Here is a 109,967-nt window from a genome sequence, read left to right as displayed (position 1 = left end):
TGCCGGCCGGCACGCCCTTCCTGTATGGCCTGGCGGCGATTGCCGTCATGGTCGCCGTCTCGACGGTCTATTATACCTTCCTGGTCGCGCTGATCACCCACCGAACCGTGGCCGCAGCCTATCTGAAGGCGAAGAAGAGGATCGATCTCGGCGTCGGCATGGTTTTTGTCGGCTTTGGCACCAAGCTGCTGATGTCGCAGCGCTGAGGATCATTAATGGCCATCGAAAAGGATCCGACGGCCAGCTTCTATAGCCAAAACGCGGTGACCTACGCCGCGAGTTCCGCACCGAACACGCGCCGCCTCGATAGCTTCCTGTCAAAACTCGCGCCTGGTGCTGCCATCCTCGAACTCGGTTGCGGCAGCGGGCGGGACAGCGCGGTCATGATCGCGCGGGGTTTCGACGTCACGCCCACGGATGGCACGCCGGAAATGGCGGAGGAGGCCGCCAGACATCTGGGCCGGCCGGTTGGTGTGCTCCGTTTCGGGGAGATCGAAGCGGTCTCGGCGTTTGACGGCATATGGGCCAATGCATGCCTCCTGCATGCGCCGCGGGCGGAGCTCGGGGGTATTCTCGGCCGCATCCACGAGGCCTTGCACCCGGGCGGCGTCTTCTACGCGAGCTTCAAGGCTGGCGAAGCCGAAGGTTATGATGGCCTCGGACGTTATTATAACTATCCGTCCAAGGTCTGGCTAAGCGCGGCCTACGGGGCTTCCGCCTGGGCTTCTGTCGATATCGATGAGGTGCACGGCAGCGGTTACGACAAAAAGCCGACCGACTGGCTGCATGTTCTGGCGCTAAAAGCCTGAAGGCCGGATTTCAGCAAGCCAGATCGGCAACCACCGCGTCGAGGATCAGCATGCCGGACGGCGTGCAGCGCAGCCGCGAATTGCCGAGGCGTTCGATGAAGCCGTGTTCCAGCAGCCGCTCCTCGCGGATCGGGTCCGGGTCCCGGCCGGAAAGCTGCTGCCAGCGGGCGAGATCGACGCCTTCCCGCAGGCGCAGGCCCATCAGCAGCAATTCGTCGGCCTGTTCCTCGAAGCCGAGGATTTCTTCGTCCAGCATGCCGTGCCCGACACGCTCCACCTGTTCCAGCCAGGTTTCCGGGCGCCGTTCGGTGGAGGTTGCGATCTTGTTTCTGCCGCGCATCAGGCGCCCGTGGGCGCCGGGTCCGATGCCGGCATACTCGCCATAGCGCCAATAAGTAAGGTTGTGGCGGCTTTCAGCACCGGGGCGGGCGTGGTTGGAAACCTCGTAGGCCGGCATGCCGAACCGCTCGGTAATTTCCTGCGTCGCCTCGTAGAGCGCTGCGGACTGGTCGTCATCCGGCACGATCAGCTTGCCGGCCTTGTGCAGGCCATAGAAGGGCGTGCCTTCCTCGATGGTGAGCTGGTAGAGCGACAGATGGTCGACCGCGTAGGATATTGCTTCCTTCAGTTCCGCTTCCCAAGCCTCGACCGTCTGTTTCGGTCGTGCATAGATGAGGTCGAAGGACATGCGCGGAAAGATTTCCCGCGCCAGCCTGATCGCCTTCAGGGCATCGGCAACGTCATGCAGCCGACCGAGGAACTTGAGGTCCGGATCGTTGAGTGCCTGCACGCCGAGCGAGACGCGGTTGACCCCGGCAGCGCGATAGCCGCGGAAGCGGGTTGCCTCGACGCTGGAGGGATTGGCCTCCATGGTGATCTCGATACCGTCAGGAACATGCCAATGCCTGGCAATGCCGTCGAGGATCGCCGAAACCGTGGCGGGATCCATCAGCGACGGCGTGCCTCCGCCGAGGAAAATGCTGGTGACGGTTTTCGGGCCGCTCATCCGCCGCATCACTTCCATTTCCTTCAAAAAGGCGGCGGTGAAGCGCGGCTGGTCCACGGGCTGGTGGCGCACATGGCTGTTGAAGTCGCAATAGGGACACTTGGCCGCGCAGAACGGCCAATGCACATAGACGCCGAAGCCCGGTTCGCCGGTATCGGGCAGAAGGGTATCGGGAAGGAGAGGGGCGACTGAATTCAAAGCGCCTCAAGCCTCCAGGCAGGTTTCGACGAAACGCTTGAAGGCCCGCGCGCGGTGCGAAAGCGCTTCCGGCTCGCCGGGTTTCCAGCCATGTTTCTGATCACTGCTCATTTCACCGAAGGTAATATCATAGCCCTGCGGTTGGAAGACCGGGTCATAACCAAAACCCTGGGTGCCGCGCGGCGGCCACGCCACGGTGCCTTCCACCTCGCCACGGAACATTTCCGTGTGTCCATCCGGCCAGGCGAGACACAGCACGCTCACAAAGCGGCAGCTACGCTGCTCCGGCTTGGTCGCACCGCGCTCCCCCAGTGCCTTCTCGACCTTTTCCATCGCCATCTGAAAGTCGCGGCTGCCATCCTCACGCTCCGCCCAGTTGGCGGTATAGACGCCCGGTGCGCCGTCGAGCGCGTCGATGACGATGCCGGAATCATCCGACAGCGCCGGCAGCCCGGAGGCTTTGGCGGAGGCGAGCGCCTTGATCGCGGCATTCTCCTCGAATGTCGTGCCCGTTTCGTCAGGCTCTTCGAATTTCAGCTCGGCGGCGGATTTCGCGGAAAAGCCGAAGGGACCGATCAGCTCTGCAATCTCGCGGATTTTTCCGGCATTATGGCTGGCGACGACGATCGTTTTCGTATCGAGCTTGCGCATTACAATTCCTATTCGATATTCCAGAGCCTCGGCTCTGCGCATTCCAGGCTGTTGCCGGCCGGATCGCGAAAATAGATTGAGCGGGCACCGTTCGGCCAGCGGAAATCGCTTTCGATGGCAATGCCTGCCTTGTTGAGCTTTTCCTTGAGCAAGTCAATCGCCTCGCTCGTCATGCGAAAGCAGATATGCCCGGGTCCCGTCGCACCATGGGGCGGAACCGGTAATGCATCGGCCGGTGGTGGCTTCACCGTCTCGGCGGGATTGAAGATCAGCAGGATGCCCGGCCCGCAACGGAAGAACACATGCCTATTGCCGGCACGCAGAACCTTTTCAAGCCCGAGAATGCCGCCGTAGAAGGTCTCGGCGGCATCGAGATCGTCAGCATAAAGTGCAGTTTCGAGAATGCCTTCGATCAAACAGCACCTCTTTCAGCGAGTGTCAGGCAATCGCCTGCTTCTGCATCGCCACCAGTTCCTGCGTGCCGTCCTGGGCCAGTGCCAAAAGCTTCAGGAATTCCTCCTGGCTGAAAGGCTTGCCCTCGGCCGTGCCCTGCACCTCGACAATGCCGCCGGTGCCGGTCATCACGAAATTCGCATCCGTTTCCGCAGCCGAATCCTCGATATAATCGAGGTCGATAACCGGCTGGCCGGCAAAGATGCCGCAGGAGATCGCCGCGACGTGATCCTTCAATACCTTCTCGACCTTGGTCATCGAGCGGGCTTCCATCCACTTCAGGCAGTCGTAGAGCGCAATCCAGCCACCGGTGATCGACGCCGTACGCGTGCCGCCATCCGCCTGGATGACGTCGCAGTCAATGGTGATCTGCTTTTCGCCGAGTGCTTCAAGATCTATGACGGCGCGCAAGGAGCGGCCGATCAGGCGCTGGATTTCCTGGGTGCGGCCGCCCTGCTTTCCGGCAGCGGCTTCGCGCTTCATGCGGTCGCCTGTGGCGCGCGGCAGCATGCCGTATTCGGCGGTGACCCAGCCCTTGCCGCTGTTGCGCAGCCACGGTGGCGTCTTTTCTTCGAGACTCGCAGTGCACAGCACATGCGTGTCGCCGAACTTGACGAGGCAGGAACCTTCGGCATGTTTGGAGAAATTGCGCTCGAACGAGACCTTGCGCATCTGGTTCAACTGTCTGCCTGAAGGCCGCATGCTTCACTCCCTGGATTTCTGTTTCCGCCTTCTACGGCCCCGGCCAAGCTTTTGCAAAGAAAAAGGCCTAAGACGCTCTGCGGGCGATTGATTATGCCCGTGGCGATTTTCCCTTTGGAGAAGGCGCGGCGAATGACTATATTTTGTCGAAAGAACAACGGAACGGTGAAGTTTTAGATGGGATTTTCGGCATCGACGGGTAGGGACAGCGGCTCTGTGCTCGATGACCGTTCGCGCGAAATTTTCCGCCGCATCGTGGAAAGCTATCTGGAGACCGGCGAACCGCTCGGCTCCCGGAATCTTTCCCGCCTGCTGCCCATATCGCTGTCGCCCGCGTCGGTGCGCAATGTGATGAGCGATCTCGAGGAACTCGGGCTCATCTACTCCCCGCATATCAGTGCCGGCCGCCTGCCGACCCAGTCCGGGCTTCGCTTTTTCGTCGATGCTTTCATGCAGGTCGGAGACCTCTCCGCCGAGGAGCGCGCCAATATCGACCGGCAGATCCGGCCTGCGGATCGCGATCAGCCGATGGAAAGCCTGATGGCGGAGGCGAGCCGCATGTTGTCAGGCGTCTCGCGCGGCGCCGGGATCGTCATTACCACCAAGAGCGACCCGGTCCTGAAGCACGTCGAGTTCATCCGCCTTGAGCCGACCAAGGCGCTCGCGGTGCTCGTCGGCGATCATAACCAGGTGGAAAACCGTGTCATCGAACTTCCGGTCGGCGTGACGTCGTCGCAGCTCACCGAGGCGGCCAATTTCCTCAACGCCCACCTCAGCGGCCAGACACTGCCGGAACTGCGCGGCCAGCTGAAGACACTCAAGGATCAGGTGCAGGGCGAGCTCCATGCGCTGTCGCAGGAACTGGTCGAGCGCGGTCTTGCGGTCTGGTCCGGCGACAGCGAGGAAGGCAAGCCGACCCAGCTCATCGTCCGCGGTCGGGCCAATCTGCTCGAAGGCCTAGCGGATGTGGCCGACCTCGATCGCCTGCGGTTGCTTTTCGACGATCTCGAAAAGAAGGACAGCCTGATCGAGATCCTCGATCTCGCCGAGAAGGGACCGGGCGTGCGAATCTTCATCGGCTCGGAAAACAAATTGTTCTCCCTGTCGGGCTCCTCGCTCATCGTGGCGCCCTATCGTGACGGCGAAGACCGGATCGTCGGTGCCGTCGGGGTCATCGGGCCGACGCGGCTCAACTATTCGCGCATCGTGCCGATGGTGGATTACACCGCACAGCTGCTTGCCAGGCTGTCGCGCTGAATTCGCGACCGAGCCGCCCCAACTTTCCCACCAAGCCTTGATTTTTTCACTTTAAACCTCGATATCGGGCACAAATCCAAGCCCGTAAATCCAAGCCAAGAATAACCGGAGACCGTCATGACCGACGAAACCAACAAGAACGGACCTGACGCAACTGCCGCGGAGAACACGGTTGAAGCTGTTGCATCTGCTCTTGAGGACGCGGCCAACCAGAAGAATGCCGAGGCGCCTGCCGCCGAACCGGATCCGCTGGAATTGCTGAAAGCCGAAAATAACGAGCTGCGCGACCGCTTTCTGCGGCTGGCGGCCGAAATGGACAACCTGCGCCGCCGCACCGAACGCGAAATCAAGGACGCTAAGTCCTATGCGGCGGCCGGTTTTGCCCGCGACATGCTCGCCGTTTCGGACAACCTGCGCCGGGCGCTGGATGCCGTGCCGACCGAAATGCGCGCCACGGCAGATGCCTCGCTGACCACGCTCCTGGAGGGCGTCGAGATGACCGAGCGCTCCATGCTATCGGCGCTGGAACGCCACGGCGTGAAGAAGATCGATGCGGAAGGCCAGAAGTTCGATCCGAACTTCCACCAGGCCATGTTCGAGATCCCGAACCCCGCTGTCCCGAACAATACCGTCGTTCAGGTCGTCCAGGCCGGCTTCACGATCGGCGAACGCGTGCTGCGGCCTGCCATGGTCGGTGTTGCAAAGGGCGGCCCGAAGGCGGAAGTCTCCGCGGAAGCCGCCGGCGAAAAGAACGCCTGACCTCTACGATTTGCCAGGCGGCCTCGCGCCGCCCGGCCTGTTTTGTCCGAGCGCCTACCAGGCCTCCGGTTCCCGCACCATGTGAATGATATTGGCGGGGCTGGTGATCCAGCCGCCTTTGAAGCCTTCCGGCAGCGGCTCGATCGCGTCGCAGCGCACGACGCCCGATTTTTCAAGATGCGCTGCCGCATCGTCGAAATCACCCGTAAACAATTCCAGCCATATCTCGGCCTGGCTCATCATCGGCGCCTCGTCGATCCAGAGCTTGTTCGGCCCGAGTTCGAAACCGATGGCGGGTGCCTTGTCGGTGATCTCCTTGAGGCCGATCGTGTCACGGTAGAATGCGATCGTCGCCTGATATTGATGCGACGGGACCTTCATGGCGATGTCGATGCCGCCGTATAGCCTGTCCGTCATGGCTTCTCCTCCTCTTCATCGTGGAAAACCGGAACCGAGATATGCCGGCTCCTTGCTGGCAGGCAAAATATGTTATAAAAATATAACATGTCAAGCGAAGCGGATATCGACGCAGTTTTCAAGGCGCTCGCCCACCCGAGGCGGCGGTTGATCCTCGATGAATTGAAGGGCCGGCCGCAAACCACCGGCAGCATCTGCGAGACCTTTGCCGACATGGATCGCTGCACGATCATGCAGCATCTGAAAGTGCTGGAAGAGGCCGATCTGGTGATTGTCAGGCGCGAGGGCAGGGAGCGCTGGAACTACCTCAATTCCCTGCCCATCAAGTCCATCAACGATCGCTGGATCGGCGATTATGCCGCCCATGCGGTGAGACTTATGGATCGGCTGAAATCCGATCTGGAAGGGTAGCACGCAAACAAAACCGCCCGGCGCTTTGTCAGCGGCCGGGCGGTTCGTTTCGTCCCCACGAATGTGTATGCGGTCAGGCGGCGTGGTTTGCCTGCTCCTCGTTGAGGAAGGCATAGATCGCCGAAGCGGAATCGGTCTTGCGCAGCTTGGCGACAAGGTCCTGGTCGCGCAGGACGCGGGCGATGCGCGACAGCGCCTTCAGGTGGTCGGCGCCGGCGCCTTCGGGTGCGAGCAGCAGGAACACCAGATCGACCGGCTCGTCATCGAGCGCTTCGAAATCGACCGGCGCCTCAAGGCGCACGAAAATACCCTTGATCGACGAGATGCTGTTGAGCTTGCCGTGCGGGATGGCGATGCCGTGGCCGACGCCGGTGGAGCCGAGCCTTTCGCGCTGCAGGATGATGTCGAAGATTTCTCGTTCGCTCACGCCCGTCAGCTTGGAAGCCTTGGCCGCCAGCTCCTGCAATAGCTGCTTTTTGGAATTTACCTTTAGGGCAGGAATAATCGCATCTTGCTGCAGCAAATCTGCCAATGCCATTCTCGTCATCCTTCGTGCCGCAAGAGCTTGTGCCCTAGGCGAAGGGGAGCGCCGTCTCCGACGCTCTCCCCAGGTGTCAGTTCTTGATATTGGTGGAATCGATCCAGCCAATATTGCCGTCATTGCGGCGATACACAATGTTCAGATGTTCCTTGCCGGGGCTGCGGAACAGAAGAACAGGTTCGTCTGTCATATCAAGTGCCATGACGGCGCTTGCGACCGTCATCGTCTTCAACTGCTTCGAACTTTCCGCGACAATAGTCGGCGCGAAATCCTCGGGCACTTCCTCCCCTTCATCCGGTACGCTGTCCATAACAGTGTAGGCAACTTCCGCAAAACCATTCACATGGTTGCCGGCATGATGATCCTTGAGCCGCCGCTTGTAGCGGCGCAGACGTTTTTCGATCCGCTGCGCTGCGGCGTCGAAACTGATCTGCGGATCATTCGCCTCGCCGGCCGCATGCAGGACGATCCCGGTATCGAGATGCACCTTGCAGTCGGCAGAAAAGCGCGAACCAGCCTTTTCCACGATGACTTGGCCTGAATAGCCTCCGTCGAAGTATTTTGTAACCGCTTCTCCGATTTGGTCCTCGATCCTTTGACGGAACGAATCGCCAATTTCCATATGCTTACCGGATACACGCACACTCATGGAGTTCTTCCTTCTTGTCGTGACTTGCGTGTTCCAGTCTACGCCAAGCCGTCCCCTCATCCAAGCCGTTCACACGCCACCGCGCTAAATTGCTGCAATCGGTGCCTGTCTGGATGATGGGATAGGTTTCGTGCCATGTCCCGTGCAGTTGCGGCGGGCTTCTAGCGCCCGATGTTTTAAATGTCAACGGCGGCCGGTCTCGGGATTTCTACGTAGGCCTGTGGAAAACCGCCTGTTTCGGCCGCATTTCAGTATGCCGCGACCCCGGCGATCGCACGCTTTTCACGGCGGCGCTGAACGGAGGAGGGGATGTTCATCGCCTCGCGGTATTTGGCGACGGTCCGGCGCGCAAGTTCGACGCCGCCGCGTTTCAGGCTGATTACGATATCGTCGTCCGAAAGCACCGCCTCCGGCGTCTCCTGGGCGATGAGCAGGCGAATCCGGTGGCGCACGGCCTCGGCCGAATGGCTGTCGCCGCCTTCTTCTGCCGAGCCGATCGACACCGTGAAGAAATACTTGAGTTCGAACAGGCCCCGCGGCGTCAGCATGTATTTGTTGGAGGTGACGCGGCTGACCGTTGATTCATGCATCTTGATCGCTTCGGCAACGGTCTTGAGGTTGAGCGGCCGCAGGTGGTCGACGCCGTGCATCAGGAAGGCATCCTGCTGGCGGACGATTTCGGTCGCTACCTTCATGATCGTCTTGGCGCGCTGGTCGAGGCTGCGCGTCAGCCAGTTGGCGTTCTGCATGCAGTCGGAAAGGAAGTTATGGTCGTCGCCGTTTTTCGGGCAGTTCTTCGACACCGTCTGGAAATAGGTGTGGTTCACCAGAACGCGCGGCAGGGTGTCCGGATTGAGTTCCACCATCCAGCCGCCGTCGGGTGACGCCCGCACGACGATATCCGGCGAAATCGTCTCCGACATGCCGCGCTCGAAACCCGCGCCGGGCTTCGGGTTGAGGCCGCGAATTTCCCCCAGCATGTCGATCAGGTCTTCGTCGTCGACACCGCAGATTTTTCGAAGCGAGGCGAAGTCGCGTTTGCCGAGCAGATCCAGATGTCTGATGAGTGCATCCATGGCCGGGTCGAGCCGGTCCTTTTCCCGAAGCTGGATTGCCAGACATTCGCTGAGCGATCGCGCAAAGACGCCCGGCGGATCGAGTGTCTGCAGCGAGTGCAGGATGGCTTCCACATTCTCGGCGCTTCTGCCGAGGCGGGCGGCGATCTCCTCGATGTCGCCCAGCATGTAACCGGCCTCGTCGAGCTGATCGACGAGGTGCTGAGCAATCAGGCGGCTGGCCGCATCGACGATCAGGAAGGGGATCTGCTGGTTCAGGTGGTCGCGCAGCGTCACCTGGCCGGCGACGAAATCATCCAGGTCGTAGTCTTCGCCGGACTCGCCGCCCGGCATGGATTTCCACTGGCTGAGCAGCTCCGGCGCATCGGCGCGCCGCACCGGGCCGTCGTCCGGGAAGACGTTTTCAAAGCCCGTATCGAGCCCTTCGCCGAGCCTCTCGGCGCTGATGGAGGAGGAGCCTTCATACCAGTCGCTGTCGACTTCGGCGGCTGCCGAACTCTCGCGGCCTTCGGTCGGGGCAAAGTCGTCGGCGGGGTCGAAGCCTGTTTCCGCGTCGTTTTCGCTCTCGCTTGACGTAATTTCGAGCAGGGGGTTCTTTTCGACTTCCTGGGCGATGAACTGGTTGAGCTCGAAATGAGTCATCTGCAGCAGCTGGATGGATTGCATCAGCTGCGGCGTCATCACCAGCGATTGGGTTTGGCGTAGGAAAAGATTAGCGGATAAACCCATGGCGGACGCGAAACTCCCCTGCAATCCCCTTGAACCACCCGGTCATGGAGTGGTGGACGCTCGACTTCGCCGAGCCCCACAAGGCCAAATTTGCATCTGGCACAAGAATTGCTTTTTTGAAAGATTTGGTCAAGCGCTGCAGTGCGGGAAAGTAAATTTCTTTGTCACGCTGCAACGACCAATTCGCGCCTAGAGGCTGAATTTGTCACCGAGATAAAGACGGCGAACATCCGGGTTGTTGACGATATCGTCTGCCCGGCCATGCGTCAGTACTTCGCCCGCGTGGATGATATAGGCCCGGTCGATCAGGCCCAGCGTTTCGCGGACGTTGTGATCCGTTATCAGAACGCCGATCCCACGCGCCGTCAAGTGGCGTACGAGGTTCTGAATGTCGGAGACCGAAATAGGATCGACGCCGGCAAAAGGTTCGTCGAGCAGCATGAAGGCCGGGTCGGTCGCAAGCGCCCGGGCGATTTCGAGGCGTCGGCGTTCGCCGCCGGAAAGCGCCACGGCCGCCGATTTCCGCAGCTGGCTGATGTGGAACTCTTCCAGCAGTTCGTCGAGCTTGCTCTCCCGCTTGTCCCTGTCGGGCTCGTGCACTTCCAGCACCGCGCGGATGTTTTCCTCGACGGTCAGGCCGCGGAAGATCGAGGCTTCCTGCGGCAGATACCCCACGCCTAGGCGGGCGCGGCGATACATCGGCATGTGGGTGACTTCGTTGCCGTTGATCGCGATCATGCCTTCGTCCACCGGCACCAGGCCGGTGATCATGTAGAAACAGGTCGTCTTGCCCGCGCCGTTCGGCCCGAGCAGCCCGACGGCCTCGCCGCGGCGCACGACCAGTGACACGCCGTTGACGACGCGACGGGTATCGTAGGTCTTCGAAAGACCATGCGCGACCAGCGTACCCTCGTAGCGCGCTTTATCGCGTACGACGAAGGGTTCGGGCGCGGACGGCTTCCTTGCCGACAGACTGGGGAGGAACGGTATTTTCACGTCAGATGTCTATTATTGCTTTGGTCGCGATTTCGGGTCGAGCAGGATTTCGACGCGCCCGCCACAGGCGTCGAGCTTGGCCTGGCCGGTTTCCATAAGTACGGTGAGTTTGCAACCCTTGAAGACGTTGGGGCCTTCGGAGAGCACGACCTGCTTGCCGGAAAGCACGAAGGTCTGGGATTTCATGTCGAACTCGCCCTTTTCGGCGGTCGCCTGCTGCGTTCCCGAGGTCAGGAATACCGTCTCGTCAAGGAAGATCTTGTCGATATTGGCGCTGCCCGAGGTCACCGAGCCACCTTCACCCGTATAAAGAACCGTCATCTTGCCGGCCTTCATCGTGGTCGTGCCCTGCACGACCTGGACGTTGCCGGTAAAATAGGCCTTCTTTTCCTGCTCCTTGATCTCGAGCTGGTCGCTCTGGATCTGGATCGGCTGGTCGCCGGAAAGCTTCAGGCCTTCCATCTGGCTGGTGGTGGTCTGGGCATGTGCGGTTGCTGCCAGACAGGAGATAAATCCTGCCGCGATCAGAACTGCGGTATTGCGTGTAAGAAGGCGGCGATTGATCATGACGGCCGGGCTCTACTTGCCTTGGTTGCGGATGGTGGCTGGATCGAGATGGAGGCGAACCTGGCCCTTGAAGGTGATGGTACGCCCCTTATCCGTTATCTTTAAAGACTCTGCAACAATAGAGCCTTCTTTCATGGAGATATCGACGTGCTCGGGTGATTCCATCACACCTGCGTTGATATCGAGGTGCGCGGACTTGAAGCGGGCGGTGATCCCGTTGCTCAGATTGACGTCGAACGGGGAGTTGAGATCGAGCATGTCGGTGCCGCGGTCGAAGTCGGCGACGGTCGCGGTCACCCGCGCGATCACGTCGTCGTTGACCGGAACGGCGGCCTTGACGTCCTCGAGCGTGATCATGTTCGAGTTCTGGATATCCTGCAGCGCGCGGTTGGCGGTCATCGAGTAGCTGATGCCGTCCTTGTTGCGGCCAGAGATCGCCGGCCGTTCCATGACGATCTTGCCGTTTTCGATCCGGGCGTTTTCAATCGAGAGGTTCTCCGGCAGATAGGCGCGGATGATCGAGACCCCGATGAAGGCAGCCGAAATCACGCCGGCCAGGATCGGCAGCAGTATCTTGAGTCTGCGCACGATGGCGGAATGCGCCAGCGCCGCCTGATAGGCATCCGGGCGCGGCTCCAGCGCCGACGTAAAGCCTGCCGTTTTTCGAATATGCTGCAGCATGAGTGCCGGATAGTTCCTTACTAGCCCATCTCCGTTCTCATCCCGGTTGTGCCGGATGGAGCGGTTGTGAGCTTTGCTTTGTCCGCCAATATGGTTTTGATTCAATCAACAAACAATAATGGGCAACATAAAAACGTGATGTGGTCTGCTGCAAAACACGCTAGAGAGCCTATTTAGCAACGGCGGTTCAGCTCGAAGGGTGATTTTATGGATCAAATGGCAATTGCGGACCGGCGTTCCCTGCGCCGCAAGCTGAGTTTCTGGCGGATCGTCGCACTTGTTTTCCTCGTCGGCATCGGGTTCGCGCTTTACCGTGTCGTTGCCGGCGACGGTGTCGGACCCGCGGTGCCGCATGTCGCCCGCATCCAAATCTCCGGCATGATCACGGATGATAAGGATCTGCTGGAGCGCCTCGACAAGATCGCCGAAAGCAACCAGGCCAAGGCGCTGATCGTCTCGATCTCTTCGCCGGGCGGGACGACCTATGGCGGCGAGCGCATCTTCAAGGCGATCCGGAAGGTTTCCGAAAAGAAGCCCGTCGTTTCCGATATCCGCACCTTGGCCGCCTCTGCTGGCTACATGGTCGCCATGGCTGGCGACCAGATCGTCGCGGGCGAAAGCTCGATCACCGGATCGATCGGGGTGATCTTCCAGTACCCGCAGATCGACGAGGTGATGAAGAAGATCGGCGTCTCTCTGCAGGAGATCAAGTCTGCCCCGCTGAAGGCCGAACCATCGCCCTTCCATCCGGCAAGCGAGGAAGCCAAGACAATGATCCGCAACATGGTCATGGACAGCTACGCCTGGTTCGTCGATCTTGTTGCCGATCGCCGCAAGCTGCCGCGCGACGAGGTTCTTAAGCTCGCGGACGGCACGATCTTCACCGGCCGCCAGGCGCTCAGCGCCAAGCTTGTCGACAAGCTGGGCGGCGAGGAGGACATCCGCGCCTATTTTGAATCGCGCGGCGTTTCCAAGGACCTGCCGGTCGTCGATTGGAAGGAGCGTAATTCCTCCTCGTCCTTCTGGTTGGCGAGCGCCGTCAGCGAGTTGTTCAAGCTCTCCGGTTTCGGCCAGGCAATCACTCCCGACGCCCTTCGCACCTTCGGCGCAGACAAGTTGTTTCTTGACGGTCTTGTCTCCGTTTGGCAGGTTGGGCGCGGTTGAAAATCTAAACTTTTCAGGGGGCAACCGTGATCAAGTCAGAACTGGTGCAGATCGTCGCGGCTCGCAATCCGCATCTCTACCACCGCGACGTCGAGAACATCGTGAATGCCGTGCTCGACGAGATCACAGATGCCTTGGCAGGCGGAAATCGTGTCGAACTGCGCGGCTTCGGCGCGTTTTCCGTCAAGAACCGTCCCTCCCGGTCCGGCCGCAATCCGCGCACCGGCGAGAGCGTTTTCGTCGAGGAAAAATGGGTTCCCTTCTTCAAGACAGGCAAGGAACTGCGCGAGCGCCTGAATCCGGGTCTTGACGACGAAGAGGATTGATCCTTCCGGCGCGTTTGCGCTGCCCTTGAAACCCCATAAAGCGCGCCTATTCTGCAACAGATGCTGGTAAACAGCATGCAGTCTGCTGCCGGAGAATCATATGGACAAGTTCAAAAAGATCGTCTCGCTCGTGGTCTTCGTGCCGCTCGGCATCGTGCTGATCGTGCTCGCAGTCGCAAACCGCCAGACAGTCACCCTGGCGCTCAATCCCTTCCGGCCGGACGACGGCATGCTGGCGGTGAGCGCACCGTTTTTCCTGTTCCTGTTCCTGGCCTTGCTGATCGGGATGTTCATCGGCTCGTTCGTGACCTGGTGGAGCCAGGGCAAGCACCGCAAGCAGGCTCGCGTCGAAGCGCGCGAAGCGGTCCGGTGGCAGAACGAACACAAGGCCGTCGTCGCTGGGCGCCCGGCCTCGACCCAACTTCCTTCCAGGTAAAGTAAGGCGGGCTGAATCAGGCTTGCGCGGCCTTGGCGACCACGGCCTTGTTGAAATCCGCGAAGAACTGGCCGGCGAGTTTCTGCGAGGTGGAATCGATCAGCCGCGAGCCGAGCTGCGCGATCTTGCCGCCCACCTGAGCCTTGGTGGAGTAGCGCAGCAGCGTATCGCTGCCGTCTTCGACCAGGGTGACGGTCGCGGAGCCCTTGGCAAAACCTGCGATGCCGCCCTTGCCCTCGCCCGATATCGTGTAGCTCTCCGGCGGGTTGATGTCGGAGAGTGTCACTTCGCCGGAGAAGTTCGCCGAAACCGGACCGACCTTCAGCTTGACGGTCGCGGAGAGCTCGGTCGGAGACTTCTGTTCGAGCGTCTGGCAACCCGGGATGCACTGGCGAAGGATTTCCGGGTCGTTCAACGCCGCCCAGACCACGTCGCGGGGTGCTGCAATACGTTCTTCGCCGCCCATATCCATGCGATGATCCTCCATCCGCCGTTGCTAGCCTTATTGCAAGGGTGGTGATCTTTGCCAAGGGGGACAAAAGGCGGACAGGCCGGGTCATCAATAAAACACGCCACCATCGGCTCCCCGGCTTTGAAGAATGGGGAGCAAATGCTATCTGCTGCCGCAAGTCTCAAAATCCAGGGCGGATGAACGTATTGAAGAACAAGGAAAGGCGGCCGGGTGAAAAAGCCCGGAACGAGGCGGGCAACCGGTCCTCCCGCGGGCACGTCACCGCAAAACCAGCGGCAGTCAGGCAGGCTCCGCGGCCGCAGGAAAGGGCCGCCAAACCCGCGCTGGCTGCTGCACCGGCGGAAACCCGTCCGCTTTTGCAGCGCAGCGGCGAGCGGTCGCCCGAGCGTGTGCCAATCATTCTCGAATCGTCCGGTGCCGGTGATTTTCATCTGATCGATAGCGGCAACGGGCTCAAACTCGAGCAATACGGCCCTTATCGCATCGTCCGGCCGGAAGCTCAGGCGCTCTGGCAGCCGTCTCTTCCTGCCCACGTCTGGGAAAAGGCGGATGCGCTCTTCACCGGCGACACGGACGAGGACGGCATGGGCCGCTGGCGCTTCACCAAGGAAGCGCTGGGCGAAACCTGGCCGCTGTCGCTGCTCGGCACCGATTTCCTCGGCCGCTTCACGTCCTTCCGCCATGTCGGCGTCTTCCCGGAGCAGATCGTTCACTGGGAATGGATGAAGAACCGCATAGAGGAGGCGAAGCGCCCGGTGAAGGTGCTGAACCTGTTCGGCTACACAGGCGTCGCATCGCTGGTCGCGGCGGCGGCTGGGGCGGAAGTCACCCATGTCGACGCTTCCAAGAAGGCGATCGGCTGGGCGCGGGAAAACCAGTCGCTCGCCCGCCTCGACAAGGCGCCGATCCGCTGGATCTGCGAGGATGCGATGAAGTTCATCCTGCGCGAGGAGCGTCGCGGCAACCGCTACGACATCATCCTTACCGATCCGCCAAAATTCGGCCGCGGCCCGAACGGCGAGGTCTGGCAGCTTTTCGATCATCTGCCGCTGATGCTCGACGTCTGCCGCGAACTGCTGTCGCCGAAGGCGATCGGCCTCGTGCTGACCGCTTATTCCATCCGCGCCAGCTTCTATTCCATCCATGAGCTGATGCGCGAGACGATGCGCGGTGCCGGCGGCGTCGTGGAATCGGGCGAGCTCGTCATCCGTGAGGCGGGGCTGGACGGCAAGACGCCGGGCCGCGCGCTTTCCACTTCCCTTTTCAGTCGCTGGGTGCCGGCATGACCGATGATTATCAGAAATCCGGACCGCGACGCGTCGGCCAGGTGAAGGAAGTCACTTCGCTTTCCAATCCGATCATCAAGGATATCAAGGCGCTCACCAACAAGAGGGACCGCGAGGAAAGCGGCGCCTTCATGGCCGAGGGCCTGAAGCTCGTCATCGACGCGCTGGAGCTCGGCTGGGAAATCCGCACGCTGGTCTATGCCAAGGCGGCCAAGGGCAAGGCGCTTGTCGAACAGGTGGCGGCAAAGACCGTCGCCCATGGCGGCCTGGTGCTGGAAGTCAGCGAGAAGGTGCTCTCCTCGGTCACCCGCCGCGACAACCCGCAGATGGTCGTCGGCATTTTCGAGCAGCGCTGGAAAAGGCTCGACGATCTGAAGCCGGGCAGGAACGAGACGCTGGTCGCGCTCGACCGCGTGCGCGATCCCGGCAATCTCGGCACCATCATCCGCACGGCCGACGCGGCAGGCGCGACCGGGGTGATCCTGGTCGGCGAATGCACTGACCCGTTTTCGCTGGAAACAGTGCGTGCCACCATGGGCTCGGTCTTCGCGGTGCCGGTCGTCAAATGTTCGCCGGAAGAATTCCTGATCTGGCAGAAGCGTTCCGGCACGCAGGTCGTGGCGACCCATCTCGCCGGCGCCGTCGATTATCGCACCGTGGACTATTCGAAAAAATCGGTCGTGCTGCTGATGGGCAACGAGCAGTCCGGCCTGCCGGATAATCTCGCCAGGGCTGCCGATCGCACCGTTCGCATTCCTCAGCAGGGCAGGGCGGACTCGCTCAACCTCGCCGTCGCGTCCGCCGTGATGCTCTTCGAGGCCCGCCGCCATCTGCTGACCCTGGACGAGAAGAAATGACCACACGCGTAGCCCTTCTTTCGCGACCTCTGGTGGCTCTGATCGTCATCGTCATCGCCGTCATTCTCGATCAGGTGGTGAAGATCGCCGTCGAGAATTATCTTCCGATGCAGGAGGCGGTGCCGCTTCTGCCGGTGCTGGCGCTCTACCGAACCTACAATCTCGGCGTCGCCTTCTCCCTGCTGTCCGGAATGGAGCGGGAATTCATCGTCGGCATGCGGGTGCTGATCGTCGCCTTCGTGCTCTGGCTCTGGCGCCGCACCCCGAAGGAGCGTCCTTTCGCCCATAGCGGCTTCGCGTTGATCATCGCCGGCGCGATCGGCAACCTGATCGACGGCTTCGCCTATGGCCACGTGATCGACTACATCCTGTTTCACACCGAGACGTGGTCCTTCGCGGTCTTCAATCTGGCGGACAGTTTCATCACCATCGGGGCAGGCCTGGTCATCCTTGACGAGCTGTTCGGCCCGAAAAAGGCCGATCAGTAAAATTTTACCTGATTGCTCTAAGGATTGGGAAAGAAACCCGGTTAGTCTTTCCCAATGCGAGATATCGCCGACATACATGAACGGATCTCGAAGGCGTTCGCGTCTCCCGCCGCGGCCGATATGGCCGAACCGGTGCCGGAAAAGGTCGTGCCTGCATTGGGGCTGCGGCAGGATGAAGAAAAGAGGGCACCGCGCAGCGTCTTTGCCTCGCTCTTTTCCCGGATATCCGAGTGGCGCCGCCAGCGCACGGTCCCCCGGCTCCAGCATGCATTGAAGAATGCCGAGGCGGCCAGCGCTGCGAAATCCCGGCAGATCGCCACTGTCGTTCATGAAATCCGCACGCCGCTCAACGGCATTCTCGGCATGACCCATCTTCTCGGCCAGACCAAGCTGACGGCGGAACAGCAGAACTATCTAAGCGGCATTCGCCAGTCCGGTTATGCGCTGGCGCAGCTCGTCGAAGACCTGCTCGACTATTCGACGCTGGAAGCCGGCCGCTTCCGTCTCAACAACCGGGCGGAAAATCTTCGCCACCTCATCGAAAACGTCGTCGAGATGCTGGCGCCGCGCGCCCACGAGAAACGCATCGAGATCGCCGCGACGATGACTGCCGATCTCCCCGATCTTCTCGACCTCGACCCGGGCCGCATCCGGCAAGTGCTTTTCAACGTTATCGGCAATGCGGTGAAATTCACCGCCCATGGCGGCGTGCTGGTGCGGGCGGCGGTCGAAGAAGGCAACGTCGCCATTGCCGTCATCGATACCGGTCCCGGCATGGCGGCCGATGAACTGACGCGGGTTTTCGGTGAATTCGAGCAGGCGGGTTCCGCCGAGGCCCGCAGCGGCGGCACCGGTCTCGGTCTCGGCATCGCATCGCGCATTCTGACGGAGTTCGGCGGATCGCTTTCCGTCGCCAGCCAGAGGGGGACCGGCAGCACGTTCACGATCCGATTCCCTCTGCATTTCGCGGAAACGGCGCAATCGGGTACCGGAGAACGCAACCAGTTGCTGGCCATCTCCCGGGTTCTGCTTCTGGCGCCGGAAGGACCTGCCGCCAAGGCGACGGTCGCGACGATCGAAACGCTTGGCGGGCGCTGCCGGCATGTCGCCAACACGGCCGACGCCCAGATGCTGATCGACCGCGCCGAGACAGGTCTGCTGCCCTATACCGACCTGATCGTCGATCACCGGCTGGCCTCCGATTATGCAAATGAAAAGGCGCATGCGCCGCTCCACCGCATCCTGCTCGTCAACCCCGAGGAACGCGCTTCCCAGCCGCAGGATTTCTTCGACGCCTGGCTTATCCGGCCGCTCCGGGAAAAGTCCTTGATCGACGTGTTGAGCGGCCGCCTGCGCGGCTTCGGCACACGCGACGCGCTGAATGACAACCAGGCCATGCCCCCGCCGCCCGTTATCGAAAAACATGGGGAAGGGCTCGAGGTGCTGCTTGGTGAGGACGACCCCGTCAACGCGCTGATCATCCGTTCGGTTCTGACAAAGGCCGGACATCGGGTCCGTCTCGTCGACGATTTCCCGACGCTGATCGAGACGGTACTCAACCGGGACATGCCGCTCGATCTCATCATTTCCGACATGTACATGCCCGGAGGAGATGTTTTCAATCTCCTGGCGGCGCTGCGTGCCGAGGAGCAGGAGGGCGCCCGCCCTCTGGTCCCGGTGATCGTGCTGACAGGCGAGAGCCGAGAAGCGACGCATCGCGAGGTGCTTCTGAATGGGGCCAGCCGCGTCTTCGCAAAGCCGGTCGATCCGCTGACGCTTCTGGAGGAGGTTCGAATTTTGGGAGTTCTCTCCACCGAGCGCCAACAGGCGCGTTGACGCGACCATCCCTGGAACCTATTGTGACAGCGAATGTCACGTTCTTGTCGCAGAGAAGTGATTTAAGGCGGTGATCAAACCGGGACGGGGAGAATCACCTTGGCAATCGAACTCCTGAACCGTGAAGTGATACCTGAAACAAACCAGGCGCCGGCCTCTGCTCCGGTAAGCGGCGATGTCTTCGGCCGCATTGGCACGCTCGAAACGCGGCTTGCCCGCAGCGAGCGCGAAATCGATGCCGCGCAGGCGGTTCGCTACCGCGTCTTCGTCGAAGAAATGCACGCGACCTTGAGCCCGGACGCCATGCGCCGCCGCCGCGACGTCGATGCCTTTGATGCGATCTGCGACCACCTTCTGGTCGTCGACAACGCAATCGAGGGTGATATCGAAGACCAGATCGTCGGCACCTATCGCCTGCTGCGCCAGGAAGTGGCGCTCGCCAACAACGGCTTCTATTCGGCGTCGGAATTCGACATCGAGCCGCTGCTTGCGCGTCATCCCGACAAACAGTTCATGGAGCTCGGCCGCTCCTGCGTGCTGCCGGACTATCGCACCAAGCGCACCGTCGAACTGCTCTGGCAGGGCAATTGGGCCTATTCGCTGAAGCACGGCATGAACGCCATGTTCGGCTGTGCGTCCTTCCCGGGCGTTTCGCCCGAGGAACACGCCATGGCGCTGTCTTTCCTGCACCACACGGTCTCGACCAAGGGCGATTGGGCGGTTTCGGCACTGCCGGAACTCTATCGCTCGATGGACCTGATGCCGATGGAAGGCGTCAACACCCGCAAGGCACTCTCCCTGTTGCCGCCGCTGATCAAGGGATATCTGCGCCTCGGTGCAATGGTAGGCGACGGTGCGGTCATCGATCACGCCTTCAACACCACCGACGTGCTGATCGTCCTGCCGATCGCCTCGATCTCGGACCGCTACATCACCCACTTCGGCGCCGACGCCGGACGGTTTGCGAGCTAACGGACAAGCCTTATGGGGCCGTCGTATTGTGCGACGGTTTCATCCGAAGTCAGCAGCAGCATGCCTTCGGAAATACTCTGTGCGATGAGAATCCGGTCGAACGGATCCTTATGGATTAGAGGTAGGCTTTCCACAGCAAGAGCATGCTCGGTGCTCACGTGTAATTCCTGAAATCCATTGTCGAGCAAAGCGCGATGTAAAACGCGCGGACTGATATTGAAACCACTACGATTGAGCGCTCGTTTGATAGTCAGCTCCCAGAGGCTGGCGGCACTGAAAAAAAGCTCATTTTCCTCATCTTCGATGATGGCACGCATTTCGTCAGTGAGTTTTGGCGCGTCGTCGGCGAACCAAGCGAGGATATGAGAATCCGGGAGAACTCTCATTTTCCGTAAAACATCTCTTCAATTTCCTTGGCGAACATCGTGTCGAAATCGTCAGGAACGGATGCGTAGCCTTTTAGAAAGCCGGCCCGTCGCTTCTTCTTCGGCGCTTCCTCCAGCGGCACGACCTTCACCATCGGCTTGCCGGCCTTGGCGATGACGAACGCTTCGCCCTTCGCAGCCTCTTCGACGAGGCGCGACAAATGCGTCTTGGCTTCATGGATGTTGACGGTTTTCACGGAGCAAGTCTCCAAGTGGACTTAGTTCACTGAACTTAGTCCACTTGGGTCCCGTTTACAAGAAACTCACGTCCCGGCGTTGTAGGCCGCGATTGCTGCCATGTTGACGATGTCGCTGTCCTTCGCACCCATCGAGGTGATCTGCACCGACTTGTCGAGACCGACAAGCAGTGGGCCGATCACCGTCGAAGCGCCGAGTTCCTGCAACATGCGGGTCGAGATCGAGGCGGAATGGATTGCGGGCATGACCAGCACGTTGGCTGTGCCCGAGAGCCGGCAGAACGGATATTGCTCCATCCGGTGCGAGTTGAGCGCCACGTCGGCGCCCATTTCGCCGTCGTATTCGAAATCCACGCGACGCTGGTCGAGAATCTTGACCGCCTCGCGAACCCGCTCCGACCGCTCGCCGATCGGCTGCCCGAACGTCGAATAGGCAACGAGTGCGACACGCGGCTCATACCCCATCCGCTTTGCGACGCGGGCGGCTTCGACGGCGATGTCGGCGAGATCCTCGGCGTTCGGCATGTCGTGGACGGCGGTGTCGGCGACAAAAATCGTTCTGCCGCGCGCGATCACCAGCGATACGCCGATTATCTTGTGCCCCGGCTTCGGATCGATGCAGCGGCGGACGTCCTGGAGGGCCGTCGCATAATTGCGGGTCGTGCCGGTCACCATCGCATCCGCGTCGCCGATGGCGACCATCGTCGCGGCGAAATGGTTGCGGTCGTTATGGATAAGGCGCTGGACATCGCGATGGAGGAAGCCTTCGCGCTGCAGACGCGCATAAAGGTGGTCGATATAGGCATCGACACGATTGGAGAGGCGTGCATTGACGACCTCGATGCCGGGACGGTCGAGATCGATGCCGGCCTTTTCCGCCGTTGCCCGGATGACGTCGTCACGACCGAGAAGGATGGCAGTGCCGAGCTTCTGGTTGGTGAAGGAAATCGCCGCGCGCATGACCTGTTCTTCTTCGGCCTCGGCAAAGACGACCCGTTTCGGGAAGCGGCGGACGCGCTCGTAGATGCCTTGTGTGGTCGCGGCGATCGGATCGCGGCGGGCGGAAAGCTCCGAGGCGTAGGCGGCAAGATCGGCGATGTTCTTGCGGGCGACGCCGCTTTCCATCGCCGCTTCGGCAACGGCGACCGGGATCGCCGAGATGAGGCGCGGATCGAACGGCACCGGGATGATGTATTGCGCGCCGAAACGGGGGCGGTTGCCCTGGTAGGCGGCGGCAACATCGTCGGGCACGTCTTCGCGGGCGAGATTGGCGAGCGCGTTGACGGCAGCGATCTTCATCGCGTCGTTGATCTGGCTGGCCCGCACATCGAGCGCGCCACGGAAGATATAGGGGAAGCCGAGGACGTTGTTGACCTGGTTCGGATAGTCCGAACGGCCGGTCGCCATGATTGCGTCGTCGCGGATGCGGGCGACTTCTTCCGGCGTGATTTCCGGATCGGGGTTGGCCATCGCGAAAATGATCGGCCTGTCGGCCATGGAGCGGATCATCTCTTCGGTAAAGGCGCCCTTCTGGGAAAGGCCCAACACGACATCCGCGTCCTTCATGGCCTCGGCGAGGGTCCGCTTGGCAGTGTTCACCGCGTGGGCGGACTTCCACTGGTTCATGCCTTCGGTGCGGCCCTGATAGATGACGCCCTTGGTGTCGCAGAGAATGATATTTTCCGAATTGAAGCCCATCGCCTTGATGAGTTCGACGCAGGCGATTGCCGCAGCACCGGCGCCGTTGCAGACGAGCTTGGTGGTCTTGAGGTCCCGGCCGGTCAGTTCCAGCGCATTGATCAGACCGGCGGCGGCGATGATTGCAGTGCCGTGCTGGTCGTCATGGAAGACCGGGATATCCATCAGCTCGCGCAGGCGGCTCTCGATGATGAAACATTCCGGCGCCTTGATATCCTCGAGATTGATGCCGCCGAAAGAGGGGCCGAGGAACCGCACGCAGTTGATGAACTCGTCGACATTCTCCGTATCGACTTCAAGGTCGATGGAATCGACGTCGGCGAAGCGCTTGAACAGTACGGCCTTGCCTTCCATCACCGGCTTCGAGGCAAGCGCTCCGAGATTGCCGAGGCCGAGGATCGCCGTGCCGTTGGAGATGACGGCCACCATGTTGCCGCGCGTCGTGTAGTCATAGGCGGTTGCCGGGTTTGCGGCGATTGCCAGGACAGGCACGGCAACGCCTGGCGAATAGGCGAGCGACAGATCGCGCTGGGTGGCCATCGGCTTGGTGGGATTGATTTCGAGTTTACCCGGGCGGCCTTCCGAATGGAAATCGAGCGCTTCCTGTTCGGTCACCGAAGCCCGCGCACGTGCGGCCTTCCCCGTGGCCTTGTCCTTAGCAGGCATGTCTCCTCCAGCTTTTTGTGGGCAGCCGTCCTCTAGGCCGCGGCAGATGTTGTCTTTCAGGTGCCTTCATCGATAGTGTCGCAAGTTCCAGCGCGCAACAAAAAATCGGTTCCGTGACCCAGTTTGAAAGATTCCCCATCGAAGCCCTGAATACTGCCGAGCTTGCCTCGGAGGAAAGTCGCGCGTCGGCAACGCCGATGATGGAGCAATATATCGAGATCAAGGCGAACAATCCGGGTTCGCTGCTCTTCTATCGCATGGGCGATTTCTATGAGCTCTTCTTCGAGGATGCGGTCGATGCGTCCCGTGCGCTCGGCATCACCCTCACCAAGCGAGGCCAGCATCTCGGCCGCGAAATCCCGATGTGCGGCGTTCCGGTGCACGCTGCCGACGACTATCTGCAGAAGCTGATCTCGCTCGGTTTCCGCGTCGCCGTCTGCGAGCAGGTGGAAGACCCGGCGGAGGCCAGGAAGCGCGGCTCGAAATCGGTGGTGAAGCGTGACGTCGTCCGGCTGGTGACGCCGGGCACGATTACCGAGGAAAAACTCCTCTCGCCCTCCGAGTCGAACTACCTGATGGCGCTTGCCCGCATCAAGGGCGCCGCCGAACCGCTTCTGGCGCTCGCCTGGATCGATATCTCGACCGGCGTCTTCCGGCTGGCGGAGACCGATCAGTCCCGGCTGCTTGCCGATATCCTGCGTATCGAACCGCGCGAACTGATCCTGCCGGATACGATGTTTCACGACGCCGAGCTGAAGCCCGTCTTCGACGTGCTCGGCAAGGTCGCGGTACCGCAGCCGTCGGTGCTCTTCGACAGCGCCAGCGCCGAAGGCCGCGTCACCCGTTATTTCGGCGTCGGCACGCTCGACGGGTTCGGCAATTTTTCCCGCGCCGAGCTTGCCGCTGCCGCTGCCGCTGTCGCCTATGTGGAAAAGACCCAGATCGCCGAACGTCCGCCGCTCGGCCGCCCCGAGCGCGAAAGCGGCGCCTCGACGCTGTTCATCGACCCGGCGACCCGCGGCAACCTGGAACTGACCAAGACTTTGTCCGGAGAGCGTGAAGGCACGCTTCTGAAGGCGATCGACCGCACGGTGACCGGCGGCGGGGCTCGCCTGCTCGCCGAACGGTTGATGTCGCCGCTGACGGATCCCGACCGCATCAACCGGCGTCTCGATTCCATCTCCTTCCTGCTCGAAGAGCCCTCGCTTTGCGGTGAACTGCGCTCCGGACTGAAGCACGTTCCGGATATGCCGCGCGCCCTGTCGCGCCTGGCGCTCGACCGCGGCGGCCCGCGTGATCTCGGCAGTATCCTGCAGGGGCTGGAAGCGGCCCGCGGTGTCGCGGGCTTTCTCGACAGGGCCATGCTGCCGGAGGAACTGGGGCAGGCGCTCGACGACCTGAAGGCCTTGCCGCTTCACCTGGAATCCATGCTCGGCAACATGCTGGCGCAGGAACTGCCGCTCCTGAAGCGCGACGGCGGGTTCCTCGCCGACGGCGCTCATTCGGAACTGGACGAGGTGCGGGCGTTGCGCGACCAGTCGCGCCGGGTCATCGCCGCGCTCCAGCTCCAATATGCCGAGGAGACCGGCATCAAGTCGCTGAAGATCAAGCACAACAACGTGCTCGGTTATTTCATCGAGGTGACGGCCGGCAATTCCGGCACGATGACCGATACGCCGGAGGGAAAGGCGCGCTTCATCCATCGTCAGACGATGGCAAGTGCCATGCGTTTCACGACGACGGAGCTTGCCGATCTCGAAAGCCGCATCGCCAATGCCGCCGACAAGGCCCTGACCATTGAGCTCGAAGCCTTCGACAGGATGGTCGCAGCCGTGACCTCGGAGGCGGAGGCGATCAAGGCCGGCGCCCGGGCGCTGGCAGTGATCGACGTCGCCGCAGGCCTTGCCATGCTCGCCGACGAATGGAGTTATCGTCGGCCGGTCGTGGATGACTCGCGCATGTTCGCGATCGAAGGCGGTCGCCACCCGGTGGTCGAGCAGGCGCTGCGCAGACAGTCCGTCGGCCCGTTCATCGCCAATGATTGCGATCTCTCGCCGCATAATGGCGGCGAGTTCGGCGCGCTCTGGCTGCTGACCGGTCCGAACATGGGCGGTAAGTCGACTTTCCTGCGTCAGAATGCACTGATCGCCATCCTCGCGCAGATGGGTTCCTTCGTACCGGCGGTCTCCGCCCATATCGGCGTCGTCGACCGGCTTTTCTCGCGCGTCGGCGCGTCGGACGATCTGGCGCGCGGCCGCTCCACCTTCATGGTGGAGATGGTCGAAACGGCGGCCATCCTCAACCAGGCCAGCGATCGTTCGCTGGTCATCCTCGACGAGATCGGCCGTGGCACCGCGACCTTCGACGGCCTGTCGATTGCCTGGGCGGCGGTCGAGCACCTGCATGAGGCGAACAGATGCCGCGGTCTCTTCGCCACCCATTTCCATGAACTGACCGTGCTTTCGGAAAAGCTGAACCGGCTTTCCAACGCCACGATGCGGGTGAAGGAATGGGATGGCGAGGTGATCTTCCTGCACGAAGTCGGCCCCGGTGCTGCCGACCGCTCCTACGGCATCCAGGTGGCGCGGCTTGCCGGCCTGCCCGATTCGGTGGTCGCCCGCGCTCGCGACGTGCTGACCAAGCTCGAGGATTCCGACCGCAAGAACCCCGCGAGCCAGCTGATCGACGACCTGCCGCTGTTCCAGGTCGCCGTCCGCCGCGAAGAAGCCAAGCGCGCGGGCCCGTCCAAGGTCGAGGACGCCCTGAAGGCCATCAACCCGGACGACATGACGCCCCGCGAGGCCTTGGAGGCGCTCTACGCGCTGAAGAAGCAGCTCAAGGCCTGACGTTTCGACAGCGGTTTCCATTGATGTGCCGCATCAAAGCAGTCGACCCACCTGCCTTTCGACCCGGAACGTGATAAAGGCCTCCGAGATCATGATCGAGGCCGTTTCATCGGGTATCCTGCGTGTTGTCCGTTCCCTTGCCTTTTCTTGCCGGCCTCGTCTTCGCGCTGACGCTTTATCGCAGCCTGAAGGGTGTCGAACTGCCTGGCACGCGGCGTTATTTCCATGCCTTCCTTGTGCTTTATGCATTTCAGGGCGTCGGCGTAGGGCTGCGCTTCGGCTACGGCGTCAATGGTTTGGTGCCCTTACTGCCGATCACCGCGTCCATTATGCCGCCGCTTGCCTTCCTGGCGTTCCGCGGCCTGACCGCAAAACCCCTCGATCGGCCCTGGTTGCACGCCGCGGTGCCCTGTGTCGTAGCCGTGGCGGTTGGCTTCTTCCGTGATCTTGTCGACCCGCTGCTGCTGGTGATCTTTTTCGCCTATGGCGTTGCGCTTTACCGTCTGACCCTTTCGGGCGGCGACGACGTGATGGCGGAGGCCTCCCTGCAGCGGGTTCGCCCAGCCGTGCGCGCCGCCCGATTGACCGCGGGCCTGATGCTGTTCTTCGCCGTCAGCGATGCCGCACTGGCGGTTTACACCGATATCTACGGCGCCGGCGATGTACCGTTGGCTGTCACAATGATGAACCTCACGGCGATAGGCGCCGTGATCGTCTATTATTTCGCCCCCGATTTCTCCCCGCCCAAACCAAGTGTCGCTTCCCCCGCACTCAAGCCGACTGAAGAAGACAAGGCCACGTTATTCCGTATCGAGGCGGCGCTGGAGGAGGGCGAGCTTTACAGGAGCGAAGACCTGAGCCTTGCAAAGCTTGCCCGCAAGGCGAGACTTCCGGCCCGTGAGGTCTCTGCCGCCATCAATCGGGTGACGGGGCTGAATGTCTCGCAGTTCGTCAACGACCGCCGGATTGCGGAAGCCTGCCGCCTTCTGCGGGAAACCGAGCGGACGGTGATCCAGATCATGCTGGACGTCGGGTTTTCGACGAAATCGAACTTCAATCGGGAATTTCGTCGGGTGACGGGGACGAACCCCAAGCAATGGAGAGGCGAGGCAAGGGCCGCACAAGACGCCGGTGCCAGAAAAACATCGGCTTGAACTTCGACGCAGGAAGCAACAACTTTGAAACGTCCGATGATGATAATCGTTGGTCAAGGTGCCTCAAAACGATTATAGCCTCCCTCCGCAGGCCGGGCACCGGCAGGATAACATGGCCAGACACGACATCGATTTTTCTGAACTTCTCGACGTGGCCCGTCTTCGGGCCGATTGCAGGGCGATCGTCAAGGACAAGGATCGCCCCCAGCTCGAATTGCGGGCGGCGCTTCTGCCGTTGCTGCGCCGGGCAAGCGTCGAGGGCCGCGAAAAGGCCCGCCAGCTTCTCTCCAAGGACGGCAGCGGGCTGAATTGCGCCCGCCGCATCTCCTGGCTCCAGGATCAGCTGATCCGCGTTCTCTACGAGACGATTGCCGAGGGCCTCTATAGCGAGGGCACGGATATCGCCGTGGCGGCCGTCGGCGGTTACGGCCGCGATACGCTGGCGCCGGGTTCGGACATCGATCTCCTGTTCCTGCTGCCTCCCCGAAATACCGAGACCATGCGCAAGGCCGTCGAGTTCCTGCTCTATGTGCTGTGGGACATGGGCTTCAAGGTCGGTCATGCGACCCGCACCGTCGAAGAATGCATCCGGCTGTCCAAGACGGACATGACGATCCGCACCGCCATTCTCGAAAGCCGTTACATCTGCGGCCGCGAGGCGCTGGTGAACGACCTCGAGAGCCGTTTCGACAAGGAAATCGTCGCCGATACCGGTCCGGAATTCATCGCCGCCAAGCTTGCCGAGCGCGACAATCGCCACGAGAAGGCCGGCGATACGCGTTATCTGGTGGAACCCAACGTCAAGGAAGGCAAGGGCGGCCTGCGCGATCTTCATACCCTCTTCTGGATCGCCAAATATTATTACCGGGTTCGCGAAACAACGGAACTCGTCAAGGTGGGCGTTCTTTCCCGGGAGGAAGCGCGCTCGTTCGAAAAGGCCGATGACTTCCTTTGGGCGGTGCGCTGCCAGATGCATTTCCTGACCGGCAAGGCCGAGGAGCGTCTCTCCTTCGACATCCAGCGCGAGATCGCAGAGAGCCTCGGTTATCACTCGCGCCCCGGCCTCTCCGCCGTCGAGCGCTTCATGAAGCACTATTTCCTCGTGTCGAAGAATGTCGGCGATCTGACCCGCATTCTCTGCGCCGCGCTGGAGGAGCAGCAGGCGAAGGCGGCACCCGGCCTCACCAACCGTGTCATCTCACGCTTCACCAAACGCCTCCACAAGATCCCCGGCACCGTGGAATTCGTCGTGGACCGCGGCCGCATCACGCTTGCCGATCCGAACGTCTTCAAGCGCGATCCGGTCAATATCATCCGCTTTTTCCATGTGGCCGATATCAACGGGCTGGAACTCCATCCCGATGCCCTGAAGCGCATGACCCGCTCGCTCTCGCTGATCGACAACGACGTGCGCGAGAACGAAGAGGCCAACCGGCTTTTCCTCTCGATGCTGACCTCGCGGCGTGATCCGGCGCTGATGCTGCGCCGGATGAACGAGGCAGGCGTGCTCGGCCGCTTCATTCCGGAATTCGGCAAGGTGGTCGCGATGATGCAGTTCAACATGTATCATCACTATACGGTCGACGAGCATCTGATCCGCTCCGTCGAGGCGCTGTCGGAAGTGGACAAGGGCAAGGCTGCCGATATCCACCCGCTTGCCAACAAGGTGATGCCGAGCGTCGAAGAGCGTGAGGCGCTTTATGTCGCCGTGCTGCTGCACGACGTTGCCAAAGGCCGCCAGGAGGATCATTCGATCGCAGGCGCCCGCATCGCGCGCAAGCTCTGCCCGCGTCTCGGCCTCAATGCCAAGCAGACCGAACTCGTGGTCTGGCTGATCGAAGTGCATCTCCTGATGTCGATGACGGCCCAGACCCGCGACCTGCACGATCGCAAGACAATCACCGACTTCGCCGAAAAGGTGCAGTCGATGGACCGGCTGAAGCTGCTCTTGATCCTGACCATCTGCGATATCCGCGCCGTTGGCCCGGGTGTGTGGAACGGCTGGAAAGGCCAGCTGCTGCGCACGCTCTACTACGAGACTGAGCTGCTGCTCTCGGGCGGCTTTTCGGAAGTGTCGCGCAAGGAGCGCGCCAAGGTCGCCGAGGAGGAGCTCGTCAAGGCATTGGCCGACTGGAGCGCCAAGGACCGCCGCACGTATTCGAAACTGCACTACCAGCCCTACCTCCTGTCGGTCTCGCTGGACGACCAGGTCCGTCACACGAAGTTCCTCCGCGACACGGACAAGGCAGGCCAGGCGCTTGCCACCATGGTGAGGACGGACAGTTTCCACGCCATCACCGAGATCACCGTCCTGGCGCCGGACCATCCCCGCCTTTTGTCGATCATCGCCGGCGCCTGCGCCGCGGCCGGCGCCAACATTGCCGATGCGCAGATCTTCACGACCTCGGACGGACGGGCGCTCGACACCATTCTGATCAACCGCGAATTTCCGGTGGACGAGGACGAACTGCGCCGCGCCGGCACGATCAGCCGGATGATCGAGGACGTGCTGTCGGGCAAGAAGCGCCTGCCGGAAGTCATCGCGACGCGTGCCAAGTCCCGCAAACGCAACAAGACCTTCACCATTCCGCCGTCGGTCATTCTCTCGAACGGCCTGTCGAACAAATTCACGGTCATCGAGGTGGAATGCCTCGACCGCACCGGCCTGCTTGCGGATATCACCGCCGTGCTCGCCGATCTCTCGCTCGACATCCATTCGGCACGCATCACCACCTTCGGCGAAAAGGTCATCGATACCTTCTATGTGACCGATCTCGTCGGCCAGAAAGTCGTCAACGAGAACCGCCAGGGCAATATCGCGGCCCGGCTGAAGGCTGTGATGTCCGAGCAGGAGGACGAACTCAGAAGCGGCATGCCGATGGGCATGATCGCGCCGGCCCCCAATCCGGACCAGGCGTCCCAGCCGCGCAAGTCCAAGGCCAGCGTATGAGTTTCGTCCGATGAGCCCTTCCCGATGAGCCTTGTCCGGAAATTCGCGACAGTCGGCGGAGCGACCCTCGGCAGCCGGATTTTCGGTTTTGCGCGCGAGACCTTCATGGCGGCGGCGCTCGGCACCGGCCCGATGGCCGACGTCTTTTATGCCGCCTTCCGCTTCCCCAACCTCTTCCGCCGGCTGTTTGCCGAGGGCGCCTTCAACGCCGCTTTCGTGCCGCTGTTTTCGAAAGAGATCGAGGCGAACGGCGTCGAGGGCGCCAAGCGCTTTTCGGAAGAGGTTTTCGGCGTTCTCTTCTCCGCCTTGATGATCATCACCATCGTCATGGAACTGATGATGCCATGGCTAGTGGAATGGATCATCGCACCGGGCTTTGCCGATGATCCCGAAAAGACCTCCATCACCATCCGCCTCGCGGCAGTGATGTTCCCCTATCTGATGTGCATGTCGCTGACGGCGATGATGAGCGGCATGCTCAATTCGCTGCATCACTTCTTCGCGGCCGCCATCGCCCCGGTCTTCCTGAATGTGGTGATGATCGGGGCGCTGCTCTACGGCCTCTGGATCCATGCCGATCCGCTGACCATCGCCTGGTATCTGTCCTGGAGCGTTCTGGCCGCCGGCATACTGCAGCTCGCCGTGGTCTATGCCGGAGTTCGCCATGCCGGCATCAACATCGGCTTCCGCCGCCCGAGGATGACGCCGAACGTCAAGCGCCTTCTGGTGCTGGCCGTGCCGGCTGCCGTCACCGGCGGCATCACCCAGATCAACCAGATCATCGGCCAGGCGATCGCCTCCGGCAAGGAAGGCGCGATCGCCGCCCTCCAATATGCCGATCGCATCTACCAGCTTCCGCTCGGCGTGGTCGGCGTCGCCGTCGGTGTCGTGCTTCTGCCGGAACTTGCCCGTGCCTTGAAGGGCGGGCATCTCAAGGAAGCTGCCAATACCCAGAACCGTTCGATCGAATTTGTGCTGTTCCTGACGCTTCCGGCCGCAGCCGGGCTCTGGATCCTGTCGGATGCGATCATCCGTGTGCTTTACGAGCGCGGCGCCTTCTCCGCCGAAAACACCTCGGTCGTCGCTGGAATCCTTGCGATCTACGGCATCGGCCTGCCGGGCTTCGTGCTGATCAAGGCGCTGCAGCCGGGTTTTTATGCCCGTGAGGACACAAGGACGCCGATGCGTTTCACCATGCTCTCGGTCGTCATCAATTCCGGCCTAGCGATTTCGCTTTTCCCGCTGATCGCCGAGCGCGGCATCGCGACTGCCGAGGCTGCGGCGGGCTGGACAAATACCATCCTGCTGTTCACGACGCTCGTCTGGCGCGGCCATCTCGCATGGGAATGGGCACTCGCGAGGCGTACGGCCCTGCTGCTCGTCTCGACCGCGATCATGTCCGCAGCGCTGATCTATGCACTCCGCCATGCCGGCCCGTGGCTGGCTCCGGATGCCCTGCTGATCCACCAGGTCGCGGCTCTCTCCTGCCTGCTTGTCCTGGCAATGGCCGTCTATTTCGCCTGCGCCTTCCTGATCGGCGGCGCCGACATCGGCATGATACGCCGGAACATCAAGCGGAAGCCTAAGGCCTAAGCCCGCTTGCGCCGCCCGCAATATGCCCACCGGCGTTTCGGCCCGACATCCACATGGACGATACCGTTGCAATAACGGCCGATGCCGCCGATGCCGGGTGCGCTGGCCGCAGCGGCAAGGATCGCTCGCTCCGATACGCCCGGTACCCGGATGTCGGCGGCATAACAATGACTATGCTGCGACCTGCCCGAATGCGGCCGATGACCGGACGTGACCATCGGCTTGCGGCCGGTCTCTCGCGCGATATGCGCAAGGATGGCCCCCAGTTTTTCCGGAAAGCAACTCGTGCGAACGCTGACGCGCTGCACGGTGAAGAAGGCTGAATAATCGTGCTTGAAGGAAGTACTTCTTCGCTTTTGGCTTTCGCCAGCTTCTGCGGTGACATTCAGGCCTAGCGCCAATAGGCAGGAAAGCGCGACGCGAAATATGATGCGCATGGGGATCCCCCGAGGACAGACCGTGTCGTTCATGACCGGTTAACCGTGGTACGCTTGGGTATTTCCTTTCCAAAAGGGGCGTGAATAAGGAGACTTTTGCTCAGAAATGGGATTATGGCTGCCTAAAAGACTAACGCCCGTTAATCTTTTCGGAGGGGTCCCAGGAAAAATTTTCCCTTTAGGAGTATTGACGTAGGCGAGATGCTCCCAAAGAGGTACCCTTTCCCGGCCCTACCTCGAATGGCTATGGTGGTGGTTCTTTTGTCGTTGTAGTGGTCCGGCAGGCGCCCTGAGCGGCTCTTCCACCCTTGCCAAGACCGCGTTCACCCGCAATTTCTGGTCGGCTGAAAGTCAATCGAGTCCGGAGTTTTTTGATGCCCGTTCAATCGCTGTTTCTGGTGGCCCTGATTGTCGACGACTACGACCGGGCCAAGGATTTTTATTGCGGCGCCCTCGGCTTCGACTGCCTGGAGGACAGCGTGCAGCCGGAGGGCAAGCGTTGGGTCGTGGTGAAGCCGAAGGGCAGCGAGGGCGCGGCGCTGCTGTTGGCTAAGGCCGCCACCGACACGCAGAAGGCGGCAATCGGCAACCAGACCGGCGGCCGGGTCGGCTTCTTCCTGAAAACGGACGATTTCGTCCGCGATCATGCCGCCATGACCGCCAAAGGCATCCGTTTCCTCGAGGAGCCGCGCCATGAGGTTTACGGGTCGGTGGCGGTGTTTGCCGATCCCTATGGCAACACCTGGGATCTGATTGAACACGCGGCCCGCTGATGCTCTTGATCCTCCGCGCTTCGCCGTGCATAAGCCCGCGCGTTAGCAACATGACCCTTCGGGTCTGGGGCCCTCCACCAGCCTAATTGAGGACGATATGAATACCTTCAAGCCGCTTGTCTTTTCCGGCGTCCAGCCGACCGGCAATCTCCATCTCGGCAACTACCTCGGCGCGATCCGCAAGTTCGTGGCATTGCAGGAAAATAACGACTGCATCTATTGCGTCGTCGATCTGCACGCGATCACCGCCCAGCTCGTCCATGACGACCTGCGGGGGCAGATCCGCTCGATTGCCGCCGCCTTCATCGCTTCGGGTATCGATCCGAAGAAACATATCGTCTTCAACCAGTCGGCCGTGCCGCAGCATGCGGAGCTTGCCTGGGTCTTCAATTGCGTCGCCCGCATCGGCTGGATGAACCGCATGACCCAGTTCAAGGACAAGGCCGGCAAGGACCGCGAGAACGCCTCGCTCGGCCTGCTCGCCTATCCGAGCCTGATGGCCGCCGACATTCTCGTCTACCGCGCCACCCACGTGCCGGTCGGCGACGACCAGAAGCAGCACCTGGAACTCGCCCGCGATATCGCCCAGAAGTTCAACATCGACTTCCAGGAGAAGATCCGCGCCGCCGGCACCGGCGTCGACATGGTCGTCGGCGAGGAGCCGATCCATGGTTTCTTCCCGCTGGTCGAGCCGTTGATCGAGGGGCCGGCACCGCGCGTCATGTCGCTGCGTGACGGCACCAAGAAGATGTCGAAATCCGACCCGTCGGACCTGTCGCGCATCAACCTGATGGACGAGCCGGAAGAGATCGCCAAGAAGATCCGCAAGGCCAAGACCGATCCGGAGGGCCTGCCGAGCGAACTCGAAGGCCTCAAGGGCCGCCCGGAGGCCGATAATCTCGTCGGCATTTATGCGGCCCTTGCCGACAGGAGCAAGGCCGACGTGCTCGCCGAGTATGGCGGCCAGCAGTTTTCGGTCTTCAAGCCCGCGCTGGCCGACCTCGCCGTGCACGTGCTCGCGCCGATCACCTCGGAAATGCGTCGCCTGATGGACGACACGACCCATATCGACGCCATCCTCAAGGATGGTGGCGAGCGCGCCCGCGCCCGCGCCGAGAAGGTCATGGGAGACGTCTTCGACATCGTCGGCTTCCTGCGCTGAGATTATCGGCGCCTTTCAGGCCACGCAAAGATTGCATACCCGTCACGACATTCGTGGCGGGTTTTCATTTTTTCCGGTTGGTATAAGTTCCGCATCACGACTGCTTGGGTCGTCTACATGCGAAGGAGGGGCGGCATGGTATCGAAACGGCTTTCGCGGCTTGAAGGGCACCGGCGCAAGTTCATGGCGGTCATCGACGGCACGCCGGAATGTGAAAAGGCAGTCCACTATGCGGGGCGCCGCGCCAAGAACTCCAATGGCGGTCTTGTCCTGCTTTTCGTCATCCCCGAAGGCGATTTCCAGCAATGGCTGGGCGTCGAGCAGATCATGCGTGCCGAGGCCCGCGAAGAGGCGGATGCGGTGATGGCCAAGGCCGCCCAGAAGGTGCGCGATACGATCGGCATCGATCCGGAAATCGTCATCCGCGAAGGCAACGCCAGCGAGCAGATCATCCAGCTGGTCGAGGAAGACCGCGATATCGCGGTCCTCGTGCTGGCGGCCGGCTCAACCAAGGAAGGGCCGGGACCCCTGGTGTCCGCCGTTGCTGCCTTCCCGATCCCCGTCACCGTGCTGCCCGACACGCTGACGGCCGAGGAAATCGACGCGCTGGCCTGATTGCGGACTTGATCTTGCGCAGGCAAAGGAGCACTTGAACGAAAAGCTGATACGGCTTATCTTCTTTTGAAGAGTTCTAAATTGCGAGGGGCGCCGTGCCCCAGGAGAGACAAGATGTTCATTCAGACGGAAGCCACCCCCAACCCGGCGACCCTGAAGTTCCTGCCCGGCAAAGTCGTCATGGAAAAAGGCACCGCCGATTTCCGCAATGCCGGCGAGGCGGAAGCATCTCCGCTGGCCGAGCGCCTGTTCGGCATCTCCGGCGTCACCGGCGTCTATTTCGGTTACGACTTCATCACGGTCACCAAGGAAAGCGCCGAATGGCAGCACTTGAAGCCGGCGATCCTCGGCTCGATCATGGAGCATTTCATGTCCGGCGCGCCGGTCATGGGCGGTACGTCCACGCTTGCTGAAGCATCCGACGTAGAAGGCGAGTTCTTCGACGAGGACGACGAAACGATCGTCGCGACGATCAAGGAACTGCTCGAAACCCGCGTCCGCCCCGCCGTCGCCCAGGATGGCGGCGACATTACCTTCAAGGGTTTCCGCGACGGCACGGTCTACCTCAACATGAAGGGTGCATGCTCCGGCTGCCCGTCTTCCACGGCGACGCTGAAGCACGGGGTGCAGAACCTGCTCAAGCATTTCGTTCCGGAAGTGCAGGCCGTCGAAGCGCTCTGAGCCCGCCGGCACCGCTGAATGATTGTTCTTGCCATCGATACCGCCGGGGTGGATTGCTCCGCAGCGCTCTATGACAGCGCCGCGGGCAAAGTGCTGTCTGAAGTCACCGAGGCGATCGGCAAGGGCCATGCCGAAAGGCTGATGTCGGTCATCGACGAAGCGCTCGCTGCAGCCGGTCTTGCCCTCAAAGCCGTCGAGCGTGTTGCAGTCGTCATCGGGCCTGGCTCTTTCACCGGCATTCGCGTCGGTGTTGCCGCCGCCCGTGGTTTCGCGCTCGCGCTCGGTGTCGAATCGGTCGGCGTAACAACGCTCGAGGCGTTGGCGCTCAAGTTTCTTGGCGAACACCCTGGCCAGCCGGTCGTGGTTGCCATGGATGCCAAGCGCAACGAGGTCTACACCCAGGCGTTTTCCGCCAACGGGGAAGCGTTGAGCCAACCCGCAGCACTTTCGCCAGAGGACGCTTCGGAACTTGGCCAGTCCCTCTCGGCGGTGATGACCGGCTCCTGGGTAGAGCACTCCCTTGGCAAGGGAGTTGCCGAATATGACGGGCGGGATCGCTTCGACATCGCCGTGGTCGCCCGCATCGCCGCTGAAAAACCTGTGGATGCGCAACGTCCCAAACCATTGTATCTTCGAGGACCAGATGCGAAACCGCAGACCGGTTTTGCCCTTGCCCGTTCGTGACTGTACAGACTGCGCCGATGCTCGACGATTACCTGACCTGGAAGCCGTATTTCGAAGTCGTACCGATGGAGGCGAGCGATTGCCTGGAGATTTCCGAGCTGCATGGCCAACGATTTCCGCGTCAGTGGAGTGACGGCGAATTCCAGAACCTGCTCCTGCAGCAAAATGTCTTCGGTTTTATCGCCCGTCAGACCAATGCGTTTTTCTCCAAGCCGCTCGGTGGGTTCGTTCTGTCGCGGGAAGCGGCCGGCGAGGCGGAGATCCTGACGGTCGCCGTCAACGAGAAATTCGGCCGGGTGGGCCTTGGCTGGCGTTTGATGCAGGCTGCCCTGCGCGAGGCCGCGGCGCGCGGCGGGGAGAGCATGTTCCTGGAAGTGGAGGCGGCGAATCGCCCGGCTGTCGAGCTTTACCGCAAGCTCGGTTTCCAGAAAGTGGGCGAGCGCCCCGCCTATTATGCCGGGCCGGACGGGACGCGATCCACGGCGCTTGTCATGAGCCGAGTTCTTCGTTAGTCCGTTAGTTTCTACGGGAACGTTTCGAAGGCCAAAACGACATGACAGACCTTTCCAAGACCCTGGAGGAGCTGTGTGCCGAGAAAGGCATGCGAATGACGGATCAACGCCGCGTGATCGCGCGTATCCTGCAGGAGTCCGTTGACCATCCGGATGTCGAGGAACTCTATCGCCGGTCCTCCAAGGTTGATCCGCGTATCTCCATCTCGACGGTCTACCGCACTGTAAAATTGTTCGAGGACGAAGGGATCATCGAACGTCACGATTTCCGCGACGGCCGCTCGCGTTACGAGACCGTGCCCGAGGAACATCACGACCATATGATCGATCTCAACACCGGCAATGTCATCGAGTTCCGCTCGGCCGAAATCGAGGCGCTGCAGGAACGCATTGCCCGGGAGCATGGATTCCGTCTCGTCGGCCACCGGCTGGAGCTCTACGGCATCCCGCTGGACAAGGACGATAAGTGATTACTTGGGCGCGGATCGGCTTCGTTTTCGTTGCTCTTTTCGCAGTTACGCTGGTCCTGTTGCCGTTTCAGCTCCTCGGCCTCGCCTTCGACCTCAAGATCCGCCGCTATATCCCGCGCTACTGGCATAAGACTGCCTGTTTTCTGCTTGGCATCCGCATTCATGTCCACGGAACGCTGGATCGCCGCCGGCCGCTGATGCTTGCCTGCAATCATGCGTCGTGGAAGGATATTTTGGTGCTCGGCGCGATCGCCGACGTGGTCTTCATTGCCAAGATGCAAGTGTCGGAATGGCCGGTCTTCGGCACGCTCGCCAAGCTGCAGAAAAGCATCTTCGTCGCTCGCGAGCAGAAGCGCCGCACCGGCGATCAGGTGAACGAGATCGCCGAGCGCATGGCAGCCGGCGAGATCGTCGTACTTTTTCCCGAAGGCACTACCTCCGATGGCAACCGGCTTCTGGAGGTCAAGTCGTCGCTGTTTGGCGCTGCTGCTGCCGCGGTGCAGCGCACGCCGGAAGGTGTCGTGCATGTCCAGCCGGTGGCGATCGCCTATACCCGCATCCACGGCATGGCCATGGGCCGTTACCATCGGCCGATCGCCGCCTGGCCGGGTGATATCGAACTCGTGCCGCATCTGCTCGGCGTCCTGAAGGAAGGCGCGCTCGACGTGGACGTCGCCTTCGGCGAAACGGTCGATTTCCGCGCTGGCGACAACCGCAAGCACCTGAGCATGGCCGTGACGAGCCGGCTTCGGCGTATGCTAATCCGCCATCTGCGGGGCCGTGACTACGAAGCGCTCTAGGAAACGCTTCATTTCCGGGTCTTCTTGCGGTATGGAGCGAGCCATGAACGAACACGTCTCTCTTTCCGTGGCCGCCGACGAGCCGGCCCAGCGCCCGAATTCCCGCAAGGTCTTCATCAAGACCTACGGCTGCCAGATGAATGTCTATGATTCAGGCCGCATGAGCGATGCGCTGGCGGGCGAAGGCTACGTGCCGACCGAAGAGATGGGCGAGGCCGACCTCATCCTCCTCAACACCTGTCACATCCGCGAGAAGGCCGCCGACAAGGTCTATTCGGCGCTCGGGCGTCTTCGCGACATGAAGAAGGCACGCGCTGCCGAAGGTCGGGAGCTGATGATCGGCGTCGCCGGTTGCGTCGCCCAGGCAGAAGGCGAGGAAATCATCCGCCGTGCGCCGGCCGTCGACGTGGTGATCGGCCCGCAGACCTATCATCGCCTGCCGGAAGCGCTGAGGCGCGCCCGCGGCGGCAAGCCTGTCGTCGACACCGAATATGCGGTCGAGGACAAGTTCGAGCACTTGCCGGTTACCGAGAAGGCGAAGATCCGCGCCCGCGGCGTCACCGCTTTCCTCACCGTTCAGGAAGGCTGCGACAAGTTCTGCACCTTCTGCGTCGTCCCCTATACGCGCGGGTCGGAAGTTTCTCGTCCCGTCCAGCAGATCGTCGACGAAGCCTTGCGGCTTGTCGATGGCGGCGTGCGCGAGATCACGCTGCTCGGCCAGAACGTCAATGCCTGGCGTGCGGAAGGCCCGAAGGGCGGCGAATGGAGCCTCGGCGACCTGCTTTATCGCCTGGCGGAAATCCCGGGCCTCGCGCGTCTGCGCTACACGACCAGCCACCCGCGCGACATGGATGACCGGCTGATCGAGGCCCATCGCAACCTGCGCACCCTGATGCCCTACCTGCATCTGCCGGTCCAGGCCGGTTCTGACCGCATTCTGAAAGCCATGAACCGCCGCCACACGGGTACCGAATATCTGCGCCTGATCGAGCGCATCCGCGAAGCTCGGCCGGATATCGCCATCGCCGGAGATTTCATCGTCGGGTTCCCCGGCGAGACGGACAAGGATTTCGAAGATACGCTGCGCCTCGTCGAGGACGTGAACTACGCCCAGGCATATTCCTTCAAATATTCGACCCGTCCCGGCACGCCCGGCGCCGACCTCGGCGATCAGGTGCCGGAAGAGGTGAAGGCGGAGCGGTTGGAAAGATTGCAGGCCCTGCTCTTGAAACAGCAGGCCGAATTCGCCAAATCCTGCGTTGGAAAAGTCATCGACCTGTTGCTGGAAAAGCCCGGTCGCATGCCAGGACAGATAATCGGACGTTCTCCCTGGCTTCAATCTGTGAATGTTGATGCAAAAACATCGCAAATCGGTGACATTATCCAGGTACGAATCAGTGGAACCGGCCCGAACAGCTTGTTTGCCGACCCGGCAGAGAGTTTAATAGGAGCCTGAGCTAACATCGAGGAGCTTGCCCTACTTGAACGGACGTGAATTGGTTTCTTCATCCGCGCGCCAGCCCCGCACCGCCGCTACCGACGCCAATCACTTTGTCCTGACGTTCGAGAACAATAGGTTCGCCAGCGAGCTTTTCGGGCAATTCGATCAGAATCTCAAACTTCTCGAAGAGCGGCTTCACATCGATGCCAGGGCACGCGGCAATTCGGTGGCCATCTCCGGCGATCTGACGGCGACCAACCAGGCGCGCCGGGCGCTGGATTTCCTTTACGAACGCATCCAGAAGGGCGGCTCGGTCGAGACCTCCGACGTCGACGGTGCGATCCGCATGGCGCAGGCGGCCGACGACCAGCTGCAGCTGCCGACGCTGGAGAAAAAAGCCAAGCTCTCCATGAGCCAGATTTCCACCAAGAAGAAGACGGTCGTCGCGCGCACCCCGACCCAAGACGCCTATATGCGGGCGCTGGAACGGTCGGAGCTTGTCTTCGGCGTCGGCCCGGCCGGTACCGGCAAGACTTATCTCGCCGTCGCTCATGCCGCCCAGCTTCTGGAACGCGGGGCTGTCGATCGCATCATCCTGTCGCGGCCGGCCGTCGAAGCCGGCGAGCGCCTGGGCTTTCTGCCCGGCGACATGAAGGACAAGGTCGATCCCTATCTGCGGCCGCTCTATGACGCCCTCTACGACATGATGCCGGGCGACAAGGTGGAGCGGGCGATCACCGCCGGCGTCATCGAAATCGCGCCGCTCGCTTTCATGCGCGGCCGCACGCTCGCAAACGCCGCCGTCATCCTCGACGAGGCGCAGAACACCACGTCGATGCAGATGAAGATGTTCCTGACCCGTCTCGGCGAAAATGCCCGGATGATCATCACCGGCGACCCGAGCCAGGTCGATTTGCCGCGCGGCGTGAAATCAGGCCTGGTGGAAGCGCTGCAGATCCTGAAGGGCGTCGAGGGCATCTCGGTGATCCGCTTCAAGGATACGGACGTGGTCCGCCATCCGCTGGTCGGCCGCATCGTCCGGGCCTATGATGCGCAATATGCCGTCCACGAGGAGAGCGAGGAAGTCGACCGGTAACGGTCGGCTCCAAACCTTATGCCCCAACTCGACATACAGATCAGCATTGAAGACGAGGGCTGGCCCGAAGAGCCTGCCCTTTTGGCCCTGAGCGAAAAAGCGCTTGGGGCGGCTGCCGAATTCCTGGCGGGCCAGGAAAAGCAGCCATTCCCGAAAACCGCCCCGGAATTGTCGCTGGTCTTTACCGACGATGCGGCGATCAAGGAAATCAACGCCGAATGGCGCGGCAAGGACAAGCCGACCAACGTGCTGTCTTTCCCGGCTTTTCCGCTCGAACCGGGCAAGATGCCGGGCCCGATGCTCGGCGATATCGTCATCGCTCGCGAGACGGTTGAGCGGGAAGCGGTTGATCTCGATAAAAGTTTCGAGGATCATCTGACCCATCTGCTCGTCCACGGTTTTCTGCATCTGTTCGGCTACGACCATATGCAAACGGACGAAGCGGAAAGAATGGAAGCGTTGGAGACTCGCATTTTGGCCATCCTTGGCCTATCTGACCCCTATGCGGGGCAAGACCCGATAGTATAGTCTGGACCAATGAACGACTTTTCGACAAACCCGACCCGTGAGGGCAAGGACGCCGACTCGAGTTCCTCGGAAGAGGGCAGTAGTCCGTCTCGAGCGGAAGCCCAAAAACACCAAAGCTCTTTCTGGTCGCGCGCCGTGAGGCTACTCAGGCCGTCGCAGGGCGAGAAGCTCCGCGAGGACCTCGCCGATGCGCTGATGACCGACACCAATATCAGCAATGCCTTCTCGCCCGAGGAACGGGCGATGCTGCACAACATTCTCCGGTTCCGCGAGATCCGCGTCGAAGACATCATGGTGCCGCGCGCCGACATTGAGGCGGTCGACATGACCATGACGATCGGCGAACTGATGATCCATTTCGAGGAAACCGGTCGCTCGCGCATGCCTGTCTATAACGACACGCTCGACGACCCGCGCGGCATGGTCCATATCCGCGACCTCCTGTCCTATCTGGCCAAGCAGGCGCGCAACAAACGCCGCACCAGTGCGCGCGCCGCACCCACCCAGCCGATGCCGCTTGCCACCGACAAGCCGGAAAAGGCCGAAAAGACGGTGCGCACCCCGCGGCCTGCCTTCGACCTCGGCCGCGTCGATCTCGAGCAGACGGTTGCCGAAGCCGGGCTGATCCGCAAGATCCTGTTCGTGCCGCCCTCGATGCTCGCCTCCGACCTCATGCAGAGCATGCAGGCCGCCCGCACCCAGCTCGCGCTCGTCATCGACGAATATGGCGGGACCGACGGCCTAGTCACCCACGAGGATATCGTCGAAATGGTGATCGGCGACGTCGAGGACGAACATGACAATGAAGAGGTCATGTTCTCCCGCACCAGCGAGGACGTGTTCGTCGCCGATGCGCGTATCGAACTGGAGGAGATCGCCAAGGCGATCGGTTCTGACTTCGACATTCGCGACCGTCTCGAAGACGTCGATACACTGGGCGGCCTGATCTTCTCTGCGCTCGGCCGTATTCCGGTGCGTGGCGAAGTGGTGCAGGCGGTGCCTGGCTTCGAATTCCATATCCTGGAGGCCGATCCTCGCCGCATCAAGCGCGTCCGGATCCTGCGCAAGCGAACGCTCGCGCGCCGCCGTCAGAAAGGGGAGGGCGAAATGCTGCTCACCGATCAGACGACGACAACTGCCCTGCTGCCGGCGCCATCCGCTCAGGATGCCGACCGGCGCAATCACCAGGCTGAATGATCCCTGAGGTGTCCGCCTCTTTGACCTCACGACAAGCCCGCCATTTTTTGAAAGACTGCAGCCGCTGATTCGGGGGCGGAAGGGAACATAGATGGAGCGGCTGGCGGGCAGGATCATGCTTCTCTGGGGCTTCCCGCGCGTCGTCGTCGCTTTTCTCGCAGGAGCGATCGGTGCGCTCGCCCTGCCGCCCTTCGGCTTTTTCGCAGCACTTTTCATCTCCTTCACGCTGCTCGTCTGGCTGATGGACGGTTCCACCGGCAATCCGGATGGGGGACGGTTCGCGCGGTTCCGGTCGGCCTTCTGGATCGGCTGGGTCTTCGGTTTCGGCTACTTCGTCGCCGGCCTCTGGTGGCTTGGCAACGCGCTTCTGGTGGAAGCGGATGAATTTGCCTGGGCGCTGCCGTTCGCGGTTCTTGGCCTGCCTGCCTATCTCGCCCTATTTTACGGTCTCGCGACGGCGATCGCCCGCATCTTCTGGTCGGATGGTTTCGGGCGGATGGCCTCGCTTGCCTTCGGTTTCGGTGTCGCCGAATGGCTTCGCGGCTTCGTCGCCACCGGCTTTCCCTGGAATGCGGTCGGATATGGCGCGATGCCCATGCCCCTGATGATGCAGTCCGCAGCCGTGCTCGGCATTTTCGGCGTGACGGTTGTCGCCGTCTTCGTGTTTTCGGCACCCGCCCTGATAGGCACCAGAAAGGGCATGCGGACCGGACTGACGCTCGCCGTCCTGCTGTTTGCCGCCCATCTGGGTTATGGCGCCTACCGTCTGCAGATTGCCGACGCCGCGCCGGCTCCTGCCGCCGACAATCAGCCGGTCGTCCGCATCGTTCAGCCGGTCATCGACCAGGCGCGAAAGCTGGACGATGCCGAACGGGCGGCGATCTTCGAGGAACATCTTGCGTTGTCGGCTTTGCCGCCCGAAAACGGTGGCAAGCGACCGGACATCATCGTCTGGCCCGAAACCTCGGTGCCCTTCATTCTGACCCAGAACCCGGATGCGCTGACCCGCATCGCCGAGGTGCTGCAGGATGGCCAGGTCCTGATTACCGGCGCGGTCCGTTCGGAAGATGCGGGCGCAGGCTTCGCGCCGCGTTTTTACAATTCCATCTATGTGATCGACAGCCAAGGCCAGATCGTATCGGCCTCCGACAAGCTGCATCTCGTCCCGTTCGGGGAATATGTCCCCTACGAAGATCTCCTGCGCAATCTCGGCATCCCCGATGCCATCGCGATGCCGGGCGGCTTCAGTGCCGCTCCGGTACGGGCCATGCTGACGCTGCCGGGGGGCAGGACCTTCTATCCGTTGATCTGCTACGAGGCGATCTTCCCGGACGAGATCGGGCTTGACGTGGAGCGGGTGAGCGCGCTTCTAAATGTTACCAATGACGGCTGGTTCGGAGCGACGCCGGGGCCGTATCAGCACTTCCAGCAGGCACGAATCCGCGCCGTCGAAAACGGCCTGCCGCTGATTCGCGGCGCAAATACCGGCGTTTCAGCGGTTGTTGACCCCTTCGGGAGGCTGATCCGGGGCTTGGATTATAATCAAAAAGGCGTGATGGACGCAACCTTGGGCAGTATTTCAATCCCGCATTGGGATGTAAATGCTCGGGAACAGCACTTCTGGTTGGTTCTTGCACTGATGTTGTTGATTGCAGCCATCTCGCGCGCTGGTTTTAATTTTCGGACGAATTGACCAAAAACCCCTAAAATTGCATAGTGGTCGCAGCCTTTCGTCTCGCCATATGCTTCAAACGTTGAGCCTGTTGTGACCAGCCGCACGAAGTGTATCTCCACACGCAGACCGGGTTGTGAGGATTGAACAACAAACGTGTCAGGACATCGTTATGATTGAAAACAAAAAGAAGCCGAACCCGATCGATATTCACGTCGGGAGCCGAATTCGCCTTCGCCGGACCATGCTCGGAATGAGCCAGGAAAAGCTCGGTGAAAGCCTTGGCATTACGTTCCAGCAGATTCAGAAATACGAAAAAGGCACGAACCGCGTCGGCGCGAGCCGTCTGCAGAACATCTCCAGCATTCTCAACGTGCCGGTCTCCTTCTTCTTCGAAGATGCGCCGGGCGATCAGGGCGGTCAGGGCGGCATGGCGGAAGCCTCAAGCTCCAACTACGTGGTCGATTTCCTCTCCTCCTCCGAAGGCCTGCAACTGAACCGGGCTTTCGTGAAGATTTCGGACCCGAAAGTTCGCCGGCGTGTGGTAGATCTCGTAAAGGCCCTGGCAGCGGATGCCGAGGTCGAATAAGGCTCATTGATATCAGCACAGAAGCGGCCTCCGGGCCGCTTTTTTGTTGCCCGCACCGGAGCATCGGGGTGTTGCGGGAATGTCAGACTTATAGACATAAAGATATATTTATGTCGTTGTACGCTTGTGTTTGTCGATGGAAATCACTAACACAGGTGCGTTCGTTTCTTTGAGGGGAATCCCGTAATGCGCGCAAGTTATCTGTTCACCAGCGAGTCCGTTGCCGAGGGCCATCCGGACAAGGTTTGTGATCGTATCTCCGATGAAATTGTAGATCTTGTGTACCGCGAGGCGGCCAAGACCGGCGTCGATCCCTGGACCGTGCGCATTGCCTGCGAAACGCTGGCAACCACGAACCGTGTCGTCATTGCCGGCGAAGTCCGCCTGCCGCCGAGCCTGATGAAGAAGGACAAGGACGGCAAGGACGTCATCAATCCTTCGAAGTTCAAGTCGGCCGCCCGCAAGGCGATCCGTGACATCGGTTACGAGCAGGACGGCTTCCACTGGAAGACGGCCAAGATCGACGTGCTGCTGCATTCCCAGTCTGCTGATATCGCACAGGGCGTTGACAGTGCTGCCGACAAGCAGGGCGACGAAGGTGCCGGCGACCAGGGCATCATGTTCGGTTACGCCTGCAAGGAAACGCCGGACCTCATGCCGGCGCCGATCTATTATTCCCACAAGATCCTGCAGCTTCTCGCGATCGCCCGCAAGAAGGGCGAGGGTGACGCCGGCAAGCTCGGCCCGGACGCCAAGAGCCAGGTGACCGTGCGTTACGAAAACGGCAAGCCGGCCGCGGTCGACTCGATCGTTCTTTCCACCCAGCACCTCGACGAGAGCTGGGACTCCAAGAAGGTTCGCCAGGTCGTCGAACCCTATATCCGCGAAGCGCTCGGCGACCTGCCGATCGCCAAGGATTGCAAGTGGTACATCAACCCGACCGGCAAGTTCGTCATCGGCGGCCCGGATGGTGACGCAGGCCTTACCGGCCGCAAGATCATCGTCGACACCTACGGTGGCGCGGCTCCCCACGGCGGCGGTGCATTTTCCGGCAAGGACACGACCAAGGTCGACCGTTCGGCCGCCTACGCTGCTCGCTATCTGGCCAAGAACGTCGTTGCTGCCGGCATTGCCGACCGCTGCACCATCCAGATTTCCTACGCAATCGGCATCGCCCAGCCGCTGTCGATCTATGTCGACCTGCACGGCACGGGCAAGGGCGTGACGGAAGACCAGGTGGAAGCCGCCATCCGCAAGGTCATGGACCTGTCGCCGACCGGCATCCGCCGCCATCTCGATCTCAACAAGCCGATCTATGCGAAGACTTCCGCTTACGGCCACTTCGGCCGCAAGGCCGGCCGCGACGGCTCCTTCTCCTGGGAGAAGACCGATCTGGCGAAGCCGCTCAAGGATGCGCTGAAGGAAGAGACCCTCAAGGCCGCCTGATCGGCCTTTACGGATAGCTCCATAAAACTGTAAAGCGGGTGCCTCCTGACGGAGACGCCCGCTTTTATCATGAGAGACCAGCCTATGACCGAACCGCAGCACCCGAGCCGCAGCACCGAAGCCTTCTTCGGGCGCCGCAAGGGCAAGCAGCTCCGCGAACGCCAGGCGGAGGGGATGGCGATACTGCTGCCTGCGCTGAAGCTCGATCTTCAGGCGCCAGCGCCGGCGGTGCTTTCGGAGATATTTCCGATACCGGTCGAGGAACTGCGGTTGGAAATCGGTTTCGGCGGCGGCGAGCACCTGGTCCACCGTGCGCAGGAGAATTTAAAAACCGGCTTCATCGGCGTCGAGCCTTTCGTCAATTCCATGGCGAAGCTTCTGTCGCGCGTCGACGAACTGGGGCTCAAGAATATCCGGGTCTATGACGACGACGCCACGCAGGTTCTGGACTGGCTGCCGGATGCATCGCTCGATCGCATCGACCTGCTCTATCCGGACCCGTGGCCGAAGCGGAAACATTGGAAAAGGCGGTTTGTGTCTGCGGTCAATCTCGACCGCTTCCACCGCGTGCTGAAGCCGGGCGGTCTGTTCCTGTTCGCATCCGACATCGACACCTATGTCAACTGGACGCTGACCCATTGCCGCGACCATGGCGGTTTCCAATGGCAGGCGGAGCAAGCTTCCGACTGGCTGACGCCCTTCGCCGGCTGGCCGGGTACGCGATACGAGAACAAGGCCCGCCGAGAAGGTCGTTCCTCGGCCTATCTGACGTTCAGGAAAGCCTGAAAAGTCAGTGCAGGCTGACGGTCTTCAGGTCGTCTTCAGCAGCCTTGAAGAAGGTGCTGGAGCGATTGTCGGTGAGAAGAATCGGCGTGCCATCTGCGCCGAATAGGGCCCAAAGATCGAGACTGGGATCGATATCCGGGGCTTCAGGGAAGCAGCGGGACACTTCTTCTGACCGCATCTTGCGAATGTATCCGACCTCTCCGGCGCCCAGATGAGCAAGTTCGGACTGCGTCAAACGCGTATTCGCTTCTTTCAGGAGCATTCCAGCCTCCAGCATTGAGGGGCAATGGCATTAGCGCCATTGACCTACTCTGAGACGGAAATGTTAATTTTTCGCACCATGCGTGCGGGCTCGGGGCGGATAAGGTCGACCGACAGCAAGCCGTTCTTGAGCGAGGCGCCGGAAACCTGCATTCCATCGGCCAGCACGAACATGCGCTGGAACTGCCGGGCAGCAATGCCGCGGTAAAGATAGTCGCGCTCACCCTGCTCCGTCTGGCGTCCGCGGATGACGAGGTGGTTTTCTTCCGTCGTCACCTCGAGCTCGGTTTCGGAAAAACCGGCGACGGCCAGCGTGATTCGCAGCCGTTCAGGGGCACCGGAAGCGTCAGCGCGGATGCGTTCGATGTTGTAGGGAGGATAACCGTCGTTCGCCTTCGCAAGGCGTTCGAGTGTCTTTTCCATGGCGTCGAAGCCCAGAAGCAGGGGGCTCGCAAACGGCGTCATTCGGCTCATCGGACAGTCCTTGCAACAAGCGACCATGTCGGCGCCCGCCGGGCGGCCCGCCAACTCGTTCGTTATATGGGAGGTTACGGCGGCGACCGCAAGGATGAGCGGCGGGACTGATGGACACGGCTGTACAATGCCCCCGATCATGCGGCACTTGACAGAATGTCAGGTTGTGGACCACTACCCGGAAAAAAGGAGCATTCATGCAGCGCAGGAAAATTATCATCGATACCGACCCGGGTCAGGACGATGCCGCGGCGATCATGCTTGCCTTTGCGAGTCCCGACGAGATCGAGCTGCTTGGTCTCTGCGCGGTCGCCGGAAACGTGCCGCTTTCCTACACCAGCCGCAACCTCCGGATCGTCTGCGAACTCTGTGGCAGGCCGGAGGCGCCGGTTTACGAGGGTGCGCTGAAGCCAACCATGCGCCCGCAGGTCACCGCCGAGCACGTGCACGGCAGGACCGGCCTCGACGGTATCGAATTGCCCGAACCGACAATGCCGGTGAAAGATATCCATGCTGTCGACTTCATTATCGACACGTTGCGCACTGAGCCTGCCGGAACGGTAACGCTCTGCACGCTCGGGCCGCTCACCAATATCGCGCTCGCTCTCGAGAAAGCGCCGGACATTACGGGGCGCGCGAAGGAATTGGTGATGATGGGCGGCGGCTTTTTCGAGGGCGGCAACATCACGCCGGCTGCCGAATTCAACATCTATGTCGATCCGGAAGCGGCAAAGACCGTGTTCGCCTCGGGCATGCCGATCGTCATGATGCCGCTCGACGTCACCCACCAATTGCTGACGACCAAAGCCCGTGTCGAAAAGATCGCCGCGCTCGGCACCCATCCGGCGGAGGTCCTGGTCGCGTGGCTCGCCTTTTTCGAGCGCTTCGACATCGAAAAATACGGCTCCGATGGCGGCCCGTTGCATGATCCCACGGTCATCGCCTACCTCATCAAGCCCGAACTCTTTTCCGGCCGCGACTGCAATGTCGAGATCGAGACAGGGTCGGACCTGACGGTCGGCATGACGGTGGTTGACTGGTGGCACGTCTCCGGTCGCAAGCCGAATGCCAAGGTGATGCGCCATGTCGATGCCGACGGCTTTTTTGAGTTGCTGACGGAGCGGGTCGCCCGGCTCTGAGGTGGGATAAGCCGACAAAGAAAAAGCCGCCGGTTGCACGGCGGCTTTTCTGTGTTTTCACCTGAAGCTGCGATCAGAATTCCTGCCAGTCGTCCGCTACGACGGCGGCCGAACCGTGGTAGATCGCAGCCCGTGGCGCCGGCTTGGCACGTGGGGCCGGTGCGGGCGGGGTCGGCCGCGTTGCCCGCATGGTCTGCGCGACCTGGCGCAGCGTCTGAGGCGCGCTTTGGGTGTGGCCTGTCGCATGCGCCGAAACGCGGAACCGAGCGACCAGCGACTTCAGCGTTTCCGCTTCCGTGCTCAGCACCGTGCTCGCGGCGGTGGTCTCTTCCACCATCGCGGCATTCTGCTGGGTCACCTGGTCCATCTGGTTGACCGCCGAATTGACCTCCTTGAGGCCGACGGCCTGTTCGCTTGCCGACGCGGAAATCTGGCGGATCAACCCGTTGATCTGCATCACCTGCACGGCAATCTTCTGCAGCGTGTCGCCGGCCTTGCCGACCAGTTCCACCCCATCGCTGACCTGGCTGGTCGATGCGTTGATGAGCGCCTTGATCTCCTTGGCGGCGGTGGCGGAACGCTGGGCGAGTTCGCGGACTTCCTGCGCGACGACAGCAAATCCCTTGCCCGCCTCGCCCGCGCGGGCAGCTTCGACGCCGGCATTGAGGGCAAGCAGGTTGGTCTGGAAGGCAATCTCGTCGATGACGCCGATGATGCGGGAGATTTCCTGCGAGGATTGGGCAATGCCGTGCATCGAGGCCACGGCCTTCTGTACCACTTCGCCGGACTTTTCCGCATCGTCGCAGGCGAGGTTGACCGTGGCGGCGGCGGAGCTGGCGTTCTCGGCGCTGGAATTCACCTGCGCCGTGAGCTCGTTGAGCGCGGCTGCGGTCTCCTCCAGGCTTGCCGCCTGCTGCTCCGTCCGGCGCGACAGATCCTGCGCGCTGGTGGTGATTTCGCGGCTGCCATTGCCGATATTGTAGACGGTGGAGCTTACCGTCGCGATCGTCTCCTCGAGACTTTCCAGCGCCTTGTTGAAATCGACCTTCAGCTTGCCATATTCGCCCGGGAAGTCGTCCTGAATGCGATAGCCGAGATTGCCGTTGGAGAGCTCCGCCAGGCCATTGGCAAGCGACGTGACGACGCGCTGCTGCTGCTGCGCGTTCGCCTCCCGCTCGCCTTCGGAACGGTGGCGCTCGTTTTCCGCCGCATGGCGCTGCGCTTCCGCTTCCGTTTCGAGCCGGCGGCCGTCCGCCAGCGTGTGGCGGAAGCCTTCGAGCGCTCCGGCCAGCGAGCCGATCTCGTCGGTGCGGTCCTGGCCCTCGACCGGCTGCTCGAACCGGCCCTTGCTCAAGGTATCGACGCTGCCGAGCAGTGCCCCCAGAGGCCGCCGCACGAAGACGGTGCTGCCGAAATAGAGGGTCGCGATGCAGGCCCCCATGATGACGATCCCACCGAGCACCATCATCAGTGTCTGGTCCTGAACCGGTGCGGCGATCACGCTCTGCGGCACGTCCAGGACAATCGCCCAGGTGGCATTGAGGTCCGGAACCGTGAACGGATAGACGACGCGTTCAAAGGGTTCCGCCGCATCGGCGGTCAGGTTGTCGAGCTGGACCGGCTGGTTCGACTTCAGCGCGGCCAGCAGCTCGCTCGTTTTCTCGCCTTCGACCGGCTTCATCAGCTTGTCGGGATTGACAGGCACGATCCATTTGCCGCCTTGCGACACCAGGAGAACCCGGCCGGAGCCGAACGGCCGCATCGCCTGGAGCTTCTTTGTCAGGGTTGCCATCGACACGTCGAGGCCGGCAACTCCAAGGAGCTTCGAGCCGGACATGACGGGGTAGGCGACGGAGCTCATGGCGACAGCATCGCCCGTGGTGCTTTCGATATAGGGCTGGGTGAGCGAGCCTTTCTTCGAGATTGCCGCAAGCGAATACCATTCCGCCTGGGTGTCGATGTCGAAGACGCTATAGGCGATATCGCCGGTGCGGCTCTTGGTCCAGTACGGGGCAAGCTCCCCCTTCTTGTTGGCGCCCATCTCCTTGTTGCCGACGAGTTCCGCGTTCTTTCCGTCGAATGCGCCCGGAACTTCGGCAAACCAGCTGCCATAGGCAAAAGCATTCTGCTCCAGGTTGGCCTTGAGGGCGTCGGTGACGCCCTTGCGGTCGAGATAACCCGCGGCATGGCCGCGGCCGATCACGCCCGCCATCGAGCGTGCCGCGCCGGCAAGCTGGCCCATGTCGACGGCGACTTCGTTGGCGATGGAACGCGCCTCGGCCTGCGCCTGCGCCATGGTCAGCGTCGACACGCGGTTGCGGGTTTGGGAGATCAGGAAGAAGTTGGAGAGAACCAGAACGCCGGCGATCACCAGGCTCGTTACAAGTATGAGCTTCGTGGAGAGCGACTTGACCTTGAGCGAAAACATCGATTGCCTCGGAGTGCGGACAGGGTGAGGCTCCTTCATGGAGCGGCCGCGAGGCGGATCGAATCTCGTCCCCGCAGAGATATGACCGCGACCCTAAAAGCGATATGTTAACGTTGACTAAAATTGCAAATGCTTGCTCTGCCGCAACGGCGAAAGTAGGGGGAAATACTCGATCGAAGCAGCTCAGACCCTGGCGTCGACCGCCTCGGCGGGCGGGATCGATGGCTGGGCGCCGCGGCTGAGGCAGGCGAGCGAACCGGCCACTGCGGCGCGGCGGAGCGCTTTCGGAAAATCGAGCCCCTGTTCGAGACTGGCGGCCAGATAACCGCAAAACGTGTCGCCGGCGCCGACCGTATCGACCGGTTCGATCTTCAATCCCTCGGCCGTGACAATCTTTCCGTCGCGGATCGCGACCACGCCGTCGCCGCCGAGCGTGACGACGTATGTCTGGCCGGTTTCCGCGTGCAGTTTTTTCAACATCTCCTGGCGCGCCGCAGCGTCCGGGATCGGGCTTCCGGCCAGCAGTTCGAATTCCGTTTCATTGGCGACGACGATATCCGCGAGCCGGGCAAGCCGGGTCGCATCGCCGGTCAGCGGCGCCGTGTTGATCACCGTCAGTACGCTTTTGGCGCGCGCGGCGTTGAGCGCCGTCTCTACCGTCTCGGCCGGGATTTCGAGCTGCAGCATCAGGATATCGCCGGTCTTCATGGCTTCGACCGCCGCCTCGGCCTGCGCCGTGCTCACCGTACCGTTGGCGCCGGCCACCACCGCGATCATGTTTTCGCCCGTGCCCCCCACCAGGATCAGAGCCGTGCCGGTTGGATCGGTTACGCGCGCGACCGCCGAGAGATCGACTTTGGCGTCATCGAGGAGTGCGAGTGCCGGTGTAGCAAAACCATCTTCTCCAACGGCTCCGACCATATGCACGGCGCTTCCGGCACGGCGGGCGGCGAGCGCCTGGTTGGCGCCCTTGCCGCCGGCGGCCGTCGCAAAGCTCGATCCCGCAACCGTCTCGCCCGGCTGGGGTAGGCGCTCGGTCGTGGCGATGAGATCCATGTTGATGGAGCCGAGGACGGTGATCATGGCGGGCCTGCATGCTTGATTTAAAGTCGCGCGACACTGCCCGAGAGGATCACTCCTCGTCAACCACCCGCAGTTTGAGAAGACCGGTACGGCTTTCGACCACTTTCGCCTGTGGCAGGTCGCGGGCTGCCTCCGCCGGAGCCTCCAGTTCAAGAGCCTCGATCCTGGCGCCGCGGCGGTTGAGCTTGTCGGTGGAGGTCATGATCTGCTCGACATCCTTCTGGGCAGCGAAGAAATGTGTCTGCAGCTTGCGGGTACGGTCATCGAGGCGGGAAAGATCCTCGATCAGCAGCGCCACTTCGCCCTGGATGAGATGTGCCTGCTCGCGCATCCGCTGGTCCTTCAGCACGGCCTGGATGACCTGGATGGACAGCATCAGCAGCGAGGGCGAGACAATGACGATCCGGGAACGTTGCGCCTTCTGCACAGCGCTCTCGAAATGCTCGTGGATCTCCGCGAAGATCGATTCCGATGGCACGAAGAGGAAAGCCATTTCCTGTGTTTCGCCCGGGATCAGGTATTTTTCCGAGACATCGCGGATGTGGACCTCGAGGTCGCGCTTGAAGGCCTGGGCGGCGGCCCGTCTGGCTTCGGGTGCCGCGGCCTCGCGAAATGCGTTCCAGGCTTCGAGCGGAAATTTGGCATCGATCACCAAGGGCGGAGCGCCGTTCGGCATCCTGATCGTGCAGTCGGGCCTTGTGCCGTTCGAGAGCGTGGTCTGGAAGCCGTAGGCCCCCATCGGCAATCCGTCGGCAACGATCGCTTCCATTCGGCCCTGGCCGAAGGCGCCGCGTGTCTGCTTGTTCGACAGGATCGCCTGCAGGCCGACGACGTCCTTTGCCAGCGTTTGGATATTGTTCTGGGCGGCGTCGATCACCGCCAGCCGTTCCTGCAGCCGCTGCAGGTTCTCGTGCGTCGACTTGGTCTGTTCGGTGATCGTCGCGCCGATCCTATGTGTCATGCCATCGAGCCGCTGGCTGACCGACTGGTTCAGTTCCGATTGCCGCGTCGAAAGCGTCTCCGCCATTGCCGACAACCGTCCCTGCATCTCGCTTTGCGCTCTCAGAAGTTCAGAAAGCCGGGCCTCGCCTTCCATCGCCCGCAAGGCCGCATCTTCCTGCCGCCGAAGCGATGCCCGGCGCCCCAGAAACAACCATAACAGCAGCAATGCCGCTGCACACATCATCGCCACGACGGCAGCGCGCGGATCGTCGAAGAAACGGGAAAGGCTGGCAACGAGATTATTCATGGCGGGAAACTAACAGAATTTTGTCGCTTGAAAAGATCAAAACATGAACATTGAGCTTCCTCCGGCCGTAATTTCTATTCCTTCGGAAAAAAAGATGGGTTATGGGAAGCCATGACGATCAAGCCTCTGATTATTCTGCCTGACCCGATCCTGCGTCAGCTTTCCAAGCCGATAGAGCGTGTTGACGCCGAGCTTCTGAGGCTCGCCGACGACATGCTGGAGACCATGTATGACGCGCCGGGCATCGGCCTTGCGGCGATCCAGATCGGCGTGCCGCGCCGCCTGCTGGTCGTCGACATTGCGCGCGAGGGCGAGGAAAAGCAGCCGCAGGTCTTCATCAATCCGGAGATCGTCACATCCTCAGACGAGAGCTCCGTGTATGAAGAGGGCTGCCTCTCCATTCCGGAATATTATGCCGAGGTGGAACGCCCGGCGACCGTGAGCGTCAAGCATCTCGGCCGCGACGGCAAGGAATATGTGGTAGAGGCCGATGGCCTGCTCGCCACCTGCCTGCAGCATGAGATCGATCACCTGAATGGCGTGCTTTTCATCGACCATATTTCCCGCCTGAAGCGCGAGATGGTGATCAAGAAATTCACCAAGGCTGCCAAGTCCAAGGCGGTCTGAACCGCCGCTCAGGCGATCCGAGTTAAGAAGGCGCGGTCTCTTGAGACGCGGAACGTCCATGTCTCTTCGCATCATCTTCATGGGAACCCCGGAATTTTCCGTGCCGACGCTGCAGAGCCTCAAGCACGCGGGGCACGAGATCGTCGCAGTCTATACCCAGCCGCCGCGCCCGGGTGGTCGCCGCGGGCTCGATCTGGTGAAGTCGCCGGTGCATCAGGCCGCCGAACTGCTGGGCATCCCCGTTTTTACGCCGGTGAATTTCAAGGATCCGGAAGAGCGCGAAAAATTCCGCGGGCTCAAGGCGGATGTTGCCGTTGTCGTCGCCTACGGCCTGCTGCTGCCGGAAGCGATCCTGACGGCCACACAGCTCGGTTGTTACAACGGCCACGCTTCGCTCCTGCCACGCTGGCGCGGTGCCGCGCCGATCCAGCGGGCGATCATGGCGGGTGACAAGAAGACCGGCATGATGGTCATGCAGATGGAAAAGGGCCTCGATACCGGCCCCGTTGCGCTGACGAGGGAAGTGGAAATCGGCGAGAACATGACGGCGGGCGAACTGCACGACAAGCTGATGCTGGTCGGTGCCCGTGCCGTGGTCGAGGCGATGGAAAAACTCGAAGCCAACGACCTGCCGCTGACGCCGCAATCGCCGGAAGGCGTGCTTTATGCCGCCAAGATCGACAAGGGCGAGACGCGTATCGATTTTTCGAAACCCGCAGCGGATGTGCATAACCACATCCGCGGTCTGTCGCCTTTCCCGGGCGCATGGTTCGAGGCGGAAATCAACGGCAGGCTGGAGCGTGTGAAGGTTCTTCTGTCGGAAATCGGCGAGGGGCAGGGCGAGCCCGGAACGATTCTTGACGACGCACTGACCCTTGCCTGCGGCGCGGGTGCGGTGCGGCTCCTCAAGTTGCAGAAGGCCGGGGGCAAGCCCCTGGCCGCGGCGGAGTTCCTGCGCGGTACGCCGCTGGGGCCTGGCACGAGGCTCTCCTGATGCCGCGATTCCGCATGATCGTCGAATATGACGGCACGCCCTATGTCGGCTGGCAGAAGCAGAAGAACGGCCATTCGGTACAGTCGGCACTTGAAACTGCCATCCTGTCCTTGACCAAGGAGAGCGTGGTGGTCAAGGGCGCCGGCCGCACCGATTCCGGCGTTCATGCACGCGGGCAGGTGGTGCATGTCGATCTGTCGCGGTTGTGGCAGCCACACCGGCTGCGCGACGCGCTGAACGCCTATCTGGGCATGGCCAGGGAGAAAGTCGCCATCATCGGCGTGCAGGTCGTCGATGATACGTTCGACGCCCGCTTTTCGGCTGTCCGGCGATACTATCTCTACCGCATCATTTCACGCGCCGGCCCGCTGGCGCTGGATGCGAAGCGCGCCTGGTGGGTCACCAAGGATCTGGATCATGAGGTCATGCATGCCGCCGCCCAGACGCTGGTCGGAAAGCACGATTTCACGACTTTTCGTTCGGTTCATTGCCAGGCGAAAAACCCCGTCCGCACGCTGGACATGCTGGATGTCACGCGCACCGGTGACCTGATCGAAATCCGCGCGACGGCACAGAGTTTCCTGCACAATCAGATACGTTCGCTAGCCGGCACGCTGAAACTGGCCGGTGAAGGCCGGATGACGCCGGCGGATGTCCGCGCAGCACTGGACGCCCGGGACCGCAAAGCCTGCGGGCCGGTGGCGCCGCCCGAGGGACTTTATTTCATGCGCGTCGATTATCCAGGCGATCCCGTAGAGCCCTGAAGCGCTGGTTCATCAGAGCGGATAGATTCCGAGGAAACGCTGCAGGGCTTCGGTCAGCAGCATGCTCGGCACGATCAGCACCAGCACCAGCGTGGTGATCATCAGCGGCTGCGGCCCGCAGATCATCCGCATCACCCGCGATACAGCGACGATCATGACGATCAGCAGTGCGAAATGGACAAGCGCCAGGACGGTATCGAGGCTGGATGGCAACAGAAAGCGCAGGCTCAGCAGGCCATAGAGATAGGCGAAGGGAACCGAGAGCCAGTTGACGCTGACGACGACCGCCGGAAACTTTCGGGCAATGCCGAGAAGCGAGCAGAGTACGCCGGCAAGGATCAGCGGCACCAGCCAGTTGAAGATTTCCAGCATCGCCATGCGAACGAAGAAAATCCCGCCGGTCCGGGCGCCGGGCGGCATGCCTTCGAGCAGATAGTCGCGCCACCACAGCCAGGAGATGAACGCTCCCGGCAGGCACCAGACGAACGCCCAGAACGAGCGCATCATGCCGCGATCGGAAATGTCGAGCAGGCGGAAACCCTGCGCATCGCCCCGGATCAGCAGCCAAATACCGCTCAGATAAAGTCTGACTTCAGGATAGGAGGGCAAGGTTGCCTCCCCGCAAAACGGCGAAATCACGCATCAGGTTAACGAAACCCCCATGATATTCTCCAGTTCGCGCGCAACAATAACTTCCGCCAGAACCACGAGCCCCAGGGTCGCAATTCGGATCATCACCGGGCCACCCATGACGGTTCTCAGGATGCACCACATGAGAAAGAGCGTTGCAAACAGAAGGATTGCCGCGAGCACAAGCGCGCCATAACCGGCAAGGCTTGCAAGGGCGCCAGGCTGATCGGAAAGGAAGGCGACAGGCGCCAAGACAGCATAGGCCGCATAGGCGAACGGGACGGCAAACCAGTTGCGCAGCACGATCAGAATCCGCACGAGCGGCATGAAGCGCAGAATGAAGCCGAGCACGATGAGCGCCACGGCTGGCACGATCCATTGGGCCGCTTCGAGAACCAGCATCTTCAGGAAAAAGATGAAGGAATAGTCCTCACGTTGAGGGAAATGGCGAAGGTATTCCATCCGCCGGAAGATCCAGCCGACAACGAGTGCCGGCGCGCACCAGGCGACTGCCCAGAACGAACGCAACACGCCCTCGTCCGAAATATCGAACGGCCGCAAACCGCGCGCATCGCCGCGGATCAGCAGCCAGAGGCCGCCGAGGTAGAGCCTGACTTCATGATAGGAGGGCATTATCGAACCAGCGGGAGAGGAAGGTCCCATAGATTTGGGTAAGCGTCTCCAGATCGGCAAGGGCCACGCGCTCGTCGATCATGTGCATGGTCTGGCCGACCAGGCCGAATTCGACAACGGGGCAATAATCCTTGATGAACCGGGCATCAGACGTACCGCCCGTCGTAGAAAGCTTCGGCACCTTGCCGGTCACGCTCTCGACAGCGCCGGAAAGCGATGCGATCAGAGCGTTGTTGCGGGTCAGGAACACGTGGCTTGGGCGTTCCGCCCAGGTGATTTCGTAGCGCGCCGGTTCCCGATCCGGGCGAAGCGGGTTGCCGACCGCTGCCGCATCCAGCCGTCTGACGATCTCCGCCTTGACGGTGTCGGCCGTCCAGGTGTCGTTGAAGCGTATGTTGAAAGCGAAACTGGCCTTTGCCGGAATGACGTTGGTCGCCGGATTGCCGACATCGATGGATGTCACTTCCAGGTTGGAGGCCGGGAATTCCGCCGTGCCGCCGTCGAAGGGCGGGTCCATCAGGGCAGATGCAAGCGGCAGCAGGCCGCGCACCGGATTGTCGGCCAGATGTGGATAGGCCGCGTGGCCCTGGACGCCGAAGACGGTGACCTTGCCGGAGACCGACCCGCGACGGCCGATCTTGATCATGTCGCCGAGCACATCGGGATTGGTCGGCTCGCCGACCAGGCAGGCATCCCAGGTCTCGCCCCGTTCAACGGCCCACTTCAGCAGCTTCTCGGTTCCGTTGACCGCCGGGCCTTCCTCATCGCCGGTGATCAGAAAAGAGATCGAGCCTTTTGGCGCGCCATTTTGCTCTATGTGGCGGGCGACGGCGGCGACGAAACAGGCGATCCCACCCTTCATGTCCACCGCGCCGCGGCCGAACAACTCATCACCGACAATCTCGCCGGCAAACGGCGGCCGGCTCCACGACGTTTCATCCCCCGGCGGCACCACGTCCGTATGGCCGGCGAACATCAGATGCGGCGCATCTGTGCCGAGCCGGGCATAGAGGTTCTCGATGTCCGGCATGCCGGGCTCCGTCGCCACCATGCGCTCGACCTTGAAACCGAGCGGAAGCAGCATGGCCTCCAGCGCTGCCAGAGCGCCGCCCTCGGCGGGTGTCACCGAGGGGCAGCGGATGAGCGTCTGGAGATTGGCGATGGGATCGGCACTGGACATGGGATGGGATCAGTCGCGCAGCAGTTCGTTGATACCGGTCTTGGAGCGGGTCTTTTCATCGACTCGCTTGACGATCACGGCGCAATAGAGGCCGGGGCCCGGCTCGCCGTTCGGGAACGGCTTGCCCGGCAGCGTGCCGGCGACGACCACCGAATAGGGCGGCACCTCGCCATAGCTGATCTCGCCGGTGGCGCGGTCGACGATCTTGGTCGACTTGCCGATGAACACGCCCATGCCGAGCACCGAACCCTGGCGGACGATGCAACCTTCGACCACTTCCGAGCGGGCGCCGATAAAGCAATTGTCCTCGATGATGGTCGGGCCGGCCTGCATCGGCTCCAGCACGCCGCCGATGCCGACGCCGCCGGAAAGATGCACGTGCTTGCCGATCTGGGCGCAGGAACCGACGGTCGCCCAGGTGTCGACCATGGTGCCTTCATCGACATAGGCGCCGAGGTTGATGAAGGAGGGCATCAGGACGACGTTTTTGGCGATATAGGCAGAGCGACGCGCGACTGCGTTCGGCACGGCACGGAAGCCGGCGGCGCGGAACTCGCTCTCACCCCAGTTCTCGAATTTGGAGGGCACCTTGTCCCACCAGGTGGAGGCACCGGGGCCGTTCTTGACCACTTCCATGTCGTTGAGGCGGAAGGACAGGAGCACCGCCTTCTTCAGCCACTGATGCACCGTCCACACGCCGTCTTCGCCCCGGCTTGCGACTCGCGCCTTACCGCTGTCCAGCAGGTTGAGCGCCTCTTCGACCGCGTCGCGGATCTCTCCCTTGGTCGAAACCGTTACGGTGTCGCGGTTGTCGAAGGCCGTCTCGATAGTCTTTTCGAGAGAAGAAAAGTCGGGGCTGCTCATGGGAAATCCTTAAACGTCACTCTGTATCGTGATGGTGGGAGAGGTGGCCATTTGGTGTCATTTGATCTAAGCGACCGCCACTCAAGCGTCAATGTGAATTGGCGTCAATGCATTTGACGCCGGAAGGATCATGCGAATGGCAAAGGCGAAGAAGGACGGGCCGCGGCGCAAGGACGGGGTCTGGGATCCGCTGAAGGACAACAAGGCGGACAAAAACGACGCCGCAGTCCAGCCGAGGACGCCGCAGACGGAATCGCATTCCTATCGGCTAGCCTATGCGGATGACGAATTCCTCAGCCGCGAAGAGCTTCGCCCCGTGCGGCTTCAGCTCGAGCTGATGAAGACGGAAATGGCATTGGCCGAGCGCGGCATCAGATCGACCGTCGTGCTGTTCGGCGGCGCGCGCATCCCGGCTCCCGGCCAGAGCGCCTGGGCCGCCCGCAACGACACCCAGCGCCAGAACCTTGAAGCGGCTTCGGTCTATTACGACGAGGCGCGCAAGTTCGCGGCACTCTGCGGCAAACACTCGGCCGGCTACAATCATCAGGAATACGTGGTGGTGACCGGCGGTGGCCCCGGCGTCATGGAGGCTGGCAACCGCGGTGCGGCGGAAGCCGGTGCCCCGAGCATCGGGCTCAACATCATGCTGCCGCACGAGCAGGCACCCAACCGCTTCGTAACGCCGGAACTCAGCTTCAACTTCCACTATTTCGCCATCCGCAAGATGCATTTCATGATGCGGGCGAAGGCAGTCGTTGTCTTCCCCGGCGGGTTCGGCACCCTGGACGAAATGTTCGAGGCGCTCACCCTCATCCAGACCAAGCGCATGGAGCCCATACCGCTCATCCTGTTCAGCGAATCCTTCTGGCGCGGCATCATCAACTTTGGCGCGCTCGCGGAGTTTGGCACCATCGCGCCGGATGACCTGAGCCTCATCAGTTTTGTTGAAACTTCGGAACAGGCTTGGAAGATCATCTCGGATTTTTACGAGCATTGAAAAATAAAAGAACCCGCCCCTTGGGGAAGGGGCGGGTCCTTTGGACGACTGTCGGAGCTAGTTCCAAGGGGGCGGAGAACTAGAGGGGGCGGTCCGGCAGGTCGTCGATGGAAATGGTTCCATCCTTGCTGGTATCCATGCGGGCGAACAGCTTGTCGGATGCGGTGGTGGCTTCCGTCTTGGTGATCTTGCCGTCCTTGTCTTCATCGACCATGCGGAACATGCCCCGGCCCATCATCTGACGGTCGTGCGGGCCTTCCCACCGAGCGTCTTCGCGGCGCCCGCCGTGGCGGCCCTGACCATCATGGTTCCATGCAGAACGATCGCGGTCTCGGCGATGGTCATCACGCCGGTCGGCCATGTTATCGTCGGATTGGTCGTCCTTCGGGTCTGTGGCATTGGCCACTTCGGGCTGATGGGTCTTGCGGAACTCTTCCATCTTCGCCTGACGATAGTCGAACATCTCGCCGCGGGTCAGTGAGCCATCCTTGTTGGCATCGATCGCGGTGAAGAGCTTGTCCTGAAATGCGGTCATCTCGTCCTTGGAGATTTTGCCATCCTTGTCGGCATCGGCATTCTTCAGGAGGCGCACGAACATCACGTCCTGCATCATCGCCCGGCCGGGACCACCATGGCGGCCGGGACCATCACGCCCTGGAGCTGCAAAGGCAGGAACGGCTGCGCCGGCGATCAGCGCTGCTCCAAGGGTCGCCAGAACGATCTTCTTCGCGGTCATTGCGGTGGTCCTTCAGGTTGTTTCGATAGCCTGAAGATAGAGCCCGCAACGGTCAAAACCACTTAAACATCCGTAATGTGGATGAACTTTTAGTAATGCCGATAAAACCTTAGCCGATATTGAGGCCGCTGAGGAAGCCGGTTAGATCGTCCGTGACGTAGTCGATATGATCGTCCTCGTCGCTGAGCTTTTCCCACCGTTCCATCAGCACCGCGTCCAGGTTGCGCGGCACGAGGAGGATGGTGCGCATGCCGAGCGCCTTCGGCACCTGCAGGTTGCGCGGCAGATCCTCGAACATCGCGGCTTTTTGCGTATCGACCCGATGAAGACTGGCGAACTTGTCGTAGGTCGCGCCTGCCGGCTTCGGCACGTAGTCTGCGGCGACGATGTCGAATATGTCGTCGAAATTGTCGAGAATGCCGAGTGCCCTGGCGGCGGCTTCAGCATGCGGCACGCTGCCATTGGTGAAGATGAACTTGCGGCCGGGAAGCGCCTTGATCGCCTCGCCGAGTTCCGGATGCGGCAACAGCGCCGAATAGTCGATCGCATGCGCCTGCTCGAGAAACCCGTCCGGCTCGATGCCGTGGTTCAGCATCAGGCCCTGCAGCGTCGTACCATGCTCGTGGTAATAGCGTTTCTGCAGGGCTTTCGCTTCCGCCGGCTCGAGCTGCAGCAGTTCCTGCACATAGGCCGTCATGTTCTTGTCGATTTGCGCGAACAGATTGATGTGATGCGGATAAAGCGTGTTGTCGAGATCGAACACCCAGTCGCGGACATGGGCGAAATCGGCGGGGTCGGGCGAGGTCTGCGGCTTTTTTTCCATGGCCGCTTTATGCACCGGCTCGACGGCAAAGAAAACGAAAAAGACGAACGCTTTCGGCCTGAGCCGGCCTTGGCGATCTGCCGGAACGCGTGATACCGCCAGCATATGGAGCTCTGGATCCCCATCACCATCGCCGCTGCCTTTCTGCAGAACCTGCGCTCTGCCCTGCAGAAGCATCTGCAGGGTTCGCTTGGCACGCGGGGTGCTAGCTTCGTGCGCTTCGGCTACGGTTTTCCGATCGCGATCCTCTATGTCCTCTGCCTTCACCATATCGCCGGTTATCCGTTCCCGGCACTGAACTGGACCTTCGCTCTTTGGGCGGTGATCGGCGGCCTGGCGCAGATCTTTGCGACCATGATGCTGGTGCATCTCTTTTCGCTCAGGAATTTTGCGGTCGGGACGGCCTATTCCAAGACCGAGCCGGTGCAGGCCGCCATCTTCGGCTTCATCCTGCTCGGCGAAAAGCTGACGCCGGGCTCAGTCGCGGCGATCATCGTTGGCGTGATCGGCGTGATGACGATCTCGATGGCGCGCATGCCGCTCTCCTGGCGCAACATGCTGGTGGCGCTGACCAGCCGCACCGCCCTGATCGGCATCGCCTCCGGGGCGGTCTTCGGTATTTCGGCCGTCTCCTACCGTAGCGCTTCTCTGTCGCTCGGCGGTCCCGGACCGGTCATGGAGGCCGCGGTGACGCTCGCCTGCGTCACGACGTTCCAGACGGCCTTCATGCTGGTCTGGATGTTCTGGAAGGACAAGCGCGAGATCGTCCAGGTCGTTCTCTCGTGGCGTTCATCCTCTCTCGTCGGCCTGGCAGGCGTCGTCGGCTCGGCCGGCTGGTTCACCGCCATGACCCTGCAGCAGGTGGCCTATGTCCGCGCGCTCGGGCAGATCGAACTCGTCTTCACCTTCATGGCGTCCTATTTCCTCTTCCATGAACGGGTGAACCGCATGGAAGTGTTCGGCTGCCTCTTGATCGTCGGCGGCATCCTCGGGTTGCTCTTTTCCTGATCGACGCCCGAATTGCGGCGGCATCCGTCACCGAAACCGGTTAGGGTATTCCGATCAACGGGAGGATCATTCATGCCACAGAAAGACAAGGCAGCCGCGTTTGCAGCGCTTCACCGGAAGGGCAATCCGGTCATCATCTACAACATCTGGGATGCCGGCACCGCCAAGGCGGTTGCGGAGGCCGGGGCGAAGGCGCTCGGCACCGGAAGCTGGTCGGTCGCCGCAGCGCAAGGCTATGCGGACGGCGAGAACCTGCCGCTCGATGCATTGCTTGCCACGGCGAAATCGATCACCGCAGCGATCGACCTGCCATTGTCGGTGGATTTCGAGGGCGGTTATGCGGAAGACCCGGCCGAACTGGCCGCAAATGTCGCCAGGGTCATCGACGCCGGCGCGATCGGCATCAATTTCGAGGATCAGGTGGTCGGCGGCAGCGGTATCTATCCGGTGGAGCAGCAAGCCGAGCGCATCCGTGCCATCCGGGCCTTGGCAGACACTCGCGATATACCGTTCTTCATCAACGCCCGGACCGACCTCTTCCTGCAGGAAGGCGACCGGACGAGGCATGCAGCACTTCTCGATCAGGCGATCGAACGTGCCGAAGCCTATGCCGAGGCTGGGGGCAACGGGTTTTTCGCACCGGGACTGGCCGATGAGGCGTTGATCGAGGCGCTCTGCAAGGCCTCGCCGCTTCCGGTCAACATCATGATGTTCGGAGGCGTTCCGTCGCCGAAACGCCTCGGTGAGCTCGGGGTTGCCCGGGTCAGTTACGGGCCGGGGCCGTATCGGGCGATGATGGCGAAGCTGAAGGAAGACGCCGCGGCGGTTTTCACCGCCACTGGCTAAGCCTTGAAGCCGTCCGCGATCAGGGAACGATCAGGGTGCCGGCGCCGTGCTCGGTGAAGATTTCGAGCAGCACCGAGTGGGCCGTCTTGCCGTTCAGGATGACGACACCCTGCACGCCAGCCTTGATCGCCTCGATGCAGGTCTCGACCTTGGGGATCATGCCGCCGGAGATCGTGCCGTCCTTGATGAGGGCCAAGGCCTGGGCGACCGTGAGTTCCTTGATCAGCTGCTTGTCCTTGTCCAGAACGCCCGGAACGTCGGTGAGGAAGAGCAGGCGGGTGGCGCTGAGCGCGCCGGCGATGGCGCCCGCGAACGTGTCGGCATTGATGTTGTAGGTCGCGCCGTCGCGGCCTGGGGCGACCGGAGCGATGACCGGGATCATTTCCGATTTGGCGAGCAGGTCGAGCAAGGTGCGGTCGACTTCCACCACTTCACCGACGAAACCGAGGTCGAGGACCCGCTCGATATTGCTGTCCGGATCGATGATGGTCTTCTTGGCCTTTTCGGCAAAGACCATGTTGCCGTCCTTGCCGCAAAGGCCGATCGCCCATTCGCCGGTCTGGTTGATCAGCGCGACGATTTCCTTGTTGATCGAGCCGGCGAGAACCATTTCGACAATCTCGACGGTCTTCTGGTCGGTGACGCGCAGGCCGGCTTCGAATTTGGACTCGATGCCCATCTTCGTCAGCATGGCGCCGATCTGCGGGCCGCCGCCATGCACGACGATCGGGTTGACGCCGGATTGCTTGAGAAGCGCGATATCCGCGGCGAACGCCTTGCCGAGTTCGGTGTCGCCCATGGCGTGGCCGCCGTATTTCACGACGATCGTCTTGTTTTCGTAACGCTGCATATAGGGCAGCGCCTGTGCCAGAAGCTTGGCCTGAAGTTCGCTTTCGGAAGCCGTCATCGGATACCCCTGAATAATAAGTGGGGCCTTTTAGCGCATGTTTCTGACAGAGGAAATAATCAGTCCGCGAGATTGTCGTCCAATCGACGTGCCGGCGTCGGATAAATGGTGGCCGTATTCCGGTAAATAGCTCTCGCAGGAAGGCCCAGACATTGCAGCAGGCCGACGGCGCAACAGATATAGGTAAATAAAAACAGCAGCTTGAAAAATTAACGGCGGTTTCGTCGTCGGCGTTGAAACTCTTCTTCTCCGCCTTCCGTCTCTTGTGATGTCTCCGCCGATGTCGGGACGCCATGCCTTGGGAGGCGCGCATCCGCGCCGGGGCAATTAGTTTCGTTGAGAGGAAGCCATCATGTCCAAGACCGCATTCCGCACGCTCGCTGTCGCCACCGTTCTGTCAGCCACCGCCGCCGTGACCGTTTTTGCCGCCAATCCGAAGGTCGGCGGCGCGGCGATGTACGAAGACAAGAACATCGTCGAAAATGCCGTGAACTCCAAGGACCACACGACGCTCGTCGCGGCCGTCAAGGCTGCCGGCCTGGTGGAGACGCTCCAGGGCAAGGGTCCGTTCACGGTTTTTGCGCCGACCAACGAAGCCTTCGCTGCTCTGCCCAAGGGCACGGTCGAAACGCTGCTGAAGCCGGAAAACAAGGCTCAGCTCACCAAGGTGCTGACCTGCCACGTGGTCGCGGTCAGCGCCATGTCTACGGCTATCGAGAAGATGATCAAGGACGACAAGGGCACCCATGACGTCAAGACCGTCGGCGGCTGCATCCTGAAAGCCAAGGAAAGCATGGGCAAGATCACGCTCACCGACGAAACGGGCGGCGTGTCGAATGTCACGATCGCCGACGTCAAGCAGTCGAACGGCGTCATCCACGTGGTCGACAAGGTTCTGCTGCCGAAAATGTAAAAGCCGGTCACACCCGTTTGGGGCTTTTGCATCAGGATCCGGTCGCCTCTCAGGGGGCGGCCGGATTTGCCGTTTTTAGTAGGGCGTCAGAGCGCCCGGCCGACGGTTTCGGCGATCGCCTGACGCAGTTCCTCGATCCCCTTGCCTTTTTCGGACGAGGTGGAGAGCACGAACGGGAAGGCCGCCGGGTGCATGCGGATCTTTTCCTGCGTCTCGGCCAGCAGCTTCACCACGGCCGGTTCCTTGATCTTGTCGGTCTTGGTCAGCACGATCTGGTAGGAGACAGCGGCCTTGTCGAGGAGGTCCAGGACTTCGTCGTCGTTCTTCTTGATGCCGTGGCGGCTGTCGATCAGCACATAGACGCGCTTCAGCGTCGCGCGGCCGCGCAGATAGTCGAAGACGAGCCTGGTCCAGGCATCGACGGTTTCCTTCGGCGCCTTGGCATAACCGTAGCCCGGCATGTCGACCAGCGCCATCGGCGGCAGGTCGGTACCTGCGCCCGAATAGCCATCCGGCACGAAATAGTTGAGTTCCTGAGTACGGCCGGGCGTATTGGAGGTGCGCGCCAATCCCTTCTGGCCGACGATCGCGTTGATCAGCGACGACTTGCCGACGTTTGAGCGACCGGCAAAGGCGACTTCGAGCGGGCCTTCCGGTGGCAGGAACTTCATCGAGGGCACGCCGCGGATGAAAATCCAGGGGCGGCCGAAAAGCGGCTTGTCGTCCGTGCTCATGTCTGCGGGCATCGGTTCTGGTCGTCCTGTTCTGTCGAAGGGCACGGCTTCAAGGTTTTGGCCGGCAATGTCAAGCTTTCGGGCTTCCCAGCCCTATTCCAAAAGAAAAACCCCGGACCAGCCGGGGTTCCTCATCGGTGTGTTGGGGGATGCTATTTTGTCGGCGCTTCTTTTCGTCGGAAGAAGCCCTTCAGATTGTCAAAGAGTTCGATCTTGGCGCCATGACGCTTCATGATGATCGCCTGCTGCGTCACCGACAGGGTGTTGTTCCAGGCCCAGTAGATGACGAGACCGGCCGGGAAGGACGCCAGCATGAAGGTGAACACCAGCGGCATCCAGGTGAAGATCATCGCCTGGGTCGGATCCGGCGGCGTCGGGTTCATGCGCATCTGCACGAACATTGTGACGCCCATCACCAGCGGCCAGACGCCGATCATCAGCGCGCTCGGCACGTCGAAGGGCAGCAGGCCGAAGAGGTTGAAGAGCGACGTCGGGTCGGGAGCCGAGAGATCCTGGATCCAGCCGAAGAACGGCGCGTGCCGCATTTCGATGGTGACGTAGATGACCTTGTAGAGCGCGAAGAAGACCGGGATCTGCAACAGCACCGGCCAGCAGCCGGCGATCGGATTGATCTTTTCTTCCTTGTAGAGCGCCATCATCGCCTGCTGCAGGCCCATCCGATCGTCGCCGAACTTGGCCTTCAGCTCTTCCATCTTCGGCTGCATGCGCTTCATGTTGGCCATGGAAGCGTATTGCTTGCTCGCGAGCGGGAAGAACAGCGCCTTGACGACGATGGTGGTGAGCAGGATCGCAACGCCGAAATTACCCACGTGACGGAAGAAGAAGTCCATCAGCTGGAACATCGGCTTGGTGATGAAGTAGAACCATCCCCAGTCGATCAGGCGGTTGAACTGCGGAATGCCGAACTCCGTCTCGTAGCGCGAGATCAAGGGTACTTCCTTGGCTCCGGCGAAGACGAGGTTCTTGAGTTCGGTGGATTGACCCGGCTGAACCGTCAGGTCGTCGCCCTTGTAGTCCGCCTGATAGCTCGCCTGAGCACCGGCGAAATGCGAGAAACGTGCAACATAGGGCAGCGTCTGCGGCGGCACGATCGTGGCAGCCCAGTACTTGTCGGTGATGCCCATCCAGCCGGTCGTGGATTTCTCGTTGGTGAACTGCTCTTTTTCAATATTGGAGTAGGTGTGTTCGTCGAGGCTGCCGCTCTCGCCCATCACGCCGATGAAGCCTTCGTGGATGACCCAGACGGACGGCGTCGCCGGCTTGTTGTTACGCAGCACGCGGCCATAGGGCGTCAGCGTCACCGGGGCGGCGGTCTTGTTGTCGACCTTGTCTGCGACGGTCAGCATGTAGTGATCGTCGATCGAAATCGTGCGCGTGAAGGTCACGCCCTTCTCGTTGGTGAAGGTCAGCGTCACCGGCGTCTGCTGGGTCAGCTTGTCGCCGCTTGCGAGCGTCCATTGCGTGCCGGTGCCGGGGGCGGCGTCGATCGATTCATTGGGGATATAGCCGATTTCCGTGAAATAGCCGTCGGTCGTATCGGACGGCGAAAACAGCGTGATGATCGGGCTCTTGTCGTCGACGGTCTCGTGATATTCGCGCAGCTTCAGGTCGTCGAAACGGGCGCCGGTCAGATTGATGGAGCCGATCAGGGCCGGCGTTTCGATTTGCACGCGCCGCGACCGTGCGAGCGCCTGGTCGCGGGAGAGCGCGGCAGCTGCCGGGTTGGCGCCGGGTAGATTGCCCAGTATGCCACCACTCTGAGCGCCGGGGCTCTCCGGGGAAACAGGCTGAGCGCTTTCGCCCTGAAGCGCACGGCTGGCTTCTTCGGCACGCTGCTGGGCTTCCATCCTCGGGTTCATATAGAGGAACTGCCAGGCAAGAACGATCAGCACCGAGAGCGCGATCGCGATGAAGTAATTGCGGTTCTTTTCCATCATGCTTTCCTGGAACGGGTCTCCTCGGACCGCTTTGGTCTCGGCTTGCTTTCGATACGCTCGATAAGCTGGGCCGTCATATCCGCAAAGGGAGCCTTAAGCACCTCCCGCCGCGCGACAATCACATAGTCGTGTCCGTTCTTCATTGCAAATCCGGCAGATTGCCTCACCGCCTCGCGGAGACGGCGGCGCATGCGGTTGCGTTCGACCGCGTTGCCATGTTTTTTGGTAACGGTGAAACCGACGCGCGGCGCTTCGTCCGGCTGGTTTCGATCAAGGACTTCCAGAAGGAAGTTCCGGCCCCGGCGGGCTTCGCCTGCCCGGACAGCAAGGAACTGCGGCCGGCTTTTAAGCCGCCCGACAGTTTTCTCGTTCTTTGTCTCAGTCGTCATCGCCCGGTCGTCTCGGGCATCTCAGGCCTTAGGCCGAGAGACGCTTGCGGCCACGGGCGCGACGTGCGGAGAGAACCAGACGACCACCTTTGGTGGCCATACGGGTACGGAATCCGTGGCGGCGCTTGCGAACAAGCTTAGACGGTTGATAGGTACGCTTCATTTATTTTAATACCGCGGTGTGCGGCCCTTCTTGGAGTTTGCCGTCATCACGACGGCAAGAGCGCTTCGGAAAAACGATCTGCGCAAGCGGCTGCATGCGTGCAAGCCCGCCGGAGCTGAACGTGGGCGGCTTATAAGAGGACTCCGCCGCAAAAGTCAATCGCTGCCGGGATTTTTGGGCCTTTAGGCCGAGAGCTGGCCGATCTTGATCTGTCCCGCCTGCCGGGCGACGTCGCAGGTGCCGCTCCACTAATATTTCCCCATGAATTTAGGGGTGAGAAATAGTAGGTAAGGGCCATCTTCCCTGTCAAACGTCAAATATCTCAACCGAGGCGCGCGCCCGTGAAAACCATGCCCGCCGGGGCTGCGCAAACACTTTTTCTCTAAGCGTTTCTTTAATTTCTAAAGGCTAATTTTAGCAGTTGAATGGAAGAGAATTGGGTTACGGGCCTGCCTTCCGCGCATGACAAGTCCCGTCTGGAAGGGAAAGAAATGAAAATTCGAGGGAAAATCAACCTCCTCGTCGGCCTCATGAGCCTCGTCGCCTGCTTTATCGGCGGCATGGCTCTGTTTGCCATGGCCGAATATCGCCAGATGATGGTTCAATATGAATTGGCCGCAGACCGGGCGCACAAGGGCGAACACCTGAACCGGCTCGTCACCGCCGTCGTGATGGAATCCCGCGGCGTCTACATGTCGAAGGATACCAAGGAGGCTGCAAAATTCGCCGATGGCATCCTCGTGTATCTCGATGAGATGGGCAAGCTTCTCAAGGAATGGGACAAGATTGTCCCGGCCGACGAGCGCGCCGTATTCGATAAGCTGCTTGCCCGTTCCAAGGAGTTCAACGGCTTCCGGACCGAGACCGCCCGCCTGGGTCGGGAAGTGAGCCCGGCTGCCGCCAACGAGCAGGGTAACAACGACGGCAACCGCAGCAACCGCAAGGCCTATCAGGTCGAGATCGATGCTATCGTCGGCACCGACAAGGCCGTCCTCGCCGCGGTCAATGAAGAGCTCAACAGCTTCACGCGGACCCTTTTTATTCTTGTCTCCGCAGTAACCCTTGCAGGCGTTGCCGCAGGTGCTGGTTTCGGCCTCTATCTGGGGCGCCGCCAGCTCAGCCATCCGATCACGGCTCTGACCAAAGCGATGAAACATATCGCCGACGGCAAATTTGATACGGTGGTCCACGGGGCCGACCGCGCCGACGAGATTGGCGACATGGCCGCCGCGATCGAGATCTTCCGCAGGAACGGCATCGAGGTCGCGCGCATGAATGCTTCCGAATCGACCATGCGTGGCAAGAACGACGACCTCCAGGCGCGTATGGCCACCGTCGTCGCCGCCGCCGCCGAGGGGGATTTTACCCGCCGCATCGACAAGCAATGGGGCGAGGAGAGCCTCGACCGCTTCGCTCGTGACGTCGACATGCTCGTCGCGAGCGTCGATGCCGGTGTGTCGGAAACCCGGCGCGTCGTCAAAAGCCTTGCCGAAGGCGACCTTACCGACAGCATGCGGGGCAACTTCAAGGGCGCCTTCGCCGAGCTGCAGCACAATGTCAACGGGACCATGGATACGCTGCGCGGCACGATGCGGAATGTCCGTACCGCCACCGGCTCTATCAACGGTAGCGCCGCCGAGCTGAGCCGGGCGACCAATGATCTGTCCCGCCGCACCGAACAGCAGGCTGCCGCGCTGGAAGAAACGTCCGCTGCGCTGGAAGAGATCACCGCCGTCGTCAAGACGTCGACCGAACGCGCCCATGAGGCAACCGTCATGGTCAGCGAGGCCAAGCAGAGCGCGGTCCAATCGGGCGAGGTGGTGCGGAGCGCCGTCGACGCGATGGGCCGGATAGAGCAGGCCTCCCGCGAGATCGCCCAGATCACCAATGTCATCGACGAAATCGCCTTCCAGACCAATCTTCTGGCGCTCAATGCCGGCGTCGAGGCCGCCCGTGCAGGCGAAGCCGGCAAGGGTTTTGCCGTCGTCGCTCAGGAGGTCCGCGAACTCGCCCAGCGCTCGGCAAGTGCCGCAAAGGGCATCAAGGCGTTGATCAGCAAGTCCGGCGAGGAAGTGGCCGGAGGCGTGATGCTGGTCCAGAAGACCGGCGAGGCATTGTCGGAAATCGAAAGCCGCGTGTTGCGCATCAACGACCATATCCATTCGATCGCCGTCGCTTCCCGCGAGCAGGCGACGGGGCTTGCCGAGGTCAATACCGCCGTCAACCAGATGGACCAGGTGACGCAGCAGAATGCCGCCATGGTCGAGGAGACGTCCGCGGCGACGCAGACATTGTCTTCCGAGGCCGACAGCCTGTTTGCACTTGTCTCCAATTTCGACATCGGCCAGGAGGGCGAGCGCGCCGCCGAGCCGGTCAGGACCACGCGGCCGGTTGCGGCTCCCGTGCGGCCGGTTACGGCAGCTGCTGTCCATCGGCCGCGCGTTTCTCCGGTAAAGGCAATGACGGGGGCACTCTCGCGGGCTTTCGGCGGAGCGGCCGTCGCAACGGCTGCGGTTGCCGGAGAATGGGAAGAATTCTGATCCAAGTTCGCACATCAGCCGAATAAGAAAGCGGAGAGGGGCAACCCTCTCCGCTTTCTCTTTTGCACTGCGGCAAAGGGGACTGGTAAAAAACCGCCGAACCTCTAAAATAAGCGATCATCCGTAGGCTCGCATCAATCCGGCGGGCCGGGTATTCGGAAATGGAGATCCGCATGGACGACGAGGTTCATACCTCGGGGCGCTCGGGGTCCTCGCCGGTAGGCGTAGGTCCGGAAACCATGCCGCGTCTTTTCCGCGGCCTTTCCGGCAGGCTTCTCTGGCTTACCGTCATTTTCGTGATGATGGCCGAAGTGCTGATCTTCGTCCCCTCCGTCGCCACCATGCGGATGAACTGGCTGCGCGATCGGCTGGATACCGCCGCCGCCGCCGGCATCGTCATCGACGGGCTGCAACCTGCCGAGCTTCCCCGCGCCGTGCAGGACGATACGCTGCTTGCGACCGGCACCAAGGTGATCGCCCTGCGCAAGGACGGCACCTCGCGGCTGCTGGCTGCAACGGACACGCAGCCGCAGATCGACGAAGTGTTCGATCTTGCCAATGTCCCGATAGCATCGTCGATGCGTGACGCACTCGACACGCTCATCTTTGGCGGCGGCCGCGTGATGCGCGTTTATGGCCCGATCGGCGACAGCGACATGGTCATCGAACTGGTCATGACCGACGACGCATTGCGCAAGGACATGCTGAAATATTCGAAGACGATGTTTCTCCTGTCGCTGCTGATCTCCCTGATTACCGCCGTACTGATCTTCCTCGCCATCAACCGGATGATGATCATGCCGATCCGGCGGCTCACCCATAGCATGCAGTTTTTCTCGGAGCAGCCGGACGACCCCGCCCGCGTCTTTAGCGCCGATCGTTCCCGGGGCGAACTTGCGGTCGCCGGCCGGCACCTCACAGCCATGCAGGCGCAATTGCAGCGAACGCTGAAGCAGCAGAAGAACCTGGTCGATCTTGGCCTCGCCGTTTCGAAGATCAACCACGACATGCGCAACATCCTCGCGTCGGCGCAGCTGATGTCGGACCGCTTGACGGACGTCGACGATCCGATGGTGAGGAGTTTCGCGCCGAAACTGTTGCGCACGATCGACCGGGCGGTAGGTTACACGAACGAGGTGCTGGCTTACGGTCAGGCCTCCGAGGCAGCGCCCCGCCGCCGCCGCATCCGCTTTGCAGCGCTCGCCCAGGAAGTGCGCGACATGCTGGCGATCGATCCGGAGATCGGCATCGAGTTCCTGGATCAGATCGCCGCCGATCTCGAAGTGGATTGCGACAGCGAGCAGATTTTCCGTGTCATCCACAATCTCTGCCGAAATGCCGTCCAGGCGCTGCTGAATTTCGATCCGCAGGATACGTCTATCGTTCGTCGGGTCACGGTCTCCGCACACCGGGTGGGCAGCGTCGTCAGCATCACCATCGACGACACCGGCCCCGGCATGCCGCGAAAGGCCCGCGAGAACCTGTTCTCCGCTTTCCGCGGCTCGGCGCGGTCGGGCGGCACCGGCCTCGGCCTGGTCATCGCCCGTGAGCTTGTCCTGGCCCACGGCGGCACCATCGCACTTGTCGAGAAACCAGGCCCCGGCACGCAGTTTAGGATAGAAATTCCCGACCGTCCGGTCTCTCTGGAGGACTACCGGGTTCGGGCTTGACGCAAATAAATGTTGCTTCTCAACGGTTTGAGCGAGAAGTGACAGCAAAATGACGTTGCCTTCGGTAAAATCGCTTGCAATCGGAATGCGGACGTTTTAGAGGATCGCCACGCAAGCGGTGACGCACTGCTTGCAGACGCACCCGTAGCTCAGCTGGATAGAGCACCAGACTACGAATCTGGGGGTCAGGAGTTCGAATCTCTTCGGGTGCGCCATTTTCCTAGACGACGCCATTGGCGTCACTCTCCATCGTCTAGGTGTCCTGAAGGACAATCTTCCTCAAAATCTTGATTTGGCGACCGTGTAGCTGATTTCGATTGGAGTCGCGGAAACCTCTCAGCCGGCGGAGCCGATCCTGCCGAGCGCCTGCCGCAGCCTCGGTGCGGCAAAATCCAGAAAGCTGCGCATCTTGAGCGGCATCTGGCCACGCGCGGCGTGAACGAGATGAACGGGAGCGGGCTCCGGCTCGAAGGATTCCAGGATGATCCGGAGCGCTCCGGCTTTGATTGCTTCCGCCGCCTGGTAATGGAGCAGCCGCGTGACCCCGACATTGTTTATCGCCGCCTCCGCAGCGGCCTCGGCGGTCGAGACGGAAAGGCGCGACGCAACCGCAGTCGCACTCAATCCCGCCGGCAGCATTTGCCGAATTGACGATGGAGCCGGCCCTTCGAACGTCACCCACGGCATTCTTCGAAGATCCTCCGGTATCTGCGGAACACCATGAGCCGTGAGCAGGGCGGGACTGGCGCAGGTCACCATCCGCATCGATCCGACCCGCGTCGCAACCATCGTGCTGTCCGGCAGCTGGCCGATTCTCACTGCCATATCGACGTGATCGTCGACGAGGTGGATGTTGCGGTCCGCCAGCTGCAAGCGGATGTTGATCTCGGGAAACAGGGCCAGGAAATCGATGACGATGGGCAGGACATGGAGCCGGCCGAACATGATCGGCGCTGTGATGACCAATTCACCCTTTGGCGTTGTGAACTCACCGGCGGCCTCCCGTTCCGCATCCTCGACCTGTTCGAGAATGCGTCGGGCCGCCGCTATATAGGTGGCGCCGGCATCGGTCAGGGTGAGTTTGCGGGTCGTGCGGATCAGCAGGCGCGTGCCGAGCGATGCCTCGAGCTCCGAGATTTTCCGGCTGAGCGTCGGCACCGGCACCCGGAGCGCCCGACCCGCGGCAGACAGGCTACCCTTGTCCACCACCTCCAGCAGCATCGACATGGCTTCGAAGCGATCCATCCATCTTTCCATTTTTTGACAAGATGAGTTCCAGCAATACTATATTATGCTGGATTATGGAAAAGGCTATGCATCCTCTTCAACGGCGCCGATAGCGGCTCTGCCGGAAAGGAGCTCCTTCATGCCCTATGGCTTTCTGGACATCGCCATCACACCGAGCGTTCGGGCCGCACAGAAGGCTATGGGTGCCGATCACATCTGGCAGAATTTCGCTGGTGATCGTGACTTCGATCGCCTGACGGAAAATGAAGCGGCTTTCATCGCCGACCGGGACAGCTTCTACATGGCGACGGTCTCGGAGACGGGTTGGCCTTATGTCCAGCACCGCGGCGGCCCGCGCGGCTTCCTGAAGGTGATCGACGACCGGACATTGGCCTTCGCGGATTATCGCGGCAATCGCCAGTATATCAGCACCGGCAATGTCGCGGCGAACGACAGGGCATGCCTCTTCCTGATGGATTACGCCCGTCGTGCCCGGCTGAAGATCTATGTGCGTGTCGAGGAGGTGGCGCTGGATGCGGATCCCACCCTGGCTGCACTTGTCATCGATCCGGAGTACCGCGCGAAGCTCGAACGGATTTTCCGGCTGCGGCTCGAGAGCTTCGACTGGAACTGTCCGCAACACATCACCCCCCGCTTCACCGAGGAACAAGTCGGCGAGGCGGTCCGCCCTCTTCGGGACCGACTAGCCGAGCTCGAATCCGAAAACGCAGAATTGCGCGCCCGCCTTGCCATCCATGGAGATACCCAATGAGCGATCAACGTCCGCCCCTGCCGCCGTTCACGCCGGAAACGGCGGTCGAGAAAGTCCGCCTTGCGGAGGATGGCTGGAACAGCCGGGATCCGGCGCGCGTGGCGCTCGCCTACACGGTCGATAGCCACTGGCGCAACCGGGCCGAATTCGTCGAGGGGCGTGAGGCGATCGTCGGCTTCCTCACTCGCAAATGGCAGCGCGAGTTGGACTACCGCCTCGTCAAGGAGCTTTGGAGTTTCCGGGAGAACCGCATCGCGGTCCGCTTTGCCTATGAGTGGCACGACGACGGCGGCAACTGGTTCCGCTCCTACGGCAACGAGAATTGGGAGTTTGACGAACATGGCCTGATGCGCCGACGGCTCGCCTCCATCAACGACGCGCCCATCCGCGCGGCGGAGCGGCGTTTCCATTGGCCGCTCGGCCGGAGGCCCGACGATCATCCAAGCCTCAGCGCCCTCGGTTTTTGACCTGTAAGGGGCATTGGTAGGAAATCCACACGCGTTCAATTTCGGGCAAGTTATCAAAACAGCGAGCGCGGTTTCTATTGATCCGCGCCGCTGGCTGTGCCATCCGCTTCGTATGATAACTTTCTCATAAGGCGAAAATGAATCGCGAGAGCGTGGGCGCGGTGCGTTCCGAAGAGTTGAACAAACCCGGCCGGCTGGCAGGGTTTCTGGCTGGCGGCCTTTGGCCCGCGGCGCTTTTTCTGGGTGCTTATTTCCTGCTGAGCATCGCTGTCCGCTTGATGCTGCCCAACGCACTGACGCTGGACGAGGCCGAGCAGGCGCTGTTTTCACAATACTGGCTTGCCGGCTACGGGCCGCAGCCGCCTTTCTACAACTGGGTTCAGAATGCCTTTGTCAGCGTAATCGGCATCTCGCTGTTTTCGCTGACCTTGCCGAAATTCCTGATGCTGCTGTTGTGCTACGTATTCTTCGGCATGGCGGCGCGTGAGATCGATGCCCGACCCGCCTTTGCGGCGATGGCGATGCTGAGCCTGCTCACCTTGCCGCAGCTTTCCTACATGCCGCAGCAGGATCTGACGCACACCGTCGCGGTGCTGATGGCGACGTCGCTGTTCCTCTACGGGCTCTTCCGAACCCTTGTCCGGGCGGATTGGCAGGGCTACCTGATCGTTGGGGTCGCGATCGGCATCGGCATGATCTCGAAATACAATTTCGGGCTGCTGCCTGCCTCCGCCCTCATTGCCGTATTCTGCGACAGGGAATGGCGTGCCCGTCTTCTTGATCCGCGCATCCTGCTGACCGCGATCGTCGGTCTGGTAATCGTCCTCCCGCACGCCCTCTGGCTTCGCGGCAATCTCGATCTCGCGACATCAGGCACGATCGGCAAGATGGTCGAGGCCAACGCACCGCATGGCATTGTCCGTGTTGTACGGGCACTCGGCTCGCTGATGCTTGCCTGCATCGCGTTCGGCGCACTGACGGTCGCCATCTTCGCGATAGCCTTCAAAAAGGACTTCAGGCGATCGCTGACCGCTGGCGACCGCTGGACGCGCCTGCTGGGCCTGATGATGGCAGTAGGCCTGCTGGGTGTCGTATTGGTGATCCTTTTCACGGGCACGACCAAGATCAGCGAGCGCTGGCTGGATCCCTATCTGCTGCCTCTGCCACTCTATCTCCTGCTGAAGCTGGAACGAGCGGGCATCGATACCACGCTCCATCTCAAGCGCCTCGTCCCCGTCTTCATCGTCATCATGGCTGTGACATCGGTCCCGCTGGCGGGCAAGACTTTCACGGGTGGGCTCACCGGCGCCTATACCCGGATCAACTATCCGCTTGCCTCTGTCGCGGAAGCGCTGAAAGCGGAAGGCCGGCCGGCGGTGATCGTTGCAGCCGGCATGCATCTTGCCGGCAACATGCGGCTACAGTTTCCCGATGTGCCGGTCGTCAATTCCGAGCAGCCGATCGCCGGCTTCCCGGCTCAAAACGCCATGAAGGGACCGGTTCTGGCGATCTGGGCCGATGGCGCGCGCGCGACGGGTTCGCCGCCGATCGATCTTTCCTCCGTCGCTACGCTCCGATTGACCGCATCGCCTGCCAAATCTCTCTCGCTACCCTATTATTACGGCGACGGCAGAATGCAGCTCAACCTCGGTTATCTCTGGCTTCGCTGAAGACGGTAGGCAAACCGGCGAGGCTGATATATCTGTTCGGGGAAGCCTGCTCGAGGCGGATAAAGACCCAAGGAGATTCCGATGGCTGAGACGGAAAAGGTCGCGCTGATTACCGGGGGCGGGCGTGGCATGGGTGAGGCGATCGCCCGCGAACTGCACGCCGAGGGTTACAAGCTCGCGCTGATGTCGCCCTCGGAAAGCTGCGAGAAGCTGGCAGCCGAACTCGGTGGCGTGGCCTCGCGGGGTGTCGCGGAAAAGGCCGAGGACATTCAGGCGATTTTCGACCTCACCATGAAGACCTACGGCCGCATCGACGCCGTGGTCAATCATACCGGCCATCCGCCGAAGGGCGACCTGCTCGACATCAGCGACGAGGACTGGACGCTCGGTTCGGACATGATGATCCTGTCGCTGGTGCGCATGGCGCGCCTGGTGACGCCGGTCATGCTGAAACAGGGCAAGGGCGCCTTCGTCAACATCACCACCTTCGCCGCCTACGAGCCCTCGCTCGTCTTCCCGGTTTCCTGCACTTACCGTGCAGCTGCGGGTGCCTTCACAAAGCTCTACTCGGATCGCTATGCGGCCGACAATATCCGCATGAACTGCATCCTGCCGGGGTTCATCGACAGTCTCGATCACAAGCCCGGAACGGCGGAAAAGGTACCGATGAAGCGTGTCGGCCAGGTAGAAGAAATAGCGAAGACCGCCTCTTTCCTCCTGTCGGACGGCGCAGGCTACATCACCGGCCAGAACATCCGCGTCGATGGCGGCGCCACCCGTCACGTCTGATCGGAGTATTCGAGATGAGATGGAAGCGCACGATCCAGCTGCTGGACGTTCATTGCGAGGGTGAGATCGGCAAGGTCGCGATCGGCGGCGTGCCGAAGATCCCGGGCGAAACGGTTGCCGCCCAGCTTCACTGGCTGAACACCGATCCGAAGGGCAACGAGCTTCGCCGCTTCCTCTGCCTCGAGCCGCGCGGAGCGCCGATCGGCTCGGTCAACCTGCTGCTGCCGCCGAAACATCCCGATGCGGACGCCGCCTTCATCATCCTGCAGCCGGACCAGGCGCATGCGAGTTCCGGTTCGAACTCGATCTGCGTCACGACAGCGCTTCTGGAATCCGGCATCGTCGAAATGCAGGAGCCTGAAACCGTCGTTGTTCTGGAAACCGCGGCCGGTCTCGTGCGCGCGACCGCCACCTGCCGCGATGGACGTTGCGAAAAGGTGAAGCTCACCATGGTGCCGTCTTTCGTGCATCAGCTTGATGTCAGGGTTCAGACCCCGTCATGGGGCGAGATCACGCTCGACCTTTGTTATGGCGGGATCTTTTACGGGCTGGTGGATGTCGGCCAGATCGGTCTGACCATCGAGAAGGGCAATGCGGCAGCACTCGTCCAGGCCGGCATGGTGCTGAAGGACCTCATCAACAGGCAGATCGACGTCGTCCACCCGGAAATTCCGGCGATCTCCGGCGTCGCTTACGTGATGTTCCGGGATACGGAAGCCGACGGCACGGTGCGGACCTGCACGACGATGTGGCCGGGCAGGGCAGATCGTTCTCCCTGCGGCACCGGCAATTCCGCCAATCTGGCAGCGCTCCATGCGCGCGGCAAGGTCAAGATGGGGGACGTCTTCAAGTCGCGCTCGATCATCGGTTCTGAGTTCGAGGTGGGACTGGCGTCCGAAACGGAGGTCGCAGGAAAGCCGGCGATCGTTCCGACGATCACCGGCCGCGGTTTCACCTTCGGTCTGCATCAGATTGCCCTTGATCCGTTCGACCCGCTGTCGGACGGATTTGCGATGACCGACGTGTGGGGGCCATCCGCTGGGGAAATCTGAGTTTCAGATTTTCTTGCCGTTGCCGGCCGACTGTTCCATGTCGCCCGGCTTCAGCACTAGCGAATTGACGCCTTCGGTCGTCGCCGGGTCGCTCGGACCCGGGACAATGCCCAGTTCCTGCATCTGCATGAATTTATAAGCGCCGAAGACGTCGCCTTTTTCGGCAGCTTTTCCGTACATTTCGGCAGCCTTGAGAGCATTGGCCTCGATGCCTTCGCCAGCCTCGTACATCAGTCCGAGATTGATCATCGCGTCGGTATTGCCGCGCTGGGCCGCAAGGTCGTACCAGGCAATCGCTGTCTGGTCGTCCTGCTCCACGAGTTGGCCTTCGTCATAGATCGCGCCGATATTGAAGGCAGCCGTGTCGTCGCCTTCCGCCGCCGCCTTTTCGAACCAGGTAAGCGCCCGCTTGACATCCGGCTGGGTGCCGAGGCCATCGCGATAGGCGACGCCGAGATTGTAGGCGGCCAGCACGTTGCCGCCATTGGCAGCCTCGGTATAGAGCTGGAACTCCGACTGTTCATCGCCGAGCCGGCCCATCAGCATGCCGAAATTCACCTTGGCGGCGGCATATCCCGCCTGGACTGCAACATCGTAGGCGTTCATCGCCTGGTCGGCCTGCTGGGTGTTGTTGAGAGCCCGGCCGAGCTGATAGGCGAAACGCGGGTTGCCGGTTGCGTCATAGGCCATGCGGCAGGCGTTTACCGCGGTGCCGTCGATATCCGAAATGCCGACTGGCGCAAACTTTCCGTTGCGCTGCTGATCGTAGGGGCTGCCGGCCAGCCGGTCACATTCCGTCTGCACCGCAGAGGTGAGCTGCAGTTTGGCGCGTTCCTCGGCGCCCAGTGAAGCCGTCAGGGCGCAGAGCGCGACGGCGGTACCTGTGGCAATTGCAAAACCCCTGTTGACTTTCGAGAGGCGGGATTTCATCTTGCGCTCCGATTTAACTGATCATTCAGATTGCTTAACGAACGCCGGAGGCAGGCACCGGTTCCGTGTGCCTTTCAGGTTTCGTGCGCGAGAAGCCTTTGCATCCCGCACATTCGCGTGAGAAGTAACCTGGATCTCGCCTGCTGGATTGCAGGTTCCTCGCATCATCGGATTGTTTTGTCCGAACCATTGATGTTATGGCGGACTGATCGACCACGTCCGGAAGTTCTTCCATGAAAACGCTCACGCTCCGCCGCCCTGACGACTGGCACCTGCACCTTCGCGACGGCGACGTCCTGCAAGCGGTGATCGGCGATACGAGCCGGCATTTCGCCCGCGCAATCATCATGCCCAACCTGGTGCCGCCGGTGGTAACGACCTCGGATGCCAGGGCCTATCGCGAGCGCATTCTCGCCGCCCTTCCGGCAGGCGATCGCTTCGAGCCGCTGATGACGCTTTACCTGACGGAGAATACCGACCCGGACGATGTGGAAGAGGGCAAGAGGAGCGGCCTGATCTCGGCCGTCAAGCTTTATCCCGCCGGGGCCACGACCAATTCCCATGGCGGCGTGCGCGACTTCAACAAGGCGATGCCGGTTCTGGAACGCATGGCGAAGATCGGCCTGCCGCTCTGCGTGCATGGCGAGGTGACCACCCCGGAAGTGGACATCTTCGATCGTGAAGCCGTCTTCATCGAAACGGTGCTCGATCCGCTGCGCCAGCGCCTGCCGGAACTGAAAGTTACGATGGAGCACGTGACGACCGCCGACGGCATCGATTACATCAAGTCGTCGAAGGGCAATCTCGCCGGTTCGATCACCACCCACCACCTGATCATCAATCGCAACGCCATCCTGGTCGGCGGCATCCGCCCCCATTATTACTGCCTGCCGGTCGCCAAGCGCGAGAACCATCGCTTGGCGCTCAGGGCTGCGGCGACATCCGGTGATGCGCGCTTCTTCCTCGGCACCGATTCCGCACCCCATGTCGACCCGCTGAAGGAATGCGGCTGCGGCTGCGCCGGCATCTATACGTCGGTCAACACCATGAGCTGCCTTGCGCATGTGTTCGAGGACGACAATGCGCTCGACAAGCTGGAGGCTTTCACCTCGCTCAACGGCCCTGCCTGGTACGGGCTGAAGCCGAACGAAGAAACGATCACGCTCGAAAAGCGCGACGAGCCGGTGAAGTTTCCAGCCAAGCGCGACAGCGGCGCCGGACCGATCACGGTCTTCGATCCGATGTTCCCGCTTCATTGGCAAGTGATTGATTAGTAAATTCTAATGGTCGTCGACTGATGGAATTTGGATCGATCCGGTAACCTTTTGGATAGAATCCGGGCTTAGCTTGGCGCCCAAGATTTTCCGGCGGGGATGTACCCGAAGAGAAAGCTAGGCATGATGCTCGACTACCATTCTCTTCTGCTCGCGCTGGGCGTCTCAGCGGCGTGCCTGATGGTGACGCTGTTCGGCACATGGTATTCGCGTCGCACCGATTCCTTCCTTCTCACCCTCGTCATCGCGCTCTGCCTCACGGTTTCGGGCATTTTCGCCTATAGTTCCTATACCGTTGAGGCCGACGTCATGGGTGCCTCGATCGCCTACACGTTCCTGATGGCGGGGTTCGGCACGATCTATGCGGCATCGGTGCAGTTCCGCAGCGGGACGCGGCCCTGGGTCATGGCCGGTGCCATTACTGCCGCTTCCGTGACTTTCGGCCTGCCGTTGATGATCACCGGCCTCGACGGCCTAGGGTTCATCGTCATGAACCTTGCCACGGCGGGGCTGCTCCTCGAAACCGCCAGGCAATATTGGCGCGCACGCCGGGAGGCGCCGGGACCGCTCATCGGAATGGCGGTGCTCTACGCCGCCACTGCGGTGTCTTTCGCGCTATGTGCTGTCGTCCTGATCGACGGGCAACAATGGGTGCTGGGCCACGCGCCCGACAACTGGGCCGAAAACCTCAATATCGCTGTCTGCATCGCTGGCATGACCGGTATCGGTGCACTGTCGCTGGCGCTGCATCAGTGGCGCATGGCGGCCCACCATCGCCACGAGGCGATCACCGATGCGCTGACGGGGCTTCTCAACCGCCGTGCTCTCTTCGAGCAGCATGGCCATCGCGCTCTCGGTCCGTCGACCGCCGTCGTCGTTTTCGATATCGATCGGTTCAAGGCCATCAACGACCAGCACGGCCATGCTGCCGGCGATGAAGTGCTGAGGCTTTTTGCCGACGATCTCAGAAGCGGCACTAAAATTCGCAATACCGTGGCTCGGCTCGGCGGCGAGGAGTTCGTGATGATCCTCGTCAATGCCCTTCCCGGACGGGCCGAACGGATCGCCAATGACATCTCCCGTCGCTTCGCCGCTCGCGAGATCATCATCGGCGACGCGGTGCTCAAGTGCACGGTCAGCGCCGGTGTCGCGGTCGGTGCCCCGACCGGGCAACCTTTCGAAACCGTGCTCGGTCTCGCCGATAATGCGCTCTACGAAGCAAAGCGGGCCGGCCGCGACCGCGTGCATGTCGCAGGCTATCTTCGCCCGGTGGACTTGAACGAGACGCGTACCACCGCCTGACGCCCTCCTTATTTTTCGCATCGTCTGGCATACTCTGCCGCATGCTGCTATTGCGGCGCGTGGTTTTGACAAAAGGAGCGGGCGCATGATTCAAACCACATTTCCGGACCGCGGCGTAATGGCCGAACTGATGGCGAAGATGCTCTGGGAGATCGGAGCGGTCCATTTCAGCGCCGACAAGCCCTATAAATTTGCCTCCGGCCTGATGAGCCCGGTCTATATCGACTGCCGCAAGCTGATTTCCTATCCGCGCATCCGCTCGGCGATCATGGATTTCGCGGCCGCGACGGTCATGCGCGACGCCGGTTTCGAGAAGTTCGACTGCGTTGCCGGCGGCGAGACCGCAGGCATTCCCTTCGCGGCTTTCCTCGCCGAACGTTTGGGCCTGCCGATGATCTACGTTCGCAAGGCGCCGAAGGGCCACGGGCGCAATGCCCAGATCGAGGGCCATCTGCCGGAAGGCGCGCGCGTGCTGGTCATCGAGGACCTGACGACCGCCGGCGGCAGCATGTTCAAGTTCATCGATGCGATCCGGGCCGCCGGCGCTACCGTCGATCACGGCATCGCGCTCTTCTTCTACGATATCTTCCCGGAAGCCCACGAACGTTTCTCGAGCGGCCAGGTGAAGCTTCATCACATCGCCACCTGGCGTAACGTCCTGGCGGCGGCCAGGGAAGGCAAGCTTTTCGACGACAACACGCTCTCGGAAGTCGAGGCCTTTCTCGACGCGCCGCTGGCCTGGTCGGGACGCAATGGTGGCGTCAGCGAGATCGCGCTCTGAATTTTTGCTCTGGCCTTTTGGCAAAAGCTCGCTTAATCGATTGAAAAACTGCTGAGAAAGCGCGCGGGAGGATTTTTATGATTTTGTGCTGCGGCGAAGCCCTGATCGATATGCTTCCGCGTGACACCACGCTCGGTGAAAAAGGCTTTGCGCCTTACGCCGGCGGTGCGATCTTCAACACCGCGATTGCGCTCGGGCGGCTTGGCCAGCCGACCGCGTTTTTCACCGGCATTTCCGACGATCTGATGGGTGACGTCCTGCGGGACACGCTGGCAAAGAGCGGCGTGGACTACAGCCTTGCGGCTGTATCTTCCCGCCCGACCACGATTGCCTTCGTGAAACTCGTCAATGGCCAGGCGACCTATGCTTTCTACGATGAAGGCACTGCCGGCCGGATGATCACCGAGGCCGACCTGCCGGTGCTTGGCGATGACTGTGAGGCCATGCATTTCGGCGCGATCAGCCTGATCCCCGAACCCTGCGGCGGAACTTACGAGGCGTTGATGGCCCGCGAGTACCGCAAGCGGGTGATCTCCTTCGATCCGAACATCCGCCCCGGCTTCATCAAGGACAAACCGAAGCACATGGACCGCGTCCGCCGGATGGCGGCCATGTCCGACATCATCAAGTTTTCCGATGAGGACCTCGACTGGTTCGGCATGCAGGGCGACCACGACATGCTGGCTGCGCACTGGCTGGACCAGGGCGCCAAGCTGGTGGTCCTCACCCGCGGCGCGGATGGGGCGACCGGCTACACCAAAAACTTCAAGGTTTCGGTGCCGAGCGAGCGCGTCACGGTGGTCGATACGGTCGGCGCCGGCGATACTTTCGATGCGGGCATTCTAGCCTCGCTGAAGATGCAGGACCTGCTGACCAAGGAAAAGGTCGCGCGTCTGACCGAGGATGCCGTGAGCAAGGCTCTGGCTCTTGGCGCAAAGGCCGCTGCCGTCACGGTGTCGCGGGCGGGCGCCAACCCGCCGTTTGCCCATGAGATCGGTCTCTGAGGCCCTGCCTTCGGTCTTTAAAGGGAGATAGTTCGGCCCCCTGACGTGAGGGCCGAAACGTCATTTCCGGGCGGTGAGCAGCGCCTTCACCAGCCCTTGCGTCGATGCGTCGTGGCCGGAAGCACTTTCCTTACCTTCCACGACGGGCAGCAGGCCGGTCGCCAGTTCCTTGCCGAGCTCTACGCCCCACTGGTCGAACGAGTTGATGCGGAACAGCACGCCTTCGACGAAGACGCGGTGTTCGTAGAGCGCGATCAGCCGGCCGAGGGCAAACGGCGTCAGCTTGTCGTGGACGAAGGTGATCGAAGGGCGGTTGCCGGTGAAGACGCGGTGTGGCGCGATGAAATCGGCCTGCTTGTCATCCATGCCCTTGTCGGTCAGCTGCTTCTTGGCCTCCGCCACGGTGCGGCCCTTCATCAGCGCTTCCGACTGCGCCAGGCAATTGGCGATCAGCAACTCGTGCTGGTGGCGCAGATGCGGCTCGAAACTGTTGGCGGCGATCATGAACTCGGCCGGGATGACGGTCGTGCCCTGGTGGATGAGCTGATAGAAGGCGTGCTGGCCATTGGTGCCGGGTTCGCCCCAGACGACGGGTCCGGAATTGCCCTCGACCGGCGTGCCGTCGATCGTCACGCCCTTGCCGTTCGATTCCATGTCGAGTTGCTGCAGATAGGCCGGGAAGCGCAGCAGCCGCTGGTCATAGGGCAGGATGGCGCGCGACGGATATCCGAGAACGTTGCGGTGATAGAAGCCGAGCAGGCCGAGCAGCATCGGCAGGTTCTGGCGCACCGGCGCGGTGCGGAAATGGGTGTCCATCGCATGCGCGCCGTCCAGGAACTTGCCAAAGTTCTCACGGCCGACGGCGATCATCAGCGGCAGGCCGATCGCCGACCAGATCGAATAACGTCCGCCGACCCAGTCCCAGAACCCGAAGATGCGGTCGCTGTCGATGCCGAAGGCGGCGACCTTGTCGAGCGCGGTGGAGACGGCGCAGAAGTGATGCCCGACGGCTGCTTCCCCGAGCTTGTCGGCAATGAAGGCACGCGCCGAGGCCGCATTGGTCATCGTCTCGATGGTCGTGAAAGTCTTGGAGGCGACGATGAACAGCGTCGTTTCCGCATCGAGCAGCTTCAGCGTGTCGGCGATATGGGCGCCATCGACATTGGAAACGAAATGCGCCCGCGGGCCGTCATGGAAAGGTGCGAGCGCCAGGGTGACCATGACCGGGCCGAGATCGGAGCCGCCAATGCCGATATTGACGATATCGGTGATCTTTTTGCCGGTAGCACCCTTGAGCGCGCCCGAGCGGATGCCGTCGGCAAACTTGCCCATGGCGGCGAGCACGCCGTTGACATCCGGCATGACGTCCTTGCCGTCGACCTGCACAGGCGTATTGGAGCGGTTGCGCAGTGCCGTATGCAGTACGGCCCGGCCTTCGGTGAAGTTGATCGCAACGCCCGAGAACATCTCCTCCCGCTTGGCCGCAACGCCGCCGGCATCCGCCAGCTTTTCGAGCAGCACCATGATCTCGTCGTTCACGGCCGTCTTGGAATAGTCCATCAGGAGATCGTCGAAAACGGCGCTGAACTTGGCGAAACGGCCCGAATCGGCTGCAAAGGCGGCGCGGATATCCGTGGCATTGGTTGTCGCGACGGCGGATTTCAGGTCTTGGACGATGGCCTGCATGGGTGATTCCTCGGCACTCTGAATGGGATGATCGGGAACCTATTCCGTTTCCATGTCAAATCAAGCACGGCCGCGCCGACGATGCGTTTATTGTCCAACCGCCGTCTCGACGGCGTTGCCGATGGAGTTGCCGAAGCGGTCGACCTGGTCCTTGTAGTTTCGGCGGGTGGTCGGGTCGAAGATCGCGATCGGCGTGCTGACCGCCACGCTGGCGGCGCTGCCCACGGTCTGAGCCGTGCCGAGGGCAACGGCGCCGAGCGTCTCGCCGAGCCCGACATCCGAGTCGGTCACCGTCTGCCCGGCGATCAGCCGGTTGCCGATCAGCTTTACCACTTCGGGACTTTCGGCAAATTTGCCGTGGTTCAGCCGGTCGCCGGTCTTGAGCGCCGTGAGGTCTAGAACCACGATGCCAGCTTTCTCGAACTCGCTGCGATAGGGCTCGACGGTCGGATCCACCTGGCCGAGCCGGTCGATATTGCCGGAAATCCGTCGCGACAGGCTGAGCGCGCGGTCGTCGCGGGAAACGAACAGCGTGAAATGCGGCCGCTTCTCGCCGATCTCGGCAAGCTGCTGGCCGAACACGTCGACATCGAGGTCGGGGGAGGCGAGGATGACGTTCTGGATCTTCGGCGCCACGCGGCCGTCGCGAATTGCCATCTGGCGAAGCGCCTCGACGGTCAGCCACGATCCCATAGAATGGGCCATGACGGTGATTTCCCCGACATTCGGTTCTTTCGCCAGCCGGCGCAGCATCTCCTCCAACGCATCGCGGGAATAATTGGTGCTTTCCTTGTCGTAGTTATAGGCGAAGATGCTGCCGCGCGACGGCCAGGTGAACAGGACCGGAGCCACGTCGGCATTGGAGTCGTGGACGATCTGGGCAAAACGATAGACGGCATCCTCGTAGCGATTGTTGAAGCCGTGCACGAAGACGAACACCCGCCTGCTCTTGCCGAGGTGACCCTTGAGCCAGGATTCAGCCGCCGGGGTGGCAAGCGGCGTCACGGAAACCGTCGCGAACTCCTTTGCAGGATTGGCGGGCAGCTTCGAGGGCCACTGCACCTGCCCGATCTCGCGGGCCTTGTCCGGCGGGATGGAGACCGCAATCTCGGTAACGACGGGTTCCTTGCCGCGCTCGCCGGAAAACAGCACGCCGGGCGTCTCGGTCGGACGTCGCGTGGTTGCCACCAGCACATCGACCGTCGAGGTCCCGGCTGCCTGCGTCTGGGTTGGAATGAGCACACCTTCGGGGCGCCCCGCACAGCCTGCAAGGACGCTCAGCACCGTAAGAACGGCAATCACACGAAACGAAACTCCGGCGCGGCTTTCCAAGCGAACTCCAACATGCTTTGACCAGCCCCCACGGAAAGGGCTAATCAAGGACTGTCGCATCGTCCACCGCTAACGGTAGGATTCCGGCTTAACGGCACACGCTTGGTCGTCATCTGTCGCAGCGTTGCAACGGTAGGTTAGCCGCGCAGCTCCCGACGCAGGATCTTGCCGACGTTGGATTTCGGCAGCTCGGTGCGGAATTCGATGAAGCGCGGGCGCTTGTAGCCGGTGAGGCTGGTCACGCAATGGGCCTTGACGTCCGCCTCCGTCAGGTTCGGATCCTTCTTGACCACGAAAAGCTTCACCGCCTCGCCGGAATGTTCGTCCGGCACGCCGATCGCCGCACATTCCAGCACGCCGGGATGGGTTGCGACGACCTCCTCGACTTCGTTCGGATAGACGTTGAAGCCGGAGACGAGGATCATGTCCTTCTTTCGGTCGACGATCTTCGTATAGCCCTGGCGGTCCATGTAGCCCATGTCGCCGGTCCGGAAATAACCGTCCCCCGTCATGACCTTGGTGGTTTCGTCCGGGCGGTTCCAGTAACCGGCCATCACCTGCGGGCCGCGGATGCAGATCTCGCCGACATCGCCGAGTTCCACCTCGGAATCGTCGTCGTTACGGATCGAGATTTCCGTGGAGGAGATGGGAAGCCCGATCATACCGCTGAATTCGGTGGCGTCGAGCCGGTTGGCGGTGGCGACCGGCGAGGTTTCCGACAGGCCGTAACCCTCGGTTATCTGGCTATGGGTCATCTTCAGCCAGCGCTCGGCGACCGGCCGCTGCACCGACATGCCGCCCCCGAACACGAGCAATAGCGACGAGAAATCGAGCTTCTGGAAATCCGGGTTGTTCATCAGCGCATTGAACAGCGTGTTGAGCCCAGGGAAGATGTGGATCTTGTATTTCTGCAGTTCCTTGACGAAGGCCGGAATGTCGCGCGGGTTGGCGATCAGGATATTGTGGCTGCCGGTCGCAACCCCCATCAGCGAATTCACCGTCAGCGCAAAGATATGATAGAGCGGCAGGGCGCAGACGAACTGAATTTGCTCCGGCCGCGGTTTGTTGAGGAAGGCGGTTTCCAGCCACAGGGCCATCTGCTCCTTGTTGGCGAGCAGGTTGGCATGCGTGAGGATCGCGCCCTTGGAAACGCCGGTCGTGCCGCCGGTATATTGCAGGAAGGCGATATCGTGAGGCGAGACCTCGACCGGTTTCATCGTTTGCCGGGCGCCTTCGGCAATCACCTGCTTGAAGCTTCGGCTCGATGGCAGCGACCATTCCGGCACGAGCTTCTTCACCTTGCGCACGACCAGATTGACGATATGGCCCTTCAGGCCGAGCATGTCGCCCATCGTGGCGACGACCACTTGGCTGATCTCCGTCTGCGGCAAGGCCTGCTGCACGGTATGGGCAAAGTTTTCGAGAACGAAAATCATCTTGGCGCCGGCATCTTTCAGCTGGTAGGCCAGTTCGCGCGGAGTGTAGAGCGGGTTGACGTTGACGACAACCATGCCGACGCGAAGGATGCCGTATACGATTACCGGGTTCTGGAGAATGTTGGGCAGCATCACCGCCACGCGGTCGCCCTTGACGAGGCCCTGGGCTTCCAGCCAGGCGCCGATCTTGCGGCTTTCCGCTTCGAGCTGACGGTAGGTCAGCGACTTGCCCATGCTCGAAAAGGCGGGACGGTCCGCATACCGGGCGCAGCTGTCCTCGAAGAGGTCTCCAAGTGAATGATGGTGCAGCGGCGGAATCTCGGCCGGCACCGTCGGCGGATAGGAGGCGAGCCAGATCTTGGGTGGATTGGCACCGGTACGTGCGGTGACTTCGTTCATGCCGACCTCCTCTATCGTTCTTGTTGTTGTCCCGCGCTTTCCCGGCGCGTGCGGATCAGGTCCTCCACCTTCCCGCGAACAACAGATTATGCCATGCCGCGACAGCATCAAGCCATCCGCACAGATTTAAACAGCTATCCGCCTTTGACGTAAACGTCAACGAGGCCCCGACGTTCGTATCGAGGTGTAATTGAACCGACAGCGGAACATCCCAAAGGATCGGGCGTTTTCCATCCGTTGCGAAATGCACGAGGAATCACGAAAAGGAGGTGCGCAATGTTGCATCAAGAACCACGAGCCGGACAGGACCCCTATGTCAAGGACAGCCCATCGCTGATCGCCAGCGACAAGGTCGAAGGGACGAAGGTTTATGGCGCCGACGGCAAGCATATCGGCTCCATCGTCCGCGTACTTCTCGAAAAGCGCGGCGGTCGCGTCGGTTATGCGGTGCTCAGCTTCGGCGGCTTTCTGGGTATCGGCGACGACTACTACCCGCTGCCTTGGGAAAAGCTTCGTTACGACGAACAGCTCGATGGCTACCGCATCGACCTGACCAAGGAGCAGATCACCGGCGCCCCGCGTTACCGCGATCTGGATGACGATACCTGGTACAACGACAAGGGCCGGACGATCTACGACTATTACGGCATTCCGCCGTACTGGATGTAGGCGTTCCGCCAATGGAACTCCGGAGGCTCCGCGTTGCGGGGCCTCTTTTCGTTTATTTAATTCCTCCTGATGCAAGGTCCTCGCGACAAGGGGACGGCGATGACGGGAAAGACGGAAGCGGGCACGGTCCGCGATTTCGAGCGCGGTGATATCGAGGCTGTAGCGCAGCTTTTCCAGGAGACGTTCCGCAAAACGAATGCGCCGTCGCCCTCATTGATCGCCTATCTGGAAGAAGCCTTTTTCGATCATCCCTGGGCGGAGCCCGATATCCGTTCGAAGGTCTTTGCCGGCACTGGTGGAAGGGTCTCCGGTTTTATCGGCGTCTTTCCGTCGCGGCTGGAACTTGAAGGCCGGCCGCTTCGGGCAGCCTTTGCCGGTTCGATGATGGTCCAGAACCCGAAGGAAAATCCACTTGCCGGCGCACGGCTGCTCCGCTCCTTCCTCGCTGGCCCGCAGGATATCTCGCTGACAGAGACCGCCAATTCCACGGCGCTCGGCATGTGGCAGAAGGCTGGCCATCCGCTCGATCCCGGCTACAGCATGAACTGGCTGCGCATCTTGCGTCCGGCTTCCGCTGCGGTCGAGGTCCTGGCTAGGCGGCTGCGTCCCGCGGCCCTCCTGCGTCCCTTCGGCCGGATCGCCGACCGTGGCTCGGCGCTGGTCCGTATGACGCCTCTTCGGCCGGCCGAACGCAGCGCCTCGAAGATCACGTTCCGCGACGTCACACGCGAGGAGTTCGGCACGGCGCTTCTGACGCTTGCCTCGAACTACCCCCTTCGCCCGCGCTGGGATGATCGCTCATTGGGGTGGTTCCTGGATCAGGCGGAAAACAAGCGGAATTTCGGCTATCCGGAATGGCGCGTCGGCTTTGCTCCCGACGGGCGACCGGTTGCGGCCTATGTCTATTTCGCCGGTCCCGGCGAGATCGGCTGGCTGCTGCAGGCATTGTCGGTGCCGAATGCGGCAGCGGAAATGGTCGACGACCTGTTTGCCCACGCTTACGAAATGGGATGCTCCGGCATACGCGGCGGCGGGCATCCATGGCTGATCCCGACGCTGATGAGCCGCAAGACAATTTTCTACGGCCGCTCGTTCTTTGTCGCGCAGGCGCGCGACAAGAGCCTGCTGGAGCCGATCAGGTCCGGCCAGGCGCTGATCAGCGGCCTTGCAGGAGAAAGCTGGACGCGCCTGATCGGCGACCGGTTCGACTGAGGCTTCTCAGCTGAGCATCGTCACCGGCTCGGCATGCAGATATTCCGCCACCTTGCGCTTTGAGGCGATATTACGCCAGACGGCATCGACCTCGTCCGGTGTAAGCCCGGCAGCCTCGCCGACCTCTTCCCGCGCGATCCCGTTGTCGAGAGCGTAGAGGCAGAGATCCATGCGATCATAGGGCAGGGAGAAATAATATTCGTCCTGGCCCTGCGGCAGCGACCATGTGTCCGTCGTCGGCGGGCGCCGGCGAATGTCAGCGGGCACGCCGAGCGCTTCGGCAAGCTGATAGACCTGGCTCTTGTAGAGATGCGCGATCGGCTTGAAGTCGGCTGCGCCATCGCCGTTCTTCACGAAGAAGCCCTGATCGTATTCGAGCCGGTTCGGCGTGCCGGCGACGGCAAAGTTCAGCCGGTCGGCATGATAATATTCGATCTGCTTGCGGGTGCGCTGTTTCATGTTGGCCGCCGCGATCATGCCGAGATAGACTTCCAGCGGCATGCGGTGACGGCTCTGTTCGCCGGCCGGATTGGCGACCACCAGCCAGGAAATATTGTAGCCGCGGCCGGTCAGCGCATTCTCCAGCACCACCTTGCAGCCCCAGCCTTCGGAAAATTCCGGGACGACCTGGCGGATGAAGCCGTCGCGGCGGGTGTAGCAGCCGGCCGCGGCAAGCGCCGGTCCGATATCTTCGAGCACGGTCTCCACGCCGACGGCTTCGGCCAGCGCCTTGCCGAGCTTCAGGCTGTCCGGATCGGAATCATGTTCCGGCATGAAGATGCCCGTCACCTTGCCCGGACCGAGCGCGCGGGCGCAAAGGGCCGCGGTGACGCTGGAATCGATGCCGCCGGACAGGCCGAGCACCGCGCCGCGCTTGCGCAAATCCTTCAGCACGGTCTCGCGCAGCCAGCCGCAGATGCGCTCGATCTCGGCCTCCGCATCGAGCTTCAGCGTCTCGGCCGAGAATTTTCCCGCCTTCTGGGCCTGCTTCAGGCTCTGGATCATGCGACATTCCCCCGTGTGACTGTGTTTGTTTCGTCCGCGCCGAGCCGGATCTTGCCGGTCGTCGTGCGCGGCAGCGCGTCGCGGAACTCGACGCTTTTCGGCACCATGTAATCTTCAAGCAACTGAGCGCAGTGGCGGATGATTTCCCGCTCGGTCAGCGTCACGCCGTCCTCCACCACCACATAGGCGCGGACGACCTGGCCGAAGATCGGATCGTCGATGCCGCCAACCGCCGCTTCCTTGATGCCGGGCAGCGCATAGAGCGCGCGCTCGACTTCCTGCGGGCTGACTTTTTCGCCGCGCGTCTTGATGATGTCGTCGCGCCGGCTGACGAAATAGAGAAAGCCGTCCGCATCCGCCTGGAAGAGATCTCCGGTGTGCAGCCGCTTACCGCCCGCAACCGGCGAAAGTGCCCTTACCGAGGTCAGGCCGTTGCCCCAGTAACCGGACATTACATGCGGTCCCTCGACGACAAGTTCACCGATCGTGCCCGGAGGAGCGGGACGTCCGTCCTCGCCGATCACGAAAGCGCTGGTGCCGGGAATGGCGCGGCCGACCGAAAGCGGCCGACGGGAAACCTCTTCAGGCGGCAGGTAGGTGGCACGCAGACATTCCGTCTGGCCGTACATCAGGAAAAGCCGGATATCCGGGAAAAGCTGCTGAAGCCGCTCGGCAAGGGCCGGCGGCATGGCCGCGGCGGCGCTGGTGATGGTGCGCAGATGTGGCAGGAAACCCGGCTCCAGATCCTTCATGCCGGTAATCAGAGCGGCCATCGGCGGCACGAGCGGGAAACCCGTCGCCTTTACCTCTGTCAGCCGTTCGAGGATCTTCCGCGGAAAGGCGAAGCTCTTTTCGAGAACCAGCGTACCGCCGGCCATCACCATCGTCACCACCTGCGTGATGCCATAGCCGAAGGACAGCGGCAGGACGCTGAGCACGATGTCCTCGGACGTATTGCCGAGATAGGCAACGATCGCTTCGCAGGCGGCGCCGACATTGGCGTGGGTCAGCATGACGCCCTTCGGCTGGCCGGTGGAGCCCGAGGTGTGAAGCAGCAGCGCCAGCGCTTCGGTGTTGTCGAATTTCCCGAGTGGTACCGAAACCTCGTCGCGGACCAGATCTTCGAACCGCAATCCATGACCGAGATCGTCGCCGGTATCCGCCTGGGCGACGATCGTCAGCGGCTGCATCTTCGCCATGGCGATGGCCGAATTCATGGTTGCCCGCTGACGGGCATGGGTGATGACCGCGGAAGCCTCGGTGCTGGTGAGAATGACAGAGAGCTTTTCCGCCTTGATCGACGGATAAAGTGGGCAGGGCACGGCACCCGCCTTCCAGAGGCCAAAAAAGCTGACCACCGCCTCATGGCTGTTGTCCAGCACCATCAGCACCCGGTCACCGGGCTTGATGCCGCCGCTGGCAAGGTTTGCAGCGAGGCGATCGGACAACGCATCGAGTTCTGCATAGGCCAGCCGGACGTCGCCCGCGATAAGCGCGAGCTTTGTCCCGAAACGTCTGGCACTATCGCGGAGCCTGGCCTCTATGCGCACCGGCGCAGCCTCAGGCCGCTGCCAGCTTGATCGACAGGTAGCTCGTCATGTTGTCGATACTGTCGAGGTTTTCCGGAACGATTTCATCGTCGGCGACGGTGATGCCGTAGGTCTGTTCCAGGAAGGCGATCAGCTCGAGCACGCCGGTGGAATCGATCACGCCGCTTTCAAGCAATGACTGGGTGTTGGAAACCTGCGCGTCGGCCCGGAAAAGAAAATTTTCCGCGATGAACTCGCGCACGCTGTTTTCGATTGCTTCCGCCATCGACGGCCCTCTCCACAAATGGTTTTTGCCGCGCGGATGCGGCGCGGTCGATTGAAAAGGCATCTTCCAGACTATCCCTGAACGTTTTGCTAATTTGTAAAACGCTTTTCTCCACAAGCTTAACCGCATCCAAATGCCGCCCTCGACGTTGATGCATCCATGAAGATCGCGACCTTCAATGTGAACGGCGTCAACGGTCGCCTCGGCCTGCTCCTCGAATGGCTTGAGGAGGCGGCGCCGGACGTGGTCTGTCTGCAGGAGCTGAAGGCGCCGCAGGAGAAGTTTCCGGCAAAGGCGATCGAGAAGGCGGGCTACGGCGCAGCATGGCACGGCCAGAAAAGCTGGAACGGCGTCGCAATCCTTGCCTGCGGTGCCGATCCGATCGAGACGCGCCGCGGCCTGCCGGGCGATCCGGAGGACCTTCACAGCCGCTATATCGAAGCCGCGGTGCAGGGCGTGCTGATCGCGTGCCTCTATGCTCCGAACGGCAATCCCGCCCCGGGGCCAAAATTCGCCTACAAGCTTGCCTGGTACGAGCGGTTTCTGGTGCATGCTCAGGCGCTGCTGGAAACAAGTGCGCCCATCGTCCTTGCCGGCGACTACAACGTCATGCCGACGGATCTCGATGTCTACAAACCGGAACGCTGGCGGGATGACGCACTGTTCCGGCCGGAGGTACGAGAGGCTTTCTCCCGGCTGCTGGAACAAGGCTGGACCGACGCGATCCGCAAGCTGCACCCGGGCGAGCGCATCTATACGTTCTGGGATTATTTCAGGAACGCCTGGGGCCGAGATGCCGGCCTGCGGCTCGACCACCTGTTGCTCAGCCCCTCGATCGCGGACCGGTTGCAGGCAGCCGGCGTCGACCGCCACATCCGCGGCCGCGACCATGCGAGCGACCACGCGCCGGCCTGGATCGAGCTCGCCGACTAGGTGAGATCGATCGCCATCTCGGACTGGGTGAGGTTACTTTTCCGCCAGCCGATCCGCCGCATGAAGCGGTCGAGCAGGCCCTCCGGCACGTTTTCGATGATGAAGAGCCTGCGGCCTGGATAACGGGCGGCGAGGGCATCGGTCAGTGACCGGCCAAACCCCTCCCGGCGATGGACGGGATCGACCGCGAGGCCGAGGAGCCGGATATCCTTGCCCGAGTCATCCAGGAGCACGGCCGCCTTGTCATCGAGCACGAAACCTTTCAGCGGCGCGCCGGCTCTCTTAAAACTTTGGGGATCCGTCTGCCAGGAGAGGCCGGCATCGGCGAATTTTGCGAGCATCGCTGCGGCCGTCTTCAGGTCGCTTTCCTTGGCCGGCGCCACATCCGGCGCGGCAAGCTTGCGGCTGCGGCCGAAGCCCACAAGTTTGCGGGCAGTCACGAAGCCGAGCGACAGATAGAGATCGCGCGCCCGCTCATTGGTGTTGATCACTTCGAGGATGAGCTTTCGGTCGCTGCGCGCCTTCGCGGTCTCGATAGCATCCAGCATAACGCTGTGTCCGAAACCGCGGCCGCGGATCGTCGGCCCCATGCCGATCGCGCCGACCCGCGAAAGATCACCCCGCCGGCCGATCAGCAGAATGCCCGCCGGTTTTTCTCCGTCGAAATAGACGAAGCTCTCATCGAGGTCGACATGATCGCGTTCGATGCGTAACTGCAGCGACGGGACCGTCACGTTCATCGGCACCACATAGCCCGAAAAGCCGGCGGCAAAACCTTCGGCCGCCTCTTCCAGGCTGCAATCCGACAAGCGACGATGGGAAATGGCGGATGTCATGACCTCTCTCCCGAGCGTGTTGCCTCAGAGCACGTTGGACGGCGAGCCCTTTTCGAAGTTCTCGACATGGGTGATGACCTGCACCCAGAGCGTCTGCATCGCCTCGTCACTCGCCCAGGCCACATGCGGCGTGAGGATGAAGTTCGGCCGTTCCAGGATCGTCAGCAGCGGATTGTCCGGTGCCGGCGGTTCCTTGGTCAGCACGTCGAAACCGGCGCCGCCGATCAGGCCCTCGTCGAGCGCGGTCACCAGATCGGCCTCGTTCACCAGGCCGCCGCGGGCGGTGTTGATGATCAGCGGATGCCGCTTCATCTTTCGGAACTCGGGCAGGCCGATGAGGTCGCGGGTCGCCGGCGTCAGCGGCATGTGAAAGGTGATGATATCAGACGTTTCCAGCACCTCGTCGAACGCCGTGTAGCTGGGCTCGACCTTTTCCGCATCTTTCCGGGCCGCGAAGATGACCTTCATGCCGAACGCCTCGGCGATCTTCGCCACCGACTTGCCGAGTGTGCCGCGGCCGAAGATGCCGAGCGTCGAGCCGGCCAGATCCTTGATCGGATGGTTGAAGAAGCAGAACTGGTTGGCGCGCTGCCATTCGCCGGCGATCACGTCCTCACGAAAACCGACGATCGAACGGCGCAGCGCGAAGATCAGGCCGAACGTATGCTCCGGCACGGTGTTGACCGCATAACCGCGCACGTTGGAGACGGTGATGCCGCGCTCCTTGGCGAAGGCGAGGTCGATCACGTCATAGCCGGTCGCGGCGACCGCGATCATTTTCAGCTTCGGGGCATTTGCGATCGATTGCTCGCGCACCGGTGCCTTGTTGGTGACGACGATATCGGCATCCGCGATACGGGAAGCCACATCCTCCGGCGCCGTCTTGCCATACTCTACCCATTCATGAGCGAACGCGGGCCGGGTGATCGTCACCGAAGGGCCGATCGTGTCGCGATCCAGAAATACGACCTTCATCGCGGAAATTCCTGCATGATTTGAAACTCCTCCCAATCGAACCATGGCGGCCGAAGCGCTGGCCGCAATGGATTTCTCGTATATCATCCCGCCCGCCGACCGGAAGGCAAAAGTGCGGAGAATGGCATGGGTGAAGTGTTGACGCTCGATTGCGTCGTCATCGGCGGCGGCGTGGTGGGGCTGGCGGTGGCCCGCGAACTGGCAATTGCCGGCCGCGAGGTCGTGCTCCTGGAAGCTGAGCCGATGACAGGCAGCATTACCTCTTCCCGCAACAGCGAAGTCATCCACGCCGGGCTCTATTATCCGACCGGTAGCCTCAAGGCCGAACTCTGCGTCGCCGGCAAGGAGAAGCTCTACGACTACTGCCGCGACCGGCACATTCCGCACAAGAGATGCGGCAAGCTGGTCGTCGCCTCGAACGAGGCCGAAGTCGCCTATCTCGAAAAGCTGCTGAAGCAGGCCCAAGCCAATGGCGTCGTCGATTGCCGGTTGATCGACGGCGCCGAACTTGCCCGCCTCGAGCCACAGATCGTAGGCTTTGCAGCACTCGTCTCGCCCTCGACCGGCATCATCGACAGCCACAGCCTGATGGAAGCCTATATCGCCGATATCGAAGCGCATGGCGGCAACGTCGTGCTCAACTCGCCCGTCCTTGGCGGCGAGCTTCTATCCGATGCCATGCGACTTTCGGTCGGCGGCCGCGATCCCGTGGAGATCGCGGCGAACCTGGTGGTCAACTCGGCCGGCTTAAGCGCCTGGGCGATCTCCGAAGGCATGATCGGCCTCGACAGGAGAACTATCCCCGAGCGCCACTACGCAAAAGGCTGCTACTTCTCATTGGCGGCCCGCGCGCCGGCGGAACGGCTGATCTACCCGGTGCCGGAGACCGGCGGGCTCGGCGTCCACCTGACGCTTGATCTCGCCGGCCAGGCGCGGTTCGGCCCGGATGTCGAATGGGTCGAGACGATCGACTACGACGTCGATCCCCGCCGCGCCGACAAGTTCTATGCAGCGATCCGCCGCTATTGGCCAAATCTGCCGGATGGCGCCCTGCAGCCTGCCTATTCGGGCATGCGGCCGAAAGTAGTCGGTCCGAACGGGGGAGGGGCCGGCGACTTCATCATTCAGGGGCCTGAAACGACCGGCCACCCGGCCTATGCCGCGCTTTACGGCATTGAATCTCCCGGCTTGACCGCCTCCATGGCGATCGCGGAGAGAGTTAAGAGCTTGAACTTGGGTTGAGATAGAAGTCCGAAGGCCCCCTCATCCGCCTGCCGGCACCTTCTCCCCGCCGGGGAGAAGAGATATGCCGCGCCGTCTCCGGACCTCTTTGCCTCAGTTGTTTGGGTGCGCAGGCGCCGCCGCTCATCCTCTCCCCTCGGGGAGAGGTCCGGCCGAGCAAAGCGGAGGCGGGGTGAGGGGGAGACACTTGCTCGGCTTCACTAATGAGGGGTTCTCAAAACGCCGCGCGCCTGTCGTGTTTGGCGAGACGGGTGAGCAGATAGTCAACTTCGGCCTTGGCGGTCGGGGAAAGCATCTGCGCCGGTTTGCGCTGCGCATCCGAGGTGATGACGCCGCGCCGTTTCAGCACGTGTTTGCGGATCGCCAGACCGATGCCGGCCTGCTGCTCGTAGCGGATCAATGGCAGATGCGCATCGAACAGGTCATGCGCCTCGTCGCGTTTGCCGGCGGCGAATAGGCCAACCAGTTCCGTCAGCATGTCGGGGAAACCGTAGCCGGTCATCGCTCCGTCGGCGCCGCGTTCCGGTTCGAAATCGAGGAACATGCCGCCATTGCCGCAGAGGATCGAGAAGGGACGCAGTTCGCCTGCCTTCTGCATGGCGCGCAGCCTCGACACCTTTTCCAGCCCCGGCCAGTCCTCGTGCTTCAGCATCAGGCAGGACGGGTGATTGGTAATGATCCTGGCGATCACGCCCGGCGACATGACGACGGTCAGCGTCAGCGGATAATCCTGCAGCACCCACGGTACGTCGTCGCCGACCGCTTCGACGGCGCCGGCGAAATAGTTGACGATCTGGTCGTCGGTGCGCAGTGCCGGGGTCGGCGCAATCATCACGCCGGCCGCACCCATGTCCATCGCATCGCGTGCCAGCGAACGCATGCCTGCAAAGCCTGGCGCCGAGACGCCGACGATGATCGGCACTTTGGCGCGAGAGACGACGCGTTTGATGATCGCCCGGCTTTCGTCCGGCTCCATCTTCGGCGCTTCGCCCATGATCCCGAGAATGGTGATGCCGGTGCAGCCGCTCTCTTCATAAAAATCCGTCAGCCGGTCGATCGAGGCAAAATCGATCGATCCGTCTTCGAAGAATGGCGTGGTGGCGATGGCGTAGACGCCTTTGGTCTCGATCCCGAAGGTCATTATTGGGCGTCCTTCCAGGCCTGGTAGCGGGCTTTCGTTTCGGCGTTCATCGGATAGAGGCCGGGCAGCGGCACGCCGCGGTCGACCTCGGTCATGATCCAGCCTTCCATGCGTTCCTGTTCCGGTGCCTCGGCGACGACCGCGTCGAGCAGCTTGGCCGGGATCAGCACCGCGCCGTCATCGTCCACGACGACGATATCATCCGGAAAAACGGCAACGCCGCCGCAGGAGATCGGCTCCTGCCAGCCAACGAAGGTGAGGCCGGCGACGGAAGGTGGAGCAGCGATGCCGTCGCACCAGACCTTCATGCCGCTGCCGAGCACGCCTTCGGCATCACGCATCACGCCGTCGGTCACAAGCCCTGCCACGCCGCGCTTCGCCATCCGGGAGCAGAGAATATCGCCGAAAATGCCGGCATCTGTGACGCCGAGCGCGTCAGCCACCGCCACGCAGCCTTCCGGCATGGCCTCGATCGCCGCGCGGGTGGAGATCGGCGAAGCCCAGCTTTCCGGCGTCGCCAGATCCTCGCGGGCGGGCACGAAACGCAGCGTGAAGGCCGGCCCCACCACGCGGCCCTGGCCCGGCCTCAGCGGCTTGGTGCCGCGCATCCAGACGTTGCGCAGGCCCTTTTTCAAAAGCACCGTGGTCAGCGTGGCGGTGGAGACGCCCTTCAGCGTCTCGATGATCTTGGGGTCCAGCGGCATGAATTCTCCTTGGGAATTTTGAATGCCGCCTTCGCAGGCGGCGGGCGATATTCGGTCGCGACTTCTCGTTCGTCAAGGAACTAACGCCTCCGTCGTCATTGACACGACCGCCGTCTGTCGAGGTATAACGTCTTTCAACACTGACACATGGGAGGATGAGACAGTGCTTTTTCCAACGACACTCGTCGGCAGTTATCCGCAGCCGGAATGGCTGATCGACCGCGCCAAGCTTGCGGGCCGTTTTCCGCCCCGTGTCCGCGCCAGGGAACTGTGGCGCATCCCCCAGGAATACCTCGCCGAAGCGCAGAACGACGCGACGATCATGGCGATCAAGGCTCAGGAGGAAGCCGGCCTCGACATCATCACCGATGGCGAAATCCGCCGCGAGAGCTATTCGAACCGCTTTGCGACCGCGCTCGAAGGCGTCGATCTCGACAATCCGGGCTCGGCGCTCGATCGTTCCGGCCATCCGAACCCCGTTCCGCGCATTACCGGCAAGATCCGCCGCAAACATGCGGTCGAGGCCGAGGACGTGAAATTCCTGCGCAGCCACACGGACCGCAAGATCAAGATCACCGTTCCCGGCCCCTTCACCATGTCGCAACAGGCCCAGAACGATTTCTACAAGTCGGAGGAAGAAGCCGCCTACGACTATGCCGACGCGGTGAACGCCGAGATCCGCGATCTCTTCGCCGCCGGGGCCGACGTGGTGCAGATCGATGAGCCCTACATGCAGGCCCGCCCGCAGAAGGCGGAACAGTATGGCCTCGCGGCGCTCAACCGCGCGCTCGACGGCGTCAAGGGCACGACGGCCGTGCATATCTGCTTCGGTTATGCGGCCATCATCCATGAGCGGCCGTCAGGCTATTCCTTCCTGACCCAGCTTTCGGGCTGCTCCTGCCATCAGGTGTCGCTCGAAACCGCGCAGTCGAACCTCGATTGCTCGACGCTGACCGACCTTTCCGGCAAGACGCTGATGCTCGGCGTCATCGACCTGTCGGACATGAATATCGAGACTCCGGAAACGGTCGCCAACCGCATCCGCCGGGCGCTGCCTTATGTCGAGGCGAAGAACATCATCGTCGCGCCCGATTGCGGGATGAAATACCTGCCCCGTGAGGTAGCCTTCGGCAAGATGAAGGCGATGGTCGAGGGCGCCAAGATCATGCGCCGGGAACTCGGCGAGGCTGCCTGATCTTCCAGTTGAGTGCTTGGATAATAGGGGCGATTGCCACGGCAATCGCCCTTTTGTTTTGCGGTCTTGGCGCCTGAGCACACGCGATTCGGGAATATGTATCCCAAATATGTAAATTATGACCATTGCTGGCTTATAATCCGGTCTATTGTATCCCAAATAAAATCGATATATACATTGCGCCAGAGGATTTTCGGCTGGCGGTTGGGCGATCTGCCCCACACAGGCTGGTCCGATAGGAAGATCATGACGACCCTTGTTCTCATACCCGGGCTTGTATCGGACGCCATCGTCTGGGCGCCCTTGGCCGAAGCGGCGTCTGGCGCCATGCCAGTTCATCACGCCGATCTCTCCGACGGCACATCGATCACCGGTATGGCTCGAACGCTTCTCGATGAGACGGATGGCGATATCGTTGCCGTCGGCCACTCGATGGGTGGCCGTGTCGCCCTGGAAATGGCGCGCATGGCGCCGGACCGGGTTCGCGGTCTCGTGCTGGCCAACACCGGGCATCATCCCAAGCGCGAAGGCGAGGAAATCAAGCGTCAGCAGATGATCGATCTCGGCAACCGCAGCATCGAGGACCTGGCGCAGCAATGGCTGCCGCCGATGCTCGATCCGGCCCGCGTGGGTGACAAGGACCTGATCGGACGCCTCCACGCCATGGTCCTCAGGGCAGGCTCGCAGGTTCATGAGCGCCAAATCCGCGCCCTTATCGGCCGCCCGGACGCCAGCGCCTATATCACCGATCTTCGTTGCCCCATCCTGCTTGTCGCCGCTCGCCAGGATGGCTGGAGCCCGATCGCCCAGCACCAGGAAATCGCCGACGCAGCGCCGGATGCCGAACTCGTCATCATCGAAAATGCCGGGCACTTCGCTCCCATCGAGCGACCCATGGAAACCACCGCCGCCATCACCGAATGGCTGGCGCGCAGATTTGGAGAATCCCAATGAGTGAAGCAGCAGCTACGATACCGGATACCCCGCTCTTCGACCGGGCAGGCTCGATCCGCGGCTACCGGATCAACAAGATGGCGATGGCGCTTGGCCAGCCCGCCAACCGCGCAGCCTTCAAGGCTGACGAAGAGGCCTATCTCGACAGTTTCGGCCTGAGCGCCCACGAAAAGTCGGCGGTCATGGCCCGCGACTGGCACGAGATGGTGCGCCTCGGCGGCAATCTCTTCTTCATCCTGAAGATTTCCGCGATCGATCCGACCCCGATCACCAGGATCGGTGCGGCCCAGGCCAGCATGGAACACGAAGACTTCCTGCATCTGAGGCTGGGAAAAAAGCGCAATGGCTAAGATCATTGGTGGGCTTGGAACGAGCCACGTTCCCTCGATTGGTGCTGCACTCGACAAGGGGCTGCGCGACACGCCGGACTGGAAGCCGTTCTTCGATGGTTACGAAGTCGGCAAGCAGTGGATGCGGGACGCCAAGCCCGACATCGCCGTCGTCGTCTTCAACGATCATGGCAATACCTTCTTCCTCGACCGCGTGCCGACCTTCGCCGTCGGCGTCGCCGAGACCTACAATCCGGTTGATGAAGGCTGGGGACCGCGCGCCATTCCGGCATTCGAAGGGGCAGTCGATTTCTCCTGGCATTTCGTCGACAAGCTGGTCGAGCGTCATTTCGACCCGATGGTCTGCCGCGAGATCGAGGTGGATCACGGCCTGCAGGTGCCGATGGAACTGTTTTTCGGCCGGCCGGAAGCCTGGCCGGTGAAGGTCCTGCCGATCTGGGTCAATACCATCCAGTATCCGATCCCGACCCCACAGCGCTGCTGGGAAATGGGCAAGGTCCTGCGCGAAGCGATCGAAAGCTGGCCGGGCGACGAGCGCGTCGTCATTCTCGGCACCGGTGGCCTGTCGCATCAGTTGCAGGGCGCCCGTGCCGGCTTCATCAACCAGGCGGCCGATCGCGCCTGGCTGGACGGCATCGCCAGCAATCCGGAACCCTATCGCGCCATGACCCGCGAAGACTACGTCGAACAATTCGGCTCCGAAGGCGCCGAGCTGATCATGTGGCTGGTCATGCGCGCCGCGATGAACAGCGACGTCAACCTCATCCACAAGCACTACCACGCCCCGGCATCGATGACCGGCGCCGGCATGGTCGTGCTGGAAAATGCGGCCTGAACCGATGTTTTTCCTGATGCGCTGCCTGCACCATGAAGGGCAGGATGCCGCCCGCGATACCCACCGCCCGTCGCACCGGGCCTGGGTCCAGTCGGGCGGAGAGGGCCTTGCTGCGGTCCTGATCGGCTCGGCCCTTGTCGACGAGGGCGGTTCGGCGCTCGGCAATTTCGGCATCCTGGAGGCCGCGAGCCTGGAAGAGGCGCAGGCTTTTGCGCAAGGCGATCCCTTCAATCGTGCCGGGATCGTTTCGGCGATCGAGCTGACGCAGCTGCCGGACACGTTCCAGGCGACTCGGATCTGCGATCCGATGACCCCGCGCAAGTACGGCTGATCCCATTTCGGCCAATAAAAAGCCCGCCATCCGGCCAGGATGGCGGGCTTTTCGTCATGTCGTTCAGTCCCCGATCGTCTCATGGGCATCCGCCTTGCCCTCGGCCCAATATCCGGCGGCCTTGATCCAGGCGAGCGGATATCCGCGCTTCTCGACCAGATAGGCTCGAACAGCACGGGCGACCGAGGCTTCGGCGGCGACCCAGACGAAGGTCTCGGGCTCAAGCGCGATCGTATCGAGTACGGAGATCAGCCCGGAGGCATCCGTGGCGCGGGAAAGGGGGCGATGGACCCAGAGTGTCTTGAGCGACGCCTGCGTCTCGAAGACCTGTTCCTCTTCAGGCCCGGCGACCAGCCCGATACTGGTGATCACGGCGTCTTCGCCGGCCTCTTCGATACGGCGGCCCATCGCCGGAAGTCCGGTCTCGTCGCCGATAAGCAGCCAGCGCTTCACGCCGGAGATGACGGCCGAGCCTCGCGGGCCGCCGATCGACAACGCGCTGCCCGGCACGGCATCCAGCGCCCATCGCGTGGCGGGACCGGCATCATGGACGGCGAAATCGAGCACCAGCGACCTGGCGTTCTGATCATACCGCCGGGGCGTATAGTCACGGCGCTCCGGTTCGCCGGCATCGGTCGGCAGGAAAATCTTGACGTGGTCGTCCGGCGCAGCGCTGACGAAATCCGAAAGATCCTCGCCGCTGAGCGTGACGCGCAGCATCTGCGGCGTGATACGTTCGACGGTTTCGACCGTCAGCACGCGACGCTTAAGTTCGTGACGAATGCGCTCGATCTTGGGGGCGGAGGAGGTCTGGTCCTGGGTCGTAAGGTCGTTCATCTAAATCCTTTCACGGGATATCGACCTGCCGGACACAGCCGCGCAGACCGAAACCGGCAATGCCCGGTCGATCAGCGCGTTGAGTGACGTTAACGCTTACGTGCGAAGCCTTACGGCAATCGCAGTGTGAGCTTTAGGTAGGCGGGCAAAGCCCCGACGGCAAGGGTTGGCGAGCGTCAATTCCGGCAATTTTGCCAGTTAGAAAACTGCAAACAGCTGTCTTCGAGGTCATCGTCTTCGCAGCGCTGGTCTCGACATCCACCTTCCCTGCACCAGATACCTCCGATCGTTCAGCCTTTGTGAAGGACTGGCGGCCAATGTGCTGCAATCCCTGGGCGATTCGCCCGACAATATGGAGATGGCATGACGCTGCTGCAATTCCCCGCCGATCGGCGCACCGCTGACGTAAAACGTTGCGCCGAAGCGCTTCTGCGGCTTCACGGCGAACAAGCGAACCGTTTCTGGAGATCGGAAATGGCCAGTTTTGCGGCAGTTCTCAGAGCCCAGGGTGTGGCAGACGAGGAAATCTCCCGCCAGGCCGGCCTGTTCATGCACGCCGTCCAGATGCAGCTCCAAAACGATTGCCTCAACGACGAAACGAGCCTTGTGGCAGGTTGACGCCCGCCGACCTTCTGGCCGAGATATCGGCAACGCAGGCGCTACGGAAGAATTGGAAGATAACTGGTGCCGCTTGCAGGACTCGAACCTGCGACCCCATCATTACGAATGATGTGCTCTACCACCTGAGCTAAAGCGGCACGGGCAGCGGCCGGTATTTTTTCATTGCGTTTCATGCTTTTACGAGAAGCTATCTAATTTGGCGACCGCCGTATAGCAAGTCCAATCACCAATTCGATGTGACCATGGTGTGACGGAAGCCAGCCTCTTTGCAGTTTGGTATGGCTTGATCCGTTTCGTACCGGTATGGCTGAAAACTCGAGGAGTGTCAGCCGAGCGGTTAAGGCGGGTGAAAGTAGCGACGACGAGATAACCTGCTTCCGCTCTATCTCTCACAGCAGATCGCCATCTTCGGTGTCGGTAAGAATAAGCACCGAGCGCTTGTCGATTTGCAGACATATTCGGCGGTCGCGTTTATAAAAGATGGGCTGAGCAAAGCGCCATGTGAATTCCACCTCGATTGCCGCGTCCAGAGCGAGGTCGTCAAAGCCCTCGGGCCGATAGAGCGGAAACTCCCTAGTGGCCAGTCCCTCAAGTGCAGTTGACGTTTGGTTCGCGATTAGCGACCTGATCAGTGCACGGGTCGACTGATCCAGGCCGACCCGAAAACCTGTGTAGGGCGGTCCGTCCTCCCAACTTAGCAAGATTGGCCGATCACTTCGATTTTCCACTCGAAGGTAGGGACTTTTCGCTGCGCCTCCTTCTATAAGGGGCCGAGCAATCAAAAAGGCAGAGGGATAGAAGCGAAACCACTTCTCCCAAACAACAAAGATCACGCTGGCCACACCGGCCAGTGCGCCTAGGCCTTGGAAAACATCCAGCATTCTCACCCCATCCGAAGGCAGTCACTGTTGTAGGATAATACGTGGGCTAATTGTCATCAAGTCGCGCTCAGATTGTATTTCCGATGAGGAAAATCCCTAGGCGACCCCAGCGCCACCACAATATAAATCAAAATAATCGTTTGACGTCAATGGGATAAAGAGCGACGTTTGTTGTGTTGGCGATGCCATTCCACCAACAATCGGAGCCATATCATGACTGAAATGCAATCTAAAATCGAGTCAGAGACTCTCTTGCGGCGATCTGAGGCTGCCCAGCGTCTCACCGCTGCCGGATACCCCGTTTCACTGGCTACGCTCGCAACAATGGCATGCCGAGGTGGAGGTCCGAGGTTCAGGCGGTTCGGTAACAAGCCGCTTTACCGGTGGGGCGACCTACTCGATTGGGCGGAGCGTCGAACCTCTCCCTACGGAACATCCGTTGCCCAGTGCGAGGCCGCTCGGCAGGCCACGGCTTAACAGACATTCCCATAAAATGCGGCGCGTCCGCCAAGGAGCAAGAGCATGAACAGCTACAAGAAATTCGCCGCCTCGACTCGTGCTAACTTCACGGATGAGGAACTGAAGAAGGCCCAGTCCAACTGGGATTACGTGGCGCGGCGCTTCCCCGAGGAGCACAGGGAAGCGGAATCGCTGATCGCCGCGCGAGGTCTTTCCGGTCACCGGGAGATCACCGCCCACTACCTCGCCAACAAGTCCCCGATTACATCCTCTGAAATCAAGCGGCTCGAGACCTATGCCCAGTCGACTTACGAAGGCCCGTTCGGTCGTGGGAAGCAGGGGGAGTGAGATGCGCAACGGCTCCCAAGAAATCCTCCTCTCTCTTCGGCTCGGCTTGGAGGATGAAGACGTAAATCGACAGGTGCTCGTCCCCATGCGGCGGGCCGACACGCCAGAGGCGGTGCTCGACGTGCTTGAGGTATTCTCCGTGCTCAGTGCGGCTGAATGGCCGGGGTCGGGAAAGTATTTTCGGCTGTTCGTCCAAATCTATGCCGAGCTTTGGATTGCGCACATTGAAACCCTGCCCTTGGTCGAGCGCGCTGTTGCTTCGGTCGAGGCGCTGCGGGTGATGGGAATGCCGGTGCCCGAGTCGGTGGGGAAAGTGGCCGCGCTGGCGCAGGCGGAGTTGGAGCGGCGGGGTGTGCCTCTTCGATATTGGGGAGGCCGGAATGGGTGAGGTTGTGAACATAGCCGGTCGCCGCCGAGCCGCAGCGCCGGTGCCGGATTTTGACCGGGTGATGGAGCGCCTATTCGAAGCCATCGACCTCATTGACGAGGGAGCATGCTCGCGGGCAGCCGCCCGTCGGGCGGTTTGTGATGCGTGTGAACTACTGCTCCTACGGGAAGAAAGGATGCTGACGTGGCCGAAGAAGCGATAAGCGGGAGCGTAGCGGACTTTCAGAAATGGCAGTCGCAGTTGCTACGCAAGCAAGGGACTGCGGTTGTGCGGGCCGGAGCGGAGGACCCGGTGGAGTTCAGCCGTGATAGCAATCCCAAAGGATATGCCCCGTCGCTCGCAAATGCGAAGTTGGCGATACAAAAGCTCGGGATTGTCTTCCGGCTCGACACTTTCCGGCAGCGCGTCATTACCGAGGGATGGCCGAAGGAGCTTGGCGAGACATCTGAAAAAATCGAACTGGTTGTTCGCAAACTGGTCATTGAGAGATTCGGGTTCGACCCCGAACCAAGGCATACGCGAGATGCGATTGAGCTAGTTGCTTTGGAAAACGCCTTCGATCCCGTGCGCGAGTATCTCGATGGGCTGCGGTGGGATGGAGTGCCGAGGCTTGACACCTGGCTGCGGGATTATCTCGGTGCACCGGATGATCCGCTGACGAGTGCGATTGGCCGCGCCGTGCTTACAGGAGCGGTAAGGCGCGTTCGCCAGCCATGCTGCAAGTTCGACGGCGTCATGGTGCTCGAAGGGCCGCAAGGAGGCGGGAAGTCGAGCGCATTGAAGGTGCTGGCGGGAGGGGAAGAGTTCTTCTCCGACGAGATCGCCACGGATGTGCCTTACAAGGAGCAGCAGGAATTGCTGCAGGGGAAATGGATTGTGGAATTGCCGGAACTGGTAGGCCTCTCCAACACTCAGGTCGGCAGATTGAAGCAGTTCATCTCGAAAACTCATGACCGGGGCAGACCTGCGTTCGCACGCTCGGTGGTAGACCTGCCACGTCGGGGAATTCTGATCGGCACGACGAACGATGCGCAATATCTGCGCGATCCGACTGGAGGGCGGCGCTTTTGGCCGGTCGAGGTTGGGCGAGTAGATCAGGATGGGCTGCGAGCGGTGCGTGATCAGCTTTGGGCTGAGGCGGCTGAAGCGGAGCCGTCGGCCTCCGATCCCATCACCATTCCCGAGGCGCTTTGGGGTGAGGCCGCGAGACGGCAAGCAGAGCGGGTGGCGGGTGACATCTGGGATGATTTGCTGGAAGCGGCGCTCCCCGAGGTGGCGAAAGCCTTTGACGGTGAGTTGCGGATTACGGCGCTGACCATTTTCGAGAAGGTGCTGAAGATGGAGCCGAAGGCTGTTCCCCGGCGGGACATGACGAGGCTGGCGGATTGTATGCGGCGGCTTGGCTGGACCGGCCCAAAGGCGATGCGCATCGATGGCGCGCTGGTGAAGGGGTATGCGCGGCAGGTGGATATGGCTCCGTGATCGCGTGTTACCGTTACCGTTGTTACCGTTCAAAATATATGGAATTGGCCGATACGCCCTTTCCGGGCTATTTTGGAAAAAGATGGGTAACTACGGTAACTAAGGTAACAAACGTTGAAAAATAAAGGAAATTTCCGTTACCGTTGGACCGAAAATCGATCCCCGTTACGGTAACAAACCGCAATCGGAAGAACCACATGGCTGAACCCACGATCATCTCCCCCGCCCTGGGCGCACTTTTGGACATCATGACCTCCCACGAGGTCGAGGAGGCGAGATGCCTCGACGCGGCTCGAGCGATCATTGAATACGAAGCGCCAGCGGAAGTGTTCGCGCTCACGCATGCGTACCTGATGGGAGTGGCGCGCGATGCGGATCAGCCGGTGGCGCTGAAGCTGAAGGCGCTTGAGTTAATACGCAAAGTGGAAGCGAAGCGGGTGGTGCCGGGAACGTCCAGGGCCGTAGATACGGCGAAGTCGCTCGCGCTGGGGCGGCGGATGGCCATCGCTAAACGTAGAGTAGAATTACTTCGCAGTGATCGCTGGCCGCCACAAGAGGATTGGACGGATGACTTGGGCAATTTCTCTAGGATACTGGTAGAAGAAGAGAGGATTGCAGAAAGGCTCGAGGCAGCACGTATTCGGCGGGCGCAGCAATAATCCACGAAGTTTTGGTGGAAGTGAGATCAAGCTGCAAACTTAGCGATAGTATTCATGGTGACGCGCGCGATAATACGACTCAAATTTGGAGAGTCGTTGGAATGCCGGTCCCGGGCTTTGAGTGGCTTACGAACTACCTGCAAGCGATCCGCCTATTTAACGTCCAGGCTGGATTGATCTACACTGGGGTAGGGTCATCGGTTACCGCGCTTAACTACTTCACCAGCGACGACGCCTCCCCCGACCTATTCGCGGACAAAACTTGGCCAATTATGGCGTTAACAGGAATCGTGATCACGGCAGTTGATTTGGGCCGGATCGGCGTTGAGTACCTCAAAGGGAGAGCGAGTGATCGAGCCGCAGCGGCTTACGGGCGGAGGCAACGTGAGGATGCGGCACTCGCAGTGCAGCTACACGAAGAGAAGATCGCTGAGGTGGTTATCGGCAACATGTGGGCGATAGAAGACACCAATCTGAAGCGAGTGTTGAAATACATTCTCCAGAAGCCAGACCGACGTTTTACGTCATGGGGCACTAACGTTTGGTTTGATGACCTTCTGGGAAAAAAGATTGTTCGCAAGTCCGCCGTTGAAGACGGCTTCTACTCGAATGGCACGTTTGTGGTTCATCCCGCAATATGGGAAATCAAAGACGAGTTTCTCATGAAGAACAAAAACTTGCCTCTCGCCGAGGGCAAAGATTACGTGAGCTATAGAGCGTAACGGTTCTAAAGATCAGCCAAGGCGAAGGCCATCTTCTATTGAACCGCATCTCGCAAAATCCGAAATACACTCGCCCGACCGATTCCGAGCTTATCGGCAATAGCGTCGCCCGTCATCCCTTCGGCCTTAAGCCGCTTCACTTCTGTCGCCTTGGCCCTCGCTGTGGGCGCGCGCCCCTTGTACTTCCCCTCGGCCTTCGCTTTCGCAATTCCCTCCCGCTGCCGTTCTAGCATCAGTTCCCGCTCGAACGCCGCGATGCCCCCGAGGATCGTCAACATCAGCTTGCCTGTTGGGGTGGCCGTATCGACATTCATTGAAAGTATGCGCAGCGTCACGCCGTCCTTTTCGAGCCGCTGCGCAACGGCAAGAAGGTCAGAGGTTGAGCGGGCTAAGCGGTCGGGCTTAGTGACGATCAGCGTATCACCCTCGCGAACGTATTCTAGCATCCGATCAAGCTCGGGGCGTTTGGTTGCGAGCGCGGAAAGTTCTTCATGGAAAAGTTTGGTGCATCCAGCGGCTTGGAGATCCCGAAGCTGTGCCTCAAGTCCGGCCTTTTGATCAGTGGTGGAGGTGCGGGCGTACCCAACAAGTTGCGACATAACGGAAGCGCTCTTGGCTCATTGAAGTTAAAGATACAGTGATACTGTAGTCTCAAAATGTCAATCGCCATTCATGTGATACTCAGTGGGAGCATTTCGCGCAGGATCGCAGGGGCTTGCCCTGTGATACTGGAGCGGGATATGGCGGGCGCGTCCGGTGATGACGGGTCGGGGAACGGGCGTTGGATGGCGGCAATACGGCACGACGTTGGGCCGGTGACGTGATGCGGGGTACGGATGGGTTTTGCCCCGTCCAATGATTGGATACGTCCACGCCCCGGCCAATACATCGATATGGCTTTCACTCAAATGGGAAGATCGAAGTGAGGTGGAGTATGGCCTGTTCCAAATCGATACCAACCATACCCACCTCCGCGACGTTTGCCTGACATCAGGACTCGCTCCCCGCGAGGGAGTCGCGGCCAGTGCGTTGTGATCCAGACCCCACCCCCCTTTGATCGTCGCTCGGCGGGGGTGGGGGTTCGA

114 protein-coding genes and 2 tRNA genes (1 of these 116 running past the window's edge) are annotated in these 109,967 nt (G+C 61.5%); 68 read left to right on the top strand and 48 right to left on the bottom strand.

All coding sequences use genetic code 11. From position 1 onward, the window contains the following. Together C5J26_RS24955 and C5J26_RS24950 are read left to right on the top strand one after the other, a co-directional pair. On the top strand, window positions 1–206 hold the 3' end of the coding sequence (locus tag C5J26_RS24955; RefSeq protein ID WP_105404221.1) for a LysE family translocator. Its footprint begins 412 nt before the window's first position; the window shows 206 of its 618 coding nt (coding positions 413–618); its start codon lies beyond the left edge, outside the window; it ends in the stop codon at window positions 204–206. Between the two features lie 9 nt (window positions 207–215). Beyond that, on the top strand, window positions 216–809 hold the full coding sequence (locus C5J26_RS24950; protein WP_105404220.1) for a bifunctional 2-polyprenyl-6-hydroxyphenol methylase/3-demethylubiquinol 3-O-methyltransferase UbiG: 594 nt from the start codon (window positions 216–218) through the stop codon (window positions 807–809). A gap of 10 nt (window positions 810–819) precedes the next feature. Here C5J26_RS24950 and hemW read toward each other — a convergent pair whose 3' ends face one another. From hemW to rph, 4 genes are read right to left on the bottom strand one after another with little or no spacing between them, the layout of a single operon-like run. Then, window positions 820–2,013 carry a radical SAM family heme chaperone HemW gene (gene hemW / locus C5J26_RS24945; protein WP_105404219.1) on the bottom strand — a complete coding sequence of 398 codons (1,194 nt, stop codon included), beginning with the start codon at window positions 2,011–2,013 and terminating at the stop codon, window positions 820–822. Between the two features lie 6 nt (window positions 2,014–2,019). Then, entirely contained in the window at window positions 2,020–2,664 is a 645-nt protein-coding gene (gene rdgB / locus C5J26_RS24940) for an RdgB/HAM1 family non-canonical purine NTP pyrophosphatase (protein ID WP_105404218.1), read from the bottom strand. Between the two features lie 8 nt (window positions 2,665–2,672). Next, window positions 2,673–3,080: a VOC family protein gene (locus tag C5J26_RS24935; protein ID WP_105404217.1), complete on the bottom strand. Its 408-nt coding sequence runs from the start codon at window positions 3,078–3,080 to the stop codon at window positions 2,673–2,675. Between the two features lie 22 nt (window positions 3,081–3,102). Next, window positions 3,103–3,819 (bottom strand): ribonuclease PH, encoded by a 717-nt coding sequence (gene rph / locus C5J26_RS24930; RefSeq protein ID WP_046667399.1) that lies wholly within the window; start codon window positions 3,817–3,819, stop codon window positions 3,103–3,105. A gap of 177 nt (window positions 3,820–3,996) precedes the next feature. On the opposite strand from rph, the gene hrcA reads away from it, so the two are divergent. Together hrcA and grpE are read left to right on the top strand one after the other, a co-directional pair. Continuing rightward, a complete protein-coding gene (gene hrcA, locus C5J26_RS24925) occupies window positions 3,997–5,076 on the top strand; it encodes a heat-inducible transcriptional repressor HrcA (RefSeq protein WP_105404216.1) in 1,080 nt (359 codons plus the stop codon). A gap of 117 nt (window positions 5,077–5,193) precedes the next feature. Further along, window positions 5,194–5,835, top strand: a complete 642-nt coding sequence (gene grpE / locus C5J26_RS24920) for a nucleotide exchange factor GrpE (protein WP_037079486.1) — start codon at window positions 5,194–5,196, stop codon at window positions 5,833–5,835. Between the two features lie 54 nt (window positions 5,836–5,889). On the opposite strand, the gene C5J26_RS24915 is transcribed toward grpE, so the two are convergent. Continuing rightward, the gene (locus C5J26_RS24915; RefSeq protein WP_105404215.1) at window positions 5,890–6,252 is read right to left on the bottom strand and encodes a VOC family protein; all 363 of its coding nucleotides are present in this window, start codon (window positions 6,250–6,252) and stop codon (window positions 5,890–5,892) included. Between the two features lie 87 nt (window positions 6,253–6,339). Between C5J26_RS24915 and C5J26_RS24910 the strand changes: the two genes are divergently transcribed. Then, on the top strand, window positions 6,340–6,663 hold the full coding sequence (locus C5J26_RS24910; protein ID WP_105404214.1) for a helix-turn-helix transcriptional regulator: 324 nt from the start codon (window positions 6,340–6,342) through the stop codon (window positions 6,661–6,663). A gap of 73 nt (window positions 6,664–6,736) precedes the next feature. On the opposite strand, the gene ptsN is transcribed toward C5J26_RS24910, so the two are convergent. The 6 genes from ptsN to lptC all read right to left on the bottom strand — a co-directional run bounded on the left by ptsN (window position 6,737) and on the right by lptC (window position 11,902). Continuing rightward, window positions 6,737–7,201 (bottom strand): PTS IIA-like nitrogen regulatory protein PtsN, encoded by a 465-nt coding sequence (ptsN, locus tag C5J26_RS24905; protein WP_105404213.1) that lies wholly within the window; start codon window positions 7,199–7,201, stop codon window positions 6,737–6,739. 76 nt (window positions 7,202–7,277) lie between these two features. Beyond that, on the bottom strand, window positions 7,278–7,853 hold the full coding sequence (gene hpf / locus C5J26_RS24900) for a ribosome hibernation-promoting factor, HPF/YfiA family (protein WP_105404212.1): 576 nt from the start codon (window positions 7,851–7,853) through the stop codon (window positions 7,278–7,280). 248 nt (window positions 7,854–8,101) lie between these two features. Then, window positions 8,102–9,658 (bottom strand): RNA polymerase factor sigma-54, encoded by a 1,557-nt coding sequence (gene rpoN, locus C5J26_RS24895; protein WP_105404211.1) that lies wholly within the window; start codon window positions 9,656–9,658, stop codon window positions 8,102–8,104. Window positions 9,659–9,847: 189 nt separating this feature from the next. Beyond that, window positions 9,848–10,654 (bottom strand): LPS export ABC transporter ATP-binding protein, encoded by an 807-nt coding sequence (gene lptB / locus C5J26_RS24890; protein ID WP_371412008.1) that lies wholly within the window; start codon window positions 10,652–10,654, stop codon window positions 9,848–9,850. Between the two features lie 12 nt (window positions 10,655–10,666). Beyond that, entirely contained in the window at window positions 10,667–11,221 is a 555-nt protein-coding gene (locus tag C5J26_RS24885) for an LptA/OstA family protein (RefSeq protein WP_046630413.1), read from the bottom strand. 12 nt (window positions 11,222–11,233) lie between these two features. Next, a complete protein-coding gene (lptC, locus tag C5J26_RS24880) occupies window positions 11,234–11,902 on the bottom strand; it encodes an LPS export ABC transporter periplasmic protein LptC (protein WP_105404210.1) in 669 nt (222 codons plus the stop codon). Between the two features lie 207 nt (window positions 11,903–12,109). Here lptC and sppA point away from each other — a divergent pair, with 207 nt between their 5' ends. From sppA to C5J26_RS24865, 3 genes are all read left to right on the top strand, one after another. Beyond that, a complete protein-coding gene (gene sppA, locus C5J26_RS24875; protein WP_105404209.1) occupies window positions 12,110–13,066 on the top strand; it encodes a signal peptide peptidase SppA in 957 nt (318 codons plus the stop codon). A gap of 26 nt (window positions 13,067–13,092) precedes the next feature. After that, on the top strand, window positions 13,093–13,392 hold the full coding sequence (locus tag C5J26_RS24870) for an integration host factor subunit beta (RefSeq protein ID WP_007759833.1): 300 nt from the start codon (window positions 13,093–13,095) through the stop codon (window positions 13,390–13,392). Between the two features lie 100 nt (window positions 13,393–13,492). Continuing rightward, window positions 13,493–13,828, top strand: coding sequence for a lipopolysaccharide assembly protein LapA domain-containing protein (locus C5J26_RS24865; RefSeq protein WP_105404208.1), 336 nt, complete (start codon window positions 13,493–13,495; stop codon window positions 13,826–13,828). A gap of 16 nt (window positions 13,829–13,844) precedes the next feature. On the opposite strand, the gene C5J26_RS24860 is transcribed toward C5J26_RS24865, so the two are convergent. Further along, a complete protein-coding gene (locus C5J26_RS24860) occupies window positions 13,845–14,300 on the bottom strand; it encodes a carbon monoxide dehydrogenase subunit G (RefSeq protein ID WP_046630421.1) in 456 nt (151 codons plus the stop codon). Window positions 14,301–14,476: 176 nt separating this feature from the next. On the opposite strand from C5J26_RS24860, the gene C5J26_RS24855 reads away from it, so the two are divergent. The 5 genes from C5J26_RS24855 (at window position 14,477) to C5J26_RS24835 (ending at window position 19,739) form a co-directional block, all read left to right on the top strand. Then, complete coding sequence (locus C5J26_RS24855; RefSeq protein ID WP_105404207.1) at window positions 14,477–15,586, top strand: class I SAM-dependent methyltransferase; 1,110 nt, start codon at window positions 14,477–14,479, stop codon at window positions 15,584–15,586. Next, the gene (locus C5J26_RS24850; protein WP_105404206.1) at window positions 15,583–16,443 is read left to right on the top strand and encodes an RNA methyltransferase; all 861 of its coding nucleotides are present in this window, start codon (window positions 15,583–15,585) and stop codon (window positions 16,441–16,443) included. The genes C5J26_RS24855 and C5J26_RS24850 overlap by 4 nt, the downstream gene beginning before the upstream one ends. Then, entirely contained in the window at window positions 16,440–16,931 is a 492-nt protein-coding gene (lspA, locus tag C5J26_RS24845; RefSeq protein ID WP_105404205.1) for a signal peptidase II, read from the top strand. The genes C5J26_RS24850 and lspA overlap by 4 nt, the downstream gene beginning before the upstream one ends. Before the next feature lie 54 nt (window positions 16,932–16,985). Then, complete coding sequence (locus tag C5J26_RS24840) at window positions 16,986–18,767, top strand: hybrid sensor histidine kinase/response regulator (RefSeq protein WP_105404204.1); 1,782 nt, start codon at window positions 16,986–16,988, stop codon at window positions 18,765–18,767. Window positions 18,768–18,866: 99 nt separating this feature from the next. Next, window positions 18,867–19,739: a GNAT family N-acetyltransferase gene (locus C5J26_RS24835; RefSeq protein ID WP_105404203.1), complete on the top strand. Its 873-nt coding sequence runs from the start codon at window positions 18,867–18,869 to the stop codon at window positions 19,737–19,739. Here the strand turns inward: C5J26_RS24835 and C5J26_RS24830 are convergent. The 3 genes from C5J26_RS24830 to C5J26_RS24820 form a co-directional block, all read right to left on the bottom strand. Then, on the bottom strand, window positions 19,736–20,125 hold the full coding sequence (locus tag C5J26_RS24830; RefSeq protein WP_105404202.1) for a type II toxin-antitoxin system VapC family toxin: 390 nt from the start codon (window positions 20,123–20,125) through the stop codon (window positions 19,736–19,738). The genes C5J26_RS24835 and C5J26_RS24830 overlap by 4 nt on opposite strands. Beyond that, the gene (locus tag C5J26_RS24825; RefSeq protein WP_105404201.1) at window positions 20,122–20,361 is read right to left on the bottom strand and encodes a type II toxin-antitoxin system Phd/YefM family antitoxin; all 240 of its coding nucleotides are present in this window, start codon (window positions 20,359–20,361) and stop codon (window positions 20,122–20,124) included. The genes C5J26_RS24830 and C5J26_RS24825 overlap by 4 nt, the downstream gene beginning before the upstream one ends. A 66-nt stretch (window positions 20,362–20,427) precedes the next feature. Further along, window positions 20,428–22,725, bottom strand: a complete 2,298-nt coding sequence (locus tag C5J26_RS24820; RefSeq protein ID WP_105404200.1) for an NADP-dependent malic enzyme — start codon at window positions 22,723–22,725, stop codon at window positions 20,428–20,430. Between the two features lie 197 nt (window positions 22,726–22,922). On the opposite strand from C5J26_RS24820, the gene mutS reads away from it, so the two are divergent. From mutS to murJ, 4 genes are all read left to right on the top strand, one after another. Then, window positions 22,923–25,571, top strand: coding sequence for a DNA mismatch repair protein MutS (gene mutS, locus C5J26_RS24815; protein WP_245441265.1), 2,649 nt, complete (start codon window positions 22,923–22,925; stop codon window positions 25,569–25,571). A 122-nt stretch (window positions 25,572–25,693) separates the two neighbouring features. Beyond that, window positions 25,694–26,725: an AraC family transcriptional regulator gene (locus C5J26_RS24810; RefSeq protein ID WP_172723898.1), complete on the top strand. Its 1,032-nt coding sequence runs from the start codon at window positions 25,694–25,696 to the stop codon at window positions 26,723–26,725. 112 nt (window positions 26,726–26,837) lie between these two features. Beyond that, window positions 26,838–29,675, top strand: coding sequence for a [protein-PII] uridylyltransferase (locus C5J26_RS24805; protein ID WP_105404197.1), 2,838 nt, complete (start codon window positions 26,838–26,840; stop codon window positions 29,673–29,675). Window positions 29,676–29,699: 24 nt separating this feature from the next. Beyond that, a complete protein-coding gene (gene murJ, locus C5J26_RS24800; protein ID WP_105404196.1) occupies window positions 29,700–31,268 on the top strand; it encodes a murein biosynthesis integral membrane protein MurJ in 1,569 nt (522 codons plus the stop codon). On the opposite strand, the gene C5J26_RS24795 is transcribed toward murJ, so the two are convergent. Next, window positions 31,265–31,705, bottom strand: coding sequence for a DUF882 domain-containing protein (locus tag C5J26_RS24795; protein WP_105404195.1), 441 nt, complete (start codon window positions 31,703–31,705; stop codon window positions 31,265–31,267). The genes murJ and C5J26_RS24795 overlap by 4 nt on opposite strands. A gap of 374 nt (window positions 31,706–32,079) precedes the next feature. On the opposite strand from C5J26_RS24795, the gene C5J26_RS24790 reads away from it, so the two are divergent. From C5J26_RS24790 to trmB, 16 genes are all read left to right on the top strand, one after another. Beyond that, the gene (locus C5J26_RS24790; RefSeq protein ID WP_105404194.1) at window positions 32,080–32,478 is read left to right on the top strand and encodes a VOC family protein; all 399 of its coding nucleotides are present in this window, start codon (window positions 32,080–32,082) and stop codon (window positions 32,476–32,478) included. Window positions 32,479–32,575: 97 nt separating this feature from the next. Continuing rightward, window positions 32,576–33,640: a tryptophan--tRNA ligase gene (gene trpS, locus C5J26_RS24785; RefSeq protein WP_105404193.1), complete on the top strand. Its 1,065-nt coding sequence runs from the start codon at window positions 32,576–32,578 to the stop codon at window positions 33,638–33,640. Between the two features lie 135 nt (window positions 33,641–33,775). Continuing rightward, window positions 33,776–34,255, top strand: coding sequence for a universal stress protein (locus C5J26_RS24780; RefSeq protein ID WP_038539180.1), 480 nt, complete (start codon window positions 33,776–33,778; stop codon window positions 34,253–34,255). Between the two features lie 114 nt (window positions 34,256–34,369). After that, window positions 34,370–34,936: a NifU family protein gene (locus tag C5J26_RS24775; protein WP_105404192.1), complete on the top strand. Its 567-nt coding sequence runs from the start codon at window positions 34,370–34,372 to the stop codon at window positions 34,934–34,936. 18 nt (window positions 34,937–34,954) lie between these two features. Then, window positions 34,955–35,620: a tRNA (adenosine(37)-N6)-threonylcarbamoyltransferase complex dimerization subunit type 1 TsaB gene (gene tsaB, locus C5J26_RS24770; protein ID WP_105404191.1), complete on the top strand. Its 666-nt coding sequence runs from the start codon at window positions 34,955–34,957 to the stop codon at window positions 35,618–35,620. A 17-nt stretch (window positions 35,621–35,637) separates the two neighbouring features. After that, window positions 35,638–36,132: a GNAT family N-acetyltransferase gene (locus C5J26_RS24765; RefSeq protein WP_046628535.1), complete on the top strand. Its 495-nt coding sequence runs from the start codon at window positions 35,638–35,640 to the stop codon at window positions 36,130–36,132. A gap of 41 nt (window positions 36,133–36,173) precedes the next feature. Further along, the gene (locus tag C5J26_RS24760) at window positions 36,174–36,602 is read left to right on the top strand and encodes a Fur family transcriptional regulator (protein WP_046603134.1); all 429 of its coding nucleotides are present in this window, start codon (window positions 36,174–36,176) and stop codon (window positions 36,600–36,602) included. Beyond that, entirely contained in the window at window positions 36,599–37,402 is an 804-nt protein-coding gene (locus C5J26_RS24755) for a 1-acyl-sn-glycerol-3-phosphate acyltransferase (RefSeq protein ID WP_105404190.1), read from the top strand. Before C5J26_RS24760 ends, C5J26_RS24755 begins: the two co-directional genes overlap by 4 nt. Before the next feature lie 43 nt (window positions 37,403–37,445). Beyond that, window positions 37,446–38,858 carry a tRNA (N6-isopentenyl adenosine(37)-C2)-methylthiotransferase MiaB gene (gene miaB, locus C5J26_RS24750; RefSeq protein WP_105404246.1) on the top strand — a complete coding sequence of 471 codons (1,413 nt, stop codon included), beginning with the start codon at window positions 37,446–37,448 and terminating at the stop codon, window positions 38,856–38,858. 25 nt (window positions 38,859–38,883) lie between these two features. Continuing rightward, entirely contained in the window at window positions 38,884–39,939 is a 1,056-nt protein-coding gene (locus C5J26_RS24745) for a PhoH family protein (RefSeq protein WP_038539202.1), read from the top strand. Window positions 39,940–39,957: 18 nt separating this feature from the next. After that, window positions 39,958–40,467 (top strand): rRNA maturation RNase YbeY, encoded by a 510-nt coding sequence (gene ybeY / locus C5J26_RS24740; protein ID WP_105404189.1) that lies wholly within the window; start codon window positions 39,958–39,960, stop codon window positions 40,465–40,467. Between the two features lie 9 nt (window positions 40,468–40,476). Next, window positions 40,477–41,664, top strand: coding sequence for a hemolysin family protein (locus C5J26_RS24735; protein WP_105404188.1), 1,188 nt, complete (start codon window positions 40,477–40,479; stop codon window positions 41,662–41,664). Window positions 41,665–41,755: 91 nt separating this feature from the next. Then, complete coding sequence (gene lnt / locus C5J26_RS24730) at window positions 41,756–43,357, top strand: apolipoprotein N-acyltransferase (protein ID WP_105404187.1); 1,602 nt, start codon at window positions 41,756–41,758, stop codon at window positions 43,355–43,357. Window positions 43,358–43,508: 151 nt separating this feature from the next. Then, window positions 43,509–43,925: a helix-turn-helix domain-containing protein gene (locus tag C5J26_RS24725; RefSeq protein ID WP_037079404.1), complete on the top strand. Its 417-nt coding sequence runs from the start codon at window positions 43,509–43,511 to the stop codon at window positions 43,923–43,925. Window positions 43,926–44,111: 186 nt separating this feature from the next. After that, entirely contained in the window at window positions 44,112–45,371 is a 1,260-nt protein-coding gene (gene metK, locus C5J26_RS24720) for a methionine adenosyltransferase (protein WP_105404186.1), read from the top strand. A 69-nt stretch (window positions 45,372–45,440) separates the two neighbouring features. Next, on the top strand, window positions 45,441–46,157 hold the full coding sequence (gene trmB, locus C5J26_RS24715) for a tRNA (guanosine(46)-N7)-methyltransferase TrmB (RefSeq protein WP_371681948.1): 717 nt from the start codon (window positions 45,441–45,443) through the stop codon (window positions 46,155–46,157). A gap of 4 nt (window positions 46,158–46,161) precedes the next feature. On the opposite strand, the gene C5J26_RS24710 is transcribed toward trmB, so the two are convergent. Then, the gene (locus C5J26_RS24710) at window positions 46,162–46,419 is read right to left on the bottom strand and encodes a DUF1150 family protein (protein ID WP_046630469.1); all 258 of its coding nucleotides are present in this window, start codon (window positions 46,417–46,419) and stop codon (window positions 46,162–46,164) included. 44 nt (window positions 46,420–46,463) lie between these two features. After that, on the bottom strand, window positions 46,464–46,892 hold the full coding sequence (locus tag C5J26_RS24705) for an Hsp20 family protein (RefSeq protein WP_046667429.1): 429 nt from the start codon (window positions 46,890–46,892) through the stop codon (window positions 46,464–46,466). A 197-nt stretch (window positions 46,893–47,089) separates the two neighbouring features. Between C5J26_RS24705 and C5J26_RS24700 the strand changes: the two genes are divergently transcribed. After that, the gene (locus tag C5J26_RS24700; RefSeq protein WP_105404184.1) at window positions 47,090–48,031 is read left to right on the top strand and encodes a nucleoside hydrolase; all 942 of its coding nucleotides are present in this window, start codon (window positions 47,090–47,092) and stop codon (window positions 48,029–48,031) included. Between the two features lie 73 nt (window positions 48,032–48,104). On the opposite strand, the gene C5J26_RS24695 is transcribed toward C5J26_RS24700, so the two are convergent. From C5J26_RS24695 to C5J26_RS24685, 3 genes are all read right to left on the bottom strand, one after another. Continuing rightward, entirely contained in the window at window positions 48,105–50,459 is a 2,355-nt protein-coding gene (locus tag C5J26_RS24695; protein WP_105404183.1) for a methyl-accepting chemotaxis protein, read from the bottom strand. 183 nt (window positions 50,460–50,642) lie between these two features. After that, the gene (locus C5J26_RS24690) at window positions 50,643–51,542 is read right to left on the bottom strand and encodes a ribokinase (protein WP_105404182.1); all 900 of its coding nucleotides are present in this window, start codon (window positions 51,540–51,542) and stop codon (window positions 50,643–50,645) included. 49 nt (window positions 51,543–51,591) lie between these two features. Further along, window positions 51,592–52,791 (bottom strand): DNA recombination protein RmuC, encoded by a 1,200-nt coding sequence (locus tag C5J26_RS24685; protein WP_105404181.1) that lies wholly within the window; start codon window positions 52,789–52,791, stop codon window positions 51,592–51,594. 111 nt (window positions 52,792–52,902) lie between these two features. Here C5J26_RS24685 and def point away from each other — a divergent pair, with 111 nt between their 5' ends. Genes def through truA form a run of 3 tightly spaced genes read left to right on the top strand, consistent with a single transcriptional unit; the run spans window position 52,903 to window position 55,176 of the window. Continuing rightward, a complete protein-coding gene (def, locus tag C5J26_RS24680; RefSeq protein WP_105404180.1) occupies window positions 52,903–53,418 on the top strand; it encodes a peptide deformylase in 516 nt (171 codons plus the stop codon). Window positions 53,419–53,476: 58 nt separating this feature from the next. After that, a complete protein-coding gene (gene fmt / locus C5J26_RS24675) occupies window positions 53,477–54,412 on the top strand; it encodes a methionyl-tRNA formyltransferase (RefSeq protein WP_105404179.1) in 936 nt (311 codons plus the stop codon). After that, entirely contained in the window at window positions 54,412–55,176 is a 765-nt protein-coding gene (truA, locus tag C5J26_RS24670; RefSeq protein ID WP_105404178.1) for a tRNA pseudouridine(38-40) synthase TruA, read from the top strand. Before fmt ends, truA begins: the two co-directional genes overlap by 1 nt. Window positions 55,177–55,188: 12 nt before the next feature. Here truA and C5J26_RS24665 read toward each other — a convergent pair whose 3' ends face one another. Genes C5J26_RS24665 through dapD form a run of 4 tightly spaced genes read right to left on the bottom strand, consistent with a single transcriptional unit; the run spans window position 55,189 to window position 58,483 of the window. Further along, the gene (locus C5J26_RS24665) at window positions 55,189–55,785 is read right to left on the bottom strand and encodes a hypothetical protein (protein ID WP_105404177.1); all 597 of its coding nucleotides are present in this window, start codon (window positions 55,783–55,785) and stop codon (window positions 55,189–55,191) included. A gap of 33 nt (window positions 55,786–55,818) precedes the next feature. Continuing rightward, a complete protein-coding gene (locus C5J26_RS24660; RefSeq protein WP_105404176.1) occupies window positions 55,819–56,439 on the bottom strand; it encodes a hypothetical protein in 621 nt (206 codons plus the stop codon). Beyond that, the gene (gene dapE / locus C5J26_RS24655; protein ID WP_105404175.1) at window positions 56,423–57,619 is read right to left on the bottom strand and encodes a succinyl-diaminopimelate desuccinylase; all 1,197 of its coding nucleotides are present in this window, start codon (window positions 57,617–57,619) and stop codon (window positions 56,423–56,425) included. The genes C5J26_RS24660 and dapE overlap by 17 nt, the downstream gene beginning before the upstream one ends. A gap of 9 nt (window positions 57,620–57,628) precedes the next feature. Continuing rightward, complete coding sequence (gene dapD / locus C5J26_RS24650) at window positions 57,629–58,483, bottom strand: 2,3,4,5-tetrahydropyridine-2,6-dicarboxylate N-succinyltransferase (RefSeq protein ID WP_105404174.1); 855 nt, start codon at window positions 58,481–58,483, stop codon at window positions 57,629–57,631. Window positions 58,484–58,619: 136 nt separating this feature from the next. Between dapD and C5J26_RS24645 the strand changes: the two genes are divergently transcribed. Continuing rightward, window positions 58,620–59,480, top strand: coding sequence for an LOG family protein (locus C5J26_RS24645; RefSeq protein ID WP_105404173.1), 861 nt, complete (start codon window positions 58,620–58,622; stop codon window positions 59,478–59,480). Between the two features lie 79 nt (window positions 59,481–59,559). Here C5J26_RS24645 and C5J26_RS24640 read toward each other — a convergent pair whose 3' ends face one another. Then, on the bottom strand, window positions 59,560–60,216 hold the full coding sequence (locus C5J26_RS24640) for a calcium-binding protein (protein ID WP_105404172.1): 657 nt from the start codon (window positions 60,214–60,216) through the stop codon (window positions 59,560–59,562). Window positions 60,217–60,325: 109 nt separating this feature from the next. Next, window positions 60,326–61,039, bottom strand: a complete 714-nt coding sequence (locus C5J26_RS24635; RefSeq protein WP_105404245.1) for a pyrimidine 5'-nucleotidase — start codon at window positions 61,037–61,039, stop codon at window positions 60,326–60,328. A gap of 105 nt (window positions 61,040–61,144) precedes the next feature. Between C5J26_RS24635 and C5J26_RS24630 the strand changes: the two genes are divergently transcribed. Together C5J26_RS24630 and C5J26_RS24625 are read left to right on the top strand one after the other, a co-directional pair. Then, complete coding sequence (locus tag C5J26_RS24630) at window positions 61,145–62,047, top strand: DMT family transporter (RefSeq protein WP_105404171.1); 903 nt, start codon at window positions 61,145–61,147, stop codon at window positions 62,045–62,047. A gap of 72 nt (window positions 62,048–62,119) precedes the next feature. Continuing rightward, window positions 62,120–62,893 (top strand): isocitrate lyase/phosphoenolpyruvate mutase family protein, encoded by a 774-nt coding sequence (locus C5J26_RS24625; RefSeq protein WP_105404170.1) that lies wholly within the window; start codon window positions 62,120–62,122, stop codon window positions 62,891–62,893. Window positions 62,894–62,912: 19 nt separating this feature from the next. On the opposite strand, the gene argB is transcribed toward C5J26_RS24625, so the two are convergent. Next, window positions 62,913–63,800, bottom strand: a complete 888-nt coding sequence (argB, locus tag C5J26_RS24620) for an acetylglutamate kinase (RefSeq protein WP_046630503.1) — start codon at window positions 63,798–63,800, stop codon at window positions 62,913–62,915. A gap of 352 nt (window positions 63,801–64,152) precedes the next feature. Between argB and C5J26_RS24615 the strand changes: the two genes are divergently transcribed. Next, complete coding sequence (locus C5J26_RS24615; protein ID WP_105404169.1) at window positions 64,153–64,713, top strand: fasciclin domain-containing protein; 561 nt, start codon at window positions 64,153–64,155, stop codon at window positions 64,711–64,713. Window positions 64,714–64,799: 86 nt separating this feature from the next. Here C5J26_RS24615 and yihA read toward each other — a convergent pair whose 3' ends face one another. The 4 genes from yihA to rpmH all read right to left on the bottom strand — a co-directional run bounded on the left by yihA (window position 64,800) and on the right by rpmH (window position 67,957). Next, window positions 64,800–65,447 (bottom strand): ribosome biogenesis GTP-binding protein YihA/YsxC, encoded by a 648-nt coding sequence (gene yihA, locus C5J26_RS24610; protein WP_046664938.1) that lies wholly within the window; start codon window positions 65,445–65,447, stop codon window positions 64,800–64,802. A 152-nt stretch (window positions 65,448–65,599) separates the two neighbouring features. Then, entirely contained in the window at window positions 65,600–67,402 is a 1,803-nt protein-coding gene (gene yidC / locus C5J26_RS24605; protein WP_105404168.1) for a membrane protein insertase YidC, read from the bottom strand. Then, window positions 67,402–67,794 (bottom strand): ribonuclease P protein component, encoded by a 393-nt coding sequence (rnpA, locus tag C5J26_RS24600; protein WP_046664847.1) that lies wholly within the window; start codon window positions 67,792–67,794, stop codon window positions 67,402–67,404. Before rnpA ends, yidC begins: the two co-directional genes overlap by 1 nt. Window positions 67,795–67,822: 28 nt before the next feature. After that, window positions 67,823–67,957, bottom strand: a complete 135-nt coding sequence (gene rpmH / locus C5J26_RS24595) for a 50S ribosomal protein L34 (RefSeq protein ID WP_080719113.1) — start codon at window positions 67,955–67,957, stop codon at window positions 67,823–67,825. A 491-nt stretch (window positions 67,958–68,448) separates the two neighbouring features. Here rpmH and C5J26_RS24590 point away from each other — a divergent pair, with 491 nt between their 5' ends. The 3 genes from C5J26_RS24590 (at window position 68,449) to C5J26_RS24580 (ending at window position 72,382) form a co-directional block, all read left to right on the top strand. Further along, on the top strand, window positions 68,449–70,497 hold the full coding sequence (locus C5J26_RS24590; RefSeq protein WP_105404167.1) for a methyl-accepting chemotaxis protein: 2,049 nt from the start codon (window positions 68,449–68,451) through the stop codon (window positions 70,495–70,497). A gap of 239 nt (window positions 70,498–70,736) precedes the next feature. Further along, window positions 70,737–72,167: a HAMP domain-containing sensor histidine kinase gene (locus C5J26_RS24585; protein WP_172724251.1), complete on the top strand. Its 1,431-nt coding sequence runs from the start codon at window positions 70,737–70,739 to the stop codon at window positions 72,165–72,167. 138 nt (window positions 72,168–72,305) lie between these two features. Then, window positions 72,306–72,382 (top strand) — tRNA-Arg (locus C5J26_RS24580). A gap of 121 nt (window positions 72,383–72,503) precedes the next feature. On the opposite strand, the gene C5J26_RS24575 is transcribed toward C5J26_RS24580, so the two are convergent. Next, window positions 72,504–73,412, bottom strand: a complete 909-nt coding sequence (locus C5J26_RS24575) for a LysR family transcriptional regulator (protein ID WP_105404165.1) — start codon at window positions 73,410–73,412, stop codon at window positions 72,504–72,506. A 121-nt stretch (window positions 73,413–73,533) separates the two neighbouring features. On the opposite strand from C5J26_RS24575, the gene C5J26_RS24570 reads away from it, so the two are divergent. The 5 genes from C5J26_RS24570 (at window position 73,534) to C5J26_RS24550 (ending at window position 78,144) form a co-directional block, all read left to right on the top strand. Next, window positions 73,534–74,166, top strand: a complete 633-nt coding sequence (locus tag C5J26_RS24570) for a pyridoxamine 5'-phosphate oxidase family protein (RefSeq protein ID WP_105404244.1) — start codon at window positions 73,534–73,536, stop codon at window positions 74,164–74,166. Next, window positions 74,163–74,633 carry a nuclear transport factor 2 family protein gene (locus C5J26_RS24565; RefSeq protein ID WP_105404164.1) on the top strand — a complete coding sequence of 157 codons (471 nt, stop codon included), beginning with the start codon at window positions 74,163–74,165 and terminating at the stop codon, window positions 74,631–74,633. Before C5J26_RS24570 ends, C5J26_RS24565 begins: the two co-directional genes overlap by 4 nt. A 137-nt stretch (window positions 74,634–74,770) precedes the next feature. Continuing rightward, the gene (locus tag C5J26_RS24560) at window positions 74,771–76,303 is read left to right on the top strand and encodes a glycosyltransferase family 39 protein (protein ID WP_245441264.1); all 1,533 of its coding nucleotides are present in this window, start codon (window positions 74,771–74,773) and stop codon (window positions 76,301–76,303) included. Window positions 76,304–76,384: 81 nt separating this feature from the next. Next, window positions 76,385–77,092, top strand: coding sequence for an SDR family oxidoreductase (locus C5J26_RS24555; protein WP_105404163.1), 708 nt, complete (start codon window positions 76,385–76,387; stop codon window positions 77,090–77,092). A 14-nt stretch (window positions 77,093–77,106) separates the two neighbouring features. Continuing rightward, a complete protein-coding gene (locus C5J26_RS24550) occupies window positions 77,107–78,144 on the top strand; it encodes a 4-hydroxyproline epimerase (RefSeq protein WP_105404162.1) in 1,038 nt (345 codons plus the stop codon). A gap of 3 nt (window positions 78,145–78,147) precedes the next feature. Here C5J26_RS24550 and C5J26_RS24545 read toward each other — a convergent pair whose 3' ends face one another. Further along, entirely contained in the window at window positions 78,148–79,074 is a 927-nt protein-coding gene (locus C5J26_RS24545) for a tetratricopeptide repeat protein (protein WP_105404161.1), read from the bottom strand. Window positions 79,075–79,307: 233 nt separating this feature from the next. Here C5J26_RS24545 and pyrC point away from each other — a divergent pair, with 233 nt between their 5' ends. The 4 genes from pyrC to C5J26_RS24525 all read left to right on the top strand — a co-directional run bounded on the left by pyrC (window position 79,308) and on the right by C5J26_RS24525 (window position 83,435). Beyond that, window positions 79,308–80,348 (top strand): dihydroorotase, encoded by a 1,041-nt coding sequence (pyrC, locus tag C5J26_RS24540; RefSeq protein WP_105404160.1) that lies wholly within the window; start codon window positions 79,308–79,310, stop codon window positions 80,346–80,348. Between the two features lie 123 nt (window positions 80,349–80,471). Continuing rightward, entirely contained in the window at window positions 80,472–81,650 is a 1,179-nt protein-coding gene (locus C5J26_RS24535; protein ID WP_105404159.1) for a GGDEF domain-containing protein, read from the top strand. Between the two features lie 85 nt (window positions 81,651–81,735). Beyond that, window positions 81,736–82,431, top strand: a complete 696-nt coding sequence (locus tag C5J26_RS24530; protein WP_105404158.1) for an orotate phosphoribosyltransferase — start codon at window positions 81,736–81,738, stop codon at window positions 82,429–82,431. A gap of 77 nt (window positions 82,432–82,508) precedes the next feature. Beyond that, entirely contained in the window at window positions 82,509–83,435 is a 927-nt protein-coding gene (locus C5J26_RS24525; RefSeq protein WP_105404157.1) for a carbohydrate kinase, read from the top strand. 60 nt (window positions 83,436–83,495) lie between these two features. Here C5J26_RS24525 and pgi read toward each other — a convergent pair whose 3' ends face one another. From pgi to C5J26_RS24510, 3 genes are all read right to left on the bottom strand, one after another. Then, entirely contained in the window at window positions 83,496–85,121 is a 1,626-nt protein-coding gene (pgi, locus tag C5J26_RS24520) for a glucose-6-phosphate isomerase (protein ID WP_105404156.1), read from the bottom strand. An 87-nt stretch (window positions 85,122–85,208) separates the two neighbouring features. Continuing rightward, window positions 85,209–86,453, bottom strand: coding sequence for an alpha/beta hydrolase (locus C5J26_RS24515; protein WP_105404155.1), 1,245 nt, complete (start codon window positions 86,451–86,453; stop codon window positions 85,209–85,211). 137 nt (window positions 86,454–86,590) lie between these two features. After that, window positions 86,591–88,288, bottom strand: a complete 1,698-nt coding sequence (locus C5J26_RS24510) for a long-chain fatty acid--CoA ligase (RefSeq protein ID WP_105404154.1) — start codon at window positions 88,286–88,288, stop codon at window positions 86,591–86,593. Between the two features lie 276 nt (window positions 88,289–88,564). Here C5J26_RS24510 and C5J26_RS24505 point away from each other — a divergent pair, with 276 nt between their 5' ends. Further along, window positions 88,565–88,957 (top strand): PRC-barrel domain-containing protein, encoded by a 393-nt coding sequence (locus C5J26_RS24505; protein ID WP_105404153.1) that lies wholly within the window; start codon window positions 88,565–88,567, stop codon window positions 88,955–88,957. Window positions 88,958–89,056: 99 nt separating this feature from the next. After that, window positions 89,057–90,169, top strand: a complete 1,113-nt coding sequence (locus C5J26_RS24500; protein WP_105404152.1) for a hypothetical protein — start codon at window positions 89,057–89,059, stop codon at window positions 90,167–90,169. 6 nt (window positions 90,170–90,175) lie between these two features. Here the strand turns inward: C5J26_RS24500 and nadE are convergent, their stop codons facing one another. From nadE to C5J26_RS24485, 3 genes are read right to left on the bottom strand one after another with little or no spacing between them, the layout of a single operon-like run. Next, window positions 90,176–91,174 carry an NAD(+) synthase gene (gene nadE / locus C5J26_RS24495; protein WP_105404151.1) on the bottom strand — a complete coding sequence of 333 codons (999 nt, stop codon included), beginning with the start codon at window positions 91,172–91,174 and terminating at the stop codon, window positions 90,176–90,178. After that, window positions 91,171–92,724 (bottom strand): class I adenylate-forming enzyme family protein, encoded by a 1,554-nt coding sequence (locus tag C5J26_RS24490; protein ID WP_105404150.1) that lies wholly within the window; start codon window positions 92,722–92,724, stop codon window positions 91,171–91,173. Before C5J26_RS24490 ends, nadE begins: the two co-directional genes overlap by 4 nt. Window positions 92,725–92,734: 10 nt before the next feature. Beyond that, complete coding sequence (locus C5J26_RS24485) at window positions 92,735–92,989, bottom strand: acyl carrier protein (protein WP_105404149.1); 255 nt, start codon at window positions 92,987–92,989, stop codon at window positions 92,735–92,737. 159 nt (window positions 92,990–93,148) lie between these two features. Between C5J26_RS24485 and xth the strand changes: the two genes are divergently transcribed. After that, window positions 93,149–93,922, top strand: coding sequence for an exodeoxyribonuclease III (gene xth, locus C5J26_RS24480; protein ID WP_105404148.1), 774 nt, complete (start codon window positions 93,149–93,151; stop codon window positions 93,920–93,922). Here xth and C5J26_RS24475 read toward each other — a convergent pair. Further along, window positions 93,919–94,758 (bottom strand): GNAT family N-acetyltransferase, encoded by an 840-nt coding sequence (locus tag C5J26_RS24475; protein WP_105404147.1) that lies wholly within the window; start codon window positions 94,756–94,758, stop codon window positions 93,919–93,921. The genes xth and C5J26_RS24475 overlap by 4 nt on opposite strands. Before the next feature lie 24 nt (window positions 94,759–94,782). Beyond that, window positions 94,783–95,733: a D-2-hydroxyacid dehydrogenase gene (locus tag C5J26_RS24470; RefSeq protein WP_105404146.1), complete on the bottom strand. Its 951-nt coding sequence runs from the start codon at window positions 95,731–95,733 to the stop codon at window positions 94,783–94,785. Between the two features lie 126 nt (window positions 95,734–95,859). Between C5J26_RS24470 and C5J26_RS24465 the strand changes: the two genes are divergently transcribed. Further along, the gene (locus C5J26_RS24465) at window positions 95,860–96,975 is read left to right on the top strand and encodes an NAD(P)/FAD-dependent oxidoreductase (protein WP_206051219.1); all 1,116 of its coding nucleotides are present in this window, start codon (window positions 95,860–95,862) and stop codon (window positions 96,973–96,975) included. A gap of 214 nt (window positions 96,976–97,189) precedes the next feature. On the opposite strand, the gene C5J26_RS24460 is transcribed toward C5J26_RS24465, so the two are convergent. Next, on the bottom strand, window positions 97,190–98,116 hold the full coding sequence (locus C5J26_RS24460; protein WP_105404145.1) for a dihydrodipicolinate synthase family protein: 927 nt from the start codon (window positions 98,114–98,116) through the stop codon (window positions 97,190–97,192). Continuing rightward, window positions 98,116–98,820: a ribonuclease activity regulator RraA gene (locus tag C5J26_RS24455; RefSeq protein WP_105404144.1), complete on the bottom strand. Its 705-nt coding sequence runs from the start codon at window positions 98,818–98,820 to the stop codon at window positions 98,116–98,118. Before C5J26_RS24455 ends, C5J26_RS24460 begins: the two co-directional genes overlap by 1 nt. Window positions 98,821–98,983: 163 nt before the next feature. Between C5J26_RS24455 and C5J26_RS24450 the strand changes: the two genes are divergently transcribed. The 5 genes from C5J26_RS24450 (at window position 98,984) to C5J26_RS24430 (ending at window position 102,485) form a co-directional block, all read left to right on the top strand. Then, complete coding sequence (locus C5J26_RS24450; protein ID WP_105404143.1) at window positions 98,984–100,015, top strand: uroporphyrinogen decarboxylase family protein; 1,032 nt, start codon at window positions 98,984–98,986, stop codon at window positions 100,013–100,015. A gap of 246 nt (window positions 100,016–100,261) precedes the next feature. Further along, the gene (locus tag C5J26_RS24445; protein WP_105404142.1) at window positions 100,262–100,969 is read left to right on the top strand and encodes an alpha/beta fold hydrolase; all 708 of its coding nucleotides are present in this window, start codon (window positions 100,262–100,264) and stop codon (window positions 100,967–100,969) included. Further along, complete coding sequence (locus tag C5J26_RS24440; protein WP_105404141.1) at window positions 100,966–101,319, top strand: extradiol ring-cleavage dioxygenase; 354 nt, start codon at window positions 100,966–100,968, stop codon at window positions 101,317–101,319. Before C5J26_RS24445 ends, C5J26_RS24440 begins: the two co-directional genes overlap by 4 nt. Then, window positions 101,312–102,154, top strand: a complete 843-nt coding sequence (locus C5J26_RS24435) for a class III extradiol dioxygenase family protein (protein ID WP_105404140.1) — start codon at window positions 101,312–101,314, stop codon at window positions 102,152–102,154. The genes C5J26_RS24440 and C5J26_RS24435 overlap by 8 nt, the downstream gene beginning before the upstream one ends. Beyond that, window positions 102,144–102,485, top strand: coding sequence for a YciI family protein (locus C5J26_RS24430; protein WP_245441263.1), 342 nt, complete (start codon window positions 102,144–102,146; stop codon window positions 102,483–102,485). Before C5J26_RS24435 ends, C5J26_RS24430 begins: the two co-directional genes overlap by 11 nt. A gap of 63 nt (window positions 102,486–102,548) precedes the next feature. Here C5J26_RS24430 and C5J26_RS24425 read toward each other — a convergent pair whose 3' ends face one another. Continuing rightward, on the bottom strand, window positions 102,549–103,322 hold the full coding sequence (locus C5J26_RS24425) for a siderophore-interacting protein (protein WP_105404138.1): 774 nt from the start codon (window positions 103,320–103,322) through the stop codon (window positions 102,549–102,551). Window positions 103,323–103,685: 363 nt separating this feature from the next. On the opposite strand from C5J26_RS24425, the gene C5J26_RS24420 reads away from it, so the two are divergent. Further along, entirely contained in the window at window positions 103,686–103,940 is a 255-nt protein-coding gene (locus C5J26_RS24420) for a DUF6074 family protein (RefSeq protein WP_105404137.1), read from the top strand. Between the two features lie 64 nt (window positions 103,941–104,004). Here C5J26_RS24420 and C5J26_RS24415 read toward each other — a convergent pair. Both C5J26_RS24415 and C5J26_RS24410 read right to left on the bottom strand, forming a co-directional pair. Continuing rightward, window positions 104,005–104,080 (bottom strand) — tRNA-Thr (locus tag C5J26_RS24415). Between the two features lie 252 nt (window positions 104,081–104,332). After that, window positions 104,333–104,824, bottom strand: a complete 492-nt coding sequence (locus C5J26_RS24410; protein WP_105404136.1) for a hypothetical protein — start codon at window positions 104,822–104,824, stop codon at window positions 104,333–104,335. A 522-nt stretch (window positions 104,825–105,346) separates the two neighbouring features. On the opposite strand from C5J26_RS24410, the gene C5J26_RS24400 reads away from it, so the two are divergent. The 5 genes from C5J26_RS24400 (at window position 105,347) to C5J26_RS24375 (ending at window position 108,882) form a co-directional block, all read left to right on the top strand. Further along, window positions 105,347–105,631: a hypothetical protein gene (locus tag C5J26_RS24400; RefSeq protein ID WP_105404135.1), complete on the top strand. Its 285-nt coding sequence runs from the start codon at window positions 105,347–105,349 to the stop codon at window positions 105,629–105,631. Between the two features lies 1 nt (window position 105,632). Further along, window positions 105,633–106,019: a hypothetical protein gene (locus tag C5J26_RS24395; RefSeq protein WP_105404134.1), complete on the top strand. Its 387-nt coding sequence runs from the start codon at window positions 105,633–105,635 to the stop codon at window positions 106,017–106,019. 183 nt (window positions 106,020–106,202) lie between these two features. Beyond that, window positions 106,203–107,501: a virulence-associated E family protein gene (locus C5J26_RS24385; protein ID WP_245441262.1), complete on the top strand. Its 1,299-nt coding sequence runs from the start codon at window positions 106,203–106,205 to the stop codon at window positions 107,499–107,501. Window positions 107,502–107,698: 197 nt separating this feature from the next. Then, window positions 107,699–108,160, top strand: coding sequence for a hypothetical protein (locus C5J26_RS24380; RefSeq protein ID WP_206051218.1), 462 nt, complete (start codon window positions 107,699–107,701; stop codon window positions 108,158–108,160). 101 nt (window positions 108,161–108,261) lie between these two features. Beyond that, window positions 108,262–108,882, top strand: a complete 621-nt coding sequence (locus C5J26_RS24375; protein ID WP_105404132.1) for a hypothetical protein — start codon at window positions 108,262–108,264, stop codon at window positions 108,880–108,882. Window positions 108,883–108,917: 35 nt separating this feature from the next. Here C5J26_RS24375 and C5J26_RS24370 read toward each other — a convergent pair whose 3' ends face one another. After that, window positions 108,918–109,481 carry a recombinase family protein gene (locus C5J26_RS24370; protein ID WP_105404131.1) on the bottom strand — a complete coding sequence of 188 codons (564 nt, stop codon included), beginning with the start codon at window positions 109,479–109,481 and terminating at the stop codon, window positions 108,918–108,920. Window positions 109,482–109,967 lie beyond the last annotated feature (486 nt).

The sequence above is a fragment of the Neorhizobium sp. T7_12 genome (genome assembly GCF_002968535.1).
GTDB classification, from domain to species: Bacteria; Pseudomonadota; Alphaproteobacteria; order Rhizobiales; family Rhizobiaceae; genus Neorhizobium; species Neorhizobium tomejilense.
The sequence above is the reverse complement of the archived record's forward strand: the minus strand, read 5'-3'. Positions and strand labels throughout refer to the sequence as shown.

What these genes read in the sequence shown, in the direction of transcription:
- C5J26_RS24950 (WP_105404220.1), top strand. Translation starts at nt 216, where the DNA reads ATGGCCATCGAAAAGGATCCGACGGCCAGCTTCTATAGCCAAAACGCG.
- rdgB (WP_105404218.1), bottom strand. Translation starts at nt 2,664, where the DNA reads ATGCGCAAGCTCGATACGAAAACGATCGTCGTCGCCAGCCATAATGCC.
- rph (WP_046667399.1), bottom strand. Translation starts at nt 3,819, where the DNA reads ATGCGGCCTTCAGGCAGACAGTTGAACCAGATGCGCAAGGTCTCGTTC.
- hrcA (WP_105404216.1), top strand. Translation starts at nt 3,997, where the DNA reads ATGGGATTTTCGGCATCGACGGGTAGGGACAGCGGCTCTGTGCTCGAT.
- grpE (WP_037079486.1), top strand. Translation starts at nt 5,194, where the DNA reads ATGACCGACGAAACCAACAAGAACGGACCTGACGCAACTGCCGCGGAG.
- C5J26_RS24915 (WP_105404215.1), bottom strand. Translation starts at nt 6,252, where the DNA reads ATGACGGACAGGCTATACGGCGGCATCGACATCGCCATGAAGGTCCCG.
- C5J26_RS24910 (WP_105404214.1), top strand. Translation starts at nt 6,340, where the DNA reads ATGTCAAGCGAAGCGGATATCGACGCAGTTTTCAAGGCGCTCGCCCAC.
- ptsN (WP_105404213.1), bottom strand. Translation starts at nt 7,201, where the DNA reads ATGGCATTGGCAGATTTGCTGCAGCAAGATGCGATTATTCCTGCCCTA.
- hpf (WP_105404212.1), bottom strand. Translation starts at nt 7,853, where the DNA reads ATGAGTGTGCGTGTATCCGGTAAGCATATGGAAATTGGCGATTCGTTC.
- rpoN (WP_105404211.1), bottom strand. Translation starts at nt 9,658, where the DNA reads ATGGGTTTATCCGCTAATCTTTTCCTACGCCAAACCCAATCGCTGGTG.
- C5J26_RS24885 (WP_046630413.1), bottom strand. Translation starts at nt 11,221, where the DNA reads ATGATCAATCGCCGCCTTCTTACACGCAATACCGCAGTTCTGATCGCG.
- lptC (WP_105404210.1), bottom strand. Translation starts at nt 11,902, where the DNA reads ATGCTGCAGCATATTCGAAAAACGGCAGGCTTTACGTCGGCGCTGGAG.
- sppA (WP_105404209.1), top strand. Translation starts at nt 12,110, where the DNA reads ATGGATCAAATGGCAATTGCGGACCGGCGTTCCCTGCGCCGCAAGCTG.
- C5J26_RS24865 (WP_105404208.1), top strand. Translation starts at nt 13,493, where the DNA reads ATGGACAAGTTCAAAAAGATCGTCTCGCTCGTGGTCTTCGTGCCGCTC.
- C5J26_RS24860 (WP_046630421.1), bottom strand. Translation starts at nt 14,300, where the DNA reads ATGGATATGGGCGGCGAAGAACGTATTGCAGCACCCCGCGACGTGGTC.
- C5J26_RS24855 (WP_105404207.1), top strand. Translation starts at nt 14,477, where the DNA reads ATGAACGTATTGAAGAACAAGGAAAGGCGGCCGGGTGAAAAAGCCCGG.
- C5J26_RS24850 (WP_105404206.1), top strand. Translation starts at nt 15,583, where the DNA reads ATGACCGATGATTATCAGAAATCCGGACCGCGACGCGTCGGCCAGGTG.
- lspA (WP_105404205.1), top strand. Translation starts at nt 16,440, where the DNA reads ATGACCACACGCGTAGCCCTTCTTTCGCGACCTCTGGTGGCTCTGATC.
- C5J26_RS24840 (WP_105404204.1), top strand. Translation starts at nt 16,986, where the DNA reads ATGCGAGATATCGCCGACATACATGAACGGATCTCGAAGGCGTTCGCG.
- C5J26_RS24830 (WP_105404202.1), bottom strand. Translation starts at nt 20,125, where the DNA reads ATGAGAGTTCTCCCGGATTCTCATATCCTCGCTTGGTTCGCCGACGAC.
- C5J26_RS24820 (WP_105404200.1), bottom strand. Translation starts at nt 22,725, where the DNA reads ATGCCTGCTAAGGACAAGGCCACGGGGAAGGCCGCACGTGCGCGGGCT.
- mutS (WP_245441265.1), top strand. Translation starts at nt 22,923, where the DNA reads ATGATGGAGCAATATATCGAGATCAAGGCGAACAATCCGGGTTCGCTG.
- C5J26_RS24805 (WP_105404197.1), top strand. Translation starts at nt 26,838, where the DNA reads ATGGCCAGACACGACATCGATTTTTCTGAACTTCTCGACGTGGCCCGT.
- murJ (WP_105404196.1), top strand. Translation starts at nt 29,700, where the DNA reads ATGAGCCTTGTCCGGAAATTCGCGACAGTCGGCGGAGCGACCCTCGGC.
- C5J26_RS24795 (WP_105404195.1), bottom strand. Translation starts at nt 31,705, where the DNA reads ATGCGCATCATATTTCGCGTCGCGCTTTCCTGCCTATTGGCGCTAGGC.
- C5J26_RS24790 (WP_105404194.1), top strand. Translation starts at nt 32,080, where the DNA reads ATGCCCGTTCAATCGCTGTTTCTGGTGGCCCTGATTGTCGACGACTAC.
- trpS (WP_105404193.1), top strand. Translation starts at nt 32,576, where the DNA reads ATGAATACCTTCAAGCCGCTTGTCTTTTCCGGCGTCCAGCCGACCGGC.
- C5J26_RS24780 (WP_038539180.1), top strand. Translation starts at nt 33,776, where the DNA reads ATGGTATCGAAACGGCTTTCGCGGCTTGAAGGGCACCGGCGCAAGTTC.
- C5J26_RS24775 (WP_105404192.1), top strand. Translation starts at nt 34,370, where the DNA reads ATGTTCATTCAGACGGAAGCCACCCCCAACCCGGCGACCCTGAAGTTC.
- tsaB (WP_105404191.1), top strand. Translation starts at nt 34,955, where the DNA reads ATGATTGTTCTTGCCATCGATACCGCCGGGGTGGATTGCTCCGCAGCG.
- C5J26_RS24765 (WP_046628535.1), top strand. Translation starts at nt 35,638, where the DNA reads ATGCTCGACGATTACCTGACCTGGAAGCCGTATTTCGAAGTCGTACCG.
- C5J26_RS24760 (WP_046603134.1), top strand. Translation starts at nt 36,174, where the DNA reads ATGACAGACCTTTCCAAGACCCTGGAGGAGCTGTGTGCCGAGAAAGGC.
- miaB (WP_105404246.1), top strand. Translation starts at nt 37,446, where the DNA reads ATGAACGAACACGTCTCTCTTTCCGTGGCCGCCGACGAGCCGGCCCAG.
- ybeY (WP_105404189.1), top strand. Translation starts at nt 39,958, where the DNA reads ATGCCCCAACTCGACATACAGATCAGCATTGAAGACGAGGGCTGGCCC.
- C5J26_RS24735 (WP_105404188.1), top strand. Translation starts at nt 40,477, where the DNA reads ATGAACGACTTTTCGACAAACCCGACCCGTGAGGGCAAGGACGCCGAC.
- lnt (WP_105404187.1), top strand. Translation starts at nt 41,756, where the DNA reads ATGGAGCGGCTGGCGGGCAGGATCATGCTTCTCTGGGGCTTCCCGCGC.
- C5J26_RS24725 (WP_037079404.1), top strand. Translation starts at nt 43,509, where the DNA reads ATGATTGAAAACAAAAAGAAGCCGAACCCGATCGATATTCACGTCGGG.
- metK (WP_105404186.1), top strand. Translation starts at nt 44,112, where the DNA reads ATGCGCGCAAGTTATCTGTTCACCAGCGAGTCCGTTGCCGAGGGCCAT.
- trmB (WP_371681948.1), top strand. Translation starts at nt 45,441, where the DNA reads ATGAGAGACCAGCCTATGACCGAACCGCAGCACCCGAGCCGCAGCACC.
- C5J26_RS24710 (WP_046630469.1), bottom strand. Translation starts at nt 46,419, where the DNA reads ATGCTCCTGAAAGAAGCGAATACGCGTTTGACGCAGTCCGAACTTGCT.
- C5J26_RS24705 (WP_046667429.1), bottom strand. Translation starts at nt 46,892, where the DNA reads ATGAGCCGAATGACGCCGTTTGCGAGCCCCCTGCTTCTGGGCTTCGAC.
- C5J26_RS24700 (WP_105404184.1), top strand. Translation starts at nt 47,090, where the DNA reads ATGCAGCGCAGGAAAATTATCATCGATACCGACCCGGGTCAGGACGAT.
- C5J26_RS24695 (WP_105404183.1), bottom strand. Translation starts at nt 50,459, where the DNA reads ATGTTTTCGCTCAAGGTCAAGTCGCTCTCCACGAAGCTCATACTTGTA.
- C5J26_RS24690 (WP_105404182.1), bottom strand. Translation starts at nt 51,542, where the DNA reads ATGATCACCGTCCTCGGCTCCATCAACATGGATCTCATCGCCACGACC.
- C5J26_RS24685 (WP_105404181.1), bottom strand. Translation starts at nt 52,791, where the DNA reads ATGAATAATCTCGTTGCCAGCCTTTCCCGTTTCTTCGACGATCCGCGC.
- def (WP_105404180.1), top strand. Translation starts at nt 52,903, where the DNA reads ATGACGATCAAGCCTCTGATTATTCTGCCTGACCCGATCCTGCGTCAG.
- fmt (WP_105404179.1), top strand. Translation starts at nt 53,477, where the DNA reads ATGTCTCTTCGCATCATCTTCATGGGAACCCCGGAATTTTCCGTGCCG.
- truA (WP_105404178.1), top strand. Translation starts at nt 54,412, where the DNA reads ATGCCGCGATTCCGCATGATCGTCGAATATGACGGCACGCCCTATGTC.
- C5J26_RS24660 (WP_105404176.1), bottom strand. Translation starts at nt 56,439, where the DNA reads ATGCCCTCCTATCATGAAGTCAGGCTCTACCTCGGCGGCCTCTGGCTG.
- dapE (WP_105404175.1), bottom strand. Translation starts at nt 57,619, where the DNA reads ATGTCCAGTGCCGATCCCATCGCCAATCTCCAGACGCTCATCCGCTGC.
- dapD (WP_105404174.1), bottom strand. Translation starts at nt 58,483, where the DNA reads ATGAGCAGCCCCGACTTTTCTTCTCTCGAAAAGACTATCGAGACGGCC.
- C5J26_RS24645 (WP_105404173.1), top strand. Translation starts at nt 58,620, where the DNA reads ATGGCAAAGGCGAAGAAGGACGGGCCGCGGCGCAAGGACGGGGTCTGG.
- C5J26_RS24640 (WP_105404172.1), bottom strand. Translation starts at nt 60,216, where the DNA reads ATGACCGCGAAGAAGATCGTTCTGGCGACCCTTGGAGCAGCGCTGATC.
- C5J26_RS24635 (WP_105404245.1), bottom strand. Translation starts at nt 61,039, where the DNA reads ATGGAAAAAAAGCCGCAGACCTCGCCCGACCCCGCCGATTTCGCCCAT.
- C5J26_RS24630 (WP_105404171.1), top strand. Translation starts at nt 61,145, where the DNA reads ATGGAGCTCTGGATCCCCATCACCATCGCCGCTGCCTTTCTGCAGAAC.
- C5J26_RS24625 (WP_105404170.1), top strand. Translation starts at nt 62,120, where the DNA reads ATGCCACAGAAAGACAAGGCAGCCGCGTTTGCAGCGCTTCACCGGAAG.
- argB (WP_046630503.1), bottom strand. Translation starts at nt 63,800, where the DNA reads ATGACGGCTTCCGAAAGCGAACTTCAGGCCAAGCTTCTGGCACAGGCG.
- C5J26_RS24615 (WP_105404169.1), top strand. Translation starts at nt 64,153, where the DNA reads ATGTCCAAGACCGCATTCCGCACGCTCGCTGTCGCCACCGTTCTGTCA.
- yihA (WP_046664938.1), bottom strand. Translation starts at nt 65,447, where the DNA reads ATGAGCACGGACGACAAGCCGCTTTTCGGCCGCCCCTGGATTTTCATC.
- yidC (WP_105404168.1), bottom strand. Translation starts at nt 67,402, where the DNA reads ATGGAAAAGAACCGCAATTACTTCATCGCGATCGCGCTCTCGGTGCTG.
- rnpA (WP_046664847.1), bottom strand. Translation starts at nt 67,794, where the DNA reads ATGACGACTGAGACAAAGAACGAGAAAACTGTCGGGCGGCTTAAAAGC.
- rpmH (WP_080719113.1), bottom strand. Translation starts at nt 67,957, where the DNA reads ATGAAGCGTACCTATCAACCGTCTAAGCTTGTTCGCAAGCGCCGCCAC.
- C5J26_RS24590 (WP_105404167.1), top strand. Translation starts at nt 68,449, where the DNA reads ATGAAAATTCGAGGGAAAATCAACCTCCTCGTCGGCCTCATGAGCCTC.
- C5J26_RS24585 (WP_172724251.1), top strand. Translation starts at nt 70,737, where the DNA reads ATGCCGCGTCTTTTCCGCGGCCTTTCCGGCAGGCTTCTCTGGCTTACC.
- C5J26_RS24575 (WP_105404165.1), bottom strand. Translation starts at nt 73,412, where the DNA reads ATGGATCGCTTCGAAGCCATGTCGATGCTGCTGGAGGTGGTGGACAAG.
- C5J26_RS24570 (WP_105404244.1), top strand. Translation starts at nt 73,534, where the DNA reads ATGCCCTATGGCTTTCTGGACATCGCCATCACACCGAGCGTTCGGGCC.
- C5J26_RS24565 (WP_105404164.1), top strand. Translation starts at nt 74,163, where the DNA reads ATGAGCGATCAACGTCCGCCCCTGCCGCCGTTCACGCCGGAAACGGCG.
- C5J26_RS24560 (WP_245441264.1), top strand. Translation starts at nt 74,771, where the DNA reads ATGAATCGCGAGAGCGTGGGCGCGGTGCGTTCCGAAGAGTTGAACAAA.
- C5J26_RS24555 (WP_105404163.1), top strand. Translation starts at nt 76,385, where the DNA reads ATGGCTGAGACGGAAAAGGTCGCGCTGATTACCGGGGGCGGGCGTGGC.
- C5J26_RS24550 (WP_105404162.1), top strand. Translation starts at nt 77,107, where the DNA reads ATGAGATGGAAGCGCACGATCCAGCTGCTGGACGTTCATTGCGAGGGT.
- C5J26_RS24545 (WP_105404161.1), bottom strand. Translation starts at nt 79,074, where the DNA reads ATGAAATCCCGCCTCTCGAAAGTCAACAGGGGTTTTGCAATTGCCACA.
- pyrC (WP_105404160.1), top strand. Translation starts at nt 79,308, where the DNA reads ATGAAAACGCTCACGCTCCGCCGCCCTGACGACTGGCACCTGCACCTT.
- C5J26_RS24535 (WP_105404159.1), top strand. Translation starts at nt 80,472, where the DNA reads ATGATGCTCGACTACCATTCTCTTCTGCTCGCGCTGGGCGTCTCAGCG.
- C5J26_RS24530 (WP_105404158.1), top strand. Translation starts at nt 81,736, where the DNA reads ATGATTCAAACCACATTTCCGGACCGCGGCGTAATGGCCGAACTGATG.
- C5J26_RS24525 (WP_105404157.1), top strand. Translation starts at nt 82,509, where the DNA reads ATGATTTTGTGCTGCGGCGAAGCCCTGATCGATATGCTTCCGCGTGAC.
- pgi (WP_105404156.1), bottom strand. Translation starts at nt 85,121, where the DNA reads ATGCAGGCCATCGTCCAAGACCTGAAATCCGCCGTCGCGACAACCAAT.
- C5J26_RS24510 (WP_105404154.1), bottom strand. Translation starts at nt 88,288, where the DNA reads ATGAACGAAGTCACCGCACGTACCGGTGCCAATCCACCCAAGATCTGG.
- C5J26_RS24505 (WP_105404153.1), top strand. Translation starts at nt 88,565, where the DNA reads ATGTTGCATCAAGAACCACGAGCCGGACAGGACCCCTATGTCAAGGAC.
- C5J26_RS24500 (WP_105404152.1), top strand. Translation starts at nt 89,057, where the DNA reads ATGACGGGAAAGACGGAAGCGGGCACGGTCCGCGATTTCGAGCGCGGT.
- nadE (WP_105404151.1), bottom strand. Translation starts at nt 91,174, where the DNA reads ATGATCCAGAGCCTGAAGCAGGCCCAGAAGGCGGGAAAATTCTCGGCC.
- C5J26_RS24485 (WP_105404149.1), bottom strand. Translation starts at nt 92,989, where the DNA reads ATGGCGGAAGCAATCGAAAACAGCGTGCGCGAGTTCATCGCGGAAAAT.
- xth (WP_105404148.1), top strand. Translation starts at nt 93,149, where the DNA reads ATGAAGATCGCGACCTTCAATGTGAACGGCGTCAACGGTCGCCTCGGC.
- C5J26_RS24475 (WP_105404147.1), bottom strand. Translation starts at nt 94,758, where the DNA reads ATGACATCCGCCATTTCCCATCGTCGCTTGTCGGATTGCAGCCTGGAA.
- C5J26_RS24470 (WP_105404146.1), bottom strand. Translation starts at nt 95,733, where the DNA reads ATGAAGGTCGTATTTCTGGATCGCGACACGATCGGCCCTTCGGTGACG.
- C5J26_RS24465 (WP_206051219.1), top strand. Translation starts at nt 95,860, where the DNA reads ATGGGTGAAGTGTTGACGCTCGATTGCGTCGTCATCGGCGGCGGCGTG.
- C5J26_RS24460 (WP_105404145.1), bottom strand. Translation starts at nt 98,116, where the DNA reads ATGACCTTCGGGATCGAGACCAAAGGCGTCTACGCCATCGCCACCACG.
- C5J26_RS24455 (WP_105404144.1), bottom strand. Translation starts at nt 98,820, where the DNA reads ATGCCGCTGGACCCCAAGATCATCGAGACGCTGAAGGGCGTCTCCACC.
- C5J26_RS24445 (WP_105404142.1), top strand. Translation starts at nt 100,262, where the DNA reads ATGACGACCCTTGTTCTCATACCCGGGCTTGTATCGGACGCCATCGTC.
- C5J26_RS24440 (WP_105404141.1), top strand. Translation starts at nt 100,966, where the DNA reads ATGAGTGAAGCAGCAGCTACGATACCGGATACCCCGCTCTTCGACCGG.
- C5J26_RS24435 (WP_105404140.1), top strand. Translation starts at nt 101,312, where the DNA reads ATGGCTAAGATCATTGGTGGGCTTGGAACGAGCCACGTTCCCTCGATT.
- C5J26_RS24430 (WP_245441263.1), top strand. Translation starts at nt 102,144, where the DNA reads ATGCGGCCTGAACCGATGTTTTTCCTGATGCGCTGCCTGCACCATGAA.
- C5J26_RS24425 (WP_105404138.1), bottom strand. Translation starts at nt 103,322, where the DNA reads ATGAACGACCTTACGACCCAGGACCAGACCTCCTCCGCCCCCAAGATC.
- C5J26_RS24420 (WP_105404137.1), top strand. Translation starts at nt 103,686, where the DNA reads ATGACGCTGCTGCAATTCCCCGCCGATCGGCGCACCGCTGACGTAAAA.
- C5J26_RS24410 (WP_105404136.1), bottom strand. Translation starts at nt 104,824, where the DNA reads ATGCTGGATGTTTTCCAAGGCCTAGGCGCACTGGCCGGTGTGGCCAGC.
- C5J26_RS24400 (WP_105404135.1), top strand. Translation starts at nt 105,347, where the DNA reads ATGAACAGCTACAAGAAATTCGCCGCCTCGACTCGTGCTAACTTCACG.
- C5J26_RS24395 (WP_105404134.1), top strand. Translation starts at nt 105,633, where the DNA reads ATGCGCAACGGCTCCCAAGAAATCCTCCTCTCTCTTCGGCTCGGCTTG.
- C5J26_RS24380 (WP_206051218.1), top strand. Translation starts at nt 107,699, where the DNA reads ATGGCTGAACCCACGATCATCTCCCCCGCCCTGGGCGCACTTTTGGAC.
- C5J26_RS24375 (WP_105404132.1), top strand. Translation starts at nt 108,262, where the DNA reads ATGCCGGTCCCGGGCTTTGAGTGGCTTACGAACTACCTGCAAGCGATC.
- C5J26_RS24370 (WP_105404131.1), bottom strand. Translation starts at nt 109,481, where the DNA reads ATGTCGCAACTTGTTGGGTACGCCCGCACCTCCACCACTGATCAAAAG.